Origin of the sequence: Chryseobacterium sp. SIMBA_028, from assembly GCF_046535285.1 — a bacterium.
Classification (GTDB): domain Bacteria; phylum Bacteroidota; class Bacteroidia; order Flavobacteriales; family Weeksellaceae; genus Chryseobacterium.
This window is the reverse complement of record NZ_JAWRWZ010000004.1, coordinates 173,014-288,356: the sequence shown is the minus strand read 5'-3', so window position 1 is coordinate 288,356 and position 115,343 is coordinate 173,014. Positions and strand designations below refer to the sequence as shown.

At 36.6% G+C, this 115,343-nt stretch carries 121 protein-coding genes and 2 tRNA genes (2 of these 123 only partly in view); 66 read left to right on the top strand and 57 right to left on the bottom strand.

What is annotated here, in order from left to right; all coding sequences use genetic code 11:
- The 6 genes from SCA31_RS07325 to SCA31_RS07300 form a co-directional block, all read left to right on the top strand.
- Window positions 1-542, top strand: the final stretch of a protein-coding gene (locus tag SCA31_RS07325; protein ID WP_410696312.1) for a hypothetical protein. 664 nt of this gene lie to the left of the window's left edge; 542 of the gene's 1,206 nt are visible here — the last part of the coding sequence; its start codon lies off the left edge, out of view; its stop codon occupies window positions 540-542.
- A complete protein-coding gene (locus tag SCA31_RS07320) occupies window positions 543-1,079 on the top strand; it encodes an adenine phosphoribosyltransferase (protein ID WP_410696311.1) in 537 nt (178 codons plus the stop codon).
- A gap of 193 nt (window positions 1,080-1,272) precedes the next feature.
- Window positions 1,273-1,980 (top strand): hypothetical protein, encoded by a 708-nt coding sequence (locus tag SCA31_RS07315; protein ID WP_106917063.1) that lies wholly within the window; start codon window positions 1,273-1,275, stop codon window positions 1,978-1,980.
- A gap of 3 nt (window positions 1,981-1,983) precedes the next feature.
- Window positions 1,984-2,502 carry a 6,7-dimethyl-8-ribityllumazine synthase gene (gene ribH, locus SCA31_RS07310; RefSeq protein ID WP_034734563.1) on the top strand — a complete coding sequence of 173 codons (519 nt, stop codon included), beginning with the start codon at window positions 1,984-1,986 and terminating at the stop codon, window positions 2,500-2,502.
- 211 nt (window positions 2,503-2,713) lie between these two features.
- A complete protein-coding gene (locus SCA31_RS07305) occupies window positions 2,714-4,792 on the top strand; it encodes an LTA synthase family protein (protein ID WP_410696361.1) in 2,079 nt (692 codons plus the stop codon).
- Window positions 4,793-4,867: 75 nt separating this feature from the next.
- The gene (locus tag SCA31_RS07300) at window positions 4,868-5,731 is read left to right on the top strand and encodes a neutral zinc metallopeptidase (RefSeq protein ID WP_410696310.1); all 864 of its coding nucleotides are present in this window, start codon (window positions 4,868-4,870) and stop codon (window positions 5,729-5,731) included.
- 67 nt (window positions 5,732-5,798) lie between these two features.
- Here the strand turns inward: SCA31_RS07300 and SCA31_RS07295 are convergent, their stop codons facing one another.
- Window positions 5,799-6,656, bottom strand: a complete 858-nt coding sequence (locus SCA31_RS07295; RefSeq protein WP_410696309.1) for a GLPGLI family protein — start codon at window positions 6,654-6,656, stop codon at window positions 5,799-5,801.
- Window positions 6,657-6,801: 145 nt separating this feature from the next.
- On the opposite strand from SCA31_RS07295, the gene SCA31_RS07290 reads away from it, so the two are divergent.
- The 5 genes from SCA31_RS07290 to sufD all read left to right on the top strand — a co-directional run bounded on the left by SCA31_RS07290 (window position 6,802) and on the right by sufD (window position 11,351).
- Window positions 6,802-7,131: a HesB/IscA family protein gene (locus tag SCA31_RS07290; protein ID WP_027372006.1), complete on the top strand. Its 330-nt coding sequence runs from the start codon at window positions 6,802-6,804 to the stop codon at window positions 7,129-7,131.
- A gap of 84 nt (window positions 7,132-7,215) precedes the next feature.
- Window positions 7,216-8,664 (top strand): Fe-S cluster assembly protein SufB, encoded by a 1,449-nt coding sequence (sufB, locus tag SCA31_RS07285; RefSeq protein WP_410696308.1) that lies wholly within the window; start codon window positions 7,216-7,218, stop codon window positions 8,662-8,664.
- Between the two features lie 22 nt (window positions 8,665-8,686).
- Window positions 8,687-9,097 carry a hydroxyisourate hydrolase gene (gene uraH, locus SCA31_RS07280; RefSeq protein WP_410696307.1) on the top strand — a complete coding sequence of 137 codons (411 nt, stop codon included), beginning with the start codon at window positions 8,687-8,689 and terminating at the stop codon, window positions 9,095-9,097.
- A 30-nt stretch (window positions 9,098-9,127) separates the two neighbouring features.
- On the top strand, window positions 9,128-9,871 hold the full coding sequence (gene sufC / locus SCA31_RS07275; RefSeq protein WP_410696306.1) for a Fe-S cluster assembly ATPase SufC: 744 nt from the start codon (window positions 9,128-9,130) through the stop codon (window positions 9,869-9,871).
- 172 nt (window positions 9,872-10,043) lie between these two features.
- Window positions 10,044-11,351 carry a Fe-S cluster assembly protein SufD gene (gene sufD / locus SCA31_RS07270; RefSeq protein WP_410696360.1) on the top strand — a complete coding sequence of 436 codons (1,308 nt, stop codon included), beginning with the start codon at window positions 10,044-10,046 and terminating at the stop codon, window positions 11,349-11,351.
- Between the two features lie 69 nt (window positions 11,352-11,420).
- On the opposite strand, the gene SCA31_RS07265 is transcribed toward sufD, so the two are convergent.
- Entirely contained in the window at window positions 11,421-12,344 is a 924-nt protein-coding gene (locus SCA31_RS07265) for a DUF3078 domain-containing protein (protein ID WP_410696305.1), read from the bottom strand.
- Window positions 12,345-12,574: 230 nt separating this feature from the next.
- Window positions 12,575-13,501 (bottom strand): DUF3078 domain-containing protein, encoded by a 927-nt coding sequence (locus SCA31_RS07260; RefSeq protein WP_410696304.1) that lies wholly within the window; start codon window positions 13,499-13,501, stop codon window positions 12,575-12,577.
- Window positions 13,502-13,716: 215 nt separating this feature from the next.
- Between SCA31_RS07260 and SCA31_RS07255 the strand changes: the two genes are divergently transcribed.
- The 4 genes from SCA31_RS07255 (at window position 13,717) to SCA31_RS07240 (ending at window position 17,676) form a co-directional block, all read left to right on the top strand.
- The gene (locus tag SCA31_RS07255) at window positions 13,717-14,484 is read left to right on the top strand and encodes a rhomboid family intramembrane serine protease (protein WP_410696303.1); all 768 of its coding nucleotides are present in this window, start codon (window positions 13,717-13,719) and stop codon (window positions 14,482-14,484) included.
- Window positions 14,485-14,517: 33 nt separating this feature from the next.
- Window positions 14,518-15,627: a DNA-processing protein DprA gene (gene dprA, locus SCA31_RS07250; protein ID WP_410696302.1), complete on the top strand. Its 1,110-nt coding sequence runs from the start codon at window positions 14,518-14,520 to the stop codon at window positions 15,625-15,627.
- A gap of 190 nt (window positions 15,628-15,817) precedes the next feature.
- On the top strand, window positions 15,818-17,176 hold the full coding sequence (gene gdhA, locus SCA31_RS07245) for an NADP-specific glutamate dehydrogenase (RefSeq protein WP_109621097.1): 1,359 nt from the start codon (window positions 15,818-15,820) through the stop codon (window positions 17,174-17,176).
- Window positions 17,177-17,307: 131 nt separating this feature from the next.
- Window positions 17,308-17,676 carry an iron chaperone gene (locus SCA31_RS07240; RefSeq protein ID WP_410696301.1) on the top strand — a complete coding sequence of 123 codons (369 nt, stop codon included), beginning with the start codon at window positions 17,308-17,310 and terminating at the stop codon, window positions 17,674-17,676.
- A gap of 44 nt (window positions 17,677-17,720) precedes the next feature.
- Here SCA31_RS07240 and SCA31_RS07235 read toward each other — a convergent pair whose 3' ends face one another.
- The 3 genes from SCA31_RS07235 to SCA31_RS07225 all read right to left on the bottom strand — a co-directional run bounded on the left by SCA31_RS07235 (window position 17,721) and on the right by SCA31_RS07225 (window position 19,668).
- The gene (locus SCA31_RS07235) at window positions 17,721-18,029 is read right to left on the bottom strand and encodes a hypothetical protein (protein WP_106917076.1); all 309 of its coding nucleotides are present in this window, start codon (window positions 18,027-18,029) and stop codon (window positions 17,721-17,723) included.
- Window positions 18,030-18,207: 178 nt separating this feature from the next.
- Entirely contained in the window at window positions 18,208-18,696 is a 489-nt protein-coding gene (locus SCA31_RS07230; RefSeq protein ID WP_410696300.1) for a YkgJ family cysteine cluster protein, read from the bottom strand.
- A complete protein-coding gene (locus SCA31_RS07225; protein WP_410696299.1) occupies window positions 18,697-19,668 on the bottom strand; it encodes an ion channel in 972 nt (323 codons plus the stop codon).
- A gap of 153 nt (window positions 19,669-19,821) precedes the next feature.
- Here SCA31_RS07225 and SCA31_RS07220 point away from each other — a divergent pair, with 153 nt between their 5' ends.
- Both SCA31_RS07220 and SCA31_RS07215 read left to right on the top strand, forming a co-directional pair.
- On the top strand, window positions 19,822-20,202 hold the full coding sequence (locus SCA31_RS07220; protein ID WP_410696298.1) for a group III truncated hemoglobin: 381 nt from the start codon (window positions 19,822-19,824) through the stop codon (window positions 20,200-20,202).
- 400 nt (window positions 20,203-20,602) lie between these two features.
- Entirely contained in the window at window positions 20,603-21,016 is a 414-nt protein-coding gene (locus tag SCA31_RS07215; RefSeq protein WP_106917080.1) for a fascin domain-containing protein, read from the top strand.
- A 136-nt stretch (window positions 21,017-21,152) separates the two neighbouring features.
- Here SCA31_RS07215 and SCA31_RS07210 read toward each other — a convergent pair whose 3' ends face one another.
- The 9 genes from SCA31_RS07210 to hflX all read right to left on the bottom strand — a co-directional run bounded on the left by SCA31_RS07210 (window position 21,153) and on the right by hflX (window position 30,653).
- Window positions 21,153-22,223, bottom strand: coding sequence for a calcium:proton antiporter (locus SCA31_RS07210; protein WP_410696297.1), 1,071 nt, complete (start codon window positions 22,221-22,223; stop codon window positions 21,153-21,155).
- 66 nt (window positions 22,224-22,289) lie between these two features.
- On the bottom strand, window positions 22,290-22,628 hold the full coding sequence (locus SCA31_RS07205; RefSeq protein ID WP_410696296.1) for a DUF6122 family protein: 339 nt from the start codon (window positions 22,626-22,628) through the stop codon (window positions 22,290-22,292).
- Window positions 22,629-22,656: 28 nt separating this feature from the next.
- A complete protein-coding gene (locus SCA31_RS07200; RefSeq protein ID WP_410696295.1) occupies window positions 22,657-23,892 on the bottom strand; it encodes a hypothetical protein in 1,236 nt (411 codons plus the stop codon).
- The gene (locus tag SCA31_RS07195; protein ID WP_410696294.1) at window positions 23,893-25,914 is read right to left on the bottom strand and encodes a hypothetical protein; all 2,022 of its coding nucleotides are present in this window, start codon (window positions 25,912-25,914) and stop codon (window positions 23,893-23,895) included.
- 17 nt (window positions 25,915-25,931) lie between these two features.
- A complete protein-coding gene (locus tag SCA31_RS07190; RefSeq protein WP_410696293.1) occupies window positions 25,932-26,600 on the bottom strand; it encodes a hypothetical protein in 669 nt (222 codons plus the stop codon).
- Between the two features lie 133 nt (window positions 26,601-26,733).
- Window positions 26,734-27,453, bottom strand: a complete 720-nt coding sequence (locus SCA31_RS07185; RefSeq protein WP_410696292.1) for a DNA alkylation repair protein — start codon at window positions 27,451-27,453, stop codon at window positions 26,734-26,736.
- Between the two features lie 32 nt (window positions 27,454-27,485).
- On the bottom strand, window positions 27,486-28,772 hold the full coding sequence (locus tag SCA31_RS07180) for a cation:proton antiporter (RefSeq protein WP_410696291.1): 1,287 nt from the start codon (window positions 28,770-28,772) through the stop codon (window positions 27,486-27,488).
- A gap of 28 nt (window positions 28,773-28,800) precedes the next feature.
- Window positions 28,801-29,430 (bottom strand): DUF4919 domain-containing protein, encoded by a 630-nt coding sequence (locus SCA31_RS07175; RefSeq protein WP_410696290.1) that lies wholly within the window; start codon window positions 29,428-29,430, stop codon window positions 28,801-28,803.
- Complete coding sequence (gene hflX / locus SCA31_RS07170; protein WP_410696289.1) at window positions 29,430-30,653, bottom strand: GTPase HflX; 1,224 nt, start codon at window positions 30,651-30,653, stop codon at window positions 29,430-29,432. Before hflX ends, SCA31_RS07175 begins: the two co-directional genes overlap by 1 nt.
- Window positions 30,654-30,848: 195 nt before the next feature.
- Here hflX and SCA31_RS07165 point away from each other — a divergent pair, with 195 nt between their 5' ends.
- From SCA31_RS07165 to SCA31_RS07150, 4 genes are all read left to right on the top strand, one after another.
- Complete coding sequence (locus SCA31_RS07165; RefSeq protein ID WP_410696288.1) at window positions 30,849-31,556, top strand: LytR/AlgR family response regulator transcription factor; 708 nt, start codon at window positions 30,849-30,851, stop codon at window positions 31,554-31,556.
- Between the two features lie 161 nt (window positions 31,557-31,717).
- Window positions 31,718-32,194 (top strand): T9SS type A sorting domain-containing protein, encoded by a 477-nt coding sequence (locus tag SCA31_RS07160; protein ID WP_410696287.1) that lies wholly within the window; start codon window positions 31,718-31,720, stop codon window positions 32,192-32,194.
- A 5-nt stretch (window positions 32,195-32,199) separates the two neighbouring features.
- Window positions 32,200-34,749, top strand: a complete 2,550-nt coding sequence (locus SCA31_RS07155; protein ID WP_410696286.1) for a beta strand repeat-containing protein — start codon at window positions 32,200-32,202, stop codon at window positions 34,747-34,749.
- A 6-nt stretch (window positions 34,750-34,755) separates the two neighbouring features.
- Window positions 34,756-35,193 carry a hypothetical protein gene (locus SCA31_RS07150; protein ID WP_410696285.1) on the top strand — a complete coding sequence of 146 codons (438 nt, stop codon included), beginning with the start codon at window positions 34,756-34,758 and terminating at the stop codon, window positions 35,191-35,193.
- A gap of 88 nt (window positions 35,194-35,281) precedes the next feature.
- On the opposite strand, the gene SCA31_RS07145 is transcribed toward SCA31_RS07150, so the two are convergent.
- The gene (locus SCA31_RS07145) at window positions 35,282-35,716 is read right to left on the bottom strand and encodes an META domain-containing protein (protein WP_410696284.1); all 435 of its coding nucleotides are present in this window, start codon (window positions 35,714-35,716) and stop codon (window positions 35,282-35,284) included.
- An 86-nt stretch (window positions 35,717-35,802) separates the two neighbouring features.
- On the opposite strand from SCA31_RS07145, the gene SCA31_RS07140 reads away from it, so the two are divergent.
- Window positions 35,803-38,007, top strand: a complete 2,205-nt coding sequence (locus SCA31_RS07140; RefSeq protein ID WP_410696283.1) for a S46 family peptidase — start codon at window positions 35,803-35,805, stop codon at window positions 38,005-38,007.
- A gap of 74 nt (window positions 38,008-38,081) precedes the next feature.
- Window positions 38,082-38,555, top strand: coding sequence for a DUF1905 domain-containing protein (locus SCA31_RS07135; protein ID WP_410696282.1), 474 nt, complete (start codon window positions 38,082-38,084; stop codon window positions 38,553-38,555).
- A gap of 8 nt (window positions 38,556-38,563) precedes the next feature.
- On the opposite strand, the gene SCA31_RS07130 is transcribed toward SCA31_RS07135, so the two are convergent.
- Window positions 38,564-38,845, bottom strand: coding sequence for a hypothetical protein (locus SCA31_RS07130; protein ID WP_410696281.1), 282 nt, complete (start codon window positions 38,843-38,845; stop codon window positions 38,564-38,566).
- Between the two features lie 199 nt (window positions 38,846-39,044).
- On the opposite strand from SCA31_RS07130, the gene SCA31_RS07125 reads away from it, so the two are divergent.
- Window positions 39,045-40,268, top strand: coding sequence for a spondin domain-containing protein (locus SCA31_RS07125; protein WP_410696280.1), 1,224 nt, complete (start codon window positions 39,045-39,047; stop codon window positions 40,266-40,268).
- A 79-nt stretch (window positions 40,269-40,347) separates the two neighbouring features.
- Here the strand turns inward: SCA31_RS07125 and SCA31_RS07120 are convergent, their stop codons facing one another.
- From SCA31_RS07120 to SCA31_RS07075, 10 genes are all read right to left on the bottom strand, one after another.
- Window positions 40,348-41,883, bottom strand: coding sequence for a YifB family Mg chelatase-like AAA ATPase (locus tag SCA31_RS07120; protein WP_410696279.1), 1,536 nt, complete (start codon window positions 41,881-41,883; stop codon window positions 40,348-40,350).
- A 222-nt stretch (window positions 41,884-42,105) separates the two neighbouring features.
- Entirely contained in the window at window positions 42,106-43,065 is a 960-nt protein-coding gene (locus SCA31_RS07115; RefSeq protein WP_410696278.1) for a T9SS type A sorting domain-containing protein, read from the bottom strand.
- 47 nt (window positions 43,066-43,112) lie between these two features.
- Entirely contained in the window at window positions 43,113-44,483 is a 1,371-nt protein-coding gene (locus SCA31_RS07110) for a porin family protein (protein WP_410696277.1), read from the bottom strand.
- A complete protein-coding gene (locus SCA31_RS07105) occupies window positions 44,476-45,042 on the bottom strand; it encodes an RNA polymerase sigma factor (protein WP_410696276.1) in 567 nt (188 codons plus the stop codon). The genes SCA31_RS07110 and SCA31_RS07105 overlap by 8 nt, the downstream gene beginning before the upstream one ends.
- 94 nt (window positions 45,043-45,136) lie before the next feature.
- Window positions 45,137-45,712, bottom strand: a complete 576-nt coding sequence (locus SCA31_RS07100) for a DUF4840 domain-containing protein (protein WP_410696275.1) — start codon at window positions 45,710-45,712, stop codon at window positions 45,137-45,139.
- Window positions 45,713-45,975: 263 nt separating this feature from the next.
- On the bottom strand, window positions 45,976-47,391 hold the full coding sequence (locus SCA31_RS07095; protein ID WP_410696274.1) for an efflux transporter outer membrane subunit: 1,416 nt from the start codon (window positions 47,389-47,391) through the stop codon (window positions 45,976-45,978).
- A 47-nt stretch (window positions 47,392-47,438) separates the two neighbouring features.
- A complete protein-coding gene (locus SCA31_RS07090) occupies window positions 47,439-50,591 on the bottom strand; it encodes an efflux RND transporter permease subunit (RefSeq protein ID WP_410696273.1) in 3,153 nt (1,050 codons plus the stop codon).
- Between the two features lie 29 nt (window positions 50,592-50,620).
- A complete protein-coding gene (locus SCA31_RS07085; RefSeq protein WP_410696272.1) occupies window positions 50,621-51,742 on the bottom strand; it encodes an efflux RND transporter periplasmic adaptor subunit in 1,122 nt (373 codons plus the stop codon).
- Window positions 51,743-51,977: 235 nt separating this feature from the next.
- Complete coding sequence (locus SCA31_RS07080) at window positions 51,978-52,742, bottom strand: LytR/AlgR family response regulator transcription factor (RefSeq protein ID WP_410696271.1); 765 nt, start codon at window positions 52,740-52,742, stop codon at window positions 51,978-51,980.
- Window positions 52,739-53,857, bottom strand: coding sequence for a sensor histidine kinase (locus tag SCA31_RS07075; protein ID WP_410696270.1), 1,119 nt, complete (start codon window positions 53,855-53,857; stop codon window positions 52,739-52,741). The genes SCA31_RS07080 and SCA31_RS07075 overlap by 4 nt, the downstream gene beginning before the upstream one ends.
- Before the next feature lie 230 nt (window positions 53,858-54,087).
- Here SCA31_RS07075 and SCA31_RS07070 point away from each other — a divergent pair, with 230 nt between their 5' ends.
- Window positions 54,088-54,912, top strand: a complete 825-nt coding sequence (locus tag SCA31_RS07070; RefSeq protein ID WP_410696269.1) for a universal stress protein — start codon at window positions 54,088-54,090, stop codon at window positions 54,910-54,912.
- A gap of 165 nt (window positions 54,913-55,077) precedes the next feature.
- Here SCA31_RS07070 and SCA31_RS07065 read toward each other — a convergent pair whose 3' ends face one another.
- Window positions 55,078-55,947, bottom strand: a complete 870-nt coding sequence (locus tag SCA31_RS07065; RefSeq protein ID WP_410696268.1) for a RimK family alpha-L-glutamate ligase — start codon at window positions 55,945-55,947, stop codon at window positions 55,078-55,080.
- Between the two features lie 341 nt (window positions 55,948-56,288).
- Here SCA31_RS07065 and SCA31_RS07060 point away from each other — a divergent pair, with 341 nt between their 5' ends.
- Together SCA31_RS07060 and SCA31_RS07055 are read left to right on the top strand one after the other, a co-directional pair.
- Complete coding sequence (locus tag SCA31_RS07060; protein WP_410696267.1) at window positions 56,289-57,497, top strand: PepSY-associated TM helix domain-containing protein; 1,209 nt, start codon at window positions 56,289-56,291, stop codon at window positions 57,495-57,497.
- 10 nt (window positions 57,498-57,507) lie between these two features.
- Window positions 57,508-59,631: a TonB-dependent receptor domain-containing protein gene (locus SCA31_RS07055; RefSeq protein WP_410696266.1), complete on the top strand. Its 2,124-nt coding sequence runs from the start codon at window positions 57,508-57,510 to the stop codon at window positions 59,629-59,631.
- A gap of 188 nt (window positions 59,632-59,819) precedes the next feature.
- Here the strand turns inward: SCA31_RS07055 and SCA31_RS07050 are convergent, their stop codons facing one another.
- Entirely contained in the window at window positions 59,820-61,022 is a 1,203-nt protein-coding gene (locus SCA31_RS07050) for a hypothetical protein (protein ID WP_410696265.1), read from the bottom strand.
- Between the two features lie 6 nt (window positions 61,023-61,028).
- On the bottom strand, window positions 61,029-63,389 hold the full coding sequence (locus tag SCA31_RS07045; RefSeq protein WP_410696264.1) for a TonB-dependent receptor: 2,361 nt from the start codon (window positions 63,387-63,389) through the stop codon (window positions 61,029-61,031).
- Between the two features lie 483 nt (window positions 63,390-63,872).
- On the opposite strand from SCA31_RS07045, the gene SCA31_RS07040 reads away from it, so the two are divergent.
- The 5 genes from SCA31_RS07040 to SCA31_RS07020 are packed head-to-tail and all read left to right on the top strand — an operon-like array spanning window position 63,873 to window position 65,971.
- Window positions 63,873-64,382 carry a hypothetical protein gene (locus SCA31_RS07040; protein WP_410696263.1) on the top strand — a complete coding sequence of 170 codons (510 nt, stop codon included), beginning with the start codon at window positions 63,873-63,875 and terminating at the stop codon, window positions 64,380-64,382.
- Complete coding sequence (locus SCA31_RS07035; RefSeq protein ID WP_076352966.1) at window positions 64,379-64,726, top strand: tRNA-binding protein; 348 nt, start codon at window positions 64,379-64,381, stop codon at window positions 64,724-64,726. The genes SCA31_RS07040 and SCA31_RS07035 overlap by 4 nt, the downstream gene beginning before the upstream one ends.
- Window positions 64,727-64,740: 14 nt before the next feature.
- Window positions 64,741-65,442, top strand: a complete 702-nt coding sequence (locus SCA31_RS07030) for a 3'-5' exonuclease (protein WP_410696262.1) — start codon at window positions 64,741-64,743, stop codon at window positions 65,440-65,442.
- A gap of 3 nt (window positions 65,443-65,445) precedes the next feature.
- Entirely contained in the window at window positions 65,446-65,772 is a 327-nt protein-coding gene (locus SCA31_RS07025) for an SUF system Fe-S cluster assembly protein (RefSeq protein ID WP_076352964.1), read from the top strand.
- Between the two features lie 55 nt (window positions 65,773-65,827).
- Window positions 65,828-65,971, top strand: a complete 144-nt coding sequence (locus SCA31_RS07020; RefSeq protein ID WP_410696261.1) for a hypothetical protein — start codon at window positions 65,828-65,830, stop codon at window positions 65,969-65,971.
- 94 nt (window positions 65,972-66,065) lie between these two features.
- Here the strand turns inward: SCA31_RS07020 and SCA31_RS07015 are convergent, their stop codons facing one another.
- The gene (locus SCA31_RS07015; protein WP_410696260.1) at window positions 66,066-66,902 is read right to left on the bottom strand and encodes a sulfurtransferase; all 837 of its coding nucleotides are present in this window, start codon (window positions 66,900-66,902) and stop codon (window positions 66,066-66,068) included.
- A 177-nt stretch (window positions 66,903-67,079) separates the two neighbouring features.
- Entirely contained in the window at window positions 67,080-67,928 is an 849-nt protein-coding gene (locus SCA31_RS07010; protein ID WP_410696259.1) for a hydroxymethylglutaryl-CoA lyase, read from the bottom strand.
- A 189-nt stretch (window positions 67,929-68,117) separates the two neighbouring features.
- On the opposite strand from SCA31_RS07010, the gene pepT reads away from it, so the two are divergent.
- The 5 genes from pepT to SCA31_RS06985 all read left to right on the top strand — a co-directional run bounded on the left by pepT (window position 68,118) and on the right by SCA31_RS06985 (window position 72,578).
- Complete coding sequence (gene pepT, locus SCA31_RS07005) at window positions 68,118-69,365, top strand: peptidase T (RefSeq protein WP_410696258.1); 1,248 nt, start codon at window positions 68,118-68,120, stop codon at window positions 69,363-69,365.
- Window positions 69,366-69,370: 5 nt separating this feature from the next.
- The gene (locus tag SCA31_RS07000; protein WP_410696257.1) at window positions 69,371-69,937 is read left to right on the top strand and encodes a hypothetical protein; all 567 of its coding nucleotides are present in this window, start codon (window positions 69,371-69,373) and stop codon (window positions 69,935-69,937) included.
- 181 nt (window positions 69,938-70,118) lie between these two features.
- Complete coding sequence (locus SCA31_RS06995) at window positions 70,119-70,715, top strand: porin family protein (RefSeq protein ID WP_410696256.1); 597 nt, start codon at window positions 70,119-70,121, stop codon at window positions 70,713-70,715.
- Window positions 70,716-70,792: 77 nt separating this feature from the next.
- Window positions 70,793-71,851, top strand: coding sequence for a sensor histidine kinase (locus tag SCA31_RS06990; RefSeq protein WP_410696255.1), 1,059 nt, complete (start codon window positions 70,793-70,795; stop codon window positions 71,849-71,851).
- Window positions 71,844-72,578 (top strand): LytR/AlgR family response regulator transcription factor, encoded by a 735-nt coding sequence (locus tag SCA31_RS06985; RefSeq protein WP_410696254.1) that lies wholly within the window; start codon window positions 71,844-71,846, stop codon window positions 72,576-72,578. Before SCA31_RS06990 ends, SCA31_RS06985 begins: the two co-directional genes overlap by 8 nt.
- 71 nt (window positions 72,579-72,649) lie before the next feature.
- Here the strand turns inward: SCA31_RS06985 and SCA31_RS06980 are convergent, their stop codons facing one another.
- The 5 genes from SCA31_RS06980 to SCA31_RS06960 form a co-directional block, all read right to left on the bottom strand.
- A complete protein-coding gene (locus SCA31_RS06980; protein WP_410696253.1) occupies window positions 72,650-73,558 on the bottom strand; it encodes a DUF6268 family outer membrane beta-barrel protein in 909 nt (302 codons plus the stop codon).
- A gap of 136 nt (window positions 73,559-73,694) precedes the next feature.
- On the bottom strand, window positions 73,695-74,891 hold the full coding sequence (locus tag SCA31_RS06975; RefSeq protein ID WP_410696252.1) for a multidrug effflux MFS transporter: 1,197 nt from the start codon (window positions 74,889-74,891) through the stop codon (window positions 73,695-73,697).
- 179 nt (window positions 74,892-75,070) lie between these two features.
- Complete coding sequence (locus SCA31_RS06970; protein WP_410696251.1) at window positions 75,071-75,892, bottom strand: helix-turn-helix domain-containing protein; 822 nt, start codon at window positions 75,890-75,892, stop codon at window positions 75,071-75,073.
- Window positions 75,893-75,983: 91 nt separating this feature from the next.
- Window positions 75,984-77,036 (bottom strand): thiamine-phosphate kinase, encoded by a 1,053-nt coding sequence (gene thiL, locus SCA31_RS06965; RefSeq protein ID WP_410696250.1) that lies wholly within the window; start codon window positions 77,034-77,036, stop codon window positions 75,984-75,986.
- Between the two features lie 91 nt (window positions 77,037-77,127).
- A complete protein-coding gene (locus tag SCA31_RS06960; protein ID WP_109621744.1) occupies window positions 77,128-77,622 on the bottom strand; it encodes an acyl-CoA thioesterase in 495 nt (164 codons plus the stop codon).
- Window positions 77,623-77,736: 114 nt separating this feature from the next.
- Between SCA31_RS06960 and SCA31_RS06955 the strand changes: the two genes are divergently transcribed.
- The 4 genes from SCA31_RS06955 to SCA31_RS06940 are packed head-to-tail and all read left to right on the top strand — an operon-like array spanning window position 77,737 to window position 80,929.
- Complete coding sequence (locus SCA31_RS06955; RefSeq protein ID WP_410696249.1) at window positions 77,737-78,939, top strand: NAD(P)/FAD-dependent oxidoreductase; 1,203 nt, start codon at window positions 77,737-77,739, stop codon at window positions 78,937-78,939.
- 31 nt (window positions 78,940-78,970) lie between these two features.
- Window positions 78,971-79,375, top strand: a complete 405-nt coding sequence (locus SCA31_RS06950; protein WP_410696248.1) for an energy transducer TonB — start codon at window positions 78,971-78,973, stop codon at window positions 79,373-79,375.
- 1 nt (window position 79,376) lies between these two features.
- Window positions 79,377-80,015 (top strand): DUF2306 domain-containing protein, encoded by a 639-nt coding sequence (locus tag SCA31_RS06945; protein ID WP_410696247.1) that lies wholly within the window; start codon window positions 79,377-79,379, stop codon window positions 80,013-80,015.
- Window positions 80,012-80,929, top strand: coding sequence for a YARHG domain-containing protein (locus SCA31_RS06940; protein WP_410696246.1), 918 nt, complete (start codon window positions 80,012-80,014; stop codon window positions 80,927-80,929). Before SCA31_RS06945 ends, SCA31_RS06940 begins: the two co-directional genes overlap by 4 nt.
- A gap of 32 nt (window positions 80,930-80,961) precedes the next feature.
- Here SCA31_RS06940 and SCA31_RS06935 read toward each other — a convergent pair whose 3' ends face one another.
- The 3 genes from SCA31_RS06935 to SCA31_RS06925 form a co-directional block, all read right to left on the bottom strand.
- A complete protein-coding gene (locus SCA31_RS06935) occupies window positions 80,962-81,357 on the bottom strand; it encodes a DUF2809 domain-containing protein (protein WP_410696245.1) in 396 nt (131 codons plus the stop codon).
- 82 nt (window positions 81,358-81,439) lie between these two features.
- On the bottom strand, window positions 81,440-82,096 hold the full coding sequence (locus tag SCA31_RS06930) for a thioredoxin family protein (RefSeq protein ID WP_410696244.1): 657 nt from the start codon (window positions 82,094-82,096) through the stop codon (window positions 81,440-81,442).
- Window positions 82,097-82,104: 8 nt separating this feature from the next.
- A complete protein-coding gene (locus SCA31_RS06925; protein ID WP_410696243.1) occupies window positions 82,105-82,593 on the bottom strand; it encodes a TlpA family protein disulfide reductase in 489 nt (162 codons plus the stop codon).
- Between the two features lie 150 nt (window positions 82,594-82,743).
- Between SCA31_RS06925 and SCA31_RS06920 the strand changes: the two genes are divergently transcribed.
- The 4 genes from SCA31_RS06920 to SCA31_RS06905 are packed head-to-tail and all read left to right on the top strand — an operon-like array spanning window position 82,744 to window position 83,498.
- Complete coding sequence (locus SCA31_RS06920; protein WP_410696242.1) at window positions 82,744-82,902, top strand: hypothetical protein; 159 nt, start codon at window positions 82,744-82,746, stop codon at window positions 82,900-82,902.
- A 34-nt stretch (window positions 82,903-82,936) separates the two neighbouring features.
- Window positions 82,937-83,098, top strand: coding sequence for a hypothetical protein (locus SCA31_RS06915; protein WP_410696241.1), 162 nt, complete (start codon window positions 82,937-82,939; stop codon window positions 83,096-83,098).
- A gap of 47 nt (window positions 83,099-83,145) precedes the next feature.
- Complete coding sequence (locus tag SCA31_RS06910) at window positions 83,146-83,310, top strand: bacteriocin (protein WP_410696240.1); 165 nt, start codon at window positions 83,146-83,148, stop codon at window positions 83,308-83,310.
- A gap of 29 nt (window positions 83,311-83,339) precedes the next feature.
- A complete protein-coding gene (locus SCA31_RS06905) occupies window positions 83,340-83,498 on the top strand; it encodes a hypothetical protein (protein ID WP_410696239.1) in 159 nt (52 codons plus the stop codon).
- 36 nt (window positions 83,499-83,534) lie between these two features.
- Here the strand turns inward: SCA31_RS06905 and mutS are convergent, their stop codons facing one another.
- On the bottom strand, window positions 83,535-86,126 hold the full coding sequence (gene mutS, locus SCA31_RS06900) for a DNA mismatch repair protein MutS (protein WP_410696238.1): 2,592 nt from the start codon (window positions 86,124-86,126) through the stop codon (window positions 83,535-83,537).
- Window positions 86,127-86,250: 124 nt separating this feature from the next.
- Here mutS and SCA31_RS06895 point away from each other — a divergent pair, with 124 nt between their 5' ends.
- The gene (locus SCA31_RS06895) at window positions 86,251-86,781 is read left to right on the top strand and encodes a GNAT family N-acetyltransferase (protein WP_410696237.1); all 531 of its coding nucleotides are present in this window, start codon (window positions 86,251-86,253) and stop codon (window positions 86,779-86,781) included.
- Between the two features lie 4 nt (window positions 86,782-86,785).
- On the opposite strand, the gene SCA31_RS06890 is transcribed toward SCA31_RS06895, so the two are convergent.
- Window positions 86,786-87,664 carry a cupin-like domain-containing protein gene (locus tag SCA31_RS06890; RefSeq protein ID WP_410696236.1) on the bottom strand — a complete coding sequence of 293 codons (879 nt, stop codon included), beginning with the start codon at window positions 87,662-87,664 and terminating at the stop codon, window positions 86,786-86,788.
- Window positions 87,665-87,846: 182 nt separating this feature from the next.
- Between SCA31_RS06890 and SCA31_RS06885 the strand changes: the two genes are divergently transcribed.
- Complete coding sequence (locus SCA31_RS06885; protein WP_410696235.1) at window positions 87,847-88,743, top strand: bestrophin family protein; 897 nt, start codon at window positions 87,847-87,849, stop codon at window positions 88,741-88,743.
- Window positions 88,744-88,755: 12 nt separating this feature from the next.
- Here SCA31_RS06885 and SCA31_RS06880 read toward each other — a convergent pair whose 3' ends face one another.
- A complete protein-coding gene (locus SCA31_RS06880) occupies window positions 88,756-89,355 on the bottom strand; it encodes a hypothetical protein (protein ID WP_410696234.1) in 600 nt (199 codons plus the stop codon).
- A 56-nt stretch (window positions 89,356-89,411) separates the two neighbouring features.
- Here SCA31_RS06880 and SCA31_RS06875 point away from each other — a divergent pair, with 56 nt between their 5' ends.
- The 10 genes from SCA31_RS06875 (at window position 89,412) to SCA31_RS06830 (ending at window position 97,419) form a co-directional block, all read left to right on the top strand.
- The gene (locus SCA31_RS06875) at window positions 89,412-90,032 is read left to right on the top strand and encodes a toxin-antitoxin system YwqK family antitoxin (protein WP_410696233.1); all 621 of its coding nucleotides are present in this window, start codon (window positions 89,412-89,414) and stop codon (window positions 90,030-90,032) included.
- Between the two features lie 4 nt (window positions 90,033-90,036).
- Window positions 90,037-90,567, top strand: coding sequence for an RNA methyltransferase (locus SCA31_RS06870; RefSeq protein ID WP_410696232.1), 531 nt, complete (start codon window positions 90,037-90,039; stop codon window positions 90,565-90,567).
- Between the two features lie 187 nt (window positions 90,568-90,754).
- Entirely contained in the window at window positions 90,755-91,408 is a 654-nt protein-coding gene (locus SCA31_RS06865; RefSeq protein WP_410696231.1) for a CBS domain-containing protein, read from the top strand.
- 1 nt (window position 91,409) lies between these two features.
- Window positions 91,410-92,276 (top strand): NAD kinase, encoded by an 867-nt coding sequence (locus tag SCA31_RS06860; RefSeq protein ID WP_410696230.1) that lies wholly within the window; start codon window positions 91,410-91,412, stop codon window positions 92,274-92,276.
- 69 nt (window positions 92,277-92,345) lie between these two features.
- Entirely contained in the window at window positions 92,346-93,416 is a 1,071-nt protein-coding gene (fbaA, locus tag SCA31_RS06855; RefSeq protein ID WP_076352939.1) for a class II fructose-bisphosphate aldolase, read from the top strand.
- A gap of 98 nt (window positions 93,417-93,514) precedes the next feature.
- On the top strand, window positions 93,515-94,369 hold the full coding sequence (accD, locus tag SCA31_RS06850; protein WP_284462422.1) for an acetyl-CoA carboxylase, carboxyltransferase subunit beta: 855 nt from the start codon (window positions 93,515-93,517) through the stop codon (window positions 94,367-94,369).
- A gap of 55 nt (window positions 94,370-94,424) precedes the next feature.
- Window positions 94,425-94,934, top strand: coding sequence for a DUF6973 domain-containing protein (locus SCA31_RS06845; protein WP_410696229.1), 510 nt, complete (start codon window positions 94,425-94,427; stop codon window positions 94,932-94,934).
- A 192-nt stretch (window positions 94,935-95,126) separates the two neighbouring features.
- On the top strand, window positions 95,127-96,530 hold the full coding sequence (locus SCA31_RS06840; protein WP_410696228.1) for a nucleoside recognition domain-containing protein: 1,404 nt from the start codon (window positions 95,127-95,129) through the stop codon (window positions 96,528-96,530).
- 59 nt (window positions 96,531-96,589) lie between these two features.
- On the top strand, window positions 96,590-96,949 hold the full coding sequence (locus tag SCA31_RS06835; RefSeq protein ID WP_410696227.1) for a four helix bundle protein: 360 nt from the start codon (window positions 96,590-96,592) through the stop codon (window positions 96,947-96,949).
- A gap of 77 nt (window positions 96,950-97,026) precedes the next feature.
- On the top strand, window positions 97,027-97,419 hold the full coding sequence (locus SCA31_RS06830; protein WP_410696226.1) for a hypothetical protein: 393 nt from the start codon (window positions 97,027-97,029) through the stop codon (window positions 97,417-97,419).
- Between the two features lie 15 nt (window positions 97,420-97,434).
- Here the strand turns inward: SCA31_RS06830 and SCA31_RS06825 are convergent, their stop codons facing one another.
- The 4 genes from SCA31_RS06825 to SCA31_RS06810 all read right to left on the bottom strand — a co-directional run bounded on the left by SCA31_RS06825 (window position 97,435) and on the right by SCA31_RS06810 (window position 100,182).
- Window positions 97,435-98,325, bottom strand: a complete 891-nt coding sequence (locus SCA31_RS06825; RefSeq protein WP_410696225.1) for a ferric siderophore ABC transporter substrate-binding protein — start codon at window positions 98,323-98,325, stop codon at window positions 97,435-97,437.
- 22 nt (window positions 98,326-98,347) lie between these two features.
- A complete protein-coding gene (locus SCA31_RS06820; protein WP_410696224.1) occupies window positions 98,348-98,746 on the bottom strand; it encodes an ExbD/TolR family protein in 399 nt (132 codons plus the stop codon).
- 94 nt (window positions 98,747-98,840) lie between these two features.
- A complete protein-coding gene (locus SCA31_RS06815; RefSeq protein WP_076352931.1) occupies window positions 98,841-99,545 on the bottom strand; it encodes a MotA/TolQ/ExbB proton channel family protein in 705 nt (234 codons plus the stop codon).
- Between the two features lie 175 nt (window positions 99,546-99,720).
- Window positions 99,721-100,182 carry a hypothetical protein gene (locus SCA31_RS06810; RefSeq protein ID WP_410696223.1) on the bottom strand — a complete coding sequence of 154 codons (462 nt, stop codon included), beginning with the start codon at window positions 100,180-100,182 and terminating at the stop codon, window positions 99,721-99,723.
- A 169-nt stretch (window positions 100,183-100,351) separates the two neighbouring features.
- Between SCA31_RS06810 and SCA31_RS06805 the strand changes: the two genes are divergently transcribed.
- The 3 genes from SCA31_RS06805 (at window position 100,352) to SCA31_RS06795 (ending at window position 103,695) form a co-directional block, all read left to right on the top strand.
- Complete coding sequence (locus tag SCA31_RS06805) at window positions 100,352-102,148, top strand: DUF885 domain-containing protein (protein ID WP_410696222.1); 1,797 nt, start codon at window positions 100,352-100,354, stop codon at window positions 102,146-102,148.
- Between the two features lie 172 nt (window positions 102,149-102,320).
- On the top strand, window positions 102,321-102,767 hold the full coding sequence (locus SCA31_RS06800; protein WP_410696221.1) for a DinB family protein: 447 nt from the start codon (window positions 102,321-102,323) through the stop codon (window positions 102,765-102,767).
- A gap of 22 nt (window positions 102,768-102,789) precedes the next feature.
- Entirely contained in the window at window positions 102,790-103,695 is a 906-nt protein-coding gene (locus SCA31_RS06795; protein ID WP_410696220.1) for a DUF6438 domain-containing protein, read from the top strand.
- A 57-nt stretch (window positions 103,696-103,752) separates the two neighbouring features.
- On the opposite strand, the gene SCA31_RS06790 is transcribed toward SCA31_RS06795, so the two are convergent.
- A complete protein-coding gene (locus tag SCA31_RS06790; RefSeq protein ID WP_106917838.1) occupies window positions 103,753-104,373 on the bottom strand; it encodes an endonuclease III domain-containing protein in 621 nt (206 codons plus the stop codon).
- Window positions 104,374-104,406: 33 nt separating this feature from the next.
- Here SCA31_RS06790 and bcp point away from each other — a divergent pair, with 33 nt between their 5' ends.
- Window positions 104,407-104,856, top strand: coding sequence for a thioredoxin-dependent thiol peroxidase (gene bcp / locus SCA31_RS06785; RefSeq protein ID WP_332562112.1), 450 nt, complete (start codon window positions 104,407-104,409; stop codon window positions 104,854-104,856).
- Between the two features lie 82 nt (window positions 104,857-104,938).
- On the opposite strand, the gene SCA31_RS06780 is transcribed toward bcp, so the two are convergent.
- The 5 genes from SCA31_RS06780 to SCA31_RS06760 form a co-directional block, all read right to left on the bottom strand.
- Window positions 104,939-105,472, bottom strand: a complete 534-nt coding sequence (locus tag SCA31_RS06780; RefSeq protein WP_410696219.1) for a GNAT family N-acetyltransferase — start codon at window positions 105,470-105,472, stop codon at window positions 104,939-104,941.
- Complete coding sequence (locus SCA31_RS06775; RefSeq protein WP_410696218.1) at window positions 105,441-106,067, bottom strand: hypothetical protein; 627 nt, start codon at window positions 106,065-106,067, stop codon at window positions 105,441-105,443. The genes SCA31_RS06780 and SCA31_RS06775 overlap by 32 nt, the downstream gene beginning before the upstream one ends.
- A 71-nt stretch (window positions 106,068-106,138) precedes the next feature.
- Window positions 106,139-107,221: a mannose-1-phosphate guanylyltransferase gene (locus tag SCA31_RS06770; protein WP_410696217.1), complete on the bottom strand. Its 1,083-nt coding sequence runs from the start codon at window positions 107,219-107,221 to the stop codon at window positions 106,139-106,141.
- 2 nt (window positions 107,222-107,223) lie between these two features.
- A complete protein-coding gene (locus SCA31_RS06765) occupies window positions 107,224-107,814 on the bottom strand; it encodes a SprT-like domain-containing protein (protein ID WP_410696216.1) in 591 nt (196 codons plus the stop codon).
- Window position 107,815: 1 nt separating this feature from the next.
- Window positions 107,816-109,138, bottom strand: a complete 1,323-nt coding sequence (locus SCA31_RS06760) for a TolC family protein (protein WP_410696215.1) — start codon at window positions 109,136-109,138, stop codon at window positions 107,816-107,818.
- Between the two features lie 181 nt (window positions 109,139-109,319).
- Between SCA31_RS06760 and SCA31_RS06755 the strand changes: the two genes are divergently transcribed.
- From SCA31_RS06755 to SCA31_RS06740, 4 genes are all read left to right on the top strand, one after another.
- Complete coding sequence (locus SCA31_RS06755; protein ID WP_410696214.1) at window positions 109,320-110,564, top strand: bifunctional folylpolyglutamate synthase/dihydrofolate synthase; 1,245 nt, start codon at window positions 109,320-109,322, stop codon at window positions 110,562-110,564.
- 42 nt (window positions 110,565-110,606) lie between these two features.
- A tRNA-Val gene (locus SCA31_RS06750) sits at window positions 110,607-110,681 on the top strand.
- Window positions 110,682-110,713: 32 nt separating this feature from the next.
- A tRNA-Val gene (locus SCA31_RS06745) sits at window positions 110,714-110,788 on the top strand.
- Between the two features lie 141 nt (window positions 110,789-110,929).
- Window positions 110,930-112,051, top strand: coding sequence for a hypothetical protein (locus SCA31_RS06740; protein WP_410696213.1), 1,122 nt, complete (start codon window positions 110,930-110,932; stop codon window positions 112,049-112,051).
- On the opposite strand, the gene SCA31_RS06735 is transcribed toward SCA31_RS06740, so the two are convergent.
- The 4 genes from SCA31_RS06735 to SCA31_RS06720 all read right to left on the bottom strand — a co-directional run bounded on the left by SCA31_RS06735 (window position 112,041) and on the right by SCA31_RS06720 (window position 114,882).
- The gene (locus SCA31_RS06735) at window positions 112,041-113,012 is read right to left on the bottom strand and encodes a glycosyltransferase family 9 protein (RefSeq protein ID WP_410696212.1); all 972 of its coding nucleotides are present in this window, start codon (window positions 113,010-113,012) and stop codon (window positions 112,041-112,043) included. The two genes, SCA31_RS06740 and SCA31_RS06735, sit on opposite strands and share 11 nt — an antisense overlap.
- A gap of 2 nt (window positions 113,013-113,014) precedes the next feature.
- On the bottom strand, window positions 113,015-113,434 hold the full coding sequence (locus tag SCA31_RS06730) for a SufE family protein (protein WP_410696211.1): 420 nt from the start codon (window positions 113,432-113,434) through the stop codon (window positions 113,015-113,017).
- 129 nt (window positions 113,435-113,563) lie between these two features.
- Window positions 113,564-114,658 carry a glycosyltransferase family 4 protein gene (locus SCA31_RS06725; RefSeq protein ID WP_410696210.1) on the bottom strand — a complete coding sequence of 365 codons (1,095 nt, stop codon included), beginning with the start codon at window positions 114,656-114,658 and terminating at the stop codon, window positions 113,564-113,566.
- On the bottom strand, window positions 114,658-114,882 hold the full coding sequence (locus SCA31_RS06720) for a uroporphyrinogen decarboxylase (protein WP_410696209.1): 225 nt from the start codon (window positions 114,880-114,882) through the stop codon (window positions 114,658-114,660). The genes SCA31_RS06725 and SCA31_RS06720 overlap by 1 nt, the downstream gene beginning before the upstream one ends.
- A gap of 151 nt (window positions 114,883-115,033) precedes the next feature.
- Here SCA31_RS06720 and SCA31_RS06715 point away from each other — a divergent pair, with 151 nt between their 5' ends.
- Window positions 115,034-115,343 carry the 5' end (the start) of an ATP-dependent Clp protease ATP-binding subunit gene (locus SCA31_RS06715; RefSeq protein WP_410696208.1) on the top strand. The gene runs 2,231 nt beyond the window's last position, so only the first 310 of its 2,541 coding nucleotides appear in the window; it begins with the start codon at window positions 115,034-115,036; the stop codon falls past the right edge of the window.

Sequence of the window (115,343 nt, the reverse complement as noted above, 5' to 3'; positions counted from 1 at the left end):
CAGTAAAAACCACTGCAAAGACTTTCAAAATGTCTAAAATTGGATTGGATGTAAACGCGGCAGCCCTAAAGGTTCCTGCAGTTCCTAAAACTGATACAGCAGCTGTACCACAGCAACCAAGTGCAGTCGTGGATCCAAATAATCCTTCTGCAACAGTTCCTACAACTACAGATCCTGGTACAACAACAGTGCCTGCTGCTCCTGCAACACCAAAGCAGCCAACAGCAGATCCTAAAAATACAGTAAGCAAGTTCTTGAACAGCGTAAGCTCTCAAAATCTAAAAGCCGCCTATGATACATCCAGTAACCCAAACTGGGGAAGCTATGAGTCTTTCTCTAATCCAAACTCTGGTTTTGGGGCGGTGAAAAATGTAAGTGTAAAAAATATTACTACAAGTGCATCCAATCCTAACGGAGCCAGTGTAAATGCTACCTATGACGTTACCGATAAGAATGGTAAGACAACATCCTTAAAAGTAACTTTCGGACTTAAAAATGTAAACGGAGACTGGAAAATTTCCAGCTATAAAATAAACCCATAAATGGCTTCAGCAAAACTGATCAAAAAACTAGAAGAGACAATTGAAAATGTCCCAGACTTTCCGATTCCCGGAATACAATTCAAGGATATTTCACCCATTTTTTTAGATCCAAAGCTTTACGAAGACGTTATTGCAGACCTTGCCGCTTTCAGCAAAGGTAAAGTAGATGCAGTGTGCGGAATAGAAAGTAGAGGTTACTTATTTGGAATTGCTATTGCCGTTGCTTTGGAGGTTCCATTTATCTTAATTAGAAAAGCAGGAAAGCTGCCGCCCCCTATCATTTCCGAAAAATATGATTTGGAATACGGAAGCGCTGAAATAGAAACCCGTGAAGGTCAAATCAAAAAAGGACAAAGAATCCTTATCCACGATGACCTTTTAGCAACAGGTGGAACCACAGAAGCTGCTGCTAAATTAGTAGAAAAGCAGGGAGCTATTGTTTCTCAATTTAGTTTCCTGATTGGTCTGAAAGGCTTAAATGGAGATGAAAGACTAAAGAAATTTGGAGCAGACGTTTACCATATCCTGGAATATTAAGATTTAAATACATATACTCTTCGACTCTGCTCAGCATGACAATCACTACAAACAAATCGTTTTAGAAATGTCACCCTGAGCAGAGTCGAAGCTTTTTTACTACAATTTCACAACATTTATATAATAATACCAACAAAGTATTTTGTAAATCTCTCAGAAACAATTAAATTTGCATTTCAATTTTTAAAAACTTATGGCAAAATTGGGAAAGAGTGCTCAAAACGAGCAAGAAGGTAAAGAAACGGTTGAGTTCTTTAAAGACCTTGACAGAGAAGCTTTAAACACTGAAAGATTTGTTGAAAAATACTCAAAGCCACTAGGCGTTGTATTTGGAGCTTTGATTTTAGGGGTTTTAGGATTCTTCGCCTACAAACAATTTGTAGTTGCTCCTAAAAACGCTGAAGCTGTGAAAAGTTTCCTTGCTGCTCAGAAAAACCTTACAGACGGTAAAGAAAAAGAGGCTTTAGGTGGGAAATCTGCTGCAAACCCAGGTTTTGTAGGTACATATAACGAATATTCAGGAACAAGCATTGGTCAGCTTTCAGCTTATAATGCAGGTCTATTAAAATTCAAGGAAGGAAAATTCCAGGAAGCTTACGATCTTTTAGATAAATTCTCTTCTGACAACAAGACTTTAGTAGCCATGAAATATGGTGCTATGGCAGATGCAAAATCAGGACTTAACAAAAACGATGAAGCTTTATCATTACTAGACAAAGCATCTACTGCATCTGATGATCCGTATACTACTTACTTCTTCACAAGAAAAGCAGGTATCGTAGCATTAGGATTAAAGAAAAATGCAGAAGCTAAAAAATACTTCTCTGCAATTGACGAAAAATATCAGGACTACGACAACGGAATGTCTGATTCTTATATTGAAATGACTAAATATTATTAAAAAATGGCAACAGTTAATCTTTCCGATTACAAGCCACTTCATATAACTAATGCCGAAGATTTTTCTATCGGCATTGTTTTTTCTGAGTGGAATGATTTTGTAACGTACAATCTTCGTGATGCAGCTTTGGAAATTCTTGAAAAAGAAGGCGTAAAACCTGAAAACATTAAACTTTTCCCCGTTCCCGGAGCTTTTGAATTAAACTATGCAAGCATGCAGCTTTGCAAAGAAAGAAAATACGACGCTGTGATCTCTATCGGGTGTGTAATCCGTGGAGAAACCCCTCACTTCGATTATGTATGTTCTGCAGTAGCACAAGGAATCAAGGATTGTAATATCATGACTGACACTCCTACAATTTTCTGCGTACTTACAGATGATACCAAAGAGCAATCTATCGCAAGAAGTGGTGGTGATCTTGGAAACAAAGGAGTGGAAGCAGCTGTAACAGCACTAAGAATGATTGATTTCAAAAAGAAATTATCTGATAAAAAAGGAAACATTGGTTTTGGACACTCTTAACCTTTACACAACTTTAACAATATACATGGACTATTTTTAATAGTCCTTTTTTGTTGGACTATTTCACAGTGGCTATTCATCTCAATTATTGGCATCATTCTGATTCAAAAAATTCATAAATCTTATTAATAAAAGGCATGTTTTGATTTTTTTATGTTAAAAGTTGTACACAAAAACTATCTTTGTGAAAACTAATATAGACAGTCACTACATGTTTTTAAAAAAAGTAAAACCGTTCCTATATTTAGGAATTTTTTATCTTATTATTTCACTGATAATAAGAACCATATTCTTTTTTCATCCTATTACTACTGCTAGTTTTGGGGTTTTCGAAATTATCAAAGTGCTTTTAGTTGGCTTGGTGAATGACGTTTTTGTCTTTATACTCGCCAGTGCAATTCTTGCGCTTTATTTCCTGTTTCTTTCTAATTCAAAATATAAAAAACCTTATGGCTATGCTATATTTGGAGCATTAGTCTTATTCTTTTTATATATCTGGCTCATTCCGAACAACATCTTCAAACAATATGGAGGTTCTGTAACAGAAGTCGCATTAACCTTTGTCGGAATAAAAACATTTTTATTCGGATTAATGCTTTTCTTACCTACTCAGAGAATTAAGATAAGGAATGTTTTATATTTTATTACATTACTTTTATACGTTTTACTTATCATTTTCAATGGAGTAAGTGAATATTTTTTCTACAATGAATTTGGAGTTCGCTACAACTTTATCGCGGTAGATTATCTCATTTATACCAATGAAGTTATCGGAAACATCATGGAAAGCTACCCCGTAGTTCCTTTATTTTCAGCGATAATGATCGTTACCCTTACCATTACGTGGCTTATTTATAAAAGAACAAAGGATGAGTTGCTGGAGTTACCCAACTTTAAGCAAAAAATGATTCTACTGGGGTCCTTTATCCTACTTTGTGGAGTAAGTCTATTGGTTCTTCCATCCCTAATGCAGATCAAATCTGACAATGTTTTTGCCGATGAAATTGAAGCCAACGGACTTCCTAAGTTTTACTGGGCTTTTACCCATAATGAACTGGATTATTTCCAGTTTTATTCACAGCTTAATCAGCAACAGGCTGAAAAAAAATTCCTAAGCCAATATTCACAACAGACATTGTCAAGGAATATTGTAGCAGAACAACCCGAGACCAAAAAAAATGTAGTTCTGATCTCCATAGAAAGTCTTTCTGCTGATTTTATGGAACATTATGGAAATACTCAGAAGATTACCCCGTTTTTGGACAGTCTTGCTGACAAATCACTAATGTTTACCAATCTTTATGCAACAGGAAACAGAACTGTTCGTGGACTGGAAGCCTTAACGCTTTGTATCCCTCCTACAGCTGGAGAAAGTATCATTAAAAGAGATGACAATAAAAATAAATTCACAACAGGAAACGTATTCAAATCAAAAGGATATGATGTTAAATTCCTGTATGGCGGATATAGTTATTTTGATAATATGCAGGACTTCTTCGGAGGAAATGGCTATGGAATTGTAGACAGAAATAACTTTAAACCAGAGGAAATTACTTTCGCCAACGTTTGGGGAGTAGCTGATGAAGACATGGCCAGAAAAGCAATTCAGGTGATGAATGCTGAAGCGAAATCCGGAAAACCATTCTTTAACCATTGGATGACAGTTTCTAACCACAGACCTTTCACCTATCCCGATGGAAGAATTGATATCCCGGGAACCGCAAAGTCTCGTGAAGGAGGTGTAAAATATACAGACTACTCTCTAAAACTGTTCTTTGATATGGCCAAAAAACAGGATTGGTATAAAAACACAGTCTTTGTGATTATTGCAGATCACTGTGCATCCAGTGCCGGAAAAACAGAACTTCCAATGGATAAATATAGAATCCCTGCCATGATCTTTTCAGAAGGATTTATCCAGCCTCAAAAATTTGATGCATTAATGTCACAGATTGATGTAATGCCTACTCTTTTGGGATTATTGAACTTCAGTTATCAGTCTAAATTCTTAGGGCAGGATGTATTCAAAAAAGAATTTCAACCCAAGGCTTATATTGCAACTTATCAGGATTTAGGATTTGTAAAGGATGGACGTTTAACGATCATTTCCCCAGTGAAAAAGGCAAAACAATATTCTTTGGAACTGGAAAAGAGCACTCTGGCTCCTGAATTTAAGCTTTATTATGACGAAAAGTTATTAAAAGATACGGACCAAAAGCTGGTAGATGATGCCATTTCTGCCTATCAATCCACCTCTTATTGGCTGAAAACCAAACAACTTAACCGATAAAAATCTAGACATTTTGCTCTAATAATTTTTACAGATTAACTTAAAATATTTAAATTCACAAAAAAAGATATTACTATGAGATGGACAGACGACAGAGGCGGAAACGTTGAAGATCGCAGAGGCTCCGGAGGCGGAAGCGGCGGTATGATTGTAGGCGGAGGTCTCGGAACTTTAATTATAGCTGCAATTGTTTTCTTTTTGGGAGGTGACCCTTCCGGTATATTAAATTCCGGCAGCATGCAAACCTCTGGAGGCTCCGGTGAAAAAAGAGAGCTTACTGCCAATGAGAAAAAGATTGGTGATATGGTAGAAATGATGACCACATGGAATGATCAAACCTGGAACCAGGTCTTTCAGGAAAATGGCATGACGTATACCAGACCCGCTGTAGTCCTTTTTGAAGATACAACACAATCAGCATGTGGAACTGCTCAGTCTGCAATGGGCCCTTTTTATTGCCCTGCTGACCAGAAGGTTTATATGGATATGAGTTTCTTCAATGAACTTCAACAGAGATTTGGAGCCAAAGTAACTGAATTTACAGTAGCCTATGTTCTTGCTCATGAAATAGGACACCATGTGCAGACCCTTCTGGGGACTACACAAAAAGTAGACGCCCTTAGGAGAAGCGGAAGATATTCTGAGGCAGAAATGAACAAAGTATCTGTTGCTACAGAATTACAGGCAGATTTTTATGCAGGAGTTTGGGCCAGACGTACAAATGATTCCAAACAGATTATTGAACCCGGAGACATTCAGTCTGCAATAGACGCAGCAGAAGCTGTAGGAGATGACAATATTCAAAAAAGAGCACAGGGATATGTTAATCAAGAAAGTTTTACTCACGGATCTTCAGCACAACGTAAGGAATGGTTCATGAAAGGATATAATACCGGAGATATCAGACAAGGGGATACTTTTAATCAGCTTTTAAAATAATGAGTCTTAAAAAGCTTTAGAAATATAAAAAATAGGCTGTCTCAAGAATGAGACAGCCTATTTTTATTTATTGCAATTCAATTGGATTCGTATTTTTCTTAGCTTCTTCTTTCATCCTCTCTTCCATTCGTTTTCTCATATCAGCAGGATTTTGATTTCCTCCTCCTTGGCCTCTTCCCCCACCAATTCTTGTGACAGCGGCCATTCCACCAGATCCACCTCCATTTTGATTCATAAACGACATTGGATCTGTTTTAAATTTTTGCTGTTGCTTTACAAAATCGGTTCTTTTCACTTTTACTGTATTTCCAAACTGATTTAGAGCAGGAAGTTCAGCAATCTTGTAATTCTTCATTAAATCAAAAGAATAATCCCCTTTATCATCTTCTACTTTTACAATTAAACCCGGGAGTCCACCAAATTTATAAGGTCCATCCTGATAAGGCAGGTCTGTGGTAAACCAAGCCGTCCATTTTCTTCCTGCAAAATCCGATTCCGCTTTTTGAACCTTATACTCTCCTATTTTAGTCGTTTCTGAAGAAATTTTCCATACCAATGGTCTGTCTTCTTCATAAGAATAAATGTCACGCCCTATTCGATCTTTAAAGTAAGTTTTTTGATTCATCTTATCTTTTTCCACAGAATAATTGATATTGGTTCTTAAACCCTCCATCTGATCTCTGTTGATATTTCCTCTTCCACCACCACCTTGAAAAGCTTTCTGCATAATGGAATCCCTCTTAATTCTGTTTTCAGAGTAAAAAATTGATTTCTCCTGAGAAATATCAAGATATGTATTTTCTGTCTTAATATCAGTTTTATTTTCGGCATCCGGCTTCATTGTTACCTGATACACAAATCTGTTTGTCTGTGCAGAAATATGCTGTATAACGAGTGCCAATACGATAATACTTAATTTTTTCATTCTAAGTCTATTTATGTTTTGGATTTCAAAACATTACCAAGGTTAAACTCATCAATGATAAAAATCGATAAAATAAAAATGCGGATTTTTATATCCTGATTTTTGTTCGTATTTTTGCATCATTAAATCATTCTAAATAAATACAATGATAAAAGTATCAGACTATGCAAAGGAGAAAGCCATCCAACTTATGACGGAAGATGGTTTTAACCCTGCTGAAGATTATATAAGAGTAGGGGTGAAAAGCGGCGGATGCTCTGGTTTAGAGTATGTTTTAAAGTTTGATAACCAAAAAACAGACACAGATCAGATTTTTGAAGATAATAACATCAAAATTATTATAGATAAAAAATCCATCCTCTATTTAGCAGGAACCACTCTTGAATACTCAGGAGGATTGAACGGAAAGGGGTTTGTTTTCAACAACCCGAACGCATCCAGAACATGTGGATGTGGAGAGTCATTTAGTCTTTAGAGAAAAGACATAAGATACTAGATTCCTGAATTCAGACCTATTTCTGAATCTTGAAATCTAAAATCTGAAATCTAAAAAAAAATAATGAGTAAATATACTGAAGACGATTTAAGAGTCGATCTAGAAAATAAAAAATATGAATTCGGTTGGGAAACCAAAATTGATTATGAAGATTTTCCAATTGGTTTAAATGAGGATATCGTCCGTGCCATCTCTGCTAAAAAAGAAGAGCCGGAATGGATGACTGAATGGCGTTTAGAATCTTTCAAAATCTGGTTGAAAATGGTAGAGCCTAACTGGGCAAATATCAAGTATGAAAAACCGGATTTTCAAGCTATCCGTTACTATGCAGCTCCAAAGTCAAAGCCTGAACTAGAAAGCCTAGATCAGGTGGATCCAGAATTATTGAAAACCTTCGCAAAGCTAGGGATTAATATTGAGGAACAAAAAAGACTTTCAGGAGTAGCCGTAGATATCGTAATAGACTCTGTTTCTGTGAAAACTACTTTCCAGGATACCTTGGCAGAAAAAGGAATTATTTTCTGTTCAATCTCTGAGGCTATTAAGAATCACCCAGATTTAGTAAGAAAATATCTTGGAAAAGTTGTTCCAAGAGGAGATAACTTCTATGCAGCATTAAATTCCGCAGTATTTTCTGACGGAAGTTTCTGCTATATTCCAAAAGGGGTAAGATGCCCAATGGAACTTTCCACCTACTTCCGAATCAACCAGGCAGGAACAGGACAGTTTGAAAGAACTCTTGTAATTGCCGATGAAGGAAGTTATGTTTCCTACCTTGAAGGATGTACAGCACCATCAAGAGATGAAAACCAGCTTCACGCAGCGGTTGTGGAACTGATTGCCCTTGACAATGCTGAAATAAAATATTCAACAGTACAGAACTGGTATCCGGGTAATGAAGAAGGAAAAGGAGGGGTATTCAACTTTGTGACGAAAAGAGGACTTTGTGAAAAAAACGCAAAAATCTCATGGACTCAGGTTGAAACAGGTTCTGCTGTAACATGGAAATATCCATCTTGTATCCTTAAAGGTGACAACTCAATCGGAGAGTTTTACTCTATTGCAGTAACCAACAATCACCAATATGCAGATACAGGTACTAAAATGATCCACATTGGAAAAAATACCAAGTCAACAATCATTTCAAAAGGTATTTCTGCAGGAAAATCACAAAACTCATACAGAGGATTGGTAAAAGTAATGTCTTCTGCAAAAGGAGCCAGAAACTTCTCCCAGTGTGACTCTTTATTAATGGGTAACGAGTGTGGAGCACACACATTCCCATATATTGAGATTAAAGATCCTACTGCACAATTGGAGCATGAAGCAACCACTTCAAAAATTGGAGAAGATCAGATTTTCTACTGTAACCAAAGAGGTATTGATACGGAAAGAGCAATTGCTTTGATCGTAAATGGTTTCAGTAAAGAGGTTTTAAATAAACTTCCGATGGAATTTGCTATTGAAGCACAAAAACTATTGGAAATTTCATTAGAAGGATCAGTTGGGTAACCAATTGACAAGAATGATCTCTATGAAAAAATTCTTACTGGCATTTTTTGGATTAATTTTTCTAAGCTTTTCTGCTCAAGAAAAGACAGGATTTCAACTTTCAAGTCATATTCTTGATATTTCACAGGGACAGCCTGCAGGAAACGTTGAAATTGCACTGGAAAAATATAATGAAACCACTAAGCAATGGATTTCTATAGGTAAAAAGCAAACTGATAATAATGGCAGGGTTTCAGATTTTTTACCATATCAAAAGGCCGGTAATAATGGAAAATACAAGCTTGTATTCTTCATAGAAAATTATTACAAACATAAAAATATAGAAAGCTTCTATCCGTCTATTGAGGTAATATTCCAGATAAAAAACAACGAACATTATCATGTTCCGATTACTTTATCACCATTTGGATATTCCACATACAGAGGAAGCTAATACAATTATAAAAAGAAAAAGTTAGCAAGAATGTTACAAATTAAAGACCTTCACGCCAAAATTGAAGATGGCGCAGAAATATTAAAAGGGATTAATCTTGAAATAAAGCCAGGTGAAGTTCACGCTATCATGGGCCCGAACGGAGCTGGTAAATCCACTCTTTCTTCTGTTATCGCAGGAAAAGAAGATTACGAAGTGACTGGTGGGGAGATCCTTTTCGAAGGGGAAGACATCAGCGAAGATGCTCCGGAAGACAGAGCACATAAAGGGATCTTCCTTTCTTTCCAGTATCCAGTGGAAATTCCGGGAGTTTCTGTAACGAACTTTATCAAAGCTGCTTTAAATGAAACAAGAAAAGCAAACGGATTAGCAGAAATGCCGGCAAAAGAAATGCTTGCATTAATCCGTGAGAAGTCTGAGAAATTAGGAATCAAAAAAGATTTCCTTTCAAGATCATTGAACGAGGGATTCTCCGGAGGTGAAAAGAAAAGAAATGAGATCTTCCAAATGATGATGCTTAATCCTAAGCTGGCGATCCTTGATGAAACAGATTCAGGATTAGATATCGATGCTTTAAGAATCGTTGCAGATGGGGTAAACCATTTTAAAAATGAAGGAAATGCAGTTCTTTTGATTACCCACTATCAAAGATTGCTTAACTATATCCAACCTGACTTCGTTCACGTTCTGGCAAACGGAAAAATCATCAAAACAGGTGATAAATCTTTAGCATTAGAACTTGAAGAAAAAGGTTACGACTGGCTTCTTAACTAAGAAGAAAATCGATTATTTCGGAGATCAAAAAATTTTTCGCGGTCATTCTCAGTGAAGCGTAGTAAAATAAAGAATCTCTACTATTAAAAATTTGGATTCCTTATTCCTTGGAATGACAATATTTTAGTTCAAATAAAAAGAAAAAATGGTGCAAACCACAGATATACCAGTAATGGCATTAAAAGAACAAATTATAGAAAACCATAATGAGTTTTTGGAGAGTCTTCGTCACAGATTTCTGGATGATGATAGAAAAACGGCTCTTCAAAAATTTGAGAACCTTGGTTTTCCTACAAAGAAAGACGAAGAATATAAATATACCAATCTAAAGGAGATCACGGAGAAAAACTATAATTTCTTTCCGAATGAGCACCATAATATCACCAAGGAGCAGTTTGATCAATTGCACCTGGGAGAGGAAAATTTTGATTGGATTGTTTTTGTAAACGGTAAACTTCACAAAGAACTTTCAAAGGTTTCTATTGAAAATGTTGAGTTCCTTTCATTCAATTATGCATTGAATGATGATAAGCATAAAGAAGTTTTTGAAAAATATTTCAATACGATTGCTTCCAAAGACCAAGCTTTCACTAACTTAAACCTTGCCTATTGCAAATATGGTTTCTTTTTGAAAGTTCCTAAAAATGTGGTCATTGAAAAGCCAATCCATGTTTTTTACATTTCTCAAAATCAGGAGGAAAATACATTCTACAACACGAGAAATTTATTAATCGTAGAAGATGGTGCCAAAGTAGAAGTGATTGAAAGTCACCATAACTTTGACAGCACCTATGTATTGACAAACTCAGTGACGGAGATTTTTGCTTATCCTAATGCAAAAGCTGACTGGCATAAGCTTCAGAATGATAATAACACATCATATCTTATTGACAGTACTTTTGCAAGACAGGAGAAAGACAGCTTAGCCACTGTAAATACATTCTCTTTCGGAGGGAAACTGGTAAGAAACAACCTGGATTTCATTCATAATGGATCAAATATCAATTCATTTATGAATGGTATTACCATTATCGGAAAAGATCAGTTGGTTGACCATCATACAGCGGTTCACCACAACTTCCCGAACTGTGAAAGTTACCAAAACTATAAAGGAATTTTTGACGGAAATGCACATGGTGTATTCAACGGAAAAGTTTTTGTTGATAAAATTGCTCAAAAAACGAATGCATATCAGCAGAATAACAACGTTTTACTAAGTGAAAGAGCGAGCATTGACACCAAACCTCAATTGGAGATTTTTGCTGATGATGTAAAGTGTTCTCACGGATGTACCGTTGGCCAGCTGAATGAGGATGCTTTGTTCTATTTAAGAGCTAGAGGAATCTCTAAGAAAAAAGCTCAGGCATTGCTTTTATATGCATTTGCCAATGATGCGATGCAGAATATCGATATCGAGCCTTTAAAAGAGAAAATTTCAAAGCTATTGGCTGAGAAATTAGAAGTAGATATAGAGTTTTAAAAATTATATATATTGATACAAAAAAAGCACTTCAAAATGAAGTGCTTTTTTATTCTTATGATATTTAATTTATTTCTTAAACCAGCTTTGGTTATCCTTATTATCTGAACGTTTTTTTCCGTTATCAAAGTTATAAGCTAAACCTACTCCTAGCGTTTGCTTTAACTGTGTTTTCCAAATCTGGTTGTGATCATACAGCAAATCCAGCGTTACATTTGTCGAGATGTATTTATTGATCTTCATACTTAAAACGCCACTATATCCAAGAACCAATCTATCAGGATGATCCAAATAGTTTGAGAAGACAGAGGCCGTATTAAGTAGGCTTATATTTTCCATAATTTTCAACTTATACATGGCTGTTCCCAAGAAACCGAACTGGAAAAGAGAAGAATCACCATCATTTTTAAGTCCATAAGTCCCCGCTTTCTGAAGATCTTTGTCCAAGACAAAAGTCCATCTAGCATTTGCAGGACGCATAGTCACTGTAAAATTATCATTTGGACGATAAGTAACCCCTACCCCTACATTCAGGTACCCCGGAGCCATAAAGTTTGAGATTTTCTTCGCATCAGGGTTGTTACCATCTTCATACCCCGGAGCAAACTGGGTTTGAAAACCTACCCCTCCAGAGAGATACCAGTTTTTAGCAAACTCTCTACCATAGTTTGTAGAAAGATTAATTACATCCTGCGTTTTTCTTACTCCTGTTCCTTGTGTGTTGTTTTGCCCATATCCCAGGATAATAATATTTTCCCAGAGATCCTTATTTTTTTCATAAGTCAGGTTGTAATTAACACCAGCAAGCCAACCTACGTTGTTGGCTCCACCTCCTACCCAATTGGAAAAGGCTGCCTGATTAAGCATTAATGTGTTTTGTCCTTGAATAGACCAAGCTTTAACAGTATCTCTTGCAGGAGCATCAGTTTTAGTCTCTTGAGCTATTGCAAAAGCCCCAAAAGAAATGGAAGCGATCAATAAAACTTTTTTCATAATTAACGATTTCCTACAAATGTATAAATAATAATTTATGCCTGATTAAAATTCACCTTAAAATGAATTGAATAATAGAAAAATATCCTTTATAACACAATGAAATTTAGCCGTTTAAACAGAGTGGCTTTAACTACCAAACTTAAATCAACTTAAAATAAAAATAAAAATAAAAACAACTTCATTACTGAAGCTGTTTTTCAATTAAAATATCGTATTTGTAACCTTATTTATTTCTTTATCCACCATTGGCTGTCTTTCCGCTCAGATCGCTTTACTCCATTGTCCAGGGTATAAGCAAAACCAATTCCCAATGTTTGCTTTAGCTGGGTTTTTGCGATTTGATTATGATCATATAAAAGATCTAGTGTAATATTAGAAGAAATATACTTATTCACTTTTAAATTCAAAATAGCTCCATAGGCAAGCGCCAGCCTATCCGGACGATCCAGATAATTGGAAAAGACCGAAGCCGTATTTGTCAAATAAATATCTTCCATTATTTTTAGCTTATATATGGCAGTTCCCAAGAAACCGAACTGTAATAGTGAAGAATCTCCGTCATTTTTCAAACCATAACTTCCAGCAAATTGAAGTTCTTTATCCATTACAAAAGTCCATCTGGCGTTGGTAGGACGCATAGTCACCGTCAGATCATCATTAGGCCTATAAGTGATACCCATACCGACGTTCGCATAACCTGGTGCCATAAAGTTTGAAATTTTCTTGGCTTCCGGATTATTTCCGTCTTCATATCCTGCGGCAAACTGAGACTGTAAACCTGCTCCTAAGGATAAATACCAGCTTTTGGAAAACTTTCGCCCATAATTGGTAGAAACATTAATAACATCCTGTGTTTTTCTTATTCCCTGCCCTTTAGTATCATTCTGACCGTACCCCAGAATAATAATGTTCTCCCAAAGATCATTATCTTTTTCATAGGTGATATTATAATTGATACCTGCAAGCCAGCCCACGTTATTGGCTCCACCACCTACCCAATTCGAAAAGGCAGCCTGATTGATCATTAAGGTATTTTTCCCTAATACCGACCAGTATTTTACCGTGTCTACTTTCACGGAATCTTTTTTTATTTCTTCTTGCGCACTGGCATAAATCCCCACAAAAGAGGAAAGAATAAGTAAAAACTTCTTCATTACTCTAAATAATTTTCAATGCAAAAATATTAATATAATTTTTTTTAAAGGTAAATTCAGCTTTAAAGTATTTAATTTCAATAAAATTGATGCCAAATAATAAGTATAAAAGTTAAAATTGATACCTTTTGTCTTAAAATCAGGAAGGTAAAAACCTATTCGTCGACAAATTTTCCGAAATTTAGCCTTGGCTTTTGATTTGACGTACACCTTTCATGTTTAAAAATGTAATTTCCAAAAAAGCAATTATATACCCCTTGCTGATGCTTTCTGCAATGTGGTTCGGATATTTTTTACAAATGCAGGGCTTTTTTGGAAGTTGCTTCGGAGCCATTATCCCACTGGTACCCGAAGGGCTGCTTGGGATTTTTACTTCACCATTATTACATGGAAATATTGATCATATCATTGGGAACTCTATTCCAATCGCTGCATTGATGTTTTTGCTGTATCAATTCTACCCAATCGTAGCCAATAAGGTTTTCATTACCGGATGGATTGCAACAGGATTTTTGGTGTGGCTTCTTCCTCCTATTGACATCATGACCGGCGAGTATATGTACACCTGTACCATTGGAGCCAGCGGCGTGGTCTATGTTCTTGCCTTCTTCCTCTTTTTCAGCGGTGTATTTAAGTGGAATACAAAACTGCTTACCATTTCAATGCTTGTTGTTTTATATTATGGCAGCTTGGTTTGGGGAATGCTTCCTGAAGAGCTTTTCTATAATATGCAGGAGCCAAGTAAAATTTCATGGCAGGCTCACCTTTCCGGAGCTTTGGTTGGAAGCATTATTGCCTTTATCTTTAAGAATGTGGGTGAAAAAAAGAAGAGGTTCATTTGGGAATTTCCTAATTATTATAGTGAGAAAGACGATAAATTATGGCAGGAATACAAGGAAAACCACCCTGATGATTTCCTCGAATTACCTTATAAAAAAAGAGACGATATTTGGGATCATTTGGATGAATTAAGAAAAAAATAAAACTTAATTCACTACATTTGATAAAAAACACACATGATTTCCGAAGAACATTTTTATGCCATCGCCCTACGCGAATGCAGCCAGATTGGCGACATCAATTTTCATAAGCTTATCCGAAATTTTGGGACCGCTCAGGAAGCATGGAAAAGAGCTAAAAAAGAGTATAAAAAAGTGGATGGTATGGGTCTTAAAACCGTTTCTGACATTGGAAATGAAGAACATCTGAAGTTTGCAGAAAGAGAACTGAAATTCTGCGAAAAAAATACCATTCAGATTAAACTAAGACATCTTGGAGAAACCCCCACTCTTCTTAATGAGTGTATAGATGCTCCGGCTATCTTATATCAAAAAGGGAACATCAATGATTCACTTCAAAAACTAAGCATTGTTGGTACCCGGAATATGACAACTTACGGCCAACAGTTTATTGAAGATTTTTTCGGGGCAACTCAATCCACAACGTATGCATCTGTGAGCGGTTTAGCTTTAGGGGTAGACAAGGAAGTTCATGAACAGTCTATTCGCTATCAAAAGCCAACCATAGCAGTTCTTGCCCATGGATTTCAGTTTTTATATCCTGCAAAAAACAGAAAACTTTCTGAAAAAATAGTACAGGAAAGAGGTTCTTTATTAACAGAATTCAATTCCTCCAGAAAGCCAGACCGGGAAAATTTTATCCAGAGAAACAGAATTGTAGCGGGAATTTCTCCATCTACTATTGTTGTAGAGACTGGTTTTGGAGGGGGATCCGTGAGTACTGCAGCTTTTGCGAATGACTACAACAGAGATGTTTTTGCTCTTCCGGGAAAAATCACAGATGTCTATAGCCAAGGCTGTAATCAATTGATTTTCCATAATAAAGCAAGTGCCATTTCAACCGTAAAAGACCTGATCAACATGCTCGGTCTGAACAATCCTCAGGAAAAAATTGAAGAGTTGTTTCCCTATAGTGAGACTTCAATACAATTAACTGAAAATCAAAAATTTATTTATCAAAGTATTAAAGATAATCCACAGATTACTTTGGATGATTTGGTACAGAAAATCGACATTCCATCCCATAAAATTTTACCAATAATTTTGGAATTGGAACTTTTAGGGAAAGTAAAATCATTTTCCGGGAGACAATTTATTGTAATTTAAGAATTAACGATTTCTTAATATTGCATTATTTCATACATAACACTTCATTTTTAATAAAATTTGATCATAAATTATCAATTTAATAATATTCCGAAACATTATTATTTAATTTTTAACAATGTTGAAATAGAGTATTGTGAATCTTGAAAAAAAAATTAAATTTGTTGACAATAATATTCAACCTTAATATATGGAACAATATAATATTGACCAGAAAATCCAAGAGTTTATTGCAAAAATTGAAGCAAAAAATCCAAATGAACCGGAGTTCTTACAGGCTGTAAAAGAAGTTGCCGTAACTGTAATTCCATTCATTGCTACGAGAAAAGAATATACAGGAATGAAGCTGCTTGAAAGAATGGCTGAAGCTGAAAGAATTATTATTTTCAGAGTTCCATGGGTTGATGATAAAGGTGAGATTCAGGTTAACAGAGGTTTCAGAATTCAAATGAACTCTGCTATTGGTCCATACAAAGGAGGAATCCGTTTCCATCCTACTGTAAACTTATCAGTTCTTAAGTTCTTGGCTTTCGAACAAGTGTTTAAAAACTCTTTAACTACTCTTCCAATGGGTGGTGGTAAAGGAGGTTCAGATTTCGATCCACAAGGGAAATCTGACATGGAAGTAATGCGTTTCTGCCAGGCTTTCATGACAGAATTATGCAAGCACATCGGTCCTGAAACAGACGTACCTGCAGGAGATATCGGTGTAGGAGCAAGAGAAATCGGATATTTATTCGGACAATACAAGAAAATCAGAAACGAATTTACCGGAGTTCTTACAGGAAAAGGCCTTGCTTATGGGGGGTCATTAATCCGTCCTGAAGCTACAGGATACGGAGTGGTATACTTCGCCGAGCAAATGCTTAAAACGATTGGTGAGAATTTCCAAGGGAAAACAGTAACAGTATCAGGTTTCGGAAACGTAGCTTGGGGAGTTATCAAAAAGGCAACTGAGCTTGGAGCAAAAGTGGTTACCCTTTCTGGTCCTGACGGATACATCTATGATAAAGATGGTATCAGCGGAGAAAAAATTGATTATTTATTAGAACTTAGAGCTTCTGGAAATAACAGAGCTGAGGACTATGCTAAAAAATATCCATCTGCTGAATTCCACGCTGGAAAACGTCCTTGGGAGGTTAAATGTGATGTAGCATTCCCATCTGCGACTCAAAACGAATTAGATTTAGATGACGCAAGAAAATTAGTTGAAAACGGATGTGTTTGTGTAACTGAAGCAGCGAATATGCCATCTACACTTGACGCTATCAACTATTTCTTAGACAATAAAGTATTATTCTCTCCTGGTAAAGCTTCCAATGCTGGAGGTGTTGCAACATCAGGTTTAGAGATGACGCAAAACTCTATCCGCCTTAACTGGACCTCTGAAGAGGTAGATGCAAGATTAAAGGAAATCATGATCGGTATCCATAAAGCTTGTAGAGACTATGGAAAAGACGAAGACGGTTATGTAAACTACGTAAAAGGTGCAAATATCGCTGGCTTCGTAAAAGTAGCAGAAGCAATGTTGGCTCAGGGAGTTGTGTAACATAAAAAACAAAGGTTGGGAAAAACTCCCGACCTTTTTTGATAAAGCCTGTTCCCGGGATAATGGGAAAAAAGTAAAAAGTGAAAGGAGAAAGTGCTGCTATATGCAGCACTTTTTTTATTTTTATAATAATGAAAAACACTTTTAAAAATATTGACGAATATATCCTTATGTTCCCGATAGAGGTTCAGGAAAAACTTCTTCAACTGAGAAAGGTTATTCACGCTCAGGTATCGGATCTTGAGGAATATATTGGATATCAAATGCCTGCTTTCAAATATAGGGGAAAACCTCTGGTGTATTTTGCCGGATATAAAAAACATATCGGATTTTATCCTGGTGCTGAGGGAGTTTTAAATTTTGAAAAGGATTTTAAGGAAAGAAACTATAAATTTTCCAAGGGGGCCGTACAGTTTCCTATCAATGAAGATATTCCGCTGGAGCTTGTCAATAGAATTGTAGAATTCAGAAAGGAGGAAATCATTCAAAAAAAATCCTGAAATACAAGATTTCAGGATTCCGACTAGAGTTTACTAAAGTATGATCACTTTTTCTTTTTAGACTTCTTTTCTTCTTTTGTCGCTTCTGCAGGTTTTGTTGGCTCTGTAGCAGTTCCTGTACTTGTAGTGGCTTCAGCTGCCGGACTTGCTGTGGAAGTTCCCGTTGTTGTATTTTGTCCACTCGCTGTAGAAGATGTATTCCATTCTGTTGTAGCTTCTGCTTTCTGAGGTGGATTTTGGGTTGTTGTTTGGTTATTAGTCGTAGTTTCAGTTGGCTTTTTGGTATCTGTTTGGGCTGATACTGCGATTACTCCGACTAATGTAAACGCGGCCGTTAAAAATAACTTTTTCATAATGTAATATTTAAATGATTGTTTAAGGTAAACGAGTCATCATTTATAAAATTATGTGCAAGTGTTTTATTTAACGGACTTTATAATTATTTAAGAGGATTTCACAAAACAATATTAAGTATTGATTTTGCTACGGTACAAAAGTATATTCAATAAATTGGCTTTGGGTAAGACCTGTCTACTTGGTTACATTCTTCATCATTTTCTCTACAAATACAAAGGCAGCCGGACAGATTACCGTATTTTTCAGCATCAAATGATTAATCTGATAAATCTTTTTACGATCTGTATGTGGATATTCTCTGCAGGCCTTTGGTCTCACTTCATAGATAGAACAGGTATTATCACTATTCAGGAAAAAACAAGGAAGGTTCTGTAATACTTTATCATTATCTTCATCCACTCTTAAAAACTTAGCTTCAAAATCAGCAGACTTCATACGAAGGTGTTTGGAAATACGTTCAATATCCTTTTCAGTGTAAAGAGGACCTGTTGTTTTGCAGCAATTCGCACATTGTAAACAGTCTATTTCTTCAAAAACTTCATCATGGGTCCCCTGCACTACATAATCAAGATTTTTGGGTGGTTTTTTCTTTAATCCATCCAAAAATTTTTTATGTTCTTTCTGCTTTTGTAAAGCCTGCTTTTTATAAAAATCTAAATTCATTTATTCTTTATTTCCTGTCTGAGCAGGAAGTTCTGCTTTCTGATATTCGTTGATCTTATCCAGATCTAAAATTGTGGCAAGATTACCCTTATTAGGATAATACATCGGGACAAATTTTGCTCCATACATAATTTCACCGGTAACATAGGACGATCTTTGAACTACCGTATTTGAAAAAACTTCATCGAATGCGCGTACCTGTACAATAATTTCAATATCAATATTATTAAAATCATTCTCTGAAAATCCATAAAACGGTGAGTTTTCATCTATTTTATGAACAACTGTCCAATTCAGAGCTAATGTATTTATTTTACTCAAATGAGTTTCCAATCTGTAAAAGTTACTCTTAGGAACATCATTTTCAATGACTTCAATGGCAGTAGATACAATAACATCAGCATCCGTAAGTGCATTGTTCTTGTAAGGAGCCAATCTGAACATTAAAGCTGTAGAATCCTGAAAAGGAGCCACCACTGCTATATCAGAAAACCTTAAATAAGCCCTTGGTCTTGAAAATCTCCCATAGAAAAGACCCGTTGCAATGGCAAAGGTAAGCAATCCTAAAAAAGCTTCAAAAGTAGCCACCAGACTCGCCATGAAGCCTACCGGAGCAATTCTTCCATACCCAACTGTAGTAAATGTTTGAGAACTGAAAAAGAACACATCAATAAATTCATTCAGCGGATCACTCTTATCTATTCCTGTAAGATGCTCTACCCCGATCAGGTAATAGATCATTGCAAATACGAGATTAATGAGAATATAAGCGACTACTAAATAAGAAATAAAGCGAAACGAAGACAAATTCAGCATGGTATGATACCAGCTCAATCTGTTGAAGACGTTTACGCCTGTTCTCCTGACATTCGGGAGCCCATCTTTGTTGATGAATCTTCCTGAGGCATTGCTTCCAAACCCACTGTTCTCAGTGTTTTTCTGACGGATTTTTTTTCTGAACCCTCTTGCCATCTTTATATCACTTGTTTTTATAGTTTAATAAGAATAGAAGATTTTGCCGTTGTCTTTTCACTATTCCCAAATGCAAAGATAAAATATTGTTTTCATGAATTTTATCAATCGAATCATTACTTATTCAATTTGATTTTGCAGTACATTTGAATTATGAAAAAGCTTGAATCAAGAGAGGACATTGAACATCTTGTCAATTCATTTTACATAAAGGTAGTAAAGGATGAAACCATTGGATTCTTTTTTAATGACATTGCCAAAGTAGATTGGGACAAACATCTTCCCAAGATGTATTCTTTTTGGTTGTCTATCCTTTTTGGCCAGATGAGCTATAAAGGTAATCCTATGGGCGTTCACTTTCCAATTAATGAAATTCAGGCTATGGAGCAAAAACACTTCGACAGATGGCTGGAACTATGGAGAACTACCATTGAAGAGAATTTTGTAGGTGAAAATGCAGACATGGCGATCTATAAATCTGAAAATATTGCTAAACTGATGGCTTTTAAAATGGAATTAGCCAGAAGACTTTAGTACAAGGCGTAATATTCGGATATATAAACAGATTTTCTATCATAATCCCCGTTACACCTATTAATATATTCTTTTCAAAAAAAATTATCCATCCAATTTATTTTGAAAATCAAATTTATTCATCTTTTCTTATGAAATTTTGAAGTTTTTTTGATTACTAAATCCAGAATTATTTCTAATTAAAAGTTGGAACAGACGATCAACAATCAAAAAAAATAAAATATTTCACTATTTAGTTAATTTTACAAGTAATTGATTTTTAGGTATTTCTACTGATGTGAGGTATTTTTTTAATCTCTACCTTTACCTTATCAAAATTACTACGGACGTCTTACAAATCAAATTTTGGTTGCGGTATCCGAAAAGCAATTAGAGTAGGAAACTAAAAAAATCAGAAATCATGGAACTTATCAAAGAAAACGTAAAAACAGCTACAGTAGTATTATTACAAGCTCAAGGAAAAGAAAAAGGAAAATTCTTAAGTCATGGAAATGGAAATGTTTTCCTTCAAAACGGTATTCAGGGATTAGGCGAAGTCTTTATTCTTGAAGAATTATCAAATAACAGAGTTGCCTTAAGATGCATCAGTAAGGAAAGTGGATTATACTTAAGCCATGCTTTTGACAAATTATGGCTTCAGAAAGGCATCCAGGGAGAAGGAGAAGAATGGGAAATGAAAGTACACAGCCCTAATAAAGTTTCTTTTAACTGCTATGGTAAAGAAGTAGGTAAAACACTGAGCCACGCATTTGATAAAATGTGGCTACAAAATGGCTACCAGGGAGAAGGAGAGCTTTGGGAAATACAAGATTAACAGTGATATACATTCAATAAAAGGGCTTACAATCATCCTAAAGATTGTAGGTCTTTTTTTTTTGCTTATTTAAATCTCCGAAAAATGCTCTCAGATAAGGTGTAAAATGATAACTCCCCAGCCTTTACATTCTTTATTAAGGAACAATTACTGTAAATATATAAGCTGCCAGATTCACTAATAGAACTGTCCCATAAAGGATATTCGTTTTTCCACGGCTTAAGGAAAGCATTACAATAAATACTGATAAGGAAAGCAGAATTACATCTTTTTTATCCAATCCTAAGACCAAAGGGATATCATATACAATACAAACAGTAGACACCGCCGGAATGGTAAGTCCTATACTTGCAAGCGCTGATCCTAGCGCCAGGTTTAAGCTGGATTGAATCTGATTGCTTCTTGCTGCTCTAATAGCCGCAACTCCCTCAGGAAGAAGAACGACAGCAGCAATGATCACCCCTACCAAGGATTTTGGTGCTCCCAGACTTCGAACCATATTTTCAATAGTTCCAGATAAACTTTTCGCCATAAGAACTACAATAACCAAACAAACTACCAAAAAGGCAAAGCTTATAAGAGTTTTTGTTAATGTGGGGATATAATGTTCGTCAGGATGCTCGTCAGGGACTATAAAATAGCTTCTGTGGCGCAACGTCTGTACCATCAGGAAAACACCATAGATTACAAGACAGGCAATAGATATAAAAATAAGCTGAGCTTCGTTATAGAAAGGTCCGTTGACACTTGAAGTAAAATTAGGAAGGACCAAAGTAAGGATCAGGATTGAAACAATACTCACCAGATACGTAGTGGCAGACGTTCTTGCAAAGAACTGTTCATGATATTTAACGCCCCCAACCAGAATACAAATTCCCAAAATTCCGTTAAGAATTAGCATGACGGCGGCAAAAACGGTATCTCTTGCCAGCGTGATCGCCTGATCTCCGCCGGCCACCATCAGCGAGATGATAAGCGCAACTTCAATAATGGTGATGCAAAGGGCTAAAATAATGGTTCCGAATGGCTCTCCTACTTTATGGGCAACTACTTCTGCATGATGCACTGCCGATAAAACGCTTCCAATAAGTAAAATCCCGGCAATAACATCATGAATAACGTCACTTCCCATCAGTCCGGAAAAATAGTAACCTACCGCAAGGACAGGAAAAATATAAGTATAATGTAAAAGTTCTCTAAGTCTCATAAAGTGACTACAAAATACAAAAAATCTATAACTTTTGAAATATTAAAAGAAAATATTAATAATATTTTAATGAGGCCAGAAGTTAAAATCCTGATAATCAGTAAACATATGAAACAGAAGCCCAATTCCTATAATTCTTATATTTCCTTTAAAGAACAGCAGCAAAAAATACACCGCAATGGCATAATAGGAATGTAAAAAATGGAAACCTATACTTTCTCTTGATGGGTCAAAGATCGGATTGGCAAAAAGATGGTCCAGATCTACCAGCATTGTGGCAAGAAGAATAAAATATGCCTTTTTCCAATTTTTACGATAAAAAATCAACGCAATAAATACAGGTAAAACAAGATGCAAAAAATAATGAGTAAAGGTTTTGATCAATGCGATGTCTGATGGAGCCATTAATGATAATTTTATTCGGTTTTTAAACTTACCATCGTAAAATTAAGGGTAATTCTCCATTTTTTGCTTTTATTTTCATCCAATAATCTTTTGATTTATTCCGATACAACACGTAATCGATATCAGAAATGATCTTTTTCTCTGTGTTGCTCAATGTTTTCAAAGAAGAATACAGTAAAGTATTATTTCTGATCAGAATGTAATTTTCTTTTAGCTGGGGAGATAGTGATATTGGTTTTCGGGTTGATTTTATGACAATTCCGTTGTTACTGTGGCTGATTTCGTTTGGCAAGAAAGGAATTGCTGTGAATTGATTTTGATCATTGATCCATTTTTTAGACTGGAAATATTCCCATGTTTTATTGGGATCATCACTTTTGATATCAATGATGTAATTCGGTTGAGTAATTTTTTGAACGCTCTTTTTTTCAACTTCATTAAAATTATCATCATATTCATAGCTGATAATGGTATCATTGACCTGCTCGAGATTTGAGGTAACCTTTAAGGAAATGGACTGTGAGGAATCCGCAATGTTCTTATTGAAAAAACGGGTAAAGTTTCTGATATTTTCTTTGTCTAGTTCCAGCTCCAGAAATTGATTCCCTTTCCTAATTTTTGAATCAATAGTATTTAAAGCTTGCAGGTTTGAGTTGTTTTTTATTTCAATTTCATCATCTTTTAATTCAATAGAGAAGTTTTGAATCTTCTGCCCTGAAAGAAAAGAAATACTCCCTGCTGTATTTTGAATAAACTGACCTGCATTTAAAATGTTTTTTTGTGAAGCCTGAAAAATCTGCTTGTTGATGACTCCAAAACCCGAATCGGAAGTCCCTACAATACAGTTCTCACCTTCTATACTAATAAAAACATGATCTTTTTGAAAAATATTTTCCCCTTTACCGACAAATTGTTGCTGCTTTAAAAATACAATAAACTTCTGCGGATCTTTAAGTTCTATGACACTGTACCATTCTGAAATGCCGGTCCCTTGAAGATGGAAAACCTGTAAAAAATCCGGGATTATGATTCCCGATTCATTCAGGGAAGCTGAATTTTTTCCTTTTGTTTTGCCACCCCATTGCGAAGGGTGTGTAATCAGACTGAAAATATATTGCCTCGTCAGATTCTTTACGTCTATTAAAACAACAGCATCAGCATTTTTAGGAATGAGCCTAAGCTTCTTATCCTTATAAAAAAGCACAAAATAAGCCGTAATAGCCAGTAACAGAATTAACGAGGCAATAACTTTCTTTTTATTCATCTACAATATCTGTGGTTTTTTTTCTGAATCTTTTATTTTAAAAATCTCATTAAACAGATCAAAGAAATACATCAGACTGTTTTCAGAAGAATTTTTAATATTATAATTCATTTCTGTTTGTATACTCTCTCCCTTTACTTCAGTTTTATAATACAGTTCCCCTACATTTTTTCTAAACAGGTCCAGGGTTTTTCTTTCCGAAGGACTTTTAAACTCTTTATCTAAACCAATTAAAAGTTTCTGCAGATCCAGTCTTCCGGATAAAGGGTATTTTGAAGAGTCTTTTGCCCATTTTTTAGAAATATCAGATTGCGTTGCAGGAAGAATATTTTCTGTAGAACTCGTCACATATACAATACCATCTTTTATGGTAAAGAACAATTGATCAACGTATCCTGCTGCCTTTTCATTTTCTTTAAAAGAGTAAAACTCTCCTGCTTTTGTAAATTTCTTAGCTAGCTTTTTATTGGTTATCAATAGATTAAAAATACGTTTCCAGTAGCCCTCATTCTCAGTTGCAAAAGCAAAGGTAAAGTTAGGAACTGCTACATCTTTGGTTTTCTTTACTTCTTTTTCATTATAATCTTCATCGTATTCGTAATCTGTATATTCTACTTTTTTAGATTTCAGTTCATTTAAAACGAAGATTCCGTTTCCTGGTGCAATTTTAGCAATAGCTTCTTCATCCAAAATAATTTTCATGGTCTCCATGATCAGTTCCATCTCCTTTTTGTACTTATTGTCTCCTGAATCCTGAAGAAGACTGTACATCAAATCAAAACACTTTCCTCCACTTACATTAACGGCGTAGTAACCAACGCTTTTTTCATTGATGAGTTCCAGCAGTTTTTTATTTTTCTTTCCTTTGTAAACCGATGCAATATTTTTCTGAATCTCAGTATTCTTGTGCTGATAATTATTGATCAGTTTTACTTTGTCTTTATCAAAATACAGGTTATAAGCAGAATTTGAGTTGTACATATTTCGGAAAACCTGTCCAAAATCGTAGCGATTCATCATTTTTCCGTAGATTCCGTCATTGATGATTCTTCCATAATCTGTATAAACGAAGACGTCAGAATTTGCATCTCTGAAAGTCAGCATTTCTTTAGAAGCTTCCACTTCCAGATTGGAATTGAAATACTGGTCGAAGTGATCTTCAGCATATTTTTTTACAATCTTGAAATTCTCTCTGCGGATAGAATCCTGTTCTTTTTGGAACGCTTTTTCTGCCTCAGCGTCATCATACTCCGAACCATAGTTCTCCTCTCCCTCTTGTTCCGGGCTTACAACATTCTCTTTTTCTTTAGGATATTTGTGATGTTTTTGCAGATATTTAATATCTTTCTGAATTCTTGCGATCTCCCGATTGTTATCTTTGATACTTTCTCTCAGGTATTGAATATCTTCTTTCAGGGTCTTTATTTCATCTTTATAATCAAACGGTTTTTCCAATTCTTCGGCATAAACTGTGTCAATAGCAACACTATCAACCACAGCAGCAACACTATCTGCAACCGTTGCAGCCTCATCCGTCCAAAGGTCTTTATAGGGTTTGGTATAGCTTATCATACTAAGAACTGCATGTCCTCCATTCCATGCAACAAAAACATCATCATCTACATCAACGTAAGAATAACTATTTCTTTTGGACGTTTCTTGTCCTTTTTTCTTAACGGAATTAATAAATTCCTGAAACTTCTCTTTATTATCGATAATAAAATGAGTATGATAGGTCTTTATGGAATCATTAATACTGGCGTAATGATACTGAACAGCATCATATTTAATTCCCGTTTTGGAATAGTCCGTCCATGAAGGTTTTTCTTTGCTCTTTTTGCTTAATTCATACAACAAAGGGTTAAGTTTATTCCAATTGATTTTGTTGTTAAGCTGTTTCCCGTTGACTTCCATATAAAATATAGCATCATTGGGAACTTTCATACTGTTTTGAGCTAATGCCAAGCTAAAGCCAAAGAGTAATAAAATAATTTTTTGTGTTTTTAAGAATATATATTTCATGGTTGAATGTTAGAAATTTATTGGAAAAGAATGGTGTTTTGTAATTGTTTTTTCTGAAGAATTACATCTAAGATGCCGGCGTCCATTTTTATGGCCTTTTTATTTGGAGAAAGCAAATAGGCGCTATTGGTCTGAGATTTTACAGCGTTTTCAAACTGCATTATAGATGTATATGTGGCACCGTTAAAAACTTCTTTGTCTGCCTTACTCATCTTGTCGTAATCTGTCTTGAATGTATTCACTTTATTTCTTGTCAATACTTTTTTTTGAAGATCCTGACTGTAGATCTGTGTGGGAATCATTTTACCCAGTATATTCTGGGCTTTCAGCTTTTCTAAGCCGGCATTGACATTTTCAATTTTTTTAAAATTACAACTCAGTTTGATGATGTAATTATCAAAATCCATAGAGGTTTTAACATTACTGATGCCTGGTGTTCCTTTAAAAGTTTTAGCTGCTTCATTGATTTTATTTTCAATTTCTGACTTTTTGGGAACCTTTTTTCCATTAATGGTTTCCATTTTAGAAATTGAAGCAAGTCTTGTTTTGCTTTTACTTGCATTAAGAATAACAGTATATTCACCTGTTCCGTCAGCTTTTAGATTAATCTTGTCTAAAATATCAAAACAGCTTGTCAGCAAAAGTAAAGGTAGAAACAGAAGACAAAACTTAAGAATATTTTTCATGATTGGGCTTAAAGCGACAAAATTACTCAATTTCGGCCTTAAACTTTTACAATCTTTGATTTTTTGGATATAAATAGCTGTTTTCAGGTAGTTTTTCTAGAAGTGAAACGATACTACTATGGCTTTTATTTTTTTACCTACGTCCTTTTAAATAATCCTGTCTTACCTCTTCATCCAATTTTTCTATAGCATATCGCAGACAGGTTCTTGGCATTTCTTTATAGTATGTATTCAGATAGCTGATTAATTCATTTTCATTTTTGTTTCCCATTTCCCGAAGCAGCCACCCGTTTGCCTTATGCATCAAATCATGGGAATGCTTTAGATTTCTGGTTACAAATTCCTTGGTAAGGTCGTAATACCCTTTTTTTACATAGTGCATGGTTCCAACTACCGCAATTCGTTTATACCACATTTCCTCTACTTCTGAAAGGTTCCTCAAAAGGCTTTCTTTCTTATTTTCATAGGCATATCTCCCTAAAATTTTATAGCAGCTGCAATCTACTAAATCCCAATTGTTAACATATGTAAGGTGATTAAGATAAAATTCCACCACTTCATCTTTTATAGCATTATCCTTTGTTTTCTCAAATTTTGAGATGAGCATAAAAAGAGCCGTCAGTCTGTGTTCATGATATTTTGAAGAAAGCAGTTCACTCAATTCTTCCATATTGAGTTTTGAGTAGTATTCCTTGGCGACGGATCTCTGATCTGGAACTTTTACTCCCAGAAACAAGTCACCCTCACCGTATTCTCCTTTTCCCGTTTTGAAAAACCTTGGAAAGAATTCTGCCTTTTCAGGAATGGATAAAACAGCTAATGCTTCCTTTATTTCTTTAACAATGCTGCTCATTTTGAATTATTGTTAATTTGTCACTACCAACATTAAGCTTTTTCTTCCAGCGCAATGCTTTCCTGCTCCTCCTCTTCTTTGGCTATTTTATTAGGATTTGCCACCTTGGCAATGGTGAGTCCCTGTACAATGATTGAGAATACAACAACACAGTATGTAATGCTTAGAATAATTTCACTATATTCACTCTTAGGAATAGACATTGCCAGTGCAATGGACACTCCTCCACGAATTCCTCCCCAAACTAATACTTTTACCGTTTGCGGGCTAAAGCTTCTTCTTAGGGATGTAAACTTTGTAGGTCCCCAGATTGAAATAAATCTTGCAAACAGAACTACAACAATTGCTAATACTCCAGGAATCATAAAGTGTTTCAGGTCTTTAATCATCAAAAGTTCAAACCCTATAAACAGGAATAATACGGCATTCAGAATTTCATCAATCAGCTCCCAGAATTTAATCAAATAATCTTGGGTTACAGACTTCATTTTGAAACTTCTATTAAAGTTCCCCATGAATAATCCTGCCGCCACCATCGTTAATGGTCCTGAAATATGCATCTGTCTTGCAATAAGATAACCACCCATTACCACAGAAAGAGTCACTAATACGGAGATAATATAATCATCCACTTCACGCATAAGCCTTGAAGTAACCCAACCAAGTAAAACTCCTAGGAGAATACCTCCACCCGCTTCTTTAAGTAAAAGTAATCCAATACTTTCAACGCCAAGATCCACTTCTTTTCCTACGGCAAGCTGAAGAACAACTGTAAAGACCACCACTGCCATACCATCATTGAAAAGAGATTCTCCCGCTACCTTTGTTTCCAGAGATTTGGAAACCTTAGCCTGCTTCAATACACTTAATACCGCTACCGGATCAGTAGGCGAAATCAAGGCTCCAAAGACCAAACAATAGATAAATGGAAGATTCACCCCTAAATAAGGCAACAGATAAAACATACCGAAACCTACCACAAAAGTGGAAATTACAACTCCCACTGTGGAAAATATCAGTACGGGTCTGAACTGTTCCTTAAGATCATTAATGTTAATATGAATTCCTCCTGCAAAGAGAAGAAAGTTCAACATGGCCCCCATCAGAATCTCTGTGAAATCAATACTTTCCATCAGATTGTTAAGATGTCCGAATGTTCTAGGAAGTACTGTTTCTCCAAACATAACCAGGAAAATGGAAACCACAATGGCTATCACCATAATTCCGATGGTACTGGGAAGCTTTAAGAATCTGTAATTAAGATAGGCAAATATGGATGCTAATACGATTAATGCCGAAAATGAATAATATAATTCCACTAAGTGTTTTTTAATTAATTGATAAGTTCTAAATATCTAAATAAAGGACTTTAATATAGATTTTTTGCCCCTCCTTTTCCCAAATATCAAACATTCCGTCTTTAGATGGTTTTGATCCTCTTGTATAGTCTTTTCCTATATTCAGAATATTCAACAAAATATATTCATCTCCTACGGAATTTACCAGATAGGCTGTCTTTTCAGATTTCCCATCCCCAGAGCTCTTTATTCCGTCAGCAAGTGAGCGAAATTGGTTCAGGTGATGCATAAAATTATTGCCATCCTTTACAGAATCATATGCCCTAAGAAGAATCAGCAGGATATCCAGATTGGTAGGATCTTTATCATATAAAGTCTTCCCCTGCTTGATGCATTCCTCGAAATTATTTTGCTTAAAGGCTTCCGCCAGGCTCTTGAAAGCTTCATCTGAAGTCGTTACTTTATCATTCCTGAAACTTCTTCCATAATAAAGATATTGAGATTCTATACTGTCCAGAGACTTTGGATACCCCTTGTATTTAAAAAGAAGTTTCTCATACTTGTATGGAGAATCAGAATTTTTGAAACTTTTCTCGATGGCTTTAAAATCAACTATTGATTTCTGGCTGAACCCAAAAACCGAAAACATGATGAATAAAAGGAAAAAGTAATGTTTCATTAATTGTTGTTTTCTTCCTCTTCGTCATCAAAATACTCGAAAAGGAAATCGTTGTATGGAAATCTTGAAATATGGATCTTCATGACCTCATCATAGATCATCTTTTTCATTTCCGGGAAATTTTCCTTTGTAAGTGCAGAGATGAAAACAGTAGGAAACTTAGATTTTGCCATCCATGTTTTTTTCCATTCTTCAAGGGAAATATTCTTCTTTGAACTAGGTGTTAAATCATCTTCATCTTTCTTCTCATAGCTGAAATCGTCAATTTTATTGAATACCATGATCATTGGTTTCTGATGGGCATTGATATCCATTAAAATCTGATTAACAGAAGCGATATGATCTTCAAAACTTTCATGGGAAATATCTACCACATGAATCAGAAGGTCAGCTTCACGAACCTCATCCAATGTAGATTTAAACGATTCTACCAATTGCGTAGGCAATTTTCTGATAAATCCTACCGTATCGGTAAGCAGGAACGGTAAGTTTCCGATCACCACTTTTCGTACAGTAGTATCCAGTGTTGCAAATAATTTATTTTCGGCAAAAACCTCAGACTTTGAAAGAGAATTCATCAAAGTAGACTTGCCAACATTGGTATATCCTACCAAAGCTGCACGAACAACCTTTCCACGATTGTTACGCTGAGTCGCCATTTGCTTGTCAATGGTCTTTAATTTATCTTTCAACAAAGTGATTCTGTCACGAATAATACGACGGTCAGTTTCAATTTCCGTTTCCCCGGGACCTCTCATCCCGATACCTCCTTTTTGACGCTCCAAGTGAGTCCACATCCTGGTTAATCGAGGCAAAAGATACTGATATTGAGCTAATTCAACCTGAGTCCTTGCATAAGAAGTTTGTGCTCTCTGTGCAAAAATGTCAAGAATAAGATTGGTACGGTCCAAAATTTTAACCTCCATTTCTCTTTCCAGGTTTTTAAGTTGTGAAGGAGAAAGCTCATCGTCAAAAATTACTGTTCCAATTTCATTTTCTTTTACATATTCTTTTATTTCGAGTGCTTTTCCACTCCCAATAAAGGTTTTGGAATCAGGCTGTGTTAATTTTTGGGTGAAGCGCTTTTCAACGGTTGCTCCAGCGGTGAAAGCCAAAAACTCCAGTTCATCCATGTACTCCACCAGTTTTTCTTCGTCTTGATTTTGAGTAATAATCCCTACCAAGACTGCTTTCTCATAATTATGTTCTTTCTTTTCTAACATTAAGTTCTATCTATGTTTATGATTTTTACAAGATAATATTTTTCCGAAAAAAAACAAAATCAAATTTTAGTTAATAACACTTTTTAATATAAATTTAAGGTTACCTGTTTATTATTATATAAAAAATCAATAACTTTATATAACAATTTTCTGATTTTTAAACATTTAAATTAAAAAATTAATATCCAGAAGATCATGATTACCCATATTAGATGTATGATTATTGATGATGATGAACTGGACAGACTAGTTCTTCAGCGCTATATCAAACAGTACGAGAACATAGAAATTGTCGCATCTTTCGATTCGGCAGAAAAAGCAATTCCTTACCTTGACCTTCCTATTGACCTCCTTATCACCGAGACCAATTTAAAAGGCATGAATGGTTTGGAACTTAGAAAATTAGCCCATAAAATACCCGCCTGCATCTTCGTAAGCTCTCATCCTGAACTGGCAGCCTGTGTTTTTGAAATGAATACCCTTGATTTTATTACCAAGCCTTTAACCACGGAACGCTTTCATTATTCTATGCAAAAGCTTTTTGATTTTTTTAAAGTGAAAGAAAAGTGTGAGTGCTATGATGCCATTCTTGGACAGGACTTCATTAATCTAAAAGAAAGCGGAAATATTTTTCAGGTCAGAAAAACAGATATTCTTTATCTGGAAGCATTAAAGGATTATACCCGAATCATTACTCTTGAAAAAAAGCATTGTATTCTGGACTCTTTAGGTAATCTTCTTCATAAAAATTTTTTTGACTCCTTTGTGAGAATACACAGAAGCTATGCAGTACCTCGACATCTGATCCGTGGAAAAAACTGTCATGAAATAGAATTGATACACCATATCAAGCTTCCTATCGGCAGAACCTATAAGGACAACCTTTCTTTTTTTAAGCCTTAACAACCCACTTAATTTATATAATAATTCACAAATCGCCATTGGTCGATTATTTCTGTCGTTGGTCTATTTTTCTATTATCCGATCATGATAGGGAGTAATTTAGTCTTCCCAAATTCCCCATAGAAAATAACTTTCCATTAGTAATCTAAAAACTGTTATCCATGAAAAAAACATTTATTTATTGCCTCGTGCTCCCTCTCTTTTCTCTATCATTCCTGCATGCTCAGTCAGCAGTATTAGCAACCGGAATGGATGCATCAGGCGGAAATGGTTCGGTTTCCTACAGTATAGGCCAGACGGCCTATCTTTATAAAGGAGCCGGAGACCAAATTCTGGAAGGCGTACAACAGCCTTATGAAATCATCGCACTCACGACCCGTGAAACATCATCAAATTCGGAGGGTATTCTAATTTACCCTAACCCTTTCAAAGACTTTTTGTATCTGGATTTTACCTCAGGTAACTATAAAGATGCGGAATACCAACTATTTGATGCTCAAGGCAAGCTCATTAAAAAGGATGCGATTGTACAGTCAAAATCTGAACTCAACTTCTCTTCTCTACCGTCTGCCCTATATATCATTAGGATTACTCAGCATGGAGAAAACCTCAAAACATTTAAAATCATTAAAAAATAATCACCATGAAAAAAATATTATTATTGTTTGGAATCCTGTCCGGTCTCTTTATGGGACTTTCACAGGTTCCAGAAAAAATGAGCTATCAGGCTGTCATAAGAAATGGTTCCGGACAGATATTAAGCAATCAGGCTATCGCTATAAGATTAAGCATATTACAGGGATCGGCAGCCGGACCTTCTGTCTATTCTGAAAGACTCACCGGAAATACAAATGTTAATGGGCTTGTTACGTTGGAAATAGGAACAGGAACAGTTCTTTCAGGGACATTTTCTACCATCGACTGGCCTTCAGGAAACTATTATTTAAAAACAGAAACAGACCCGTCAGGAGGAACTACTTACACCATAACAGGAACCTCACAATTATTGAGTGTACCTTATGCCATGTATGCAAAATCTGCTGGAAGCAGCGGTGGAACTTTTACAATCCCATACGCAAATACAGTAAATAATGCCTCTACTTTGTTTTCATTGACTAATGATGGTGATGGAACATCTTTAGAGGGGAATAATAATTCAACAACTTCAAGTATTGCACCAGTAAGGGGTATTGTTACCAACACTGCTCCCGGGGGATTTTCTTCTGGGGTACGCGGGATCAATAACGGAACCGGCGGACTTGGGGTGGGTGTCTGGGGAAGCCAGAACGGAAGTGGATGGGGAGTTTACGGCGTAACACCTAATGGTTTAGGAGTATATGGAAATTCCAGTGCGAGCGGAACCGGAGTGTATGCTAACAGCAACACGGGTACAGGTCTTACGGCAACCAGTAACAATGGAATCCCGGCCAATATTTCTATTTTGAATAATGCAAACAACAATAATGTTCTCAATGCATCTACTTTAGGAAACGGAGTCGTTGTAAACGTTACCTCATCCGGAAACGGACATGGGGTGGTAAGCTCAACAGGCACAGGTATTGCCCTTAGGGGAACGACCACTGCTCAATCATCTGCAGGGGTTATGGGCAGCAATACAGGAAATGGAGAAGCTGTGGTAGGATTAACAACCAGTGATATTGCCGGAGCTGTAGTAGGACGTAATGATGGCGGAGGATACGGTGTAAGAGGATTCATTTCAAACAATACATCCGGAACGGCTATCGGTGTTTATGGACAGGTTGGATTAAATAACAGTACAGGTCGTGCAGGAAGATTTGAAAATTTTAATCAAACAAATACCGTTGCAAATATTTTAGAGGTAGAGACCAATGGTAACGGAAATATCCCTGACAATACTCAAGGTAATGCAGCCTCTTTTCTTGTTGACAATACCAATAGTGTTGGTGCAGCAGTAAGAGGAGAAGTGAATACTATTTTCGGAAACTTTGGGGCCGCTGCCATTTTTGGGGTTTCTTCCGGAACAGGAGGACGAGCAGGATTGTTCTACGCATCAAACCCAACAGGAAATGGAGCTTCATTGATTGCCCTAACAGATGGAAACGGAAATGCCATCACGGCCAATGCAGGTAAAGACGGCAATGGTGTTGAAACTAATATTGATGGAAACGGAAATGCCCTTTATGCATGGGTTCCTACTTTTTCAACCGGACGTGCGGGGCGATTTAACATCTTCAACGAGGACAATACAAGTGATGCAATAACCGTAACAACTGTAGGGAATGGTATTGCAGGAAATTTTAAAGTAGATAAAACTCAGGGGACCTCCCCGGCTGTAAAAGGAGAGGTTAATTCAATATTTGCCAATTTCGGAACAGCAGGAATTTATGGTTTATCATCCGGAACAGGAGGATTCGGTGGTTTATTTTACTCATCAAATCCTACAGGAAATGGTCCTGCTTTATTAGCCCTAACGGAGGGAAACGGAAATGGAATTACGGCAAACGCTGGTGGAACAGGAGATGGTATTGAAGCGTCGTGTGATGGTAATGGTAATGCTATCTCAGGTTTTATCCCCAATTTTGGTACGGGTAAAGCAGGCAGGTTTGCTAACTTCAATAATAGTAACGCTCAACCGGTAGTACATGTAACGACTACAGGTACCGGCTCTACTCTACTTGTAAACCACCAGGGAGCATCAGGTGATCTTACCGTATACCAGAGCGCCTCAGTGAATGTAGCCCGTATTAATAAAGCCGGCAGAGGATTCTTCAACGGAGGTACTCAAAACAGCGGGGCAGATGTTGCTGAAGCGTTTGATGTAGAGGGGGCTATTTCTGAATATGAAGCCGGTGATATCCTTGTGATATCAACCCGTTCTGACAGAACCGTAGAAAAATCTTCAAAACCTTATTCTAATCTTGTTGCAGGGGTATATGCAACCAAACCAGGAGTACTTCTTACTGAGGAACATATTGACACTGATCTTTCAGGCAAGGCTCCTATGGGAGTAATTGGAGTTATTCCAACCAAAGTATGTCTTGAAAATGGTAAAATAAAACGAGGAGATCTTTTGGTAACTTCATCCAAAACCGGGATTGCTATGAAAGCTGATCTCAAAAAGGTAAGAATAGGACAGGTTATCGGAAAAGCACTTCAGGACTATGATCAAAAAGAGATTGGAAAAATTCAAGTATTAGTCAACATAAAATAAACCGTCATGAAAATAGCATATATCATCCCGTTATTGTTTTTAAGCACCATTGCCTATGCTCAGGAAAGTAAAAAGGCAGCTCCGGTGGAAGACCAGACACTGGCCGTAAAGCAGATTAAAGAACAGGAAGCAAAAATTCTGAAAGAAACTCAGGAAAATGCAGATAAAAAAACCACCCAGACAGGACTTGTTTCCGATCATGGCCTAGAGGTGAAACAACAACCTTCAAAATCCAAGAATACAACTGATAATAGTTCAGGACAGCTTCTCCCCAATACAGCTAGTCTTGAAGACATAAAAAGAACAATTCCCAACAGACAGGCAAATCATAATATAAAAAATTCTAGGAACACAAATAATACAATGATTGGGTTACCCAATACAGCAACCCTTGAGGAAATAAAAAAAAACGATTCCCAAAAACTAATAATCCTCAAAAACTAATAGCCAAAAAACTGATAACCTAACCAGATTTTTCACACCAAAAAGAAGTCCGCTACACAGCGGACTTTTATATTTCAATACTGGAAGATTAGTCCCAGTCTGCAGCAACAAACTTCATGGGGTTTCCATGATCATCAGACAGGGTAAGAAAATGCCCTTCAATTGTATATTTTGTCATGGTTTCAAATTTCTTCTGAAAAGAAGTTTCCAGACTCATATCCTGACAGGCTTTCATCGTGCTCGCTCCTTGAGAAATTTTCACTTTTCCATTTTTTTTAAATTCGGAAGAAAATGTCATTTGGTTACATCCCATAAAGGCACTTCCCTGAATTTTACCGTTTTCCATCTTGCCCGTCAAGTTCACTTCAGCTTTATTGGCAACTAACTGTTCTTTGGAAAACCCGTCAAAAGAAACCATCATCCACTGTCGTTGGAGGGTCGGGTTTTTATCGGGTACTGCAGAACAATTTAGAGCAAGTCCTAAAAATAAAATTGCAAAAAGGGATAATAGTATCTTTTTCATGCGGATTATCATCCCATTTTCATACCAATCTGGGACAGAATCTCGTAAAAATTAGTAAATTAGCGACACAAAAATTTTTTTATAAAATGAAAAGACTATTTCTACTATTCACTTTCTTATTGGGCTTTGCTCAAATGAGGGCGGATGAGGGGATGTGGCTGCTAATGCTCATCAAAAGACTTAACGGTGTTGATATGCAAAAAGAGGGTCTACACCTAACGCCTGAGGAAATTTATTCAGTAAATAATTCCAGCTTAAAGGATGCTATCGTAAGCTTCGGTGGTTTCTGTACAGGTGAAATTGTTTCTGATAAAGGACTTTTATTCACGAACCACCACTGCGGTTATGGTGCCGTTGCTGCTGCTTCTACTCCAGAGAAAGACTATTTAAAAAATGGTTTCTGGGCAACGAAACAGAAAGACGAATTCAACGCAAAGGATCTTTATGTAAGATTTTTAGTGAGAATGGATGATGCTACTCAAAGAATCTCTTCCAAGCTAAACAACAATATGACGGGAGCAGAGAGAAAAGCTGTTATTGATGCTGAAACTAAGGCTATTCAAACAGAAAACTCTGAGAACGGAAAATATACTGTAGTTGTAAAAGATTTCTTTAACGGAAACGAGTTTTATTATTTCGTATACCAAGACTACAAAGATATCAGATTGGTAGGTGCACCTCCTTCCTCATTAGGAAAATTCGGTGGTGATACTGATAACTGGGAATGGCCAAGACATACTGCAGATTTCACAGTATTCAGAGTATATGCTGACGCTGCAGGAAACCCGGCTGAATATTCTCCTAGCAATACTCCCTTGAAGCCTAAGCACTTCCTGCCGGTTTCTCTTAAAGGAATTAAGCCTGGTGATTTCTCAATGATCTTAGGATATCCTGGTAGAACAAACCGTTACCTGACTTCTTACGGAATTCAGCAAATGGTAGGTAAAGACTACCCAGCTTGGGTTGAGGCATCCAAGACCGCTATGGATGTTATGAAGAAATACATGGATAAGGACAAGGCAACTCAACTTAACTATGCTTCTCAGTATGCTTCTGTAGCGAACTACTGGAAAAACAGACAGGGAACAATTGATGCCGTAGAGAAAAACGGAACAATTACTGATAAGAAAAAAATCGAGGAAACGTTCAAAGCATGGGCAGCAATGCCAGGAAACACTATGTATGATGGTGTTTTAGAAGAAATTGGAGCATACTACAAGCAAACTTCTGACAGAAATGTTGAAAGAAACTACGCTTCTCAGTTCTCAAGAAATGCAAAGTATACTTCTCTAGCTCTCAATGTAGGTTCTGTACTTAAGGCTTATGCTGCTCAGGACATGCAGGGAAGATTGGCAATGAAAGCAAAAACTGAAGCTGCTATTAAAGCTGCTTACGAAAACTTCAGCCCATCTTTAGAAGGAGAAATGCTTGCTGCAATGACTAGCCTTTATCAGGCAAGAGTAAACAAAGACGTTGCTTCTGCTACTATCTTAGGATTAGATGCAAAAACAGTTTCTAACCTTGCTTACTCTTCAATTTTTGCTAATAAGACTTCTGCAACTGATTTCTTATTGAATCCTGATGCATTAAAACTTGATAATGATCTACTTTGGAAAGCGGCTAACGGTATTGCTGCAGATCAAAAAATGAGCAATGACAGATTCGTTAAAGTAGATGATAATTTTGCAAAAAACAGCCGTCTATTCTTAGCTGGTCTAGTGAAAGCGATGCCTGAAAAGAAATTCTACCCGGATGCTAACTCTACGATGAGATTAACTTACGGTACTGTAGATAAACTTCCTATCAGAACTGACAGAAACTACTTCGGAGTTACTGATAACTATTATACTGACATGTCTGGTCTTGTTGGAAAATACAAGAAAGGTGACGAAGAATTTGATCTTCCTCAAAGAGTGATTGATCTTTACAACCTTAAAGATTTCGGACAGTATGCGGATGCTAAAGGGTATATGCCTGTAAACTTCCTTTCTAACAATGATATTACAGGAGGTAACTCTGGTTCTCCAGTAATTGATGGTGACGGAAACCTTATCGGTATTGCATTTGACGGAAACAGCGAAGCATTAAGCGGAGATATCGTATTCGAGCCTGAGTGGCAGAAAACAATCAACGTGGATGTTCGTTTTGTTCTTTGGACAATTGACAAATATGCGGGTGCAAGAAGATTAGTTGATGAATTAAAGCTTGTAAGAGATGAAAATACTCCGGCTGATACAAAAACTAAAAACTCAGGTACTACAGCAACACCTAAGAAAACAAAGAAAAAATAATCTCCTTTGATATATTTTTGAAACCGTGAAATTTACTTTCACGGTTTTTTTATTTTTACAGCAAAATATTGATCATGAATTCACCTATAAAATTCACTGCCATCATCAAGCAACATAGGGAAATGAATGCCGCTTTTGTAGAATTTCCTTTCTCTACGGAAGAACTGTTTCATACCAAGGGGCAGGTAAAAATTAAAGCTACATTTGAGAATAGGATTGAATATCGTGGTAGCTTGGCCAAAATGAAATCTGACTGTCACATTTTGGGACTTACACAGGAAATCAGAAAGCAACTCGGAAAAACCATTGGAGATGAGGTTTCCGTTTCCCTTATTGAAGATAAAGAAGAGCGTGTGGTTGAAATAGCCAATGATATTGCCTTACTCTTTAATGAAAACCCCGAAGCAAAAGAATTATTTGACAAGATGAGCTATACCCATAAAAAGGAGTATATCCGATGGATTGAAGAAGCCAAAAAAACCGAAACCAGAGAAAATAGAAAAATTAAAATGATTCAGATGATTTTGGATGGGAAAAAGGGGGTTTAGAAAAAATACTATACTTTTAATTCTGCTTTAAGGTACTGTCTTCCTCCTCCATTCGTAACAGTCAAAAAGCCATCATAATGGGCCACCTTTACTCCAAGATCATTATTCATTTCTTTAAAATAACCCGTCTTTGCCGCATCATGGTATTGCCATAGAAATTGTGCTGATTCCCCACTTTGATTTTGAAAAACCAATGAATCCAGCCTGTTTTCTAATCCAGTTGATTTAAGATCCACAACTACACTTTCATTCGCTACAAACTCTTTAGCCAGTATCATAAAATTATTCATTTGCTATTCTTTTGAGTATTAATTTTTCTTTATTCTAAGACAAAAATCTTTATCTATAGCGACAAAACTCGACGTATTATTTACAAAATAAAAATCCCGAAAGCAATCTGGTCTTCATCCACTTAAAAAGTATTTACTATTTTTTTGTCAGGATTATTAATAGTGTCCGACTATACTTTCAACTATAAAAAATTATTTTATGAAAAAGACCTTTTTTAAAATGACAGTATGTGCAGCCGGAATTATGACAGCATTTACTCTTTCATCTTGCAACGATTCCGACAATAACATGATGGACACGTCTGCTCAAAGAACCATTACCTTTGAAAATGTTGTTACTCCTAAAGATTTTGTAGAAAGCGGAAGCTTTCAGGGAACAGGAACGGCACCTGTCATTAAGCCAGGTCAGTCGGTATCTATTAAGTTCAGTGCCGGAAAAGCTCAATCTTTGATGCTTGCTACCATGTATGGCCTTTCCAAAGATTGGTTCTTTGCATCTCAGCAACCGGGAATCAAGTTGTTTGACACCACTGGAAAAGCCATTACTGGAGATGTTTCTTCAAGTGTATTGCTATGGGATAACGGAACAAAAGATAATGTAACAGGACAAGCCGAAAGCAAACCTATTGCCCAAGTTCCTAATATCAATGCCTCACAGCTAATGAAACTTAACCTTGACTACAATGAGGTGACTTCTGAATTTACTTTAACCATTACCAATACTTCTGGTGGAACTGCAAATGAAACGCCTTTCTCTCCTGGTGTTTGGGCTGTTTCCAATTACAATGGCTCTCAACTGCTGAATAGCGCTCCGTTCTTTACTCCCAACTCTTTATCCAATCCTGAAATTACAGATATAGCCCAAATGGGAAATATTGATAAGATGAAAATAAAGCTTAACATGAATACAGGGATTATGACAGGCTTATCTCCTGCTTTGGTCGTAATTTATCGCGGTGATAAAAATCCAATCTATGAATTGGGAAAAATAGATAATGGAATGGGGCTAAAAGAAATTGCACAGTTTGGAAATGTAAGTACACTTCAAAACAGCTTAAAATCTTTCCCGGGCATTAAAGGAATTTACGTTGCCGGAAACGCCCCTGTTTCACCGGGAAGCAAGATCATGACTAATTTCACAGCAGATCCGGGTGATAAAATTGCTTATGTTACCATGTTTGGCTTCTCCAATGATTGGTTTTATTCTAATGAGGTAAGTATTGATGCTACTGCAAAAGGGGATCTTAGTTCAAAAACAACTTTATTTGATTCCGGAACCGGAGTAGATCAATATCCAGGAGCCGGAAACCATCAGGCTTTATTCGGAGGAACTCCACAAAGTGAAACAATGGTTATTTCAAAGGTTGGAACTCAATATCCTGTTCCTTCCGTACAGAATGTAATTAAAGTAACCGTGAATTAAACTTGCAATAGAAATAAAAAAGCCAGACAAAAATTTGTCGGGCTTTTTAGTTTTAAAGAATTGATAACTCTAATTTCTACTAAGCATTCCAGAACTCCCTGTCTAAACTTCTGTATTGTATTGCTTCGGAAACATGCTGGGAAAGTATGTTCTCAGATTCTTCAAGATCGGCAATGGTACGGGCAACCTTTAGGATTCTGTCATAAGCTCTGGCAGAAAGGTTCAGCTTTTCCATGGCCAGTTTTATAAGACCGAAAGAGGTTTCATCCAAATCACAGAATGCTTCAATTTCTTTGGGTCCGATCTGGGCATTACTACTGATCGTAAGATCTTTATATCTCTCATTTTGAATTTCTCTTGCTTTTTGAACACGTTCCCTGATGTCTTTGCTTTTTTCTCCTTTTCTCTTTTCAGAGAGCTGCTCAAATTCTACTTTTTGAACTTCAATATGAATGTCTATCCTATCCAGCAATGGTCCGGAAAGTTTGTTCATGTAGCGTTGCATTTCGTACACAGAAGAGGTATTGTTAGGATCGTCCGGAAAAAATCCGCTTGGACTGGGATTCATGGAAGCTACCAACATAAAACTTGCGGGATAGTTTACCGTAAATCGGGCTCTTGAGATGGTGACTTCCCGATCCTCCAGGGGCTGTCTCATCACTTCCAAAACTGTCCGTTTAAATTCAGGCATTTCATCAAGGAACAAGACACCGTTATGAGCGAGAGAAATTTCTCCCGGCTGAGGGTAACTTCCCCCTCCCACCAAAGCTACGTCAGAAATTGTATGATGAGGTGCTCTATAGGGACGAACGGTCATTAATGACGTTTCAGTTCCAATCTTTCCTGCCACCGAATGTATTTTCGTAGTCTCTAAGGCTTCCTTCAATGTCAATGCAGGTAAGATACTGGGAACCCTTTTGGCCAGCATTGTTTTACCGCTTCCCGGAGGGCCTATTAAAATGATGTTGTGTCCGCCGGCAGCAGCAACTTCCATTGCCCTTTTAGCGGTTTCTTGTCCTTTAACTTCAGAAAAATCAAATGGAAAGTCATTGATCTTTTCATGAAACTCTTTTCTTGTATCCAGAATAACTTTTTCAATGGGTTTTCCTTCATTAAAAAAGTCGATAACCTCCTTAATATTTTCCACACCATATACATCTAAATCATTGACAATGGCCGCCTCCCTAGCATTTTGTATAGGAAGAATAATTCCTTTAAATCCCTCTTCCCTAGCCTGTATGGCAATAGGCAAAATACCTTTTATGGGCTGCAGGCTTCCATCCAGAGAAAGTTCTCCCATAATAATATAATTCTGAATTTCTTCAGCCATGATTTGATCTGATGCTGCCAGAATTCCAATCGCGATACTGAGATCATAGGCAGATCCCTCTTTTCTAAGGTCGGCCGGAGCCATATTAATCGTGATTTTCTTTCCGGGAATTTTGTACCCCACATTTTTCAATGCAGCAGAAATCCGGTAACTGCTTTCCTTGATCGCATTGTCGGGAAGTCCTACCAAATGATACCCTACTCCTCCGGTATCTACATTGACTTCAATGGTTATCGTCTGTGCAGCAACTCCATGAATGGCGCTGCCATAAATTTTGATCAGCATGGTGTGTTTTTAAGGTAAAAATAATTAATATAATATACTACTAACCTGATGATTGCATAAAAAAAACACTACTGAAAAAGAGCTATAACAAAAGATATTAATTAAAACAAGTACATGATCATATCCAATGTATAATACAATTTCGGTTTAAGCCAAAAAAACGGCACAAAATTATGTACCGTTCAAACCATTATTAAAAACTAACGAAAAGATTATTTAATCCTATTTTTTTATAAATTTATTTCTATAGACTTCTCCATTTTTGCTTTTGGAAACGATGATATAATTTCCAGGAACCAAATGACTTACATCAACAGGTTGTTTATATTGATGATCATTTTTCTTCAGAACCAGTTTTCCGGACATATCTATGATCGTGATTTCGTTGTATACCTCAGATTCTTTCCCGATATAAAGAAATTGAGCTGTAGGATTTGGGTATATATTAAGTGTATTACTTTTCAGCTTTGTCTCTCCTGTACCCAAGTCTCCACAGAAAGGCCAATTACCAAAGTTCAGCTGTACAAATGAAAACGGATCTAACATTTGGCATTGATTGGGACAATATTCTGTACAGGCGTAGAAGCCATATTTCCCACTCTTTTCAGCCTTGTAGGTATCTCCTGTTGCACCGGGAATAACGCATGGATCTCCTGTAAATGGAGCAGATGTAGTGGGAACACATTTAAACCAGGTATGGGTTCCGTACACCACAGGAAATACGTTTTCAAATGTTACAGAAGCTCCGTCACATATATTGGCTTCTCCGGTATCTGTAATTTCATAAGTTCCGGGAATAAATGTAGAGATCATAGCCGGAAGGCCATACATATAACCATCTGCCATCACTACCGGGCTTTCTGTAACACAATCACCATCGGTAACTTTTACCTTGAAGTAAAACAACTGATCTCCTCCATTAATGGTTAATTGTTGGGAAGTGGCTCCGGGAATAGCAACCCAGGGGTTATTATTGGGAGTCTGCCACGTCCATTCCTGCTTGTACCATTGGTAGGTGCCAAAGGTTTGGGTAGAAAGTATTTCATCTTCTCCCTCGCAGAACAGGACCTTCTCTGGAAATATGACACCAAGCCTGGGACTGGTAATGGTAGGATTACATTGGGCTTTTATATTCAGAAAGCTGAACAATAAAAACGTTAAAAAAATTAGTTTTGTTTTCATATGTTGACATTTAAGTTTGATGTCCTTGGTAAGAAGCTATTGGCTTTCTAATCAATCAATAATCTGATTCCGAATTTCACATTGAAATGCAGAGGTTTTTCCTTATAGATTGTATTGGGAGAATTATCATCTTTAAAATGATATCCTATTCCCGGTTCTGCGTAGACTCCCAATCGGTTAATGACTTTTAGTTGAAGTCCCACTGCTGTATTTACTGAAAACTGAAGAGGCTTGTGATCAATGCTTTCCTTAGAAGTCTCTTTTACTTCGTCATCCACCACATAGGTGGTTGTAATGCTTCCTGCCACCTGTTTTTCCACCAATGCACCTCCCGTTATATACCCTGTAAATTTTCCTTTCTGGATCACATTGTAATTGACCTGAACCGGAATTCCTATATAATGAACAGTCTGATTTCCTTTAATATAGTTAGCATTGGTTCCTGAATGAAGCTCCGAAGCCAGTTTCGTGTAGTTCAGTCCTGTTCCTATTCCCCATCTTTTACCCAGATTATAGTAAAGTGATAATCCGAATGTTACAGGGATTCTATGTCTTATTCTTGCTTCTACAGGTTTGCTCTGATTAGCCAGTAATATTTCTGTCAAAGGATCATCCACATATTCGGAAGCGCTCCATACCTCTTCGATATTCATGGGTTTCCCATCCATAGAAGCATATCCCGGAAACTGTTGTTCTGCGGAATTGGAAGAAGCATTACCGGTAAGCATGCTCAACATCCAGGATTTATCTTTATGAGATTTTAAAGCCTTATCTGTCCTGTGGTCAGCATATTTTCCTTCTAATTTTTCCTTTTTAAAAAGACTTTCATCTGTTTCCTTTTCATCAATCCGAACCTTTATCGTTTCATTATCAGCTAAAGCTTTATTCTCCCGCCGGAAAGGTTCTGTGGTATCTGTATCCTGTACAATTATCTGAGGCTCTTCACTATTTCCCTTTTCTTTTCTCCCTATATCTTCAAGCTTTATCGTATGTATATTTTTCTCTGATTGTAGTGTATTAAAATTATTTTGAACAAGAGGAGTCCTCATTGTGGGCTTTCCCTGAATATTTCTATCTTCCTGATCTCCTGAATTTCTACCGCCAACCATATTTAAATCTGAATAATTCTTTGAAAGAGGTTTGCTCTTATCGTCCTGTGGCAGCATCTTCACCATCATAAAACCCAAAACTGCTGCAGCTGCAATCCCTCCAATACGATAAAGCAAAGGCTTATATCCTACATTTACACCTTCTTTTTCCACCTCATCATTGACTACTGGTACAACGCCAGCCATAATCTTGTTCTCTTCTTCTCCTAAGAACAATTCATCCCTAATGTCATTCCACAACCCGTCCGGAACCTCCTCTTCATGGTCTTCCATTTTGCTTCGAAGGGTATTGAGCCATTCGTTATTCATATTGTGCTTTTTTTGACATTTTAAACTCTTTTATTTTTTGAACAAGTAGTCCTTTTGCCCGATGAAACTGTGAGGCAGAAGAATTTTCTGCAATTCCCAACAACAATGCAATTTCCTTATGGCTCTTCTGTTCAAACACATACAGATTAAAGACTGTTCGGTATCCATCCGGAAGTGACCGAATGATTTCCATGATATCAGCCTTTGGAATTTCCTCAAAATCTGGTTCCTCTTCATTGGGAAGATCGGGAAGATCATCTACCTCAACAGTTGATTTAAAGTCTCCTTTCTGCTTGATGTACTTTAGGGATTCATTTACCGTAATACGGGTTATCCAGGCTTTCAAAGAGCCAGATCCTCTATATTCAAATGATTCTATAGAGCGGAACATTTTGATAAAACTGTTTTGAAGCACATCATTCACATCTTCTCTTTCAGACACATATCGGGAACATACATAAGTCAGATTACCGGAAAAAGCTCCAAAAAGCTCTTTCCAGGCGGCTTCCTCCTTTTGCAGAAGGCGCTTTACCAAAATCTGTTCTTTACTTTCTTCCATGTACTGCTCCAGTATCCGATATATTGATTAAAATTTTAAAGCAAAAATAGATTGCATCTTATAAATGCAATCCATTTATAGTAATATCTATTCATTACATCTTCACACAGAATGGAAAATTATAATTAATAGTTTCATAAGGGGCTATTACTGTACCATCTACGGTAATCTTCTCTGCTATCAGGACAAATCTCAACGATCCGTCTAAACCTACATAAAATCCTTTCTGCTTAGCCACCAACGTAACTTCTGTCTTTTTTGTCACTCCATCCACAGGAATACGAATTTCCATTACTTTGGGGGCAAAAAGCAATTCTACCACATTGCTGGAAGTGTTTACTGAAGCTGTATATTTAAGATCATACTTCACCTTTCCTATTGCCTTGATCGCCGCTTCTGCCTTTACCGGATCCTTTACTACTGTTTTTACAATTTCATCCACCGGAAATTCTGCAAATGCGATGGTATCTTTCTTTACTTTAAAATCCTTTACTTTTTCTGTTTTTACATTTCCCTGTATGGTAATCAGCCTCCCTTTATAAATTCCTTGAACATCATCCAGCTTTACCGGTGGAATTTCCGGACCATCATTATTACATGAGTAAAAAGTGAAACCTGTGAATACCAGCAAAATGGCTATCAAAAATTGAGTTACTGTAAATTTCTTCATTACATTATTTTTTTCATTAAACATTAATTATTTCGAGTACTCATTGATATAAACCCTCTTTTTCAAAAATCTTGCGCGTATTTTTCAAAAAAAACAAACATTTTATGTAACTAACTGATTCAATGGGGATAAAAAATCATTTTCAATGAATATTTTTCAAAGAAAAAGCAAAAACACTTCTCAATAGTCTATTTTAAAGTGCTATTTAATAAAAAAAGGAAGTTGCAACATGCAGCTTCCTTTTATAATTTATTATTTAAATGTTATTCTACTCCCCCACCGAGCGCCCTGTAAAGGTCAACCTCAGCATTTAATCTTTCAAGGGTAACATTAATGGCTTCCAAGTCATTCTGAAGCTTGTTGTTCTGGGCTGTGATGACTTCCAGATAAGTTGCCATTCCACTTTTGTACAGCTTTAGCGCATCATTGATGCCTTTATCTAAAATAGCTGTTCTCTGTTCCAGAAGCTGCAATCTTTCAGACGAGCCCTGCGACTTTGCCATGGCATCAGAAACCTCTCCAACAGCAGTCATAACTGATTGCTTAAAGTTGATCGCTGCTTTTTCCTGTTCAATTAAAGCTGTTTCATAAGCTGTTTTCAATTGTTTTTTCTGGAAAATAGGAGCGGCAAGATTGGCTGCAACTGCCTTGGTAATAGATCCCGGGATATCAAACCATGAACTAAACTTATTGGAATTCACTCCTATCTGTGGGCTTAGGCTTATGCTTGGGTACATTGCGGCTTTTGCCAATCCTGTTTTTGCATTCAGGCTGATGACATTAAATTCTGCAACTTTCAGATCAGGTCTTCGGCTTAATAGCTGGGCAGGAAGTCCCTGTGCAAGTTTATTTTCAGGAATCATCATTTTCAGGCTTCCTTCTCTTTCAATTGTAGTGGGATATTCTCCACAAAGGATGCTCAGTGCATTTTCCTGAACGGAAATATTCTGTTTGGCTAGCGGAATCAAGAGTTCAGCAGTTTTCTTCTGCGCCTCAGACTGCTGTACCGCCAATGAGTTGATCTGCCCTGCCTTAAACTGAAGATCCATCATTTTAAGAGTGCTGTTACTTAATTCAATATTCTGTTCTGCAATTTTCAACTGCTCATCTAGGCTTATCAGGTTATAATAGGCCTGTGCGACCTGAACAATAATTCTGCTTTTTACAGCGTTTAGATTTTCCTTTTGGGCAAAATATTCTGCTGCTGCAGATTCTTTCTGCATCTTGGCTTTTCCCCAGATATCAATTTCCCATGATAATCTGAGAGCCGCATTAAAGTCATCCATATACTTGGTTCCTACAAACTGCTCGTTCAGAGAACCATTAAGGGTATTTTTGGAAGCCCAGCTTCTGTTGGCTCCTGCAGTGAAATCCAGAGTAGGCATTAGAGATAACTTGGCCTGTCTGTAGACAAGATCCAGTTGTTCTATATTTTTCAGGGCAACATTCACTTCGTTATTTCGGGTTAAAGCTCTATCTATTAAACCGATCAGCTTGGGATCCTTAAAGAAAGTCTTCCATGGAAGGACCACAGTATCTCCTGTCACCTGTACAGTTTCTTTATAGCTTTCCGGTACCTTAAGATCTGTTCTTGTATAGGATTTCCCTACGGCGCAGGACACCAGTACTGATGCCATTGCGCCTGAAATAAGGAAATTCTTTATATTAAATATTCTCATTTGTCAATTTATTTTTTCCGATTTTTTATGTACTCTCCGGTATCGGATTATTTTTGAACCACGGGGGCTTCTATTGTATTATATTTCTTCTTGGATGAAAACTTCTCATCCAGATATTGGAAGAACATATACAGTACTGGAATTACAAATACTCCCAAAACTACTCCACTCAACATTCCTATTGCAGCACTTACACTGATGGATTTATTTCCTGAAGCCATTCCTCCTGTAGAGATCATCAATGGAATCATCCCTACAATAAAGGCCAATGAGGTCATAATGATAGGACGCAGCCTTGCCTTTGCTCCTTCCAATGCTGAATCCAGAATGGAAAGTCCTGTTTTTCTTCTTTGGACTGCAAATTCTACAATAAGGATTGCATTTTTTGCCAATAGACCAATAAGCATGATTAATCCTACCTGTACATAGATGTTATTATCCAGTCCTATTGCTTTTATTCCAAGGAAAGCTCCTACAATTCCTGTTGGGATGGAAAGCATTACTGCTAACGGAAGAATATAACTTTCGTATTGGGCTGCAAGTAGCAGATAAACGAAAAGTAAACATAATCCCAGAATGACAACAGTCTGACTTCCTGCTGATTTCTCTTCCAAACTTAATCCTGTCCATTCATAACTGTAATCGGATGGAAGTTTATTCAACGTTGGTTCAATTTTATCCATCAAAGCTCCATTACTGATCCCGGGTTTCGGTACCACGTTGATGTTAAGAGAATTGTAAAGGTTATATCTCTGAACGGATTCCGGACCATATACTTTTTTCAAAGTGATTAAGGTATTGGCAGGAACCATCTCTCCTTTATTATTCTTCACAAAAATATCATTGAACGCCTGTTCATCCATTCTGAAAACACCGTCAGCCTTTATATTGACTCTATAAAACTTTCCGAATCTTGAGAAGTTCTGAGACTGGTCTCCTGAGAAATAGGTCTGTACTGTTCCCAATAAATTAGCGATGCTTACTCCTAATTGTTTGGCTTTATCTTCATTTACTTCAAGCTCCAACTGAGGATAATCTGCCCTGAACATGGTATAGGCATAGGCAACTTCCGGAACCTGCATTAACTGTCCGATTACATCATCTGCTTTTGCTTTAAGAACCTGCGGGTCTCTACCCATACGATCCTGAAGAACAATCTCGGCATCATTTGTCACCCCATATCCTTCTACAGGCGGCATTCTGAAGCTCATAACACTTCCTTCCTTGATTACGGACAGCTTTCCATTAACGATATTCATGATTTCGTCAATGTCCTGAACCGCTCCTCTTTTCTTTTTAGGTTTTAATTTTACAAACCCCATGGCATAGGCTGGCCCGGCACTGTTACTCAACAGGTTAAATCCTGTAATGGATGTATTTTCTTCAACGGCATCTACTGTTTTTAAAATGGCATTGATCTTATTGGAAACTTCTGTTGTTTTTGTTAATCCCGTTCCTGGCGGCATGCTTAATGAATAGATGAAGAATCCGTCATCTTCCATAGGAACAAAACTCTTGGTGGTACTTGACATTAACCATGCCGACAGCCCTATAATCCCGGCTACCAAACCTGCTGCAATCCATTTGCGTCCAATTAAAAACCGTACTCCTTTTGCATAACGGTCTGTCATGTTACTAAAACCTGCATTAAATGCAACGGCAAATCTTTGTCCGAATCCTTTTGGTTTCCCATTTTCTTCTGCATGGTGATTTTTCAAAAATACAGCACATAAAGCCGGTGTTAAAGTAAGCGCGTTCACTGCTGAAATAATAATGGCAATGGCTAATGTATACGCAAACTGCTTATAGAATAACCCTGCTGAACCTGACATAAACCCGATAGGAATAAATACTGCAGACATTACCAGCGTAATTGAAATAACAGCTCCTGTAATTTCACTCATCGCCTTGTGAGTGGCATCTCTTCCTGAAAGATCCGTTCCTTCCATATTACTGTGAACGGCTTCCACTACGACAATAGCATCATCTACGACAATACCAATAGCCAGTACAAGGGCAAACAATGTCAATACATTGATGGTGAATCCCAAGACCAATAGGAAGAAGAATGTACCAATAATGGCTACAGGCACTGCAATTGCAGGAATAATGGTAGACCTGAAATCCTGTAAAAAGATAAATACCACAATAAATACAAGGATAAACGCTTCTATCAGGGTAGATTTCACTTGTCCTGTTGCTTCATCCAGTCTTTCCTTGGTACTCATTACCTTGGTATATTTTATCCCCGGAGGAAATGATTTTGACAATTGGTCAATCGCTTTATTTACTCCGATTTCAATTTCATTGGCATTAGATCCCGTAGTCTGCATAATGGCCACGGTAACTGCATTTTTACCATTGGAAAGGTTATCTCCACTGTTATTGATGGATCCAAATTCTACACGGGCCACATCTTTAAGCCTGATTACATTGGTCCCGTCATTTTTAACAACAATATTCTCATATTGCTCAGGTTTATTCTTTTTTCCTTTATATCTGATGACATATTCTAACGCAGCATCAGATTCTTCACCCAATTTACCGGGAGCAGATTCTAAACTGTGATCTGCAATAGCATTGGAAACATCTGAAGGTTCAAGCCCATAAGAGGACATCTTCTGTGGATTAAGCCAAATTCTCATGGAATAATCCTTAACTCCGAAGATCTGTGCCTGTCCTACCCCTTTTACCCTCTTGATCTGTGGGATAAGATTGATATTGGCATAGTTCTGAAGAAAGGTTTCGTCATACTGTTTATTGTCTTCAGTATAAATATTGAAGATCAATACCATACTGTTCTGCTGCTTGGAGGTTGTTAACCCCATCCTTACTACTTCCTGAGGCAGTATCGGAGTGGCCTGCTGTACTCTGTTCTGAACATTTACTGCTGCCTGATCGGCATTTACTCCTTGTTTGAATATCACAGAGATTGTAAATGTTCCGTCGTTACTTGCTGTGGATTTCATGTAGCTCATGTCTTCCACCCCGTTGATCTGCTCTTCCAGAGGAGTTACTACGGAACGAATTACCGTTTCACTGTTTCCTCCTGGATACGAACCTGAAACCGTGATGGTAGGTGGAGAAATATCCGGAAATCTGGTAACTGCCAACTGGTTCAATCCTATGATCCCCAAAATGACAATAATAAGGGATATTACTGTCGCCAGTACCGGACGATCTATTATCTTTTTTAACATTTTCGAATTTTCTAAGAATGATTATAAAACTATTTCGAAGGAATTACTTTTGCCGCAACCGGAGCCCCATCTGTAAGAGCATCTATTCTATTGATTGCAATTTTATCTCCTGCATTCACTCCATTTTTTACAAAGTAATCCTGAGATGTACTTCCAGATACTTCAATCTGGGTCATCTTCACTTTATCCTTACCTTCAAGTTTATAGACAAAGAATTTATCCTGAATATCCTTTACCGAGGTCTTCGGAAGTTTCACAACACCATCCAATGCATTTTGAAGCATCACTCTGGCGGTTCCTCCTGACCTTAGCAGTTTATCCGGATTTTGGAAAACAGCTTTCATCTGGATACTTCCTGTATTTTTGTCAAAGTTTCCACTTGCGTTTTCCAGTCTTCCTTTGAATGAGTAGGTAGAACCGTCTGCTAAAATAAGTTCTACATTATCTACATTTCCTCCTGAAGCGGCAGCTCTGCTATGAGCAATAAAGTCTGCTTCATTCATTGAGAAGTAAACATTCACACTACTGATATTAGAAAGTGTCGTTAATGGGGACGGATCAGACGGGCTGATGAGGTTTCCTACCCTGTTGGGGATTCTTCCTATATATCCGCTCACCGGTGCCTTGATATAGGTAAAGTTAGCATTGATCTTTGAGGAGCCTAATGAAGACTGCGCTTGTGCCACTTGTGCTGATGACGCCTTAAGACTTGCCTGTGCTGTCTTCAGCTGCATATCGGAAACAACCTTTCCTTCGACTAAGGGTCTTAATTTTTCAACTTCCAATCTTGCTGTTTCCTGAGAAGCTAAGGCAGCTTTTAATGCCGCTTCATTGGTATTCACCTGCTCATTGTATACGGATGGGTTAATTCTAAATAAGGTCTGCCCCTTACTCACGTATTGTCCTTCTTTTATATATACAGCTTCCAGGTATCCTGTTACCTGAGCCTTAATATCTACATTATCCTGTCCCTCTATACTTCCGGGGTATCCTGTAGAAACATCTGCATCTCCGGATTTCACCTGGATAAAGTCAGTAGGAAGTGCCTGTTGCTGTTGTTGGGCATTCTCCTGACCACTCCCAGAACCGCAGGAGTACAATATTGCTGCAGCTGTAAGTGAAAGTACCAGATATCCTTTTCTGTAATTCATAACATTTCTTTTTAAATTTTACAACAGCAAAATAAATTCATATAATAGGGATATTCATCTAAAAATCTGGTGAAGCGTAATTAATCGCAGGTGAAGCGTATGATACCAAAAATGAAAGGAAAAGGAGATTTTCCCTCTATTCAGATCCGTTAAAAAGCACTTTTTACTTCCGTAAGGAAAAGATAAAAGCTGCCTTAATAAGACAGCTTTTTATATCATTTATATTCATTTTTAACTAATAATCCATCCAGGATTTGAAAATGGAGGCTTTTTCTCTGCTTACAATCACTTCCATTTCCGGTTGTTTTCTGAGTTCCAGTTTAAGTTTACCGTTAAAATGATTGAAAATCTGTTTTACAGAATCTATATGGATGATAAATTGTCTGTTAGCCCTGAAAAAGAATTTCGGATCCAATTGTTTTTCAAGCTCTTCTAATGTCTGTGGAATGTTCTCTACAACACCGGTATTGAGCATCGCCTTACTCATTCCCAATTCTGTATAAAAGTATAGAATATCTTCCGCTAAAACAGTTTTATATCCATCACGGTGCGTAATAAGAAAACGTTTTCTGTAATCTTTCGGCTGAATATAATTGAGCAAGCCTTCTATCGCTGAGCCTACTACTGGAACGGATTCCATAAAGGTTTCATAGCGCTTCAGAGCAGCATCTAATTCTTCTTCATCTATGGGCTTTAAAAGATAATCGATACTATTATATTTAAAAGCCTGTACCGCATATTCATCGTATGCTGTTGTGAATATTACTGCACTTTTAATTTCATGTTTATTAAAGATCTCAAAGCTCAACCCATCTGCCAGACGAACATCCATCATAATGACATCCGGTACCACGTTGTTTTCCAGCCACTTTACCGTAGATGTAATTGAATCTTCTACGGATAGTATTTCAATATGGGGTCTCAGCTTTAGCAGTAGTCTTTTCAGTCTGTCTGCATTAGGTCTTTCATCCTCGACTATTAAAATTTTATTAATCTTCATATCAATGGAAGTTTTACAATAAATTTATCTTCTGTTTTTTCTATTATTGGCTTAGTGTATCCAAGGATCTCATATCTTGTGATGATATTGGTAAGACCAACTCCTGAAGAATCCGGCTTATTGATCAATGGTAAGAATGTATTGGAAACAACCAGCTCACCGATAGCGTTTGTATAGACATGAATCTCCAGCGGATTTGCCTTTGAGGTTTGATTATGCTTTATGGCATTCTCAACCAATAATTGCAGGGATAATGGTAGGGTATACATAGATCTGTACTCTTCCTGAATGTCAATTTTAAATATAACACCCTCACCAATCCTTTTTTCAATAAGAAAAATATAAGAATCCAAAAACTTCAGTTCCTCTTCTACCGCAATGATGTCTTTTTTGGAATTCACCAGGAGATATCGATATACTCTTGCAAATTTTTCTGAATATTCATAGCCCAATTGCTGGTCTTCCAGAATAAGCTCTGACAAAACACTGAGATTATTAAAGATAAAATGCGGGTCTATCTGTAGCTTAAGAGCCTGAAGTTCTGCGGCCATTGCGGCCTGCTTATGCTTGGAAGCCCTAATTTTGTGCTGGGCAGCTTCTACGGCTGTTTTTTTCCAGTTTTGAAGTAAATAATCCACCGTATTGAATCCACTGATGATAAGGGATATTACAATATTGGTAGCCACCCATTGCCCCAATAACGTATACTCTTTTCGGGAATCCATTTCAGGTAAGTTGTCTGAAGTACAATCCACAATGGCATTAATGATCATAACGATCAGTACACTTCCCACAATCTGAAGAGCCCCCTGGATGAGTAATCTTTTTATTGTCCGATCTTTCCAAGGAAGCAATTTATTAAGGGTCAAATCTATAAATATACTAACCTCTGAAATAATTACAGAAAAAAGAAGTACCCAAAGGGCATCTTCAATCACCATTTGCAGCGGAGTCTCTAAGTATCCTTGCCAAACCGGGTCAAAAGGATCAATCAAATAGGAAAAGCCACAAAAAGAAATGACGGCTACAGCCCAGATCACGAGCCTCCTTTTCATTGTGGAAAGGATCTTTTTACTCCATACTATATTCTTTCTAATGGTCGAAACCCTACTCATATCCGGGACTTTGTGAGTGTAAATATAAAAATAGATTTTAGAAGAGCCTGACCTATTTTGGACGAGACCGCCAAAACAGTCCCTGAAACGTAAAATAGAAAGGTTCAAATGGAAGCTAACGTTTCATCACCTGAAAAATACATTTCATCATCACTTTATGCAATGTCACCATATTTTTAATAAGATAGGAAAGCATCCTACCTTAGTTTTGTAGTATCAAATCCGGTACAATGAAAACTATAATTGTCTGCACAGATTTTTCTCAGGAAGCTGAAAATGCCACCCATTATGCGGCTTCCATGGCTAAGGAAAACCAATATAAAGTTGTCCTCTTCAATCTACAGAGTATTTCCATTCATGCTTTGAATGCTCAGGTTTCTGCTGATTTTTTTTATGAACAAACCCTTAAAAATCAAAGAAAACTTGCTGATAAATCAGAATCAATCAGCACATTATACCATATCGAAGCAGAATATCATCTGGCTTCCGGTAATTTTATTGAAGAACTTAATAACTGTATACAGACCACCAAGGGTGATTTTATCGTCATGGGTATGGCAGAAAAAACACTTGAGCAAAGGCTTTTGGGAAATACAGTAACGAAAGCCATCCACAGAATCAAAACCCCCATATTAATTGTACCAGGGCATATAGAGTATACAGGTATCCGAAAAATTCTTTTTGCTTATGATAACCACAAGTCCATGACCTGGTCTGCCATGAATGATATCAATTATTTCATCAGTGAGTTCAGTTCTGAGATTGAGGTATTCAATGTAAGTGAAAGTCTGGAGGATTTTACAGAAGTTATTGAAGACATCGACTTAAATTCAGGATATAACATGGATGATATTAAATACAGTTTTAAAATGATCCAGTCTATGGAAATCATCAAGGCCATTGAAGAAGAAGTGAAGCTGACCAATGCTGATCTGCTTACCATGATCCCTTACAGATACAACCTTCTGGAATCCCTTTTTCACCGAAGCAAAACAGCCATCATGGCATACAAAAATAAAGTGCCTTTATTATCAATTCCTTTAAACATAGATTAAGAATCAATAAAAATCTGTACACTTTTGAATTATCCTTTTTGCCTTTAAAGGCTAAATTTTACACTTAATCTTGTTTAATAGGGGCGGAAATTATTTTCCGCCTCTATTTTTAAGCACTTTTTTCATCATCTAAGTGTAGAAGATTTTTCAGGATACCTATTAAAATTAAGAAATTAAGGAGGTTAAAGCCTGATAATAATTTTCCAGTAAGTTGTTGTCGCTGTTCAGAAATAGATAAGGTTCAATTAATTCCAACTCCATCAGATGAAAAGAATTATTAATTAAAACACCGTCTACTCTTGCATAAAGCGTTGATTGTGGTAAGCTTTTTAAATAAGCTCCCGCCTGTTCTATATGCAACGGTTCCGGGGTTGGATAACTAATGCTTCCGCCATGATAATGTTGTACTCTGAAATCCCCCTGTTTAGGAGTTTTTAAGGAACAATGGCTATATTTTCCATTGAAAAACAGGAACGACCATTCTCCATTTTTAATTTCCTCTACAAAAGGCTGTACCATATAATCCTGTTCTTTCAGAAGTTGTTCAATTTCTATGGACCGTTCATCAAGATTATCCTTGCTGACTGTAATTGTATTTTGTGCTCCTGCACTTACGCAGGGTTTTACCACCAACTTATCAGTTTTAAAAAGATCAAAAAATTGATTGCTAAAAGCGGAGTCTTTTTTCAGATATTCTGCAGGAATTACAGGAAGTCCTTTTTCAGCAATATCCTTTAGATAATGTTTATCACTATTCCATTTAATGATTTCTACAGAATTTAAAACTTTAACCCCTAGATTTTCAACACGTTCCAACCAATTCAAAAACTCTTTTAAATGATTATGATAATCCCATGGAGATTTGATAACAACCACATCAAAACCACTCCAATCTACATTTTCATCATTCCAAATGGCCGGAAAGACATCTAGTCCTTTGTTAGTTAAAAAAATAATTAGTTCTGTATCCTCATCATTTGCAACTCCCTGCGAAAGCCTTTCTTCTTTTTTATAGCCTACTATTGCGATTTTCATGTTCCTGTTATTATATATTTATCTTACGTAAAGTTCGGAAGATGACACGAATAAGCACAGACACAGTTTTTTTTATTTGAAAGGATACAATTAGAGAATTTAAAAGATTATTTTGGGCGCTTCATCAAATGTTTCTCTTTTCCTTTATTATCAATCCTTATTTACAAGGATGAAATCTTTTTTAGCGGCCACTTTTTTATCCTATATAGCATCAATTCTCATAAATCCTAATAAAAATCAGGTTTCTCAGGTAAAATAAAGCACTCACCCTGTTTAGAATTATTATAAATAAAGTTATATTTGCAGCTTATTTATTTTTAATAAGACTAAATAGTAATAAAATGCAACAGATCGATAAAAAGAAGTCTAAGAATACTTTCAAAAAATATATTTTGAAAGCGCATTTGTGGCTTGGACTACTTTCTGGTATCATTGTCTTAATAGTATCTCTGTCAGGTGCATTTTTTGTTTTCAACGAAGACATTACCGCAGCATTGCGCAAGGAGCACACCTTCCACGGAGAAAAGGATATTAAGCACAAGAAACCTATTCCTATACGAGAGTTAAAAGACCTGGTCAATAACCAGCTGAAAAATGAAATCGTAAAAACAGAGGAAGTTACCATCCCTATAGATCCTGCCCGCTCCTACCAATTCGAGCTGATTAAGACTAACCGCGATGGCTGGAACCACTTTAATACTTTCATTCTCTATAAAAATGTTTATGTAAACCAATATACCGGAAAGGTACTTGCGATATACGATGTAAAAAACAATCCTTTCTTTATCTGCATGATCCTGCATCGTTCATTGTTGCTAAGCAACAAAGTCGGGGGTACTATTGTAGGGGTATCCACTATTATCTTTGTGATAATGCTGATTACCGGAATTATCCTATGGTGGCCGAAGAATAAAAAAATGCGCAAACAGCGCCTATGGTTCCGTTGGGAGAAAGTAAAAGGCTGGCGACGTAAGAACTACGATGTACACAACATACTTGGCTTTTATGTTTCCTTTCTTGCCATTATTGTGGCCATTACCGGTATTATGTATTCGTTCCGTATTACCCAAATGTGGTTATATGCATTACTCAATGGCTTTTCATCAGCTACTCCGGATTACAGTCAGTACAAAACAACAGCTCCGGAATCTGTGGAAACTGTAACAACTATAGACCGCATCATAGAGCAGGTAAAAACACATTATCCGATGGCCTATTCATTTGGAATTGATTTGGAAGATCATACCGAAGCAGATCATCAACACGATAATTTAAGCATCTGGATCAAGGAAAAAGAATTCACTTATGCAGAGTCTTCCATGATGATTTTTGATGAACACTCAGGGAAACTTCTGTTTAGCCGTCCACACGAAGATAAACCTATGGCTGAAAGAGCGACAGATGCTACCTATGATTTACACGTGGGGGCTTTCTTTGGAATGCCCGGGAAAATACTGGCGTTTATAATGAGTCTATTCTGCGCCTCGCTGCCAATAACCGGGTTTATGATCTGGTGGGGCCGGAGAAATAAAAAGAAAACAATAACCTAAACCCATTATCATGAAGAAACACTATATATGGTTACCTTTAATGGCGAGCCTGAATGCCTATGGGCAGACAGAAAGCATGAGCGATTCTTTGCAGACAGAAAAAATTTCAGAAATTAGTGGCATTGTAGTAAAAGGCAGCAAAGCGGTCTTTCAGCAGAAAGCCGATAAAATGATTTTTAATGTAGAAAACAGTGTATTGTCCGATGGTACTACGGTACTGGAATTACTGGGCAAAACACCAGGTGTTGTGGTTTCCCAAGAGGGCGAACTATCCTTGCGTGGTAAGAAAGGAGTAAGTGTAATGATTAACGGTAAACTAAGCTCTCTATCCACTAAGGAACTGGCCAACCTATTGCGCTCCACCAACTCTACACTGGTAAAAAATATTGAAATTATTGCTAATCCATCTTCCAAATACGATGCTGCGGGAAATGCCGGCATCATTAACATTGTACTTAAAAAGAGTTCCTCAGAAGGTCTTAGCGGTAACTATTACCTGAACGGCGGAAGAGGCCGCAAAAACAGAGTTAATACAGGACTAAGCCTGAACTATACCCATAAGAAACTATCCCTTCACGGAGACTACAGCTATACTTTCCGTGGTGAGGAAGAAAGACGTGATTTTAGCCAGGTTTTCTTCGATGAAAAACAACCTCAGCAAATGACGAGGAGAACAGATCAGAATTCAATAACCAATGAGCCTTTAACCTCCAACAACTTCAAGTTCGGGGCAGATTATGCTTTCAGTGATAAAACGACGATTGGGGCTTTATTCGATGCTAAAATAGGGAGATATGAAGATTTTTCGAGTGGTGAAAACAAAATATTTCAGCCTGCAGATAATTTGTTTGCCCATGTGTTCTCGGACAACAAGAGCAAAGAAAACTGGTATGATTACACCTATAATTTGAAAGGTACCCATATCTTCAACGATAAAGATTATAAGGTAGATGTGGATCTGGAATACGAAACTTCGCGTTTCAATTCCCATCAAAATCAGTTTTCAAATGCATTGGTAAATCTGGGAACAGAGAATTTTAACAACAGAAAGGGCAGCATTGCTTCCCGCCTGAAAGTCTTTAATGCTAAGGTAGACTTTACCCTACCTTTTAGCGAAATGCATAGTCTGGAAGCAGGTCTGAAGTCCACCATAAAGTCTAATACCAATCCTTCGGAATATTTTATACAGCAGGGTGAGGACTGGATAAATGATGATAAAGCGAGTAATGAATATGTATACAAAGAGCAGATCCATGCATTGTATGCCAATTACAAGCTGAATCTAACAAAATGGACATTCCAACTGGGATTGAGAACGGAAATGACACACACAGACATCAACCAGAAAACTTCTCAGGAGCAGCGAAAAAGGGATTATACAAACCTGTTCCCAAGTGCATCCATCAAATATCAGGTGAACGATCAGCATGGATTCTATGCCTCATACAGTAAAAGGATCAACAGGCCGAGTCATTTCGATCTGAATCCATTCCGTTTTTATGACGACCCATTCAACTACTGGCAAGGAAATCCCAATCTGAATCCGGAATTTACCCACGCAACAGAATTGGGGTATACATGGGGAAAATATATTATAGCATCGGCCTACTTTAGTGTAACAAACGATGTAATGACAGAAGTTTACAACTACCAGCCGGACACAGGAATCCTGGTAAAGACTCAGGACAATCTGAACAAGTCTTATGTATACGGCGCCAACATAACAGCTACTACAAAGCTTTTCAACTGGTGGTCGCTTACTTCCATGCTTAATGTATTTAACAATGAGTATAAGGGCAATTACCAAAATTACTCGGTAAACAGTTCACAGCTGGCATTTACACTGAATGCACAAAATAGTTTCAGCATTGCAAAAGGTGTGAAAGCAGAGGCTAATGCACAGTATTTCTCAAAATCGAATATTGGTTTGTTTATCCGTGATGCTTACTTTGACCTTACATTAGGGGTTTCAAAAACATTATGGAAAGATAAAGCAACAGTAAAATTAGCCGTAACGGACTTATTAAAAACAAATAATTACCGGGTAACGGGAGATAACTTCAGCTCTACAATCCGACAAAAATATAATCTGGACAGCCGGGTGATAACACTGTCATTCAATTACAAGCTTTAGAATATGACAGCTTAGAAATAAAAGCTATCAGATAGCTTAGAGTGGTCGGAAGAAATATCCGGCCATTTTTGTGAGCAGCCTTGCCAAGATTATTAGGTATGCACAAAAAAGCTGTACTCAATAATTTGGAGTACAGCTTTTTAATCAAATAAATAGTCTATGTTTTCTACGAAGTTGATTTACTATAATTAGTCATAAAACTTATCGAAACGGGCAAAGCCAGAAATATTATCCGGAAGTTTCATCCCTTTAGTTATTTTGTCAGTTTGTACATCGTAGATCCATACATAGTTACCACCTTTACTGGTATTTACTGCAATGTATAGCTTTTTATCCTGAACAAACATGCCTTGTTCATAAGGTTCATCTCCTGGCAGTTCATCCAACACCCTAACCAATTGTTTAGTTTCGATATCTACAATGGCGTAGCGGCCATTATAAGTGTTACCTAGTGCCGGATCACGGTACACAACTACCATTTTATTGTTCCCAATATATTCAATTACTGTTTCCAAAGATTTACCTCCCACCAGATCGGTCAGGTTTATCTGATATCCTGTATCTGGTGAAGTTGCCCCTTTAAGCGCTCTGAAAAGATAAATATTACTTGTCCCTGCCCCTACACGCGGAAAACAGGTATAATAAAAGGCTTCTTTATCTTTTGTAAAAGTAGTTTTGAAATAAGGGGAACCATTGGCTACACCTGAGCTGCGACTATCTGTTATTGAATTTTTCACTTTGAAAGTTTGATAATCTATCACAGCAAAGTTGTAATATTCCGGAGTGAGCCACTTACCATCACGAAAGCTATACTGTAAATAGATTTGTCCATCCATATAAGTCATGGCACCCAGCGAGTAGAAATTATAGGCATTCGGGAAAGGTTGAAATCCTTCAATCTCTCCCTGACGAATAATACTAAGGTCTGAAGCATTGAAAATAGTATACCGTATGTGTTGGCCATCGCCTGTTTCTCCAACAATAACCAGTGTATTATTATCTATCCATACATAGCTGGAAATATCACTAATATAGGTAAATGGGACTTCTTTTACAGTAGTCAGCCTATCCTGTGTATATTTAAATTTTTTGAAAACTCCCTGATCCGTTTTATAGTTGTAGATAAAACCATTTTTTACAATGTAGGAATAGGTTCCTTTGGAGTTAATTTCGTCTCCTTCTTTGGTAATATCCATTTCACCTTTTGTAAGGTCGTTGGTAGCCGTCATATAATGTACGGTATTGGGCCAGCTTCCTAAAGCGGAAAGCAGAAAATATTTATAGTCTTTTTCACCGCTTTCTGAACTTCCGGAATCTGGCTCGCGCTCACAACCAATGATGGTTAAACATGCAAGTATTAAAAATATACTGTTTCTGAAATATTGTGTCATGATCTTTTACTTAAATAGATATCTGAATTTTACATAGAAAGCACGTCCCTGCTTCTGAAGTTTGAAATTGTCATATGCTAATGCATCAGTAAGGTTGTTGACATCGAACGCCACATTATACCTTCCGTTCTTCATAGAATAACTTATACCAATATTGTGTAGGGTTTGTCTTGGAATAAATGGAATATTTCCTGGGTTTCCATAGGATTTCCAGTTTTTGTAGAACCATTCAGTCATCTGTAGACCGTAGTAAAGTTCTACGCGGCTCTCTTTCTGAAACCAGTCATCTTTACCAATACTTACATTCACATTCCCGAATAACCAAGGCTGGTTAGGGACATCTTTTTTGTAAGTTGCTGAAACTACATCCTCATTGTTATTGGCAAATTTTGTGTTGTCATAGGCTTTGTTGTAGCTCACATTCATCAAAACATTCAGGAACCTTTTGTATTGGTAACTTAATTCCCCCTCCAAACCGCGGGTTAAGATATTGGAAAGATTTTCATATTTGAAAGTACTGTTGTACAAATTAGGAACAGTATAGATAAAATCTTTCGTATCACGGATATACCCTGCCGCTTCTACGCGGAAAGCATGCTGCCCCCAGTGATGGTTGTAGTACAACCCTACGTTTACATTATTGCTGGTTTCAGGCTTTAGGTTCATATTACTGGTTACTGCAACCCCATCTCCGAAGATTTCCTGTGGCTCCACCAAGCGATAAGAACGTTCAAATGATCCTTTTATCCCCAGTCCTCTTGTAATTTTTACAGTGGTAGCAAAGCCGTACCCCCAGTTATTAAAATCTTCTTTTTCAGGACTATCGGTTCTGGTCACCGGATCAAAAACCATTTTTTGAAGTCCTACATGGTAATATTTAGCAAAGAAAACATTAGTCCAGTGCTTATTGAAAAAGTCCTGTTGATATGCCATAGACAAGATCTGCTTGGTCATCTTCGCCGGAAATACATCATCTTTCTCCTCTTCAAGTTTATTGAATGTAGTATTCTTAAGATAATCAATCACATAGTTGAAGATAAGTTTATGATTTTCAACAATTCTATAAGTAGCGCCAACCTGTGAGTAAAGGCGATCTTCGTGCTGCATTATTATACTTCTACCTCCTTTTTCACTAGTAGCAGAAGGCTCGAAAGTACCATCCCAGCTATATTTACGCATCAGGGTATCCGTTGCTTTCTGAACACTTTTAGAGAAACCGGCATACACATTTACATCCAGGTGACCATTGAAGAGATTTGCTTTTTTATACTTCATAAAGTAATTATTAGCTTCTCCCGTTTGCTTTACCCCACCATACACTACTTCCTGATTAGAACCCGTTTGTATCTGTTTGTCAAAAAACGATTGTGACATTCCTACAAAGAAAGAATCTGCCCAGCTTTTGTTTTCTAATCCAATTTCAGCCATGCCGAAAACAGATTGATACCTGTCATTAAAACGTTTTACATTTCTTGGCTCATATTGGTTTCGGGCAGGGTTCCAGATTTTCATATCCTTCATCAGATAGTCGTTATCCGAATGGTTATAAAAACTGTTAACGCGCATGATCAGCCCTGTTTTATCATCTTTAAACTGTCCATTTAGATTAATACGCTGTGTATTGAAAGATCCCACACTTATACCGGCATCCAAATAGCTTTTGCTGCTTCCGGGAGTAATAATATTCACAGCTCCCCCCATCGCATCAGTACTTAGATGAATAGGAACAACACCTTTATAAATCTCTACCCGATCCGCCATATTCACAGGTAACGTACTCAGGTCTACTCCTTTCCCAAGCATTTCCAAAGGAACACCATCTATGAAGAATTTCACAGCCTTACCAGACATTCCATTGATAGAAAAGTTATAATCAGAACCTACCCCCCCTTGCTGGCGAACTTTAATTCCGGTGGTTCTGTTCAGAACCTGATTAAGATCCGCTGTGGTATTGGCTAATTTTGCAACATCTATAGCATTAACAGTAAAAGCACCGTCTTGCAGTGCTTTCACTTTTCCTTTGCCGTGTACAATAACCTCTTCTACAGCCCCTTGATCCTCGGTTAACTGAATACTTACCGGAGATTCTTCGCTACCAAAGTTCACTTTCCTTCTGAGTTTTTTGTAGCCCCCCAGACTGAAGACCAATGTAGCCTCTCCTTTCTTGTGATTCATCCTGAAATTTCCGTTTTGATCGGTTTGTACTTTAATTTTTGTGTTTTCAACAAAAATATTGACCCCGTTTAGCCCACGTTTTGTATGATCCTGTACAACTCCCTGAACCGAAAAACTGGCATCCTGTGCTCTGATGAGGGAAATTGAAAGAGTAAAAATGAGAAAGATAAAAATACGCTGATATAACTTCATTATTTATAATTATTATAAATAGCAAAATTAAAGGTTCCCCATGAATCACCCAAGGAAAAGACTTATTTATTTTTAATTATTCTAATTAGACTTAGTTTTTTATTAAGATACAATCTTGGAAACCCATGTAAATAGCTCACATTCATAAACAAACATTAAAAATCCCAGATTACTATATTGTATTCGTATGAAAAAAGTCATACACAGAGTAAAACATAATTTTATAGGGTGGATGATTCTTATAAGATTTTGACAGCAACAGAACTAGAAAATTAATTTGTCAACCCAATCTTTACTTTTGGAGTTTTAAATATTAGAATATATAAATGCACTTAACATCCAAACATCATTCTCTAAAAGGGTATGATCTGGAGACCTAAAAGATCAGGCTGTAATCACAAAAATTTGATCAACAGGGTTAGCCATCGAACATTCCATTTAATTCTCAATATTTTAATACATTTGTTATAAAACATATTCCAAATGAATTTTGAGCAAATCCATCTACACCTTGATGCCTATAAGGAACATAACCAGATTTTGGATGCAGCAAAATATCTGATTCATTCCTTTAGTCTGGAGCATGAAAACTTTGCTGGATTTGGATTCCGGGAAGAGCTTTCTCCAACCTCTATGCTTCTTACCGCAGAGGGAGAATTGGGAGGACCGCAAACAGTGATGATTCCAAAAAACTTATTTGATTTTGATCTGAACCTTGTCCTGAATATGGTGGCCCACGAAATGCTTCATGTAAGACAAAAGGCTCCCGGACAGGTAATAGAAGACAAAAATGAACGGGAATTTCAGGCCTATTATGAAATGCTTTTTCATAAGGTTTTCCCACAGGTCCCTGAGGTTTCAGATTTTCATAAAAAATTCTTCGGGAACAAGGCTTTGGAATATTATAAAAGAATGGGTGAAAACTCAGTCTTACAACAAAAATATGAAGAACAGAAAACAGAAGTAGAACAATTAATTAACGCATTACCATGACCACAAAACCAGACATAACTTGGGCAGATTTTGAAAAAATAGACATCAGATGTGGAACCATCCTTTCAGTAAATGATTTTGAAAAGGCAAGAAACCCATCTTACCAACTGGAAATAGACTTTGGAGATTTGGGGATCAGAAAATCTGCAGCTCAGATCACTTCTCTTTATGAAAAAGAAGAACTGGTGGGAAAACAAATTTTAGCCGTTGTCAATTTCCCTAAAAAACAAATCGCCAACTTCTTTAGCGAATGCTTAGTCTTAGGATTATATGGAGAAGACAAAAAAGATGTCACTCTTTTAAGCCCCTCATTACCTACAAAAAATGGAATGCAGGTAGGATAGCAAATAACACACACATGATACAGAATATACCATTAGAAAGAATCTTATTCATTGATATTGAGACTGTTCCACAGGCGGGATCCTGGGATGAATTATCCGAAACAGACCAGTATCTCTGGGACAAAAAAACAAGATTTCAGAGAAAGGAAGAGGTCTCTGCAGAAGAGTTCTATGACAGAGCCGGAATTATGGCTGAATTTGGAAAAATCATCTGCATCACCATCGGAATGCTCGAAAAAAATGAAACCCTAAAGATCAAAAGCTTCTCTGGGCACGACGAAAAAAAGATGCTTCAGGAATTTGGAGAGATCTTCAACAGCCCGAGACTTCATAATGTAATTCTCTGCGCCCACAACGGAAAAGAATTCGACTTCCCATGGATTGCCCGAAGATATCTCATCAATGGAATGCAGCCTCCTGCTCCATTCCAAATGTTTGGAAAAAAGCCTTGGGAGGTTCCTCATATTGACACAATGGAACTGTGGAAGTTTGGAGATTATAAAAGTTTTGTATCATTAGAATTATTGGCTCATGTCTTTGGTATTCCTACTCCAAAGGATGATATCGACGGCTCAATGGTTTCATCAATTTACTACATAGAAAAAGACTTGCAGCGAATTGTTAACTATTGTGAAAAAGATGTCTTAACTTTGGCAAATATTTTCCGACGTATGCGTCAGGAAGATTTGTTGAAAAGGAATATCAATCTAGATTAAAAAATGAAATTTACAGACGATCAAATTGCTGACATTGGTGAGGAAATCATCAGCGTGCTAAAAACCGTATATGACCCCGAAATTCCGGTAGATATTTACGAATTAGGGCTTATTTATGATGTACAGATCTCCGATGATGCTGACGTAAAAATTATAATGACCCTTACTACTCCTAACTGTCCTGTGGCAGAGACTCTTCCTCAGGAAGTAAAGGATAAGGTAGCAGAAGTAGAGAATGTAAAGAGTGTTGATTTAGAACTTACCTTCGAACCGAGCTGGAATAAGGATATGATGAGTGAAGAAGCTAAGTTTGAACTAGGAATGCTATAAAATTCAGGCATTTTCTAAACAGAAAAAATTATACTACAATCATAATTCTAAAACCATGGTAAGAAAAATTGGGGCAGTATTGCTTGCTTTTCTCGGTGTCTATATGCTTTATTTAGGAACTCAGATGAAAGCCCAGCCTCCATTTATTACAGGAATAGGATTTATAATTATTTCTTTACTTTACTTAAGTAAAAAGTAAAATATGATTGAACAATCGTATACTCATATAAAAAGGATGTCATAACCAGACATCCTTTTTTGTATAATTAAAACCCAGAACTTAGGATTTATTTTTAAATTTCTTTTGCTATTTCTTTTCCCTCTCTCCTGCTCCATTCGCTCCATGAGCCTACATATAACTTCGGTATTGGAAATCCTGCATAATCCAGTGCTAAAATAGTATGACATGCCGTAACTCCGGATCCACAATGGATAATCAAGTGTTCAGGGTTATTCTTCAGCAATTCATGATACTTTTCTTTTAAAATTTCAGGGTTTAAGAACAATCCGTTTTCATCAAGATTTTCAGAAAAAGGAATATTGATCGCTCCCGGAATATGGCCCGCAACCAAATCAATAGGCTCAGACTCTCCTCTATATCGATAGGCATCTCTTACATCAATAACAGTAGAAGAGTGACTTTTCAACTGATCTTCAACCTCTTCGAGACTTGAAATTGGAAACATCCAGCCCTCTTTTTTAATCAATGAAGCTTTTTCAAATGTTTCTTCTCCTGATGAAAATTCTATGTTTTCCTTTTCGGCGGCCTGTATTCCGCCATTAAGAACCTGTACATTTTCAAAGCCAAATGATCTTAGCATCCACCAGCCTCTTGCAGCTGCATTAGAACCGTTTTTATCATCATAAATAACAATGTAAGAACTTTCAGTTATCCCAAGGTTAGAAAGAGTCGTTGCAAATCTTTCAATACTTGGAAGCGGGTGTCTTCCTCCAAAAGCTGCATTTTCGCCTATCTCAGCCAGATCTTTATCCAGATCAATGAATCTTGCTCCTTTAATGTGCTTTTCCAAATAGCTTTGTCTGATATCTTTTCCGGCTCTTGCATCAAGGATGATGAGGTTTTCTGAAGAAAGATTTTTTAACTCGGATGATGAAATTATTGGAGACATTGTATTAATTTTTGGTTTGATTTTAATTAAATTTCGGCTAAAGCCAATTTTGTTTAAATACATTAAAGCGGGCTAAAGCCCGCTCCTAATACGATCTTTTGATCTCTCACAAATCATATAGAACCTCCATATCTGCATAATTTGCCCAATCTGAGAGAGATACATTATGTGTTTTCTTTAAAAATGAAAAATATCCTTAGCCTTGTTATAAGAACTTTCAAAGTTCAGCAGGTTCAGTTTATGCTCTGCTTTTTCAACACTCATAAAGTTAATCACCTGTTCCGTAGGCATATTTCCTACAAGATCATCCTTGGCCATAGGACATCCTCCAATTCCCTTAATTGCGCTGTCGAATCTTCTGCAACCTTTGTCATAAGCCGATTTCAATTTTGAATAAGATTCTTCATAACGATTATGAAAATGACCTCCGAAGTTAATTTCAGGGTATTTTGATGGAATTTTTTCAAATAAAAGGGCAATTGTTTCCGGGGTTGCCACCCCTGTTGTGTCAGAAAGTAGAATATCCTTTACACCAATGTCCGAAAATCTTTGTGCCCACTGGTCTACATCCTCCCACTTCCACATTTCCCCATAAGGGTTTCCAAAAGCCATGGAAAAATAAATATTCAATTGTTTACCCTCACTTTTTACCAGTTCCAGCATTTTAATGATTTCATCAAAAGCCTCTTCCTGGCTTTTGTTGGTATTTCTATGCTGAAAAGTTTCGGAAATAGAGAATGGAAATCCAAGAATATCCACCGACTGATGCTTCAATGCCTTTTCAGCACCTCTATAGTTTCCAATGATGGCAGAAACCTTTGTCTTGGAACGGGATTTATCAATATTTTCAGCCACCTCATCAGAATCAGCCATCTGTGGAATTGCTTTTGGAGAAACAAAACTCAGACAATCCAATACATCAAAGCCAACATCCATTAAGGAGTTGATATAATCTATTTTTTTATTGGTAGGGATAAACTCTCCCCATCCCTGCATGGCATCTCTAGGACATTCGGTAAGAAACATTTTTACTTTTTGATTTTCTCAAATATAATAAAACTAAACTAGTTCGTATACTGTACATACAAATCTAACACTATTTTGATTTTCAAATATTTATATCTGATTTATAATTTCAATAATTGATATTCAGTCGCAAATAACGTATTCTGAGCGCCAAATTTGCTAACTTTGTTAAAATTTATGATCAATCTGATGAGTACAATAGAATTCAATCCATTATGGAAAGAGAAATTACTGAACCGTTTTCTTAGCTATGTAAAGATCTATTCAACCAGTGATGCAGAAAGTGAGGCTACTCCCTCTACTCCTCGCCAGTGGGATATCGCCAATTACATTACAGAAGAGCTGAAAACGATCGGTCTGGAAGATGTTTCAATTGATGAGAACGGGTATATTATGGGATATGTTCCATCTAACCTGGAAAATGATAACAGACCTACAATTGGGTTCATTTCACACTATGATACATCACCGGACTTCAATGGAGAGAATGTAAAACCTCAGGTTTGGGAAAACTATGACGGAAATGATCTTCTGCTGAACCAAACTACCGGATTCTCATTATCTTCTTCAAAATTTGAAAGTCTAAAAAAATATATCGGTCAGACATTAATCACAACAGATGGGACTACTCTTCTTGGTGCTGATGACAAGGCAGGCTGTGCAGAAATTGTAACTGCTGCCGAATATCTGATTGCACACCCTGAGATCAAGCATGGAAGAATTGCCGTAGGATTTACTCCTGATGAAGAGATCGGAAGAGGAGCACACAAGTTTGATGTAGCTAAATTCGGCGCTGAATGGGCTTACACAATGGATGGTGGAGAAGTCGGAGAATTGGAATATGAGAACTTCAATGCTGCAGGAGCTGTGGTAAAAATCCACGGATTGAGTGTACACCCGGGCTATGCTTACGGTAAAATGGTAAATGCGGCGTTATTAGCTGCTGAATTTATCCAAATGCTTCCTGCCAACGAAACGCCATCTACTACAAAAGGTTTTGATGGTTTCTATCACTTAATGGATATTACCGCTGATATTTCAGAAGCTAAACTTCAATATATTATCCGTGACCACGACGCTGATAAATACGAGGCAAGAAAGAAATTCCTGGAGGAAAAAATTGCTGAATTTAACCAAAAACATGGTGAAGGAACGGCTGAAGTAGAAATCAAGGAACAGTACAGAAATATGAAGCAGCAATTTGAAGGCAAAATGCATATTGTAGACCTTGCTGCAAAAGCAATGACTGAAGCTGGTATTGAGCCCAAGATCAAAGCAATCAGAGGGGGTACAGATGGCGCGCAGCTTTCTTACATGGGACTTCCTTGTCCGAATATCTTCGCCGGAGGAATCAACTTCCACGGACCTTATGAATATGTAGCTCTGGAAAGTATGGAAAAGGCAACTGGAGTAATTATTAATATTGTAAAAGCCTAATTGAGATGAATAAACTCTTAGCATTAGCATTTATATTCTCGTTTGCTTTTGGAAGTGCCCAGGTTTCCGGATTTCAGAAAGCAGACTCAAAATATGAAAGAAAGAAAAAGGCCCTGTATAACAAATATCCTAAGCCTAATGATTTAAGAACTAAGCTAGAGTGGCTTCTTACAGAAGACAAAATAACATCCTATAAAAATGCCTTAGAAAAAATTTCTGAAGAGGAGAAGAAAGCAGTAGCCAATGATCCGCCCATTAAGATAAAGGTGAGCAAGGAAGCAGAATACGAGACAGGAAAAGCTGCTTTTCAAAAGTCATTGTATGAAGCTGTGGACCTTACTTTCTTAAACTATGCTTCAGATTCTTATAAAGCAACATTAAGCTTTATAATAGATTCAAAAGGGAATGCGCTTAACGCTCAGGTAAAAGGAAATAATGACGATATAAACGCATTTATTGAAGCCTCTTTTTACCGTATCAGGGAGCGTGGCAAATGGAAACCCGCAGAAAGCAATGGAAAACCGATATCATCCATGATCACGATTCCTTTGGTTTTAACATTTAAAAAATAAAAAACAAGCCCGGTACATTTTACCGGGTTTGTTTTTTATTCATCCTGGCTTTCATATGGCAAGTAAGCTTTCTTATCGATCTGTACGCCTCGTCACAACCTTATTGCCATTCGTCAAATAAAGTTTCAAGCTCTTTTTCAGAGTTGTTGTTTTGCATCAAATTTTTAATAGTAATCAATTTATGAAACAACAATTTTTGGCATTAAGCTCATTATTTTTATGCATCATCTGTTCCATTGAAACTCAGGCACAACAAACACCAGCTTTTCACATTGGAGTAAAGGGAGGTGCAAATTTTACAAAAACCTCAACGGAATCTTCTTCCTTGGAAGGGAAATACGGTTTCGGTTATCAGGCAGGGGTAATGACAAGACTAGATATTGGAAGCCTGTATCTACAAGGAGAAGCTCTATTCAACAAAAGAAAAACGTCCTACGATACAAAAGATGGTGGTTCCGCAAAGCTTACATGGAATGCTATTGATCTTCCTGTGGTCATTGGTTATAAGCTGATAAAGACCGATGATTTTAATGTAAGAGTCTTTGCCGGCGGAGTCTATAGCTATGCCTTTAATAATAATGTATCCAGCTCTCAGGCTATTCAGGAGGGGTTTAAAAAGTTTGACAAATCCAATATCGGCATTACAGGAGGGGTTGGTGTAGATTATAAGAACTTTACTGTAGATTTGAGATACGAAAACGGGCTTTCAAACATCAGTAAGGAATTTAAATCCAAACCACATAGTTTTAGTCTTGGGATAGGTTATTTTCTATTCTAAAAACTTAAATTATCTTTACTCATTAGAAACTGCTGACTTGCAGTTTCTATTTTTTTATTAAATTATTTTAAGCTTCCATGACAAAATCATTTGTTTTAAGAGAATACGTATTTACCTTTATTTTCTGGCTTGTTTTTACGATTGTATTATGGTGTAATTTCCAGACCGAAACTGATAAATATCTGGCAATGATTCAAGCCGTTATCATTGCTATCAGTTCTTTTATGTTTACTCATTTTTTAACCAATAAACTTCTCCCAAGAGCTTTGCGGGCAAAAAAAATGAAACGGTTTCTGATCCAAACGGTAATGGTTATTTTTCTTTTAAGTTTAATTTTTTCTGTTATTTTCACTTATCTAGAGGTTTCCCCCAAAAGGCAGCTTCCTCCAAACTTCTGGGATCACATTCCTTTTTTATGGAAAGGCTTTTATATGTCTTTACCCGCCTCTTTTCTGATTAATGGCTCTGCCTGTGGCATCAAATTTTACAAGGAACACGGAAGAATAGAACGGGATCATATTCTCCTTCAGCAAGCGCATCTGGAAAATCAGCTCAAGCTTCTTCAGGATCAGATTAATCCACATGTGGTATTCAATATTCTGAATCATATTCATATCCTGATGAAACGTGATACGGAGCTTGCCGATTTTTTACTGATGAAGTTTTCAGATATTCTGCGGTATCAGCTCTATCATTGCAATCAAAATCTTGTTCCACTAGACAAGGAAATTGAATACCTCCAAAATCTTGTTGAGGTAGAAAAGCTAAGATGGGGAAATGAGCTGGACGTAAAGGCAACCTGGGAAACTGGAAGCAGAAAGGCTTTTATTGCCCCCTTACTTTTGGTTCCTTTTATTGAAAACGCCTTTAAATATGTTTGCAGGCTTCCGGGACATAAAGGCTACATTAAAATCAATTATAAGGAGGAAAACGGAAATCTCTCTTTTTATGTAGAAAATTCTTATTCTGATGTGGCCATGTACAAAAAGAAAGACGGAGCCGGAGGAATTGGTCTTCAAAATGTAAAAAAACGATTAAAACTACAATATCCGGATTCTCATGACCTGAAAATTGAATCGGATGATCTTGTGTATAAAGTAACTTTAACCTTAAAACTCTCTGAAAAAAATGAGTAATACGATTCCTAAAATGAAATGTCTGATTATAGATGATGAACCACTGGCAAGGTTTCATCTTAAGGAATTGGCAGACCAGATTGATTTTTTATCCGTGGAAGGAGCCTGTGCCACCGCACTGGAAGCAGATACCAAGGTAAAAGAAAGTGAAATAGATCTTCTTTTTCTGGATATCAATATGCCCTACCTTACTGGTCTTGAGTTCTTGGAACAGCTTGAAAACCCACCTTTATGTATCCTTACAACAGCTTATTCAGAATATGCATTAGAGGGATTCCGGCTGCAGGTCGCGGATTATCTTTTGAAACCTATTGCCTTTAATCGTTTTTATCAGGCAGTGAATAAAGCTCAGCAACAGTTTATTATCAATGAAAAACTAAGAAAAAACACGTCTTTGGATGATCCTTTTCTGTATGTAAGGCAGTCTGATACATTTATCAAGATTTCCTGGGTAGATATTTTATTTGTTGAAAGCATGCAGAACTATACGAAGCTTCATTTTAAGGATAAATCCCTGGTCATCCATCAAACCATGAAAGCTATTGAAGAATCATTGCCTACCGATCATTTCTTTAGAATTCATAAATCATTTTTAATCAATATTACCCATATTGACATGATTTCCGGAGGGCGTCTGTTCATTAATAAAACAGAGCTTCCTATTTCCCGCACCCGAAAAGAAGAATTACTTAATCAGGTAGTATATAAGAAGTTGATTAGCAAATAAAAAAATAAGGGCCGGAAGAGAGAAGTCATACTCATTTGAAGAGATCACACCCCTTTCTTCCGGCCTTTTTGTTAAGGCAGATTCCAACGTACTGCAAGGGCAGCATAGAATGTACTCGTAAACTTAGGATCTGCTATTTTTTTGTCTTTAAAAATACTTGATATTTTGCGTTCGCTCTCACTGAAGTTTCTTATCAGAGTTGATCCACCTGTAATACCGAGACTCAATTTATCCGTGATTTTTATTTCCGGTCTCAGTCCTGCAGTAATCTGCTGATATCCAAACATAATAGATTTTCCGTCCTTATTTCTTTCTACCAACATTCCGCTGAGGTTCACTACTGCTTTCAGGGTAAGGGTTTCTGAAAATTGATATCCCGCCTCTGCTCCTTCAGGGAAATTGATCTTGAATTTGACCTTTCCATTGGTTTTCCAGTCAAAGTAAATCCACGGCAAGACCATTGGCGTCCCAAATGCTGTTGTAAGCACAGGCCCCCCACCTAAGGCCAGGTTTGGACTAAAGTGTCTGATAAATAAGACTCCTCCTTGTCCTAATATATCGTCAGAACTGATTCTTTCCAGATCAGTATACAATCCTACTGAAGCCATCATCATCATACTCCATTTCTTGCCCAAAGGTCTTATATGCTGCAGGCCAACCTGAGCATTCAGCATTTGATCCGGAAATAACGGAGTTTCGTAGTTCTTGTGTGATATCCTTGCATAGGAACCACTAAGGAGCATAGACCAGGCTTTTACCTTTCCATTGTTATCCTTTTTGATAGACAATGGAATGCTTAAATTAAGGGTTGCTCTCTTAAAATCACTTTTAGAGCTTGTTTTAACGCTGTCTTCTGGACGAATATAGTTGGAGAAAGGGGTATATTCTGTTTTCAGTTCTGCAGATATTCCAGTCTGTGCATTGATCCAATATCCTAACGGCAATAGGCAGCAAAAAGCCGTCAAAAGGTTTCTTTTCATATTCTAAATTTTATGCAAAGAGAACCTTTTGGCTATTTCTTTCAAAAATTACTTGATTAAGTGTAGGTCTATGATGACCAACAGGAATAGTAACAGGATCATATTTTGAAAACTCCCTCAGTATACCTACTTTTTCTTATGCAAATGCTTTGATTCGTTTCAATGAACGATAACCAAACCATACAGCAATTAACCCTATTAAAGCTCTTGTAACCACCATTGGTATGATGGAATCCGCTTCCATCAGCCCTACAATACCTGAAATTAAAAAGGTAACCATTAGCTGCATAAAACCCATTAACGCTGCCGCTGTACCACGTCCCTCCTTAAATGGGGACAAGGCATGAGCAGAAGTAATGGGGAATAAAAGCCCTATGGCTAACAGCGAAATATGTAGTAATACAATTTCCAGCCCTACAGACCACTGATACATTGAAACCAGAATATGAAGACAGCAGGAAGATAATAAAATAACAGTGGCCCAGAACTTAATTCTGGTTTCTTCAAACCTCTTGATCAGCCTTGGAGTGATGTAAGCCGCCAAGATTAAAGCCACAGAATTGAACGCGAATATAAATCCGAAGACTTCACTTGAAAAACCATGCAATTCCATAAAAAGAAAAGGAGCATTGGAAATATAAATAATAAGGGAGGCAAAGGCAATACTTCCGATCATCGTATTGTTTACAAAGTCTCTATTGGAGAGAATTGTTTTAAGCTGTTCCATCAAATTTATTTTATCCTCTACAACATTGTTGTCCTTGGATAAAAGCCTTGCATTGGTTTCTGGAACACATTTATACACTAGAACCAATGTTATAAAACCCAATATTACCAGGAAAGCAAAAGAACTATTCCATCCCCAAAATTTAAGGAATACACTCCCAAGCAAAGGCGCCACAATAGGTGCCACTCCACTGATTTGGGATTGCTGGGAAAATATAGCTACAGATTTTTGTTTATCATAAAGGTCTATAATGATGGCTCTTCCTATCACAATTCCGGCACTTCCACCGAATGCCTGAAGAAAACGCATCGCCCACAGCATATAAATATTTTTTGTGAAATAGATTCCTATTGCTCCTACAATAAACAATAGCAACCCGCAGTACAACATCGGTTTTCTTCCTTTCTGATCTGATAAAGGGCCCCATAAAAGCTGCCCTATGGCAAATCCTGCAAAAAATACAGAAATGGAGATCTGGATGTGCCCGATATCCGTCTGGAAAATTTGAGCCATACTTGGGAATGCAGGTAAATACAGGTCTATACTCAACGATTCCAATGTATTAAGCAAGGCTAAAATAAAAATAACGACCCCTAGGTTTTTCATAAATAGTATTAATTATTAAACGATCTACTCATGTGGTTTTCATGGAGCGCAAAGGTCCTCCAAAAAAGCAGACGATTCAATAACAGAACTGAAGAAATAATAGGACAAACTGAAGATTTAAGAACAGAAAATAAACAATAAGCACAAGTATAAATCAATAATACTGTACATATTGAAGATTATTCTTTTTCTTTATTTTTAAAAAAATCGGGGTTTTGCCCTGTATGTTTCTTGAAAAATCGGGAAAAATATGAAGTATCAGTAAAACCAAGTTTAAAAGCAATCTCTTTAATGGAGAGGGCTCCAAAACTAAGTTCTCTTTTGGCTTCAAGAATAAGTCTTTGGGCAATCATTTTCTTTACAGTGGTTGCTCTTGATAAACGAACAATATCATTCAGGTGATGAGTGCTTATTTTTAAATGTTCAGCATAAAAGGATGTATTCTTGTGGATGATATAGTTTTCTTCAATTAGTTTTATCAGTTGCTGAATACGCTGACGGTCATGCAATAAAGGTTCCTGAGGAATAATTTGTTCTCCGATGATGATACAAAATGCTTTCAGATAAGCCTTTAAGAGTTCTGTTCTTGCGGTTGTTTTATATTCCTGCTCCATCAACGCTATAATTGTTCTGCAGGTTTTTTCATTTTGGGGATTTAAAAAAAAGGGGAGCTCTCCTCCCGTAAGCACCGATTCTATGGTACAGGCTTCGTTGAAAATTTCCCTGCTTATTGCCATGGCATATCCTTTCTCTCCTTCTAATTTCATATTGAATGCCTGCCCCGGCGCAATGATACAGATTTGATTGTTCTTGAGTTTATACCTTTCAAAATCCAATTCTAATAGACTGTTTTCATACACTTCCCTAAACCAGATGATTTCAAAAAAATTATGACGGTGAACATCATGAAAGTTCTCTGGACCGGCATCAGTCAGAGTACTCATCTGAAATTCTTCAGAAGTCAGGTGATGAACCGGAATTTCTTTTTCTGGCGTAATCATTACTAAATTATTTAGCTATAAACAAAAACCACAGCAAAAAAAGTGCTGCGGTCTTCTTACAATATTTAAAATTAAATATAATTTTTCAATTTTACTGGCTTAAAAAAGCATCCCATCCTTGGGCGGTAAGAGCAACCAGTTGATTAGACCCTCTCGCTACCATAAAGTTTCCATCTTCTTTTTCAACAGCATGTCCGATAATGGTAAAATCCGGATGATTTTTAATTTTATCAAAGTCATTGGGTGAAATGGTGAATAACAATTCGTAGTCCTCTCCTCCGCTTAATGCTGTCATTACAGGATTTAAGTTCATTTCATCTGCCGTAGAGATCGTTAGATTATCTAAAGGAATTTTTTCCTCATACAATCTGAATCCAACTTTTGACTGATCTGAAAGGTGAAGAATCTCGGAAGCTAAACCATCTGAAATATCAATCATGGAAGTTGGTTTAATATCCAACTCTTCTAAAATATTTTTAACATCTGTTCTTGCTTCAGGCTTCAATTGTCTCTCCAGGATATAATCGTAGCCTTCCATCTCCGGCTGCATATTGGGGTCTGCAAGATAAACGGCATGCTCTCTTTCCAGAATCTGAAGTCCCATATAGGCTCCACCAAGATCTCCTGTAACTACAAGAAGATCATTTGGCCTTGCTTCGCTTCTCTTGACAATGTTCTCATCAGTTTCAATTCCTACCGCTGTAATACTCATTACCAATCCGGCATTAGAACTCGTTGTATCGCCTCCGACAAGGTCAACTTTGTATCTTGCACATGCCGCCTGAATTCCTGAATAAATTTCTTCTAAAGCTTCAACCGGAAAACGGTTGGAAACAGCCAGAGACACTAAAATTTGGGTAGGAACCGCATTCATTGCAGCAATATCACTTAGGTTTACCACCACAGCTTTATAACCTAAATGTTTCAACGGAACGTAACCAAGATTAAAATGCACGCCCTCGGCCAAAACATCGGTAGTAAGAACCACTTTTTTATTGCCAGGATTAATAACCGCCGCATCATCTCCTACTCCAAGTTCCGAAGATTCATTGGATAATGGAAAATGCTCTGTCAAATGCTTAATAAGACCGAATTCTCCTAGTTTTGAAATGGGCGTAAGCTCCTGTGATTTATCTTCAAACATAAAATTTCTTTTTTGTACAATGTCCAATGTAAAATGCATTAATAACCCGAAAGTCTTTCATAACATGGAACCCTGAACTTTAAATTTTGAATTAATTTGTCAATTCTGCCGGATCAATATTTTGTGGGTGGAAAGGAAGTTTTTTAAAGTCTTCTTTTGACAGCACCACCGTTTCCGGACTTTTATATTTATTCATTGCCTCCACTACATCATCTGGCGGAGTCGTCATTTTTCTAAGCATCATATCAATCCATACCCCTGTAGCTTCTGCTGTAGCACAGTGCATCCCGTCCGGTGTATAGAATTTGTGTACAAAACGATAGATAGAAGAATCTTCTGAACATCCGTCTATTTCTACACTTACAATTACGATCTGATCTGCATAGATCTCCTTGAAGAAAGAATATCTTTCATGCAGGATTACCGGACCAATTCCCCATCTGCTCAATTGGGTAACCCCCATTTTCTCTTTGGTCATGAAAGCCATTCTGGCTTGTGCACAATACTGTACATAGGATGAATTAGCCAAATGCTTATTGGCATCAAGGTCACTCCATCTCACTTCAAATTTATGGTAGAAAATCATATGAAAATCGTTTTTGGTATAATTAAAATTATAATCTTCAAAAATACTCAAATAAGATGGTTTATAAAAATTGTACTTTTGAAAAAATAATCTTCAGCATAGGATTACATATACATGAAACAGATCATCATAATCGGAGGCGGGGCTGCGGGCTTTTTCTGCGCATCGAACCTTGACGAAAAGAAATATACAATTACGATTTTAGAACAGAATTCTGATGTCCTTCAGAAAGTGAAAATTTCCGGAGGCGGACGCTGCAATGTTACCCACGCATGCTTTGATCCAAGGGAACTTGTTCAGTTTTACCCACGTGGAAACAAGGAATTATTAAGTGTTTTCACCAAGTTCCAACCGGGAGACACCATGGAATGGTTTGATCAGCGCAATGTTCCGTTGAAAATAGAAAATGACAATAGAACTTTCCCTGAAAGCAATTCTTCACAGACCATTATCAATACTTTTTTGAATGAAACTCAAAAGAAAAATGTGACGGTAAAAACAAAATGTACAGTAAAGGAGATTGAAAAACTGGATGAAAAGTACTTGGTAAGAACTAATTCCGGAGACTTTGAAGCAGATTATATTGTGTATACAACCGGTAGTTCTCCCAAATCTCTAAAAATGATTGAAAATCTGGGGCATAAGATCATAGATCTTGTTCCGTCTCTTTTTACTTTTAATATTAAGGATGAGTTGCTAAAAGACCTTCCGGGAACAAGTTTTGAAAACGCTGGCATTTCAATTCCTAAACTGAAGACAGAAGAAAGCGGGCCTTTACTGATTACCCACTGGGGACTTTCCGGACCTGCTGTCTTGAAAATTTCTGCGTGGGAAGCAATAAGCCTTGCCAAGGTTAAGTACAATTTTGAAATTGAGGTGAATTTTATCTCAATGGACGTGGAAGAAGCAGAGGAAACCTTTCAAAACTTCAAACAAAGTAATCCTAAAAAGACCGTTGGACAATCCAAGATATTTGATATCACAAATAGATTCTGGCAGAAAATTCTGGAGATTTCAAAGATTGACCTCAACAAGCAGGTTGCCAATATTTCAGGAAAGGAAATGCAGAAAATTCTGGAAAATCTTTGCGCAAAAAAGTTTCAGGTAACCGGAAAATCAACATTTAAGGATGAATTTGTAACGGCTGGAGGTGTTGATTTAAAGGAAATTAACTTCAAAAACATGTCTTCTAAGCTTCTTCCTAATTTTTATGTTGCAGGAGAGGTCTTAAATATTGATGCAGTAACGGGAGGTTTTAATTTTCAGGCATGCTGGAGTGAGGGGTGGCTGATTGCTCAGGATCTCAACAACTTATAAAAAAACATTATTTTCACTAAAAACTATAACTATGAAAAAAACAGGTCTATTTATCTTACTATTAGGATCTCATTTTGCTTTTGCCCAAACAATACCAACAGGATTGGCAAACAATAAATCTGTGGTCTCTACAGAGAATGTCAATGTAGAAACTCCAGCAGAGTTCCCCGGCGGCATGGATGCTCTCAGAAAATATATTTACCAAGAAATCAATATTTCAAATATAAAAAGCTCAGGAGTATTTACATCAGTAACAAAATTTGTAGTGAACACTAATGGAAATATTGAATCTGTCTCTGCTAAAGGGGATAATAAGGACATGAATCAGGAAATGGAACGTGTAATAAAATCCATAAAAATTAAATGGAAGCCCGCTCAGAGTCAAGGTCTTCCTGTAAAATACTGGGTTACACTTCCAACAACTATAAACCTCTGATATGCTTTCGGTCAAAAGAAATATTTCAAAAATTCTCAAAATCCTTTTAGTTCTGGGATTTGGGTATTTCTTTTGGCTGATGCTTACGATCACGCTGGAATATATTCCACTGGATTCTAATGTTAGCTTTCTGATGATTAAACAGACAGAAGTTCAGCATAGACCAGAATACCTTAGTTTCTTTTATATCCATGTTTATACAAGTATTTTTGTTCTGTTTTCCGGTTTTTTAGCCATCATAAGGAAAGATTTTGGCTTAAAAAATCTTCACAGGAACATGGGAAAGATCTATATTTTTCTCATCCTCATTCTTGCGGCTCCGTCTGGCATTTACATGGGATTCTTTGCTAATGGCGGAATCTTTTCAAAGGTTTCATTCATTATTTTAGGGATTTGCTGGTGGTTTTCTACTTTTAAAGCTTATCAATTGGCCAGACAAAAAAGGTTTACCGACCATAAGCAATGGATGTGGAGAAGCTTTGCGCTTACTTTATCTGCCATCACATTACGAATGTGGAAAGTTATTATTGTATATTTATTTCACCCAAACCCCATGGATGTCTACCAAATCATTGCGTGGCTGGGCTGGATCCCCAATCTCCTTTTAATTGAATACTTAATCACAAAAAAACATCTATGAAAATTTTAAATTACACTCTTATTTCCCTGCTTACCCTTTCATTGGTAGGCTGTAAAAAAGATGGGAAAACCAACGGATCAGGAAATGATTCCCTAACTGCAAAAAAAGATTCTGTTGTCATTCCGGAAGTTCATCAGGAATACTACGGAATCTACACAGGAGATTTTGAAGGGATGGAAAAAATGATTGATGAATCGGATGGTTCAGAATATGATGGAAGCGTCTACAAAAGAATTTCCCTGAAAATCAATAGAATTACAAAGGACAGTGTTTACGGACAAAGCATTGTGAATGGAAATCAACGTCCTATCAGAGGAATCTTTAATGAAGCATCAAAATCCTTTGTACTGGATGAACCCGGCAATGACAAAACAGATGGCAGATTTGAGGTAAAACTGAGCGGTGACAGCTTAACCGGAAAGTGGAATGCATTTAATAAGACGGCGGTAAAGGCTCCTTTGAAAACCCTTAAGCTTACCAAAAAAGAGTTTGTTTACAATCCTAATTTCATGCTGGATCCGGATTCCAACTTGGTTGACTGGACAAATCCGAAGGATTTTGTAGAGAAATATACAGATAGTGAGGGAAAGACGGAAAGCTACACTACATCCAAAAACAGAGTGGCTTCTGATGCGGTATTCAAGCTTAATGCCTCCAAGCAAAAACTGAATGAAAAGGAGATTAAAAATCTAAGAAAATTGGATCTTGAGATCATCAAAAATTCTGTATTTGCAAGGCACGGTTATTCCTTTAAAAAAGAAACCTATAGAAATTTCTTCGAACAGACGGATTGGTACATTCCTGTTTCGGGAAATGTGGACAATGAGCTTTCTCCCATGGAAAAGGAAAATGTAGCTTTATTGAATCGCTTTATCAAGTATGCAGAGGATAAATATGATAGTTTTGGGAGATAGGTGTTAGGTTGTGGGCTATAAGGTTGCATGAATCAGGAATTAGCCGTTATAGCTTTATTTTCTGTCACTTTTACAAAAAGATAAATTAGCAGACACCCTGCAGCATAACACAGAATATCTATCCATGAAAATGAATTTCCGATAACAATATACATTAGGCTTCCCTCGCGGAAGCCTAATTTTTCTGCAATATTGAAGTATTGTGCAAACTCCACCATGCAGGAAAAAATTAAAATCCCTCCAATAAGTTTTTGATTATTTACCCTGAAAAAGCTTTTCACCAAGGTATAAAGAAGAATAACAACAATGACATCACCAAGATAGGCCCGCACAAAGAAAACATCCTTCACCTTGGTGGCAATTAAAACTTCTATAAGAAAAATGAAGATCGAAATCAGAAAGTATTTCAGGCTAAATTGTAATTTCATCATTATTGTTTTTTGATCTTAAAAATTAAGGCATAAAAAATCGGCATTTATAAAAACACCGATCATTATTTTAGCAAATATATTATTTCTTTACCTTTATTGTACACCCGATGGCAACACTTTTTGTCATTTTTACGGGCTCTCCCTTTATCAAAGCATTTACTGCATCCTGAGCATAATATTCAGTTACATCATTGGGATTGTCGTAGTTATTATCAATGGCTCCTATATATTTTACGATATTTTTCCCGTTTTCTTTTTGCAATACAAATACATGAGGTGTTTTTGTCGCACCATATTGAGGATAAATTTTTTGTCCCTCATCCACTAAATACGGAAAAGTGAACCCTTTCTGTTTTGCCCTGTCAATCATCTGTTTGTAACCGTCTTCAGGCTGTACATTGGGATCATTTGGATTAATGGCAATGACCGGATATCCCTGATCCTTATATTTTTTATCAAGCTCTACAATTCGGTCTTCATACTTCTTTGCATAAGGACAATGGTTGCATGTAAAGACGACAATAAATCCTTTTGCAGCCTTAAAATCACTCAGAGAAACCATCTTTCCATCAATATTTTTGAGTTTAAAATCAGCCGCCTCGTCTCCTACCTCATAGCCTTTTACAGCAGTGCTCTTTTCTTTTTGAGGGTTATTTTTATCGTGATCCGTTGTTGTAAAGCTCAACAAGCCCAAACCAACGATAAACGCTGTCATTAAGATTTTCAGATTTTTCATACTATTATTTATTGTAAATTTTCACTAATTGTTTTATCAAGGTCTTCCTTGCTCATTTCTCCGTCATTAAAAAATACTTTTTCTCCATTCTTATAGAACAAGGTTACCGGAATATTTCCATCCCAATCCTTTTCAAACCTTGGAATCCAGGTATTCATTCTTTTGATATCATCCAGCAGAATAACCTCAGCAGTAAGGTTTTTATTCTTTATAAATTTTAAAACCCTGTCCTTATCTACCAGCCTGTCCAATGAAACCAGAATCATCTTAAACTTAGGGTTTCCTGCAAATTTTTTATTGACCTCCATAAAGTGTGGCAGTTCTTTCACACATGGCCCACAGGTTGTTGCCCAGAAATTAACGACCAGAAATTTATCCTTTTCCTGTTGAATCCTTTTTTCGAGGTCTTCATATTTGATGACAGAAACCTCGGCCTGCTGAGCTTTATAAGCTGTGCAGAACAAAAATATGGCCAATATTTTTATTAAATTATTCATACTCAAATTTACCAATTGCATTCTTTCTCCATGAATATCAACCTGTTAAAATTTGTTAATAATGTTTAATTATTATATAATTTTCATTCACCACCTATTGAATTATTCAAAATAAAATGTAAATTAGCTTACAACCAAACTAAAAATATCATGAAAAAATCAAACATTCAACAAATAAAATTAACAAAGCAAAAATTAAAGGAAATTAATGGTGGTAACAGAGTATTCTGCCTGAGAGGGTTCTGTATGGTTCCCGGAACAGACGAAATGGTAAGAGGGCTTATTGGAGAAGACGGGTACTGCTGTTAATCTGATTAAAAAATAAACAAAAACGAAAAATACCATGAAAAAATTAAACATTCAACAAAAGAAACTGACAAAAAAGGCATTAAAAAATATTAATGGAAGCGGCGGACCTGAAATATGTATAGAAGGGTTTTGTATGGTACGTGGATCTGATGAAATGCAAATTGGCCGCCTGGATAGAGAGGGCTATTGCTGCTAGTACACAACACCTTATAAATATTTGACAATCATAAAATTAAAACGAATATGAAAAAATCAACCCTACCACAAAGAAAGCTTTCCAAAAAGGAATTAAAAGAGATCAGCGGAGGTCTTAGACCTGTCTGCCCTCGGGTAATAAGCTGTACAGACATGCGAACCGGAATAGAACTCTCAGGCGTTCCGGGTATTCAGGATGGCCCTTGTTGCTAAAAAACATCTATAACCAAATTCAAAATCATATGAAAAAGTTAAGTATTCAGAAACGAAAGCTTACCAAAAGCGAGCTGAAAGAAATTAATGGAGGTGCTGCCAACTGTGCAGAAGGTTTATGTAAACTTCGAGGAGTAGACCATTTCCTTATTATTGGTCCTGTTGGAAAAAACGGATACTGTTGCTAACTGTTTTTCAACCTTATGAAAAGAAAAATGATTGGATTATTTTCCAATCATTTTTTTTATGGCATTCAGCTTCATTAGAGCTTCTATAGGCGTTAAGGTATTGATGTCAATCTTGGTAAGTTCCTCACGGATATTCTCCAGAACAGGATCATCCAACTGGAAGAAAGAGAGTTGCATATTTTCTTCGGTTACTCTTTTAATACTTTCAGAAGTGCTGTTATTTCCTTGCGTTCTGCTGGCTTCAAGGGTTTTAAGGATTTCGTTTGCTCTGTTTACCACTTTAGCAGGCATCCCTGCAAGTTTGGCAACATGAATACCGAAACTATGTTCGCTACCTCCTGAAACCAACTTTCTTAAGAAGATAATATTCCCTTTGTTTTCCTGAATGGATACATGGAAGTTCTTTACACGCTCAAAATTCACCGTCATTTCATTTAGCTCATGATAATGGGTGGCAAATAAGGTTTTCGCCTGGGTAGGATGCTGGTGAAGATATTCTGCAATTGCCCACGCAATGGAAACACCATCATAAGTTGAAGTTCCACGACCAATCTCATCCAGAAGAATAAGGCTTCGTTCAGAAATATTATTTAGAATGTTGGCCGCCTCATTCATTTCTACCATGAATGTAGATTCACCTGCCGAAATATTATCCGTGGCTCCCACCCTTGTAAAGATCTTGTCCAATAATCCGATCTCTGCATGTTTTGCAGGCACAAAGCTTCCAATCTGAGCCAGAAGACATACGATAGCCGTCTGACGTAGAATTGCCGATTTACCGGCCATGTTGGGTCCTGTAACCATGATGATCTGCTGAGAATCTTTATCTAAAAAGATATCATTCGGGATATATTTTTCTCCCAATGGAAGAGCATTTTCAATAATAGGGTGTCTTGCTTCCTTTAGATCAATGGCATAGCCGTCATTCAAAATAGGCTTCGTATAGCTCTCTGAAACAGCCAGTTCGGATAATCCGGCAGCAACATCCAATTGTGCGATGATATTAGAATTCCCTTGAATTTGATCTATATAAACCATTGTTTCAGCACACACCTCTCTATACAACTTACTTTCAAGAACTCCTATCTTTTCTTCGGCACCTAAAATCTGGCTTTCATATTCTTTTAATTCTTCTGTAATGTATCGCTCGGCATTCACAAGGGTCTGCTTTCTTACCCAATCATTCGGAACTTTATCTTTGTGGGTATTTCGAACTTCAATATAGTATCCAAATACGTTGTTAAAATCAATTTTAAGACTTGAAATTCCTGTTCTTTCAATTTCTCTCTGGCACATTTCATCCAGAAATCCACGGCCTTTACTCTGAAGATTCCTCAATCTGTCCAATTCTTCAGAAACTTCATTCTTGATAACATTACCCTTGGCAATATTTACCGGAAGCTCATCATTAAGATGATTTTGAAGGAATTTAATAAGCTCTTCAAGATCAAATAATGGCTCAAGCCAAGCCATCACATCGGCATAAGGATGCAATAAAGCCTTGATTGCATGTATATTAATTAAACTTTGGCGCAAATACCCCAATTCTTTTGGTGATATTTTTTCTGCTGCTAGTTTTCCCATCAGTCGGTCAAGATCAGAGATTGATCTTAACAGCTGTGCTATTTCATATTTAAGAGCATCCTTTTCGTTCAAGAAATCAATCAGAGAAAGTCTTCTTGCAATTTCATCCACAGATTTCAGAGGAAGAATAATTCTTCTCCTCAATAATCTGCCACCCATCGGAGTAGAGGTTTTATCAATGATATCCAGAAGTGACTTCCCCTGCGGATTGCTTGGATAAACGATTTCCAGGTTCCTTAATGTAAAATTATCCATCATCAGGTAGTCTTCCTGAGGAATAACCTGAAGTTTGGTAATATGGGCAAGAAGATTATGATGAGTGTCTTCCACGAGATACGCGAAAATAGCACCGGCTGCAGTAATCGCCAGCGGTAAATTTTCTATACCAAATCCTTTTAAAGAATTGGTTTTAAAATGGTTTGTTAATTTCTCGTAGGCAAAATTATATTGAAAAGCCCAATCTTCAAGCTTAAAGGCATTTTTATTCTTGATCTGTTCTGGAATCTGTACACTTCTCTGGAAAATAATCTCACTTGGATCAAAGGTATTCACAATATGCAACAACTTTTCGATATTACCCTCGCTCACCAAGAATTCTCCGGTAGAAATATCTACTAAAGCGATTCCGTATTTCTCTTTTTCCTTATGCAAAGAAAGCAGGAAGTTATTCTTTTTAGAATTTAGGACCTGATCATTAAATGTCACTCCGGGAGTTACCAATTCCGTAACCCCTCTTTTCACAATGCCTTTCACCATTTTTGGATCTTCCAACTGGTCACAGATAGCCACTCTCATGCCCGCTCTTACTAATTTTGGTAAGTAAGAATCTACGGAATGATGTGGAAATCCTGCCAATTCGATATGTCCGTCTCCGTTTGCTCTTTTAGTAAGAACAATTCCTAAAATCTGAGACGTTCTTACGGCATCCTGCCCAAAAGTTTCATAAAAGTCCCCTACTCTGAAAAGTAAAAGTGCATCAGGATATTTACCCTTAATGGTATTATACTGGATCATTAGCGGGGTTTCTTTCTTCGATTTTGCCATAGTAAAAAATGAACCCCAAATTTAGAAAAATAAATTCAGGGTTACAGAATTGTTTCATAGTTAATACTTGAATACTCTTTTCCTTATCAGGAATTAATTGTATTTTCACCATAAAATCAAATCCATGGAATTTCCTGTTCTAGAAACTGAAAGACTTATTTTGCGACAGCTCACCCTGAATGACTCGGAAGATCTTTTTGAGTATTTTTCACAGGATGAAGTTATGGAATATTATGACCTTGAGACTTTCAAAACACTGGAAGATGCGCAACATATCATCCAACATTTCAACAGTGAATTTGAAAAAGGAAAAGGCTTTAGATGGGCCCTGGAATTAAAGGCTGAAAACAAAGTAATTGGCACCTGTGGCTACCACAACTGGTATTGTGAGCATTTCAAAGCTGAGATTGGATATGAGCTTAATCCTTTATATTGGCAGCAGTCTTTTATGAAAGAAGCCATACTTCCCATTCTCACATTTGGTTTCGAAAGTATGAGACTACATCGGGTAGACGCGTTTATTGATCCCGCAAACATCTCCTCCGAAAAGCTTCTGTCTTCTCTAAACTTTCAGGAAGAAGGAACCATGAGAGATTACTTTTTTGAAAAAGGAAAATTTGTAGATGCAAAACTATTTGGGTTGATTAATAAATAAAACCTTATTTCCCTGATTTCAAATGTTGAGCTAATGCTTCTGAACTTTTTTTGTAAGCCCAATCCTGCTTATATTTTACCCATTTAGCCTTAAAAAACTTACGCATAATCTTATCCGTATACCTCATGATAAAAACATGGTACAGCATATTAGCGAAAACAGTCGGCTTATTGGGAAGCGCTCTTAATGATAGTGAAAAACCAGGCTCCAGATACCTGTTGAAATGCCAGAATGCTCCGGGAATAAAAAGGGCATCCCCATGCTCCATAAAAATTTCATATCCTTTCGCATATTTGAGTGCCGGAAATTTTTCATAATCAGGATTTTCATAATCCAAATCATAAATGGTATGAACGGATAACGGAACTTTATACAGAAATGGTGACTGCTCCTGATCAAATAAAAGAATCCTTTTTTTACCCTCAAAGTGAATATGCATAAAATCCCCAAGATCAACATCATAATGCATCAGAACATGAGCTTCACTCCCCCCAAAAAATAAAGTAGGAAGTCTTTTGAAGAACTTCATTCCAAGATCCGGATAGGTAAAGTTTTTCAATAGCTCAGGAAGTCTGTCTGTAATAATGTAGAAAAAAATACGAAGGTCTGACGGCTTACTCTTTATAGTATCAATATAATCTTTCATCTTCATATTAGCTACCGGAGCATCAGTACTTTTAGCCGCATCAGCAGGCTTATTGTTGTATAACGGAACATCCTGATCACCCGCTTTCTCACGGATATAAGCCAGATTCCATTTGTCAAAAGCATCCCATCGGCTAGCAAAATTCTTGATCAAAAGAGGCTTCTGCTTCTTGAAATAATTCTTCTGAAAATCTTCTTTACTGATATCATTAACAACATCTACGTTTTCGAGGATCATGTATTTTGTATTTTAGGCGAAATAAAAATAGTGTTTTTTTGAAAACTGCGGAAACTTTAAGAGAGAAAGGAAAAACCTCATCCCTATAAGTTCTTGTATAAGATAAAAATTTCACCTCCTCTGATTTTAAAATAATTTTAAGGCTTTCTATAAAGCAGAGCTCAAATGAAAAATTTATATTTGTGTTATTAAGCGAATTTATGAGAGTCTACAATACTAAACATTTCCTTAAGATCCTTTTCAGTTTACACAAAAGCGATACCCTAAAAATTCTTTTTCCAAGCATGATCCTTGTGGGAGTATACTCTTGGGGAATTGAATATTTGGAAGTGGAATATCTTCATCTTACTTCAAAATCAGGGATCAGTAATGTAGGAATGATTCACTCTCTGCTAGGTTTTGTACTTTCCCTTTTATTGGTTTTCCGAACCAATACCGCCTATGACAGATGGTGGGAGGGAAGGAAACTTTGGGGGAAATTAGTCAATGACACCCGAAATTTTGCCATAAAGATCAATGCCATTCTTGGAGAGAATCGTCAGGATGCAGAGCAGATTGCACGATATTTAAAGTATTTTCCTCATTTTTTAGCCAAACATCTTTCTAAAGAATCCACTCGTTTGGCACTGGATGAAGATTATTCTGAAATTGAAAAAACATTAAAGAACCACGGTCCAAGTGAAATCATCATTCTTTTGACCCACAAACTGAATCAATTAAAGAAAGAGGAAAAAATCACTGAGATTGAAATGCTGTATTTAGACAGTCAGCTTTCAGGTTTTCTGGAGGTATGCGGAGGTTGTGAGAGAATTAAGAATACCCCTATCCCTTATTCGTATTCTTCATTTATTAAAAAGTTCATTATTCTGTATGTATTTGCGTTGCCTATTGCTTACGTCATTACCATCGGGCTTTTCATGATCCCCCTTACAGTTTTTGTGTATTATGTTCTGATGAGTCTGGAACTTATTGCTGAAGAAATTGAAGATCCGTTCAACAATGATGAAAATGACATTCCCATGGAAACTATCGCTCAGAATATTGAGAAAAATGTTCATCAGATCATGAGTAAAAAATAAAAAATCAAGCTTTTAAAGCTTGATTTCTTTTAGTTCACCATCCTGTTTAATCTCTACAAACTTACTTTCCCTGTTTGCAGCAGAATATCCATAGAAAAAGGTGTTATAGATAGGTGTGGAATATAAATAGCCTCCATAACCATTATAAGCATCTGAAGTTCCTGTCTGTTTTTGATAACTTGCTGTTGCCGTAAAATTAATAATCGTTTCAATATAGTATTTGCCGGGTTTCAGCTTTTCAAATCTAAATCTACCGTGATCATCCGTTAATGCTTCTACTCTATATTTAAAAGCTTCCTCCGACATATACACCGTAGTTTTTTTACTCTCATACTTCTTTCTCATATTATAAAACTCTTCAAAATATGGAGTTACCGGGAAAAGCATAATTACAGTTCCTTGTTTTGCATAATGCTTTTCTCCAAGTAAGGGTTTAATTCCAAGAGCTGTTTTCTGCTTTGTAGACGCTACCCCCTCAATGGTAGAGTTCCCGAATGCAAGCATATCTCTGGCTAGTTTTTTATCAAAAAAAGCTTGTGGATAATAGGTGTTCTGTGCCTTTGAATATATAAAGGTAATTGTCAGTATAAATAAGGTCAATAGTTTTTTCATAGTATATTTTTGAGATCAAATATAAGTATTTTACTATTTTTGAAATAAAAATAGCTATGAAATACATTTTTCTATTATTTTTCTCTGTTTCCATCAGTATGTTGGCACAGAAACCTTGTGGATATAAGGATGGATTGCAGGAAGGGTCCTGCAAGGAGTTTTATGAGAATGGGCAGGTAAAAAATGTTGTTGAATGGAAAAAAGGCAAAAAAGAGGGTGATGCTATTTTTTACTATGACAATGGAAAAGTAAATGCAAAAGGAGAATTTAAAAAGGATTTTAAGGTAAAGGAATGGACTTACTATGACAAAAACGGTGTTCTGTCATCTAAAGAAGCTTATAGAAACGGTGAAAAAAACGTTTATGATAACAGCTTTACAGTTACTTTTTATTCCCCAAAAGGAGTTGTGGAAGAAATTTCTAACTACAAATTTGCCAAACTAGATGGAGAATCCAGACTTTTTCATGCGGATGGAAAATCAGTAAAACAGATCGGCAACTATGAAAATGGCCTTGGTATCGGAAAGTGGAAAACATTTTATGCCTCCGGAAAACTGGAACGCGAAACAGAATTAGCCAACGATAAGCGCAACGGCAACAGAATCTACTACCGTGAAGACGGAAGCATTGAAAAAACAGAGGTCTATAAAGACGGAAAATTAATCTCAACAAAATAATACATTGGTACAGAAACTAAAATTGGAAGAACTTAACAGAATAGATGTAGAAACATTTAAGAAAGTTGAAAAAATTCCGTTGGTCATCATTTTAGATAATATCAGAAGCATGCACAATGTAGGTGCAGCTTTCAGAACGGCAGACGCCTTTTTAATTGAAAAAATAATCCTTTGCGGAATTACTCCGCAACCCCCTCACCGTGAAATTCACAAGGCAGCACTGGGTGCAACAGAAAGTGTAGACTGGTCTCATGAAGGGGACACAAACAATGCTATTTCTGATCTGAAAAGCAGAGGCTATGAAGTGATAGGCATTGAGCAGACTACAAGCAGCCAAATGATTACAGACTTCACGATTGATAAATCGAAAAAATATGCCCTGGTATTAGGAAATGAAGTAGAGGGAATCAGTGATGAAGTACTGCCTAATATTGATGTATTTCTGGAAATTCCACAGCTTGGTACAAAGCACTCTCTGAATGTAAGTGTGTGTGGCGGAATTGTGATGTGGGAGTTTGCAAAGGCCCTAAAATAAAAAAACTGCATATGTCATTAGTAGACAGTGCAGTTTGAAATAAATCTAATAAAAAGTAAAAATGAAAGGCGACAAAGGTACTTTTTTTTTCCTTACAAACAAATTTTGACGTCATTTTTTTTGTTAGATCTTAAAAAAAGTCGTGTTTTCAGAAAAAGTTTCATTTAATTTTTTATAAATTAGCACAATGTTTATCAAGGACTATATCTCAAAAGATTTCCCATGTTTTAACCTGTCGGACTCCATCGAGTCGGCAAGAAATACGTTGGAAGATTTCGGATATTCTCATGTATTCATCAAAAAATCCCATCACTTCTATGGAGCCCTTGCCAAGGACTTTTTATATGAAGAAGATGGAGGAACCTTGAAGGATCTTGAGCATCAGATTGAGCGGTTTGCCATTCTGGAAGATAATAACATCATGGATAGTATCCGCCTTTTTTATACATTCAATTCCAATGTGATCCCTGTGATCAACAAGAATGAAAAGTATATGGGCTATATTACCTGTGAAGATATTTTCCAGGACCTTTCCCGTTATCCTCTATTTTCAGAATCAGGAGCTATTCTTACTGTGGAAGTTCCTGCCAGAAAATATTCTATGACGGAGATTGCCAATATTGTGGAGAGTAATAACTCGAAATTTTATGGCGGCTTCATAAGCTTTATGTCTGAAGAGGTAATTCACGTTACCATAAAGATCAGCAATGAAAACCTGGCCTCGATAGATGCAACGTTTGACCGGTATGACTACAGAATTGTTGAAAAATATTATTCTGATGAGAAAACCGACCTTTTTAAGGACCGATTTGGTTTTTTCCAAAAATTCATAGAAATATAACATGAAGGCAGCTATATATTCTCAGAAAAAAGATCTTGATACTTTTTTATATTTAAGCAAGTTTATCTCTGAACTTGAAACCAGAGGTGTAAAATCTGTTCTGTATGATGAAATGGCTGAAGCACTTCAATTTTCGAAAATTTTCGAAACTTTCAACAACAAACAGGACCTACTAGACAAAGAAGTGGACCTTTTCTTTACTTTCGGTGGAGATGGGACTATTGTAAATTCCCTGACATTTATTGAAGATCTTGAAATCCCTGTAGTAGGTGTAAATACCGGAAGATTAGGGTTTCTTGCCTTTTTTACTAAAGAAGAAGCCTTTAAAGAACTGGACTCTATCCTAAAAGGAGATGTAAAAACCAGCCGCCGATCTGTAATTGAAGTAGTTTCTCCAAATCTGGAGGGGTTTTTCCCATATGCATTGAATGATGTAACGGTTTCCCGAAAGGAAACAACCTCCATGATCACAGTAGACTCTTATATTAACAATGAGTTTTTAAATGTATTCTGGGGAGATGGGGTAATTATCTCAACACCAACCGGTTCTACGGCCTACTCTTTAAGTTGTGGAGGCCCTATTATTTCTCCCAACAACGAAAACTTCGTCATCACTCCTATCGCTCCTCACAATCTGAATGTGAGACCTTTAGTCGTAAATGACAAGGTAGAAATAAAATTTAGAGTTGAAAGCCGGGTGCCACAATACTCTCTTTCCTTAGACTCCAGATTAATACACATTGAAACAGATAAGGAAATCATCATCAAAAAAGCCGATTTTCAGCTTCTTTTAGTACAGCCCAACAATTTGAGTTTCTACGAAACCATCCGTCAGAAGCTACTTTGGGGACGAGACAAAAGAAATTAATGATTTCTTAAAAATGATTACCTTTACACGAAATTAAACACCTAATAAATTTATAATAAAAAGTAAAACATGAGCAGAATTTTTCCGGCAGGAGTTGCCACAGGCCAGTTAGTTACTGATATTTTTCAGTATGCTAAAGAAAACAAGTTTGCACTACCTGCAGTAAACGTAATTGGATCAAGCAACGTAAACGCTGTGATGGAAACTGCAGCGAAATTAAACTCTCCTGTAATTATACAGTTTTCAAATGGTGGAGCTGCTTTTAATGCAGGAAAAGGATTAAGCAATGACGGACAAAAGTCTGCAATCTTAGGGGCTATTGCAGGTGCAAAACATATTCACACGCTTGCTGAAGCTTATGGAGCAACTGTAATTCTACACACCGACCACTGTGCAAAGAAATTACTTCCTTGGATCGACGGATTAATGGATGCTAACGAAGAATTCTTCAAGCAGACAGGAAAATCTCTTTACTCTTCTCACATGTTAGACCTTTCTGAAGAACCTTTAGAAGAAAACATTGAGGTTTCAGCTAAATATTTCGAAAGAATGGCTAAACTTCAGATGACTCTTGAAGTAGAAATTGGTGTAACTGGTGGTGAAGAAGACGGTGTTGACAACTCAGACGTTGATAACTCTAAATTATATACTCAACCGGAGGATGTAGCTTATACTTATGAAAAATTAAGAGCTATTTCTGACAACTTTACGATTGCTGCTGCATTCGGTAACGTACACGGAGTTTACAAGCCAGGAAATGTGGTTCTTACTCCAAAGATCCTTGACAATTCTCAGAAATACGTTCAGGAAAAATTCGGAACCGCTGCTAAGCCCGTAAATTTTGTATTCCACGGAGGTTCAGGATCTACTTTGGAAGAGATCAGAGAAGCAATTGACTACGGAGTAATCAAAATGAATATCGATACCGACCTTCAGTTTGCATACACAGAAGGAGTGAGAGATTATATGGTAAACAATATTGATTATTTAAGAGCTCAAATTGGAAACCCTGAGGGAGAAGAAAAACCTAACAAAAAATTCTATGACCCAAGAGTTTGGGTAAGAAAAGGTGAGGAGACATTCTCTACAAGATTGGTGAAAGCATTTGAAGATTTAAATAATATAGATACTTTAAAATAAAATTTGTAAAAAGTAAAATGTATAAAGCGCAAAGTAATTGATAATGCTTTGTTTTTTATACATTTTACATTATACACTGTACATTAATACAATACAAAATGGCATTCGACTGGTTTAAAAGAAAAGCAAAAAACATTACCACCTCTACTGATGAAAAAAAGGACGTTCCTAAAGGCCTTTGGCATCAGACTCCATCTGGAAAAGTTGTGGAACACGATGAATTAAAGAGAAATAACTATGTTTCTCCTGAAGACGGATTTCATGTGAGAATAGGAAGTGCGGAATTTTTTGACATCCTTTTTGACGGCGGTAAATTTACTGAACTGGATGCCCATGTTGAAAGTATTGATATCTTAAATTTCAAGGATACAAAGGCCTATAAAGACCGTTTAAAAGAAGTAAAGGCAAAGACAAAACTTACCGACTCTATCAGAAATGCTGTAGGAACTGTAAAAGGAACTGAAATGGTAGTTTCTTGTATGGATTTTGCTTTTATTGGAGGATCTTTAGGCTCTGTAATGGGAGAAAAGATCAGAAGAGCAGTTGATTACTGTATCAAGCACAGGCTTCCGTACATGATCATTTGCCAGTCCGGAGGAGCTAGAATGCAGGAAGCAACGTATTCCCTAATGCAGTTAGCTAAAGTACAGGCGAAACTGGCTCAGCTTTCAGAAGCGGGACTTTTGTATATCGCTTACCTTTGTGACCCTACTTTTGGTGGAATCACGGCTTCTTTCGCTATGACAGCAGATATCATCATGGCTGAACCAAAAGCCTTAATCGGTTTTGCAGGACCAAGAGTAATTCGTGAAACCATCGGTAGAGATTTACCGGAAGGATTCCAGACATCTGAATTCCTACAGGAAAAAGGATTTGTAGACTTCATCGTAAAAAGAACTGAAATTCAGGATGTTGTTGCAAAAACAGTTAATTTATTGGCTGTAAAAGCATAATATCTGTAACAAAAACAATACAATCTCTCTCTAATTGGGGAGAGATTTTTTATTTATGAGGACTTTTAAAATATTTTTCAATACCATCCGAAGTATGAGCTTTAAAAAGATTATCCGTCTTTTATCGCTTATTCTCCCACATCCTCTTTTCGCAATCCTCAGCTTCCATGCCACAGTAAAAGCATTCACAATAGCACAGAAAAAATTTCCTGCAACAGCATCCAATAATGGGATAGGAAATGCTTTCCGACATGCGCTTTGGTGCTGTTTTATTATTATGTATTGCAGCAAGGTTTCTTCTCCTAAAAAAGCGTTGGATTTCTGTAAAAGAATAACAGATATGCATGAGGAGCTATTTCCCAATCAACCTTTAGAAACCAAAATGGATCTTCATAACAATAAAGTCGGGATGGATTACTTTATGGAACTTCTGCCCGGAATTCACCGTCAGTTTTTTGAAAAAAGCTTCTTTGTGGAAGGATTAATCAAAAAAATGGCTGATGCCAAAGTCTTGAAAAGTCTGGAGGATGATTTTGAGGGACATCTCGTTTATCTGGAAGAGTAAATGCATTTATTTCAACTATAAAATCCTATTCAAAATAACACTTTAGAACACTAAAGTAAGTTTAATATTACACTTTATAAAAGCACACACTGGATAAAAATTAAAGATTTTCAAAAGCTTAAGAGTTTTATTCTTATGTGCCTTTTGCAGTTTAAAGTATTTTTGATAAGTTTAAACAATTAAATCAATCGAATGGTTCTCAGCAGAATTTGGTCGGCTTTTATTATTATCGCCATTGCCATTGCCAGTATAAAATACATTTCGTCAAGCCACTACAAAACCATTTTCAATGATATGGTGGTAGGAAAAGGCGGTGATACAGTGAAGATCGCATCACAACCTATGACTACCCTCTCTCCTATTGTTAAGGACAGCCTGATGAAAAAGAATGATTTTGCAGATAGCAGAATCCATTATAAAACAGATTCACTAAAGCAGAATGTAAGCGTTTATAGAGTTCAGGAAGCAGATGGGGTTATTGGAACCTCAGAAACAGCTGTAAAAATCTGTATCGGATTGATTGGAATCATGACGCTCTTCATGGGTTTCATGAGTATTGCAGAAAAAGCAGGCGGAATCAATCTTTTAAGTCGATTTATTCAACCTTTTTTCTCTAAATTATTTCCTGATATTCCTAAAAACCATCCGGCATTCGGGCACATGTTAATGAACTTCAGTGCCAATCTTCTGGGGCTGGATAATGCAGCAACGCCATTTGGATTAAAGGCTATGGAAAGCCTTCAGACCCTCAATCCTAACAAAGATACAGCCAGTAACTCACAAATTATGTTTCTTTGCCTCCACGCAGGTGGAATGACATTGATTCCTGTATCAATCATTGCTATCAGGGCTTCTATGGGTTCCAAAACCCCTACCGATATTTTTCTGCCGTGTATGATCGCTACTTTTGCTGCAACTTTAGCTGCGATGATTATTGTTTCTCTCTACCAAAAGATCAATCTTCTTCGTCCTGTAGTTATTGCTTATGTAGGTGGAATCTCGGCAATTATTGGATTATTGGTGGTGTATTTGGTACAATTGAGCAAGGATGAACTTGATGATTTCAGCAAGATATTAAGTAACGGTCTTATTCTTTTTATTTTCCTTGCCATCATACTTGGAGCCGTTTATAAAAAGATCAACGTTTTTGATGCCTTTATTGAGGGGGCTAAAGAGGGTTTCACTACCTGTGTAAAGATTATCCCTTATTTAGTTGGAATGTTAATCGCGATTTCACTTTTAAGAACCTCTGGTGTTTTTGATGTTATCATTGACGGAATGAAATGGGTTGCCCATGTAGCTCATCTGGATCCAAGATTTGTTGACGGCCTTCCAACAGCCTTAATTAAGCCTTTATCGGGTTCCGGAGCAAGAGGAATGATGGTAGACACCATGGCTACTTTTGGAGCAGATAGTTTCCAGGGGAAATTAGCCGCGGTACTTCAGGGAAGCTCAGATACGACATTTTATGTGATCGCAGTGTACTTTGGGGCCGTAGCCATTAAGAATACCAGATATACGGTAATTGCCATGCTGCTAGCCGATTTGGTAGGCGTTATTACCGCTATAGCATTAGCTTATCTTTTCTTTGCTTAATAATAAAAAAAGTTGTTAGTTGACAGTTGCTGGTTTTTTAATCGTTAAAAAAGATATTAATGAGCTACGAAAAACTTGATATTTATAATATTGCTTTTGAGTTGTTTATTGAAATACATACGTTATCACTCAAACTACCAAACTATGAATTATATGAGTTAGGCAGCCAATTAAGACGATCTGCCGATTCCGTTATCACAAACATTGCAGAAGGCTATGGAAGAAACAATTACAAAGGTGATTTTATAAGATTTCTCACTTATTCTCAAGCAAGCTGTGATGAAACGATATGCCACTTGTCAAAAATCAGCAGGCTTTATCCTGAATTAAATTTCAAAGAAAAAACAGAGCAATACAAACTCTTAGGAGGAAAAATCAATAACTTTATAAAATACGTCCAATTAAACTGGCGCACATAACCCACACTAGCAACTAGCAACTAGCAACTAGCAACTAGCAACTAGCAACTAGCAACTAGCAACAAAATTACCCCACTATGATTACAGATAAAGAATTCACACTAAGGCTTATCCGCCAATTGACCCAGGCATTAGAAAAGCTTATACTGGATAAACCTGAAGAAAGTCTAATGCAGAAAGAGCTGGATTTTGATACGCTGATGAGAGATATTTTCAAGATGAGCTTTACGGAGATTTCCTCTAAAACTAAGGAAGAAATAATTGCCATTGTCAATGAAAGACAGGAAAGAGATCACAAAGATTATTATGAAATGCTGGGAAATCTATTCTACTTCAACAGCAAGCATGATCATAACAAAGATTTTCAGGACAAAGCAAAGACATTTTATGAGCTGTACCTTCAGACCAGTGGTATCTTTGCATTACCTATTATCAATAGAATAAATGAATTAAAAAAAGCACTTGAATAAAGTGCTTTTGTATTTTTAGAATGTAATTTTATAAGATCCGGTGGAAGATGTATTGGCTTTTTCCGCTTTTACATACTTCTTAACCCATGATACGGATGTAGAAGATACACAAGGATCCGAAACTCCGCCTGATCTTCTTGCTGAAACCACATTTCCAGCTTTATCTACAGTATACGCTATTGTAATGGATCCGCTTGCCGTACAACTGTGAGAGGGTTGTGATCCGCCTCGTCCCATCGTCCCCGGAATATATCCGACAAGTCTTCTGTCAATTCCTACTTTACTATCTCCATTTCCATCACCTCCCAGAGGATCTCCTGCATTGCCAATTCCGTCTCCTGTTCCTTGGCTTCCGGCTTTTGTCCCCCTTCCTTTAATCAGGTTTCCAATAGCAGCATTTCCTTTCCCGTCACCATTCCCTGTTTTAGAATTGGCTGTGGTTGCCCCTGCTTTTTTAGTGTTTTTAGAAGCAGCTGTACTAGTCGCTTCCTTTTTTTCTGTCTTTTTGGATTCCTCCTTTTTAGGAACTGCATTCTTTGAATTATTCCCAGTGATCACCTTATCCTTGGCTTCAATTTTCTTTGGTTCAGGTACAGGAACCGGTTCCGGTTTTACCACTGTTTTTGTTTCTGTAACTGGAGTTTCTACTGGCTCTGGCGTCACTTCTTCTGTGGCAGCGGCTAAACTACCAGGCTGTTCCGCAGGCTCTTCAATACCATTTCCATTCCTGTTATCTCCGAAGTTCACCAGCATTGTAGTAATGACTTCCGGGTCTTTATCCAGCTCAGGTTTTAATTTATATAAAAAAACAAAAAGCAAAATGGCACACCAAATAAGAATAGAAAGTATTGCACTCTTTATCCTATCTCGGTTTTCCTCATTTTTGTTTACTGTATAGCTTCTCATCTAAAATGATTCTTACTATTTATTATTTATCCTTAACCGTTGCAATAGCAATGTTAAATTTATGTTTTTCAGCGATTTCCATTGCAAAAACCACATCTTTATGCATGGTATTTTCATCTGCTCTGATCGTGAAAGACTTATTTGCCTGATTGGTTAACTTATCAACGATAATTTGTTCCAATTCTCCTTTATTCACCGGGCTATCATCAACAAAAAATGATCCATCAGGTTTAATGCTCACTGTCAAAGGATTTGGAATATTGTCATCAACGGCTCCGGCTTTCGGCAGATTCACATCTATTGCACTCTGATTGGCCGCAGATGATGTGATCATAAAGAAGATCAGCATCAACAGGATAACGTCTGTCATCGCTGCTAAACTGAACTCCGGGTTCGCTTTATTTCTTCTCTGAATTTTCATCTGTTTATTCTAATATTTTTAATGATCAGATGGAATCGCTTAAATAATAATCCTCTAAAAAGAGCTTTTCTCAAAACGATTTCATAAGAAAGATTTATAAAGGTTTGTTGATAAGATCTAAAAATTCACCTGACATATTCTGAGCCTTTAATACAAACTTGTCAATTTTTGTTAAAAGAATATTATAACAGAAGTTTGCTGGAATTGCCACCGCAAGACCTACCGCAGTTTGTCCTAACGCAGTATAAATACCCTCAGAAAGTGTTTTTGGCGAGAAAGATCCCGTCGCATGAGACAAATTAAAGAAAGCAATAATCATCCCGATTACGGTTCCTAAAAGCCCCAACATCGGAGCAATACTTGGAACGACAGCCAAAAGGTTCAGGTTTTTTTCCATATTGGCAACTTCTACCTGAGCTTGGGATTCCATAGCACTTACAATATCAGAAACCGGACGTCCTAATCTTGAGATTCCCTTTTCAAGGATTCTACCCTCAGGAGAGTTCTGTGTTTTACAGTAATCTGCTGCGGCTTCTATCTTTCCTTCTTTGATAAAATCTTCAATATTATTCATGAAATTAGAATCTGTCTTTGAAGTTAATCTCTTGATAAAGAAGAATCTTTCAAAAAACAGGTATAAGGAAAATACCCCAAGCACCAATACAGTCCCCATCACTATCTTAGCGAAAGCTCCTCCATGGAACATGATTTTCCAAAATGAAAATTCTAAATTGTCTGTGGCAACAGCGGGTGTAGCAATCTGTGCAAATAAAATCTGAGAAAGTTCCGTTAACAGCATTAAATGTGAATTTTATTAAAGTTTCAACGACAAATGTAGTGGAATATTATGAATTGATATCTTAAAAATTGCTTAAAAACAACTTAAATTTTGTTAGAATTGGTAAACAGCAAATTTCTTTCCAAAAGAAATTTTGAAAAGAAATTTGATTTTATAAAAAGATTTGAGACCCTTCTTAGTCTTCGTCTACCACAATATCATCCTGCCTGAATTCGCATTTTAGTCTGAATGGAATCGGCATATCTGATCCGGTATAAAAGTCATCAATGGTACCCTTCCAGATTACCTGAAGCTCCCCATCCTCATTTTTTTCAAAGAGAAGCTCATTATCATAGATATAAGCATCTTCATCGTCAAACAGGTCTACTTCCGTATAGGTTTCGTCGTCAGAGTCATTGATTGTAATAGTTTTTCCCTCTATCTCTCCAGAGTCAATAGGAAAATCGAAAACCTCAAGTGAAAGCTGAGGAAAATTGTATTGTAATGAATCATCATCTACATGATCCAACCCGTCATCCGTTATAATTTCAACCTCTAAAAAATGTTGTTGGTTGCTGTAAACTGCTTTACAATAAGTATTTCTAATATTGTACTTTAGCGTTTCTTCCGGATGGTAAATTTTTAAAATCCCTTTCATTATTTCTTAAAAAAAGAACTGTAATAATATGATTGTTAAACGTTTTCAACAAAGATAAAAAATTGATTTAAAGTGAAAAGGATTTTGAAAATTATTTTTTTAAAATCAATCAGTTCAATGATAGGAATCACCCAATAATACTTATTTTTGTTACATAAAGATTCTGAAAATGAAAAATATTTTATCGAAAAGTATTCTAGGACTAGGATTGATGATTGGTCTTGCCTCATGCAAAAAAACCGATTCTCCCCTCACCAAGGTGACTCCTACCAATCTGGATTCTATTGCATCCAATTATTATGAACAGTATCTTAAACTATATCCATTAGATGCTACTTCTCAGGGAGACCTGAGATATAATGATCAACTTCCCATCAATATTGACAAGGATTTTATTTCGGGAGAAATTGCATTCTACAATTCTGTACAGAAACAACTGGAAAGTGTAGATTATAAAGGTCTTTCTGATGAGGATAAAGTGGTATATGATGTTTTGGATTATACTTTAAAAGATAAAATTGAGGCGCACGCTTATCATCCTGAATATATTCCTTTCACCCAGTTCGGAGGTCTTCCTTTAAGCTTTCCTTTATTTGGAAGCGGACAGGGAAGTCAGCCTTTTAAAACGGAAAAGGACTACAGTGACTGGTTAAAAAGAATGGAGAAATTTCCGGAATGGATGGACGCTGCGACAGAAAATTTCCGTGAGGGGATTAACAACAAAGTGGTTCTTCCTAAAAAACTGATTGTTAAAATGATTCCTCAAATGAGATCTGAGGAAATCACGTCTTCTGATATGGATAAGAATATTTTCTACGGACCTGTTAAGAGCTTCCCAAAAGACTTTACTCAGGCTCAGAAAGATAAATTTTCTGCTCTTTATAAAGATGCTATCACCAAAAAAATCATTCCTGCTTACACCAAAATGGGGACATTCCTGGAAAAAGAATATCTACCCAAGGGGCGAGATACTGATGGATACAACAGTCTTCCTAATGGAAATGAAATTTACAGCTATTATGTAAAAAGTTGGACAACAACGAAGAAATCTCCTGAAGAAATCAATAAAATTGGACTACAACAAGTCGCCATGCTTCGTGCAGAAATGGAAAAAGTGAAGCAGCAAGTTGGTTTCTCAGGAACACTGGAAGAGTTTATCACTTTTGTGAAAACGGATCAAAAAGCAATGTCTTATAAGACTTCCAAGGAAGTTTTAAATGGGTTCAACAGCATTCTGACTAAAATTACTCCCAAGCTCAAAACGATGTTTAATGTAACGCCTAAAACAAAGTTTGAGATCAGACAGACAGAAAAATTCAGAGAAGCCAGTGCAAGTGCAGAATATATCCCGGGAACTCCTGATGGAAAAAGACCAGGTATTTTCTATGTTCCGATTCCTGATCCTGCTAAATTCAATGTAACTTCCGGAATGGAGTCCCTTTTCTTGCATGAAGCCATCCCCGGGCATCATTATCAGATTTCTCTACAACAGGAGAATACAAAACTTCCTAAATTCATGAGATTCGGATGGTTTGGAGCCTATGGTGAAGGATGGGCGCATTACTGTGAGACTTTAGGCCCTGAGTTCGGGCTGTATACAGACCCTTACCAAAAAATGGGGTACTTAAGCGATCAGATGCTAAGAGCAGTAAGACTAGTTGTAGATACCGGTTTACACACAGGGAAAATGAGCAGAGAGGAAGCCATTAAATATTTCCTAAGCAATATTTCTTATGATGAGGGCGCTGCAGTGGCAGAAGTAGAAAGATATATGGCTATGCCGGGACAGGCTTTAGGATATAAAATCGGGTCTCTAAGAATCCGTGAGCTAAGAGAGAAGTATCAGAAAGAGCTTGGAAGCAAGTTTAATCTGGCAAGCTTCCATGATGAAGTTCTAAGCCAAGGATGCCTCCCACTGGAAGTTTTAAACAGAAAGATGGAGCTTTGGTCTAAAAAGCAGAAATAATTAAAATATAAGTGGGGCAATTAAATAATTGTCCCATTTTTCATTTCTAAATTCGAGTAAATGATTATCTAATTTTTATAATTTTAACAGAATTAATTTCTTCATCGGAAAGGTGAAATTTTTCATTTCCAATCATAGAATATACCTACAATTAATTGAAAATCCAATTACCATGATCATAGAATCTTTACGCTCTCTTTACAACAGAGATTTAAACAAGTTAAAGGCTGAAATCGAGGCCTATCAGCATGAAGAAAACCTTTGGAAAACAGATAAAAACATCTCCAATTCTGCAGGAAACCTATGCCTCCATTTAGTTGGGAACCTCAGCCATTTCATAGGGACACAACTGGGAAATACAGGCTATGTAAGACATCGTGAGCTTGAATTTTCATTAAAGGATATTCCAAAAATTGAGCTTATTGCAAAAATTGAGACAACTATAATCACCGTTGATTCAGTATTAAGCCAACTCTCTGAAGAAGATCTGAAAAAGGAATACCCATTGGTTGTTTTTGAAGATAAAATGACAACTGATTTCTTCTTGATTCACCTGATTGCTCATCTGGATTATCATTTGGGTCAAATCAACTATCATAGAAGGTTATTAGATATCTAGCTCCAATGTATAAAACATCTTCATGATCTCAAAAACGTCAATTATCATATCTTTTTTATCATCTGTATATCTTTTTTCACAAAATCATAAAAAGATAAACAAGATAGACTCATTACAAACCGCAAAAGACATCCAGAAGTTCATCGAGGAAAAAAATATAGATTATACCATTACAGTTTCTGATAAGCTTCAATATAGCAACCAATGTAGCACTACCAGTGACAGCCTTAATTTCAGACCTTGGATAAAAGATGATTTTGATCAAAATGGATTAACAGATCTTCTTCTTACCGGAAATACAAAGGATGAGCCTAAAACCATTTGTATTCTGGATATGGGGAACGGCTTTAACACCAAGAAGATTACTAGAGGAAGTCTTTATGAAACTTGTGCTTTTGTGACCACAAAAGATGGTAAAATAGAATATAAAAGTAATAAGATCCAATCTAGACAAGGATATTTCAGCAACCTACAGACTGATCATCTGATTTATAAATTTGGTGAATTCATAGAAGAAAATAGCCATCCTAAAAGGCATAATATTCTGGAATTAGAATTTGAAGCATCTTCATGTTATGGAAAATGTCCGTCATTCACATTGAAGATCGTATCGAATCGTGATATAGAATGGCATGCAGATACAGATAACAATGTTAATTTTCAGAAATATTTTGGTACCTATAAGTCTAAGCTTTCTCAAGAGCAATATAAAAAACTGATTGAGATTATTAATTATATTGATTTTGAGAACTTGAACGAAGATTACAGCGCGGGATACACAGACTCTGCTACAGGAACCTTGAAAATTACTTATGACAACCTAAAAACCAAAAACATTCGTGATTATGGAATGATGGGAACAAGAGGTCTCAAAAAATTATATGATATCCTTTTTGACTTACGAGGAAGCCTTGGATGGGAAAAGTAACAAAAGTAGAAATCCCTTTCAGTTGAAAGGGATTTCTACTTTATATTTATAATTTGTTTACTTCTCAAACATCATCTTGGTAATAAAGTCTTTTTCTCCTTTACCTCTTGCGGGGGAATATTCTCTACCGTAGAAAATAATCTGAAGATGAAGCTTATTCCATACTTCTTCCGGGAAGAGTTTTTTTGCATCACGTTCCGTTTCCACTACATTTTTACCGGAAGTAAGTTTCCATTGTGTCATAAGACGATGAATATGGGTATCCACAGGAAAAGCAGGAAATCCAAAACCTTGGCTCATTACCACTGAAGCCGTCTTGTGTCCTACCCCCGGAAGCGCCTCCAATTCTTCGTATGTCTGTGGAACGATCCCATTATGCCTTTCCAATAAAAGTTCAGCCATTCTCTTTAGGTTTTTGGCTTTTGTATTGGATAATCCTATTTCTTTAATTAATTCTTTGATCTGAAACTCCTCCAGTCTGGCCATTCTCTGTGGGGTTCCGGCTACCTCGAAAAGGTTGGGTGTAACTTCATTCACCTTTTTATCTGTAGTCTGCGCAGAAAGTGCTACCGCAACCATCAATGTATACTCATCGGTATGATCCAGCGGAATAGGTGTGGTAGGATATAATTTATCCAGTTCTATCTGAACGAGTTCAGCCCTTTGCTTTTTTGTCATTTTACCCTTAAATTTGAACAAAATTAAATTATTATGATGAAAGTTGGAGACAAATTACCTGAATTTGAAGGAATAAATCAGGATGGAGAAACAGTGGCTTCTTCTAAACTAATCGGAAAAAAGCTTGTCGTATTCTTTTATCCGCAAGCCAGTACTCCAACATGTACTGTAGAAGCCTGCAATCTGAGCGATAATTACTCTATGCTTGAAAAAGCAGGATTCCAGTTGTTGGGAGTGAGTGGAGACACTATCAAGAAGCAGAAAAACTTCCACAGCAAATTTGCATTTCCTTACGATCTTATCGCTGATGAAAACCATGATATTATTGAAAAATTCGGGGTTTGGAAAGAGAAAAAGACGTTTGGCAAAACTTATATGGGAATTGTAAGAACTACTTTTATTTTTGATGAAAAGGGGATCTGCACAAGAGTTATTGAAAAAGTAACTTCAAAAACAGCAGCAGAACAGATTTTAGAGGGATAGTTTATTAACCCTGATAAAAAGAATAAATCCACAAATAGAACGGTTGTCTGTTTGTGGATTTATTTATTTTGTAAGCTTATTTTTACTCTGTTTCGTAGTAATTCAATTCTTCATTTTCTCCAGGAAGTGTAACGTGTTTCTGAAATTTCAATCCTAATTTTTCAATCAGCTTCTGTGAAGAAACATTATCCTTTGAAATGATTGCTGAAATTTTTGCCAACCCAAACTCTTCCATACCAATGGATTTTACCTTTTGGGCAGCTTCATAGGCGTATCCTTTTCCTTCAAATTCTTCCAAAAGAGAATATCCTATATCTAAAATATCCAATCCTTCTCTTTCAAAGATACCCACCGCACCTATTTTCTTACTTCCCTCTTTGGTCATCAAAAGATAATTCCCATATCCTAATCTTTCGATCTGTGGCATAAACCTATTTCTGATATAGTTTTCTGCATCTTCAATCGTTTTAATATTACGATCCCCAATATATTGAAGGAATTTGGGTGCGTTGTAAAGTTCAAAAATGAAATCCCTGTCTTCCGGAGACATTGGACGAAGAATTAAACGTTCGGTTTCGTAAATCTTATCTGCGTTTAGTTGTTTTTTTAGGCTCATCTTTCTTTGGTTCTTCCTTTTTTTCGATTTTTAAAAGTCTCGGGTTATTAGCACATTTTTTATTGTAAAGCTCAATATAAGTACCATTGTCCTTTACATTCGAAACAAGTCCTGTAGCTTTATTTACGGTTAAAGTATAATGTGTTTTCTGGTAGGGACATTCTCTTGAGGTCACTTTTCCAAGATCCAGATAATAACTGGATTGATCCTCGTGATAGTTCCCTGCAAGATCCTTAAATTCCTCATCAACAATATAACCGTCAGAAGCCAATAATATAGCAACTTCCTGAGCGTTATCAATCTTTCCGACAAATTTCTTCAGCGCCTCTACATCAAGAATGTAATTGATTTTTCCTCCTAAAGAATAGGCAATATAATAAAAGCTGTCTTCGCTTGGAAACAGATTAAATCCTGAGAATTGAGGGGTATAAGTCATTTTCCCTCCGGAAATCTTTATTTCCTCACCTTTTCCGTAGCTATTGTATACTAATGTCCAAGAATCTACCCTGTCATCAGGACTGATTCTCTGTAAAATATTTGGAATACTTGAAAATTTTTTCTTCTCCTGAGAATACCCCAGAATTGCCCAAAACATACATATAAAAGTTGTTAATCGGAATGCAATTTTAATCATAACTTAAAAATCAGCATAAAAGATACCAAATATTACATAAACTTGTCGCCTTTCTTGAAGTTCTTTAAATCAAGAACGTAATCTTTGATCAGTTGATCATTATCTCTGGGACAAATCAAAAGAGCCTTGTCTGTATCAACAACAATATAATTTTCTAGTCCATCAATAATAACAGCCTTGTTATTGTTTCTTAAACGGATGATATTTCCCTTGGCGTTATAAGTCAGTAGATGTCTTAATTTCACCGCATTTCCATCCTTATCCTTTTCTGTATTTTCATAGACGGACGTCCAGGTTCCCAGGTCACTCCACCCCAAATCTGATGGAATAACATACACATTTTTAGCTTTTTCCAAGATTCCGTTATCAATGGAGATCTTCTGAACTTTCGGATAAATTGTTTCTATACAATTGTTTTCCTTTTCAGAGTTATACTCGCAAGCCATAAAATGCTGCGTCATCTCAGGAAGATACATATCAAATGCATGGTGAATACTTTTCATATTCCAAATAAATATTCCTGCATTCCAAAGAAAATCACCACTTTCCAGAAAGCTTTGAGCAAGCTCAAGAATAGGCTTTTCCGTAAATGTTTTTACCTTAAAATATTCAGAATTTTTCTTTTCTACGAATTGAATATACCCATAACCGGTATCGGGTCTTGTAGGGGTAATTCCAAGTGTAACCAGATAATCATGTTTAGCCGCCAGGTCAAAGGCTAGTTCCACCTTTTCCAGAAAAACGTCTTCTTTCAGAATGAGATGATCCGCCGGAAGAACAATCATGGTGGCATTAGGGTTAATTTCAGCAATCTTATTAGCCATGTAAAGGTTACAGGCTGCCGTATTTTTCATCAAGGGTTCTCCCACAATATTCTGCTCCGGAAGCTCCGGAAGCTGCTGGTGGGAAAGCGCTACGTATTCTTTATTCGTAATTACGAATATCTGCTCCTTAGGAATTACCTTACTGATTCTGTCATACGTTTGTTGAATCATAGTACGTCCGGTACCTAGAATATCCTGAAACTGTTTGGGAAATTTCTGTGTACTCATCGGCCAGAACCGGCTCCCGATCCCTCCTGCCATTATCACACAGTATCTATCTGATTTTAACATTCTTAGCTACATTTTTCTACCCTTGCTAAAGGCTTAAAAGAATACTTCCTTCCAGTAGCCAGGTTCTTACAAAGATAGTTTTTTTTAATCAGACCTTCTAATAAATACTTTTCGTTGCGATATATAAAAAATTCACCTTTCTTAAGTTCTTCAATAAAACGCAGGCTATCATCTTGTTTCTCAGTATGAAAATATCTTACAAGATCAGGGCTGGCCATAAAATTTGCCTTTGGTGATTTTGAAAACTTTACAATAATGGGCCTTAGATCTTCATCATAAACTTCGAGGCTTTCAATAAGCATATTTCTAAAAGTTTCTTTCCACTCATTGCCATGAGGAGAAATTCTTCTTCCATATTTTTCAAAAGCAATTAGGTGTGCCAGCTCATGGGTAAGCACAAAGAAAAAAAGTGGTGGGGTAAGTGTTGAGTTTACCGTAATTTCATGAGAATTGTCCGGAAGTTTTCTATAATCTCCCAGTTTAGAATTTCTGTTTCTTGTGACCTTTATATGAATATAGTAGTCTGAAAACCAAATTCTTAAATATTTAAGTGTATTTTGTGGTAAATATTTCTCTAAAGATTGGATAGACATTTTACAAACTTAATGGAATTCCTGCATAGAAATTCAATAATTTAAGACTGAAAAGATAATTATATTTTGCCTGCGCTACGGATCCCTGTGCATTTGCATAATTATTTCTTGCAACGTTAACGTCGTAAATGGTTGTTTTTCCTGCAGCATAGCTTTTATCAGCAAAATCAAGGGCAAGCTTGGAGCTTTTTTCAGCCTCTAGAGCAGCAAGATATGATTCATAGTTGGCATCAGCATCAAACTGAGCTTTCTGTATATTCTGTCTTACCGTTTGTTTCTGCTGTTCAAGAGTAATTTTACTAACGCTTTCATTTAACTTAGACTGTTCAACCTGTAATTTTGTTTTCCCTTTATTGAAGATAGGAATATTAAGCGATATCCCTACATTTTGCCCAAACTGATCATTATATTGTTCAAAAAAAGTTCCCTGCACCACACCTGGTGGAACATTAAATGATTTATTATAGAACGTATTAAGACCAGCACTCGCTGTTAATGTAGGCCAGAATGCCGTTTTACTTACCTCGGTTTGTGCTTCGGCAGATCTTATTCTGCTTTCAGCAGCTTTTATTTGAGGCTGTATATCATAAGCTTTTGTAAGAACCTCGTCAACAGTTACCAACTGTGAATCTAATACTTCAGGAATATCTACATTTTCTACATCAAAATCTTTATAATCTGAAAGTTGTAAAAGCTGAGCGATTGCAAACAAAGCTCTTCCTACATTAACCTCTGCTGTTTTAAGATTTTGTTTTTCTCTCGCCCATGCTGCTTCTGCTTCCGCCAAAACAGTCTGAGCCGTAGTTCCAACCTGAGTGGTTATCTTTGCTCTGTCGTGCTGCTTTTTAGCATTTTCTACAGCACTTTGAGAGATCTTAACAATTTCTTTGTTCAACAAAGCTGTTAAATATTGTTGGGCAATTTGTACAGAGATGTCATTTTTGATTGCTTCAATATCGTATTGGCTTGCTTCTACATCAAACTGAAGCTTTCTTACGTTCTTCTCTAATCTTCCATTATTGTAAACCAAAACATCAGCACTTACTCCAATACTGTTATTGAATCTATCGTTTCTATAACTTCCTGCTCCTAATGATCCTTGTCCGAAGCTCACTCCATTCACCATACTCCCCGATACAGAAGGCAAGTAATCTTTTTTAGCTGCTTTAAGGTTATATTCTTGGTTTTGCTTGGAATATTGATTTTGGATAACCTGAAGATTATGCTCCACTGCATAGCTTACGCATTCTTTTAAGGACCATTTCTTCTGAGCACTTAATCCCAGACAACTTAGTCCAAAAACGATAATCCAAACTTTTTTCATATGTAGATGTTTATTTGTTTTTAATGGTCATATGGAATCGTGTCATTTTATTGGGATTTGTCCTTGCAAATCACAGCGATTTCATATTAAGATTTTTCCCTATTAGACGAAGTAAATATAAAAAAGTTACAGATTGAAAAAAATTGTTTTATTTTCATAAAACTTTTGAGAATTTTGCAATATGACAAATGAACAATATCAGGAAGCTATCGACTGGCTTTTCGTACAGATGCCCAACTATCAAATAGATGGACAAAAAGCCTATAAACCAGGATTAGATAATATCACCAAGCTTTGTGCTTCCTTTGGAAATCCTCAGGAAAAAATAAAGTGTATTCATGTAGGTGGAACCAACGGAAAGGGTTCTTCAAGTAATATGCTGGCTTCAGTTCTTCAGGAAGCAGGCTATAAAGTAGGTTTATATAACTCTCCTCACCTTATAGATTTTACTGAGCGTATTAAAGTGAATGGTAAAAACTGCAATAAAGAATTTGTCTTTGATTTTGTTCAAAAGCTTAAAAACATCCCAGAAGAAATCCTTCCGTCTTTTTTTGAATTTACAACCATCATGGCCTTTGAATATTTTTATCAGCAACAGGTGGATTTTGCCATTATTGAGGTAGGCCTGGGTGGAAGATTGGACTCAACAAACATCATAACACCTTTGATTTCTGCAATAACGAACGTTCAGCTTGATCATCAAAACATATTGGGAAACACCATTGAGGAGATTGCCGGAGAGAAAGCAGGCATCATCAAACATAATACACCTGTCATTTCAGGAGATGAGAATGAGGTGGTAAAAAATATCATCAGAAAAAAAGCCATTGCTGAAGAGGCTCCTTTTATAGACGCTACCCTACTTCATAATATACTTAGTTCTGATTTGAAAGGAAATTACCAACAAAAAAATATCCGTGTTGTTCTTGCAATTGTTGAAGAATTGCGAAAGCTGCATGTAAACATTACAGATAAGAATCTGGAGAATGGTTTACTGAATGTTCATCAAAATACAGGGTTCATTGGTCGCTGGTTTGAATTTTCAAAAGATCCGCTTACCATTTGTGATACGGGACACAATCAAGCAGGCCTTGAGTATGTTTTTTCACAATTAAATTCTATTGATAAGCACAAGCATGTCATTTTAGGGTTTGTAAATGACAAAAACATAGATGAAGTGATGGGTTTGCTTCCTGAAAATTCTGAGTTTTATTTTGCCAAACCATCCGTCAACAGGGGAAGACATCCCGAAGATTATGAAAATCTACTCCAAGAGGCGAAAATTTTTTATAAAATTTTTGATTCTGTACAGAAAGCGTATCTATCTGCAAAAGAACGATGTACAAAAGAAGAAATGATTTTTATTGGTGGAAGCAACTTTGTTGTGGGAGATTTTTTAGAAAAAAATTTGGAGATAAAGGAATAAGTCGTATATTTGCACCACTCTAAACAAGAGAACAAGTCTAGAGGGTTCTTAGCTCAGTTGGTTCAGAGCATCTGGTTTACACCCAGAGGGTCGGGGGTTCGAATCCCTCAGGACCCACAGAAAGGAAACGAAACCTTTAAAAAAAATTCGGGCTCTTAGCTCAGTTGGTTCAGAGCATCTGGTTTACACCCAGAGGGTCGGGGGTTCGAATCCCTCAGGGCCCACAAAAATCTCTCAGGAAACTGGGAGATTTTTTATTTTTAAATACCTCAAATCTTTTTACCTATTAAGCTTACTTTAAATTGGGAAAAGATTCCACCGGATTTCTTTACCTTTGCCTCCCTAAAGATTAATATTTACCACCATTGAAAGCTCTTCATGTCATATCATTTAATTACCCCTATCCTCCGTCTTATGGTGGTGTTATAGATGTTTATTACAAAATCAAGGCTTTATCAGATCTGGGAGTAAAGGTTCATCTCCACTGTTTTGTGAATCAAATTCCTGAAAAAACAGATCCGGAGATTACACATATTACAGAAAATGTATTTTTTTATCAAAAGAAAAGAAATCCGTTTCTTTATCTTTCATTTACCCCATTTGCCGCCGCAATAAGGAACTCAAATATCCTGCTCAATAATTTGGCAAAAACTAAAGCCCCCATTCTTTTTGAAGGCTTACAAACGACAAACTTTCTCGCTCAATTAAAAGACAAGGGACATCCCCTATATCTGCGGCTTCATAACAATGAAGCTGAGTATTACAAAGGGCTCTCTTTTTCGGAAAAGAATATTTTAAAAAAGATTATTTATAAGATTGAAGCTATCAAATATAAAAGCTATCAAAAAAAATATTTAAAAGAATTCAAATCTGTTTTTTGTCTTTCTGAAAAGGAATATTATGAGACTGAAAACTACTCTGGAAATGCAAAACTCATTCATATTTTCCATGGCAATCTTACGGTAAAGATTCTTGACAAAAAAGGAGATTACTTCCTTTTCCATGGGGACCTGAGTATTTCAGACAATAAAAAGGCATTAGACGAAGTCATTGAGCTATTCAAAGGTCTTTCTGAATACAAACTCATTGTAGCTTCAGATCGTGCTTCAGATGACCTTAAAAAGAAAATCAATGCTATTGAGAATATAAACCTGGTTCCCATTGAAACCAACGAAAATTTATATCATCTCCTAGAAAATGCCCAAGCCAATATCTTATTATCTTTTCAAAATTCCGGAACCAAGGTAAAGCTTTTCAACTCGCTTTATAACAGCCGATTTGTTATTATCAATCAAAACATTACGGATGACAAATCGTTAAAAGAGTTGTGTCTTTATGGTTCCAATACAGAGGAAATCCGACAACATATTATTGATATTGCAGAAAAGAATTATACTGGAAGTGAACGTAGAAAAACAGTTTTGGAAAAAACCCATTCTGACGAATCTAAAGCACAAGAGATGATAAAGGTTATTTTTAAAGATTAACCGCCTGTATTACTTTCTGAATATTAAACTCCTCCAGACACGCCCAATCTCCTCTGTAGCATTCCTTATCACCAAAAACAGAACATGGTCTGCAGCTCAGATCCTTTACCTGAATGACATCATCCTCACTCTGTCCGAACCCCAAGAAGCCGGCATAAGGATGTGTTGCCCCCCATATTGAGATACATCTTGTCCCTACGATGCTTGCCAAATGCATATTAGCAGAATCCATTGAAATCATGACTTCCAGTTCAGCAATTTTATTAAGTTCTTCTGTAAGGCTTAATCTTCCGGAAAGACTTTTGGTATTGGGGATTTGACGTTCCCATTCTTCAAGGGTTTCAGTTTCTTTTTTTCCTCCTCCAAAAAAATACACCGTATGTTTTTGAGCCAGGATCCTGGCAAGTTCAAAAGATTTTTCCAGAGGAAGCATCTTTCCCTTGTGCTGAGCAAAAGGAGCAAAGCCAATTCCTGATTTATAGCCCGGAAAAGGTCTACGTTTTTGAGAAAGCTCTACTTTAAAACCCATCTCTCTGAAAACATCGGCATAACGTTCAACTGTTTTTTTCAATTGAACTTTATCCAGATTCCAGACATCCGTAAGTTGCTCTTTCTCTTCTTTTCCTTTATTGATCTTAAAAACCTTTAATCCTTTTCTTCTGTAAATCCTATCCAGAATCTTCGTTCTGATCACATCATGAAGATTGGCAACACAATCCGGATTAAACTCCTTAACCAATTCATTACTTAATTTTCTTAATCCAAAGAACCCTTTATAGTCATCAAGATCAATTCCTTTAAATGTAACATTGGGAATACCGGCAAATAAGGCTTCAAAATTTTTTCTGGAAACCATAATAATTTCCACATCAGGATTTTGCTCCAAAAACTCCCTGAAAACAGGAACAGTCATTGCAACATCTCCAAATGCAGAGAAACGATATGCTAAAATTCTGGTCACGGTTATGATTTCAGTTGATAGGCAACTGCGTAAAATTTAATTTGTTTTGTCATAGCCATCAGTCCATTAGCTCTGGATGGCGAAAGAAATTCCTGTAATCCAATCTCTGAAATAAATTCAAAATCAGAATCCAAAATTTCCTGAGTAGAATGTCCACTATAAATACTCACTAAAAGCGAAACAATTCCTTTTGGCAAAATTCCATCAGAATCTGCATTAAAGAAAAGTTTTTCGTCTTTAAATTCAGCATCAATCCATACTTTGCTTTGGCAGCCTTTAATCAGATTTTCATCTATTTTCTTGTCTTCCGGAAAACCTTTCAATTCTTTTCCGAGATCAATAATATATTCATATTTCTGCTCCCAGTCGTCAAGAAACGCAAATTCGTCGATTATTTCCTGCTGTTTTTCTTTAATGGTCATTTTTCACAAATTTCTTTGTGCAAAGATAATTAATTTTAGACTTTTAAGATTTTAAGATAAAAGATGGATTCATAAAATACAAAAAACGCATCTATATCCTATGAACAGAGACTTTGGTTTAGATTTATTTTATTGGGATGCTTTATTAAAAACTTCCAGCAATTTTATTTCTTCATTCTCCCAACAAAGAACTTTTGAAGCTTTTTCAAGTTCTTCCAGATAGTTTTCCCGTCCTCTGCTTACAACTTTTTCAACTGCAGCTGCAATATTTTTGGGCTGATGATCAGAAATCGTTTCTCCTACATCAAACTGATTTTTAATATTCTGCAATTCAGGAATATTTGACAGAATCAACGGAACACGTGCCTGAATACAATCTAACACCTTATTGGGTAATGAATAAAGGTAACTATCTCCTCCATTTTCTTCAATGCTCATTCCACAGTCAGCTGTTATCGTAACCTTTCTCAAATCTTCAGGCATTAATTTTCCCAAAAACTGAACTTTATCTTGGAGCTTTTCTTGGATCACTAAATTTTCATACTCCTCTTTTTTAGGGCCGTCCCCTGCTATTTTTAGCACTACATTGTCTAAATGATGCATGGCCATAATCACTTTATCAATTCCCCTAAAAGGATTGATTGCGCCTTGATATAAAAGAATTTTGGGATTATTTTCAGGTATTTCGAAGTCAAAATTCATTTTTCGTGGTGCGTTTTGAACCACCACCGGATGAATTCCATATGTTTTTTGAAACCATTTTGCATAGCTTCCGCTCGCCGTAATCATCCATGTAAGTTTTGGAATAACTGTTTTTTCGACATAACGCCACAGTTTTTGTGACATTTTGCCCTGAACTGCAGGCATTTCTGAAAAAATTTCATGACTGTCAAAAACCAAAGGAATGTTCAGCTTTTTAGCAATAAGATAATTTGGAAACAAAGCATCAATATCATTGGCATGAAGAATCGTATTCTGATCTGCTTTTCTTTTTAATTCATGATATAACTTCCAGTTAAATTCAAAATAGGCTGTTTTTAAGCTCTTTGAAATTAAATGGATCCTTGAAAAAGAATAAGGACGCTGCATTTTTTCGGCTCCTTTCCAGTCATTTCCAATCAGTTCAATAGTATACCCATTTTCATGCAAAGTCTGACAAACCTTTTCAATACGCTGGTCTGTATATAAATTACTGAAAGCAGATGTTATTAGTTTTTTTTTCATTATTCCCTCTTTCCAAGCAGTAAATGATAGACCTGAATAAAGCAAATAAGTCCGTTTGGAATGATAACCGGCCATAAAGGTCCACTAAAGAAACCATAAATGACAAAGCACATACAGCCGATCATATTAACAACTCTGATTTTTCTTACATCTTTCAATATGAAACTCAGTACGATAAAAACCGAGGCAGAGTATCCGACATAAGTGGTCATTTCAGGATTCATGGGAAAATTTTAAGAATAACAAACTTAATCATTTTCAATAAGATAATAAAATTTTTTCTGCCATAAAGTCATTAATTGATTTTTGGTAAAATATTTGTAATTTAGATAATGGATAAATGGTAATGTTGCCTTTATTCTAATGAGATATATTATGGATTATAAGTTTTCACAAGGTTTGAGCCAAGTGTTCAAACAAAGCAAAAGCGAAGCTAAAAGGCTGAAAAGTGAATTTCTCAATACAGAACATCTACTTTTAGGTATTATAAAAACGGAAAACTCTGCAAAAGAAATCCTTCAAAACCTTAATGCGGATTTAACACAAATCAGAAGAAAAATTGAAACTCTAAATACAGCAAGTCTTAATCCTATTTCTGAGGAGGTTACCAATATTTCTTTCACCAAGATGGCAGATCATGCTATTAAACGTGCAGAGTTAGAATGCCGACAGTATAAAAGCAATG

Excerpts from the sequence above, each read along its gene's own strand:
- SCA31_RS07320 (WP_410696311.1), top strand. The coding sequence starts at position 543 with ATGGCTTCAGCAAAACTGATCAAAAAACTAGAAGAGACAATTGAAAAT.
- SCA31_RS07315 (WP_106917063.1), top strand. The coding sequence starts at position 1,273 with ATGGCAAAATTGGGAAAGAGTGCTCAAAACGAGCAAGAAGGTAAAGAA.
- ribH (WP_034734563.1), top strand. The coding sequence starts at position 1,984 with ATGGCAACAGTTAATCTTTCCGATTACAAGCCACTTCATATAACTAAT.
- SCA31_RS07305 (WP_410696361.1), top strand. The coding sequence starts at position 2,714 with ATGTTTTTAAAAAAAGTAAAACCGTTCCTATATTTAGGAATTTTTTAT.
- SCA31_RS07300 (WP_410696310.1), top strand. The coding sequence starts at position 4,868 with ATGAGATGGACAGACGACAGAGGCGGAAACGTTGAAGATCGCAGAGGC.
- SCA31_RS07295 (WP_410696309.1), bottom strand. The coding sequence starts at position 6,656 with ATGAAAAAATTAAGTATTATCGTATTGGCACTCGTTATACAGCATATT.
- SCA31_RS07290 (WP_027372006.1), top strand. The coding sequence starts at position 6,802 with ATGATAAAAGTATCAGACTATGCAAAGGAGAAAGCCATCCAACTTATG.
- sufB (WP_410696308.1), top strand. The coding sequence starts at position 7,216 with ATGAGTAAATATACTGAAGACGATTTAAGAGTCGATCTAGAAAATAAA.
- uraH (WP_410696307.1), top strand. The coding sequence starts at position 8,687 with ATGAAAAAATTCTTACTGGCATTTTTTGGATTAATTTTTCTAAGCTTT.
- sufC (WP_410696306.1), top strand. The coding sequence starts at position 9,128 with ATGTTACAAATTAAAGACCTTCACGCCAAAATTGAAGATGGCGCAGAA.
- sufD (WP_410696360.1), top strand. The coding sequence starts at position 10,044 with ATGGCATTAAAAGAACAAATTATAGAAAACCATAATGAGTTTTTGGAG.
- SCA31_RS07265 (WP_410696305.1), bottom strand. The coding sequence starts at position 12,344 with ATGAAAAAAGTTTTATTGATCGCTTCCATTTCTTTTGGGGCTTTTGCA.
- SCA31_RS07260 (WP_410696304.1), bottom strand. The coding sequence starts at position 13,501 with ATGAAGAAGTTTTTACTTATTCTTTCCTCTTTTGTGGGGATTTATGCC.
- SCA31_RS07255 (WP_410696303.1), top strand. The coding sequence starts at position 13,717 with ATGTTTAAAAATGTAATTTCCAAAAAAGCAATTATATACCCCTTGCTG.
- dprA (WP_410696302.1), top strand. The coding sequence starts at position 14,518 with ATGATTTCCGAAGAACATTTTTATGCCATCGCCCTACGCGAATGCAGC.
- gdhA (WP_109621097.1), top strand. The coding sequence starts at position 15,818 with ATGGAACAATATAATATTGACCAGAAAATCCAAGAGTTTATTGCAAAA.
- SCA31_RS07240 (WP_410696301.1), top strand. The coding sequence starts at position 17,308 with ATGAAAAACACTTTTAAAAATATTGACGAATATATCCTTATGTTCCCG.
- SCA31_RS07235 (WP_106917076.1), bottom strand. The coding sequence starts at position 18,029 with ATGAAAAAGTTATTTTTAACGGCCGCGTTTACATTAGTCGGAGTAATC.
- SCA31_RS07230 (WP_410696300.1), bottom strand. The coding sequence starts at position 18,696 with ATGAATTTAGATTTTTATAAAAAGCAGGCTTTACAAAAGCAGAAAGAA.
- SCA31_RS07225 (WP_410696299.1), bottom strand. The coding sequence starts at position 19,668 with ATGGCAAGAGGGTTCAGAAAAAAAATCCGTCAGAAAAACACTGAGAAC.
- SCA31_RS07220 (WP_410696298.1), top strand. The coding sequence starts at position 19,822 with ATGAAAAAGCTTGAATCAAGAGAGGACATTGAACATCTTGTCAATTCA.
- SCA31_RS07215 (WP_106917080.1), top strand. The coding sequence starts at position 20,603 with ATGGAACTTATCAAAGAAAACGTAAAAACAGCTACAGTAGTATTATTA.
- SCA31_RS07210 (WP_410696297.1), bottom strand. The coding sequence starts at position 22,223 with ATGAGACTTAGAGAACTTTTACATTATACTTATATTTTTCCTGTCCTT.
- SCA31_RS07205 (WP_410696296.1), bottom strand. The coding sequence starts at position 22,628 with ATGGCTCCATCAGACATCGCATTGATCAAAACCTTTACTCATTATTTT.
- SCA31_RS07200 (WP_410696295.1), bottom strand. The coding sequence starts at position 23,892 with ATGAATAAAAAGAAAGTTATTGCCTCGTTAATTCTGTTACTGGCTATT.
- SCA31_RS07195 (WP_410696294.1), bottom strand. The coding sequence starts at position 25,914 with ATGAAATATATATTCTTAAAAACACAAAAAATTATTTTATTACTCTTT.
- SCA31_RS07190 (WP_410696293.1), bottom strand. The coding sequence starts at position 26,600 with ATGAAAAATATTCTTAAGTTTTGTCTTCTGTTTCTACCTTTACTTTTG.
- SCA31_RS07185 (WP_410696292.1), bottom strand. The coding sequence starts at position 27,453 with ATGAGCAGCATTGTTAAAGAAATAAAGGAAGCATTAGCTGTTTTATCC.
- SCA31_RS07175 (WP_410696290.1), bottom strand. The coding sequence starts at position 29,430 with ATGAAACATTACTTTTTCCTTTTATTCATCATGTTTTCGGTTTTTGGG.
- hflX (WP_410696289.1), bottom strand. The coding sequence starts at position 30,653 with ATGTTAGAAAAGAAAGAACATAATTATGAGAAAGCAGTCTTGGTAGGG.
- SCA31_RS07165 (WP_410696288.1), top strand. The coding sequence starts at position 30,849 with ATGATTACCCATATTAGATGTATGATTATTGATGATGATGAACTGGAC.
- SCA31_RS07160 (WP_410696287.1), top strand. The coding sequence starts at position 31,718 with ATGAAAAAAACATTTATTTATTGCCTCGTGCTCCCTCTCTTTTCTCTA.
- SCA31_RS07155 (WP_410696286.1), top strand. The coding sequence starts at position 32,200 with ATGAAAAAAATATTATTATTGTTTGGAATCCTGTCCGGTCTCTTTATG.
- SCA31_RS07150 (WP_410696285.1), top strand. The coding sequence starts at position 34,756 with ATGAAAATAGCATATATCATCCCGTTATTGTTTTTAAGCACCATTGCC.
- SCA31_RS07145 (WP_410696284.1), bottom strand. The coding sequence starts at position 35,716 with ATGAAAAAGATACTATTATCCCTTTTTGCAATTTTATTTTTAGGACTT.
- SCA31_RS07140 (WP_410696283.1), top strand. The coding sequence starts at position 35,803 with ATGAAAAGACTATTTCTACTATTCACTTTCTTATTGGGCTTTGCTCAA.
- SCA31_RS07135 (WP_410696282.1), top strand. The coding sequence starts at position 38,082 with ATGAATTCACCTATAAAATTCACTGCCATCATCAAGCAACATAGGGAA.
- SCA31_RS07130 (WP_410696281.1), bottom strand. The coding sequence starts at position 38,845 with ATGAATAATTTTATGATACTGGCTAAAGAGTTTGTAGCGAATGAAAGT.
- SCA31_RS07125 (WP_410696280.1), top strand. The coding sequence starts at position 39,045 with ATGAAAAAGACCTTTTTTAAAATGACAGTATGTGCAGCCGGAATTATG.
- SCA31_RS07120 (WP_410696279.1), bottom strand. The coding sequence starts at position 41,883 with ATGCTGATCAAAATTTATGGCAGCGCCATTCATGGAGTTGCTGCACAG.
- SCA31_RS07115 (WP_410696278.1), bottom strand. The coding sequence starts at position 43,065 with ATGAAAACAAAACTAATTTTTTTAACGTTTTTATTGTTCAGCTTTCTG.
- SCA31_RS07110 (WP_410696277.1), bottom strand. The coding sequence starts at position 44,483 with ATGAATAACGAATGGCTCAATACCCTTCGAAGCAAAATGGAAGACCAT.
- SCA31_RS07105 (WP_410696276.1), bottom strand. The coding sequence starts at position 45,042 with ATGGAAGAAAGTAAAGAACAGATTTTGGTAAAGCGCCTTCTGCAAAAG.
- SCA31_RS07100 (WP_410696275.1), bottom strand. The coding sequence starts at position 45,712 with ATGAAGAAATTTACAGTAACTCAATTTTTGATAGCCATTTTGCTGGTA.
- SCA31_RS07095 (WP_410696274.1), bottom strand. The coding sequence starts at position 47,391 with ATGAGAATATTTAATATAAAGAATTTCCTTATTTCAGGCGCAATGGCA.
- SCA31_RS07090 (WP_410696273.1), bottom strand. The coding sequence starts at position 50,591 with ATGTTAAAAAAGATAATAGATCGTCCGGTACTGGCGACAGTAATATCC.
- SCA31_RS07085 (WP_410696272.1), bottom strand. The coding sequence starts at position 51,742 with ATGAATTACAGAAAAGGATATCTGGTACTTTCACTTACAGCTGCAGCA.
- SCA31_RS07080 (WP_410696271.1), bottom strand. The coding sequence starts at position 52,742 with ATGAAGATTAATAAAATTTTAATAGTCGAGGATGAAAGACCTAATGCA.
- SCA31_RS07075 (WP_410696270.1), bottom strand. The coding sequence starts at position 53,857 with ATGAGTAGGGTTTCGACCATTAGAAAGAATATAGTATGGAGTAAAAAG.
- SCA31_RS07070 (WP_410696269.1), top strand. The coding sequence starts at position 54,088 with ATGAAAACTATAATTGTCTGCACAGATTTTTCTCAGGAAGCTGAAAAT.
- SCA31_RS07065 (WP_410696268.1), bottom strand. The coding sequence starts at position 55,947 with ATGAAAATCGCAATAGTAGGCTATAAAAAAGAAGAAAGGCTTTCGCAG.
- SCA31_RS07060 (WP_410696267.1), top strand. The coding sequence starts at position 56,289 with ATGCAACAGATCGATAAAAAGAAGTCTAAGAATACTTTCAAAAAATAT.
- SCA31_RS07055 (WP_410696266.1), top strand. The coding sequence starts at position 57,508 with ATGAAGAAACACTATATATGGTTACCTTTAATGGCGAGCCTGAATGCC.
- SCA31_RS07050 (WP_410696265.1), bottom strand. The coding sequence starts at position 61,022 with ATGACACAATATTTCAGAAACAGTATATTTTTAATACTTGCATGTTTA.
- SCA31_RS07045 (WP_410696264.1), bottom strand. The coding sequence starts at position 63,389 with ATGAAGTTATATCAGCGTATTTTTATCTTTCTCATTTTTACTCTTTCA.
- SCA31_RS07040 (WP_410696263.1), top strand. The coding sequence starts at position 63,873 with ATGAATTTTGAGCAAATCCATCTACACCTTGATGCCTATAAGGAACAT.
- SCA31_RS07035 (WP_076352966.1), top strand. The coding sequence starts at position 64,379 with ATGACCACAAAACCAGACATAACTTGGGCAGATTTTGAAAAAATAGAC.
- SCA31_RS07030 (WP_410696262.1), top strand. The coding sequence starts at position 64,741 with ATGATACAGAATATACCATTAGAAAGAATCTTATTCATTGATATTGAG.
- SCA31_RS07025 (WP_076352964.1), top strand. The coding sequence starts at position 65,446 with ATGAAATTTACAGACGATCAAATTGCTGACATTGGTGAGGAAATCATC.
- SCA31_RS07020 (WP_410696261.1), top strand. The coding sequence starts at position 65,828 with ATGGTAAGAAAAATTGGGGCAGTATTGCTTGCTTTTCTCGGTGTCTAT.
- SCA31_RS07015 (WP_410696260.1), bottom strand. The coding sequence starts at position 66,902 with ATGTCTCCAATAATTTCATCATCCGAGTTAAAAAATCTTTCTTCAGAA.
- SCA31_RS07010 (WP_410696259.1), bottom strand. The coding sequence starts at position 67,928 with ATGTTTCTTACCGAATGTCCTAGAGATGCCATGCAGGGATGGGGAGAG.
- pepT (WP_410696258.1), top strand. The coding sequence starts at position 68,118 with ATGAGTACAATAGAATTCAATCCATTATGGAAAGAGAAATTACTGAAC.
- SCA31_RS07000 (WP_410696257.1), top strand. The coding sequence starts at position 69,371 with ATGAATAAACTCTTAGCATTAGCATTTATATTCTCGTTTGCTTTTGGA.
- SCA31_RS06995 (WP_410696256.1), top strand. The coding sequence starts at position 70,119 with ATGAAACAACAATTTTTGGCATTAAGCTCATTATTTTTATGCATCATC.
- SCA31_RS06990 (WP_410696255.1), top strand. The coding sequence starts at position 70,793 with ATGACAAAATCATTTGTTTTAAGAGAATACGTATTTACCTTTATTTTC.
- SCA31_RS06985 (WP_410696254.1), top strand. The coding sequence starts at position 71,844 with ATGAGTAATACGATTCCTAAAATGAAATGTCTGATTATAGATGATGAA.
- SCA31_RS06980 (WP_410696253.1), bottom strand. The coding sequence starts at position 73,558 with ATGAAAAGAAACCTTTTGACGGCTTTTTGCTGCCTATTGCCGTTAGGA.
- SCA31_RS06975 (WP_410696252.1), bottom strand. The coding sequence starts at position 74,891 with ATGAAAAACCTAGGGGTCGTTATTTTTATTTTAGCCTTGCTTAATACA.
- SCA31_RS06970 (WP_410696251.1), bottom strand. The coding sequence starts at position 75,892 with ATGATTACGCCAGAAAAAGAAATTCCGGTTCATCACCTGACTTCTGAA.
- thiL (WP_410696250.1), bottom strand. The coding sequence starts at position 77,036 with ATGTTTGAAGATAAATCACAGGAGCTTACGCCCATTTCAAAACTAGGA.
- SCA31_RS06960 (WP_109621744.1), bottom strand. The coding sequence starts at position 77,622 with ATGATTTTCTACCATAAATTTGAAGTGAGATGGAGTGACCTTGATGCC.
- SCA31_RS06955 (WP_410696249.1), top strand. The coding sequence starts at position 77,737 with ATGAAACAGATCATCATAATCGGAGGCGGGGCTGCGGGCTTTTTCTGC.
- SCA31_RS06950 (WP_410696248.1), top strand. The coding sequence starts at position 78,971 with ATGAAAAAAACAGGTCTATTTATCTTACTATTAGGATCTCATTTTGCT.
- SCA31_RS06945 (WP_410696247.1), top strand. The coding sequence starts at position 79,377 with ATGCTTTCGGTCAAAAGAAATATTTCAAAAATTCTCAAAATCCTTTTA.
- SCA31_RS06940 (WP_410696246.1), top strand. The coding sequence starts at position 80,012 with ATGAAAATTTTAAATTACACTCTTATTTCCCTGCTTACCCTTTCATTG.
- SCA31_RS06935 (WP_410696245.1), bottom strand. The coding sequence starts at position 81,357 with ATGAAATTACAATTTAGCCTGAAATACTTTCTGATTTCGATCTTCATT.
- SCA31_RS06930 (WP_410696244.1), bottom strand. The coding sequence starts at position 82,096 with ATGAAAAATCTGAAAATCTTAATGACAGCGTTTATCGTTGGTTTGGGC.
- SCA31_RS06925 (WP_410696243.1), bottom strand. The coding sequence starts at position 82,593 with ATGAATAATTTAATAAAAATATTGGCCATATTTTTGTTCTGCACAGCT.
- SCA31_RS06920 (WP_410696242.1), top strand. The coding sequence starts at position 82,744 with ATGAAAAAATCAAACATTCAACAAATAAAATTAACAAAGCAAAAATTA.
- SCA31_RS06915 (WP_410696241.1), top strand. The coding sequence starts at position 82,937 with ATGAAAAAATTAAACATTCAACAAAAGAAACTGACAAAAAAGGCATTA.
- SCA31_RS06910 (WP_410696240.1), top strand. The coding sequence starts at position 83,146 with ATGAAAAAATCAACCCTACCACAAAGAAAGCTTTCCAAAAAGGAATTA.
- SCA31_RS06905 (WP_410696239.1), top strand. The coding sequence starts at position 83,340 with ATGAAAAAGTTAAGTATTCAGAAACGAAAGCTTACCAAAAGCGAGCTG.
- mutS (WP_410696238.1), bottom strand. The coding sequence starts at position 86,126 with ATGGCAAAATCGAAGAAAGAAACCCCGCTAATGATCCAGTATAATACC.
- SCA31_RS06895 (WP_410696237.1), top strand. The coding sequence starts at position 86,251 with ATGGAATTTCCTGTTCTAGAAACTGAAAGACTTATTTTGCGACAGCTC.
- SCA31_RS06890 (WP_410696236.1), bottom strand. The coding sequence starts at position 87,664 with ATGATCCTCGAAAACGTAGATGTTGTTAATGATATCAGTAAAGAAGAT.
- SCA31_RS06880 (WP_410696234.1), bottom strand. The coding sequence starts at position 89,355 with ATGAAAAAACTATTGACCTTATTTATACTGACAATTACCTTTATATAT.
- SCA31_RS06875 (WP_410696233.1), top strand. The coding sequence starts at position 89,412 with ATGAAATACATTTTTCTATTATTTTTCTCTGTTTCCATCAGTATGTTG.
- SCA31_RS06865 (WP_410696231.1), top strand. The coding sequence starts at position 90,755 with ATGTTTATCAAGGACTATATCTCAAAAGATTTCCCATGTTTTAACCTG.
- SCA31_RS06860 (WP_410696230.1), top strand. The coding sequence starts at position 91,410 with ATGAAGGCAGCTATATATTCTCAGAAAAAAGATCTTGATACTTTTTTA.
- fbaA (WP_076352939.1), top strand. The coding sequence starts at position 92,346 with ATGAGCAGAATTTTTCCGGCAGGAGTTGCCACAGGCCAGTTAGTTACT.
- accD (WP_284462422.1), top strand. The coding sequence starts at position 93,515 with ATGGCATTCGACTGGTTTAAAAGAAAAGCAAAAAACATTACCACCTCT.
- SCA31_RS06845 (WP_410696229.1), top strand. The coding sequence starts at position 94,425 with ATGAGGACTTTTAAAATATTTTTCAATACCATCCGAAGTATGAGCTTT.
- SCA31_RS06840 (WP_410696228.1), top strand. The coding sequence starts at position 95,127 with ATGGTTCTCAGCAGAATTTGGTCGGCTTTTATTATTATCGCCATTGCC.
- SCA31_RS06835 (WP_410696227.1), top strand. The coding sequence starts at position 96,590 with ATGAGCTACGAAAAACTTGATATTTATAATATTGCTTTTGAGTTGTTT.
- SCA31_RS06830 (WP_410696226.1), top strand. The coding sequence starts at position 97,027 with ATGATTACAGATAAAGAATTCACACTAAGGCTTATCCGCCAATTGACC.
- SCA31_RS06825 (WP_410696225.1), bottom strand. The coding sequence starts at position 98,325 with ATGAGAAGCTATACAGTAAACAAAAATGAGGAAAACCGAGATAGGATA.
- SCA31_RS06820 (WP_410696224.1), bottom strand. The coding sequence starts at position 98,746 with ATGAAAATTCAGAGAAGAAATAAAGCGAACCCGGAGTTCAGTTTAGCA.
- SCA31_RS06815 (WP_076352931.1), bottom strand. The coding sequence starts at position 99,545 with ATGCTGTTAACGGAACTTTCTCAGATTTTATTTGCACAGATTGCTACA.
- SCA31_RS06810 (WP_410696223.1), bottom strand. The coding sequence starts at position 100,182 with ATGAAAGGGATTTTAAAAATTTACCATCCGGAAGAAACGCTAAAGTAC.
- SCA31_RS06805 (WP_410696222.1), top strand. The coding sequence starts at position 100,352 with ATGAAAAATATTTTATCGAAAAGTATTCTAGGACTAGGATTGATGATT.
- SCA31_RS06800 (WP_410696221.1), top strand. The coding sequence starts at position 102,321 with ATGATCATAGAATCTTTACGCTCTCTTTACAACAGAGATTTAAACAAG.
- SCA31_RS06795 (WP_410696220.1), top strand. The coding sequence starts at position 102,790 with ATGATCTCAAAAACGTCAATTATCATATCTTTTTTATCATCTGTATAT.
- SCA31_RS06790 (WP_106917838.1), bottom strand. The coding sequence starts at position 104,373 with ATGACAAAAAAGCAAAGGGCTGAACTCGTTCAGATAGAACTGGATAAA.
- bcp (WP_332562112.1), top strand. The coding sequence starts at position 104,407 with ATGATGAAAGTTGGAGACAAATTACCTGAATTTGAAGGAATAAATCAG.
- SCA31_RS06780 (WP_410696219.1), bottom strand. The coding sequence starts at position 105,472 with ATGAGCCTAAAAAAACAACTAAACGCAGATAAGATTTACGAAACCGAA.
- SCA31_RS06775 (WP_410696218.1), bottom strand. The coding sequence starts at position 106,067 with ATGTTTTGGGCAATTCTGGGGTATTCTCAGGAGAAGAAAAAATTTTCA.
- SCA31_RS06770 (WP_410696217.1), bottom strand. The coding sequence starts at position 107,221 with ATGTTAAAATCAGATAGATACTGTGTGATAATGGCAGGAGGGATCGGG.
- SCA31_RS06765 (WP_410696216.1), bottom strand. The coding sequence starts at position 107,814 with ATGTCTATCCAATCTTTAGAGAAATATTTACCACAAAATACACTTAAA.
- SCA31_RS06760 (WP_410696215.1), bottom strand. The coding sequence starts at position 109,138 with ATGAAAAAAGTTTGGATTATCGTTTTTGGACTAAGTTGTCTGGGATTA.
- SCA31_RS06755 (WP_410696214.1), top strand. The coding sequence starts at position 109,320 with ATGACAAATGAACAATATCAGGAAGCTATCGACTGGCTTTTCGTACAG.
- SCA31_RS06730 (WP_410696211.1), bottom strand. The coding sequence starts at position 113,434 with ATGACCATTAAAGAAAAACAGCAGGAAATAATCGACGAATTTGCGTTT.
- SCA31_RS06725 (WP_410696210.1), bottom strand. The coding sequence starts at position 114,658 with ATGAAAAAAAAACTAATAACATCTGCTTTCAGTAATTTATATACAGAC.
- SCA31_RS06720 (WP_410696209.1), bottom strand. The coding sequence starts at position 114,882 with ATGAATCCTGAAATGACCACTTATGTCGGATACTCTGCCTCGGTTTTT.